The sequence below is a fragment of the Streptomyces sp. JK94 genome, assembly GCF_053613315.1.
On sequence record NZ_JBSICH010000024.1, the window covers coordinates 1 to 115,343 of the forward strand.

Consider the following 115,343-nt stretch of genomic DNA (forward strand, 5'->3'; position numbering starts at 1 on the left):
GGTCCTGACGCCGACGCCGGGCATCGACGTCAGGACCGGGGAAAGAGGGTGGGCCTCCAGCAGAGTGTTGATCTGGGCTTCCAGAGCCCGGCGCTGGGTGTGCACGGCGGCGAGCGAGGCGGCCAGGGACGGTACGACGATGTCGAGGGTGCCCGTGCCGGGAACGACGACGGTCTGCTCGTCGAGGGCGTCGAAGACGTCGTCGATCAGCCGCTGGGCCATGCGCGGCGCCTTGGGCCGGATCAGTTCGACGAGCCGGCGGCGGCCGGCCTTGCGCAGAGCTTGCGGGGATCCGTAGCGCTCCAGGAGCCAGGTGACGGCCTGGTGGTCGAGGCGGGGGCCCAGGACGCGTTCCAGGCTGGGGTGGAACTGGGTGAGCAGGCCGCGTATCCGGTTGGAAGTGCGGGTGGCCTCGGCGGCGAGGTCCTGGTCGAAGCCGACGAGCACGGTGAGCTCGGAGGTGATCTCGTCGGTGAGTTCCAGGGTGCGCAGGGTGTGCGGCATGGTGCGGGCCGCGTCGGCGATGACCGCGGCGTCCTTGGCGTCGGTTTTGGCCTCGCCCGGGTAGAGGTCGGCGATCCGGCGCATAGCCAGTCCGGGCAGGTAGGCCACCTGGCAGCCCGCGTCCCGGGCCACGGTCAAAGGGAGGGCGCCGATGGAGGCGGGCTGGTCCACGATCACCAGGACGGTGCCGAACTTCGCGGTCAGCTTGTCGAAGACGGCCCGCAGTTTCGGCTCGCTGTTGGGCAGCTGCTTGTCGAAGACCTTCTTCCCGGCCGGGGTGAGCCCGTGGCCGTGATGAGCGGTCTTGCCGACGTCCAGGCCCAGGAACACGCCCACGTCTTCAATGTCGAACATCGCGCCCCTCCCCAAGGGGTGTTGACGGTGCCGGCCTCGGCTCGGGTGTCGTGCTCGCGCATCCACGTTATGCAGACCTGCCGCCCGCAAGCTGCCCGGCATTGCGCCGGACCGGGCGGTGGTCGGACCTCTCATCAGCGTCTCCGACGGCACCTCCCGGACCCGGTGACACCACCCCCCAGGTCATCCGTTCGACAGGGGGCAAAAGTCATGCCGGGCCCGGAGGCCAGCGGCCCTCTTGCAGGACCGCGAAAAAGATAACGGGGCAGGGCAAAAACCCCCACAGTCTCCGGCGCGGCGCCGGCCGGCGACACCGGTTGCCCATGATGTGGACGGTGTCGATACGGAACGTGATCGTCCGAATGCGCAGTTCCGCTTCCGGATGGCGCGGGTGACCCCCGCCTCCCCGCCGCGGTGACCGGTGTCACCCGGAACGAGGTGTATCCCGCGCCCTTTGTCGGGAGCCCACCAAGCCCCCGACCGGGCCTTTGTCGAGCACTGCTGGTGATCGGCCCGCCCCGCTGGGATAGCGTCGCGGTGTCCCGACATGTCCACACCACCGCGGAGTCCCCATGAGCACCGCTGCCGTCCCCGCCCGCTCCGGGCAGGTCCTCGCCGACCTGGTCCCCTCCTCCCGAGTCCGGGATGCCGCACTCGTGGCCGGCGGCGCCGTGCTCACCGGCCTCGCGGCCCAGATCGCGGTGCCCGTTCCGGGCTCCCCGGTCCCGGTGACCGGCCAGACCTTCGCCGCGCTGCTCGTCGGCACCTCGCTCGGCGCGCGCCGCGGCCTCCTCTCGCTCGCGCTGTACGCGCTGGTCGGCATGGCGGGCGTGCCGTGGTTCGCGGAGGGCGGCTCCGGCACCGGCGCCCCGTCCCTCGGCTACGTCTTCGGCATGCTGCTCGCCGTCACCGTCGTGGGTGCCCTGGCCCGCCGCGGCGCCGACCGCTCGGTACTGCGCATGGCCGGCACGATGCTGGTCGGCGAGGCGGTCATCTACGCCGTCGGTGTCCCGTACCTGGCCCTCGCCGCGGACATGTCCCTGACCGCCGCGGTCGCGGCCGGCCTCACCCCCTTCCTGCTCGGCGACGCGCTGAAGGCCGCCCTGGCGATGGGCGTGATGCCCACGGCGTGGAAGCTGGCCGGCCGGCGGTAGGACCGCGACGGCCCTTCCGTGTCCCCGGCGGCCGTCGGCTCCTTCCCCGAGGCGGTGGCCTGTTGAGGAGGAAGAGGAACACGCAGTCCGGGACGTGCTTCTACGGGTTCACTGGGTCTTTTCCGAGCCGGCACCCGGAGCTGTCGCCCCGCGCGGCGCGTGACACACTCGACCCATGCGCGTGTATCTCGGCTCCGACCATGCGGGCTACGAACTCAAGAACCACCTCGTCGAGTGGCTCACAACGGCGGGTCACGAGCCCGTCGACTGCGGCCCGCACCTCTACGACGCCCAGGACGACTACCCGCCCTTCTGCCTCCGCGCCGCCGAGCGGACGGCCGCCGACCCCGACGCCCTCGGCATCGTGATCGGCGGCTCCGGCAACGGCGAGCAGATCGCGGCGAACAAGGTGAAGGGCGTGCGCGCGGCGCTGGCCTGGAGCGAGGAGACGGCGGCCCTGGGCCGTCAGCACAACGACGCCAACGTCGTGGCCGTCGGCGCCCGCATGCACACCCGGGAGGAGGCGACGAAGTTCGTCGAGACCTTCCTCGCCACGCCGTTCTCCGGCGACGAACGCCACATCCGTCGCATCGACATGCTCACGTCCTACGAGGCGACCGGCGACCTCCCGCCCATCCCGCCCCACCACCCGCAGCAGTAGGCCACCGCCTCGCACTCCCCCCGGTGCGCGGGCATCGGAGGAGGGGAGCGGGTCCCGACGGGTGCGCCCCCTCCCACAGATGCGGGCTCCGACGCGCGCAGGCCCGACGGGTGAAGGGCGCCCCCTCCCACAGATGCGGGCTCCGACGCGCGCAGGCCCCGACGGGTGCCGGCCCTCGGCGGCCACAGGAGGGGAGCCCCGCCAGGCCCTGGGGCGGCGCCCCGGAGCAGGCCGGCTTCGAGGCCGCCGCGCCGGGCAGGCGGGCGGGCAGACGCAGGAAGGACGACCCCCGTGCCGGAAGGCCACACGATCCACAGGCTGGCCGAGGACTACGCCGCCGCCTTCGCGGGCACGCCGGTGCGGGCCACCAGCCCCCAGGGCAAGTTCTCCGACGCCGCCGCCCTGGTCACCGGCACCCCCCTCACCCGCACCGAAGCCCACGGCAAGCACCTCTTCCTGGGCTTCCGGGACGCCGAGTGGATCCACATCCACCTCGGCCTCTTCGGCAAGGTCACCTTCGGAGGGGCCCCGGCGCCCCCGCCCACGGACACCGTCCGCCTGCGCCTCGCCGACGACACCGCCTACGTGGACCTCCGCGGCCCCACCACCTGCGCCCTGATCACCGATCCGGAGAAGAAGGCGATACACGACCGCCTCGGCCCCGACCCCCTGCGTCCGGACGCCGACCCCGGTGCCGCGTACCGCCGCGTCTCCCGCAGTCGCACCACCATCGCCGCGCTGCTCATGGACCAGAAGGTCATCGCCGGCGTCGGCAACGTCTACCGCGCCGAGGTCCTCTTCCGGCACGGCATCGACCCGTACCGCCCGGGCAGGGACATCGCCCCCGCCGAGTGGGACGCGATCTGGCGGGACCTGACCGGCCTCATGCGCGAGGGCGTCAGGAACAACCGCATCGACACCGTCCGCCCGGAGCACACCCCCGAGGCCATGGGCCGCCCGCCCCGCGTCGACGACCACGGCGGCGAGGTCTACGTCTACCGCCGGGCCCACCAGCCCTGCCACCTCTGCGGCGACCCGGTCCGCACCGCGGACCTGGCCGCCCGCAACCTCTTCTGGTGCCCGACCTGCCAGCGGAGCCGGAGCCAGGGCCGGCAGCACTAGCGGCAGGGGCAGAGGCAGGAGTGGGCGAGAGGGCAGGGGCCGGGGCTGGGGCTGGGGCTGGATCGGAGCCGGCCACCCGCCGTCAGAACCCGTGCGGCAGCCACGGCGCGACGTCCGAACCGAACCCCACCGACGCCTCCGCCAGCGCCCCCGGCCGCACTTCCCGCACCCGGCCGGCCGCGCCCAGCGAGGTCAGGCGCACGCCCCCGAGGTAGGCCGCCCCCAACTCCCGCACCGACAGCTTGAGATCAGCCGCGTCCGACGTGCGCTCGCAGGCCGCCCCCTTCGCGTCCCCGCTCAGCCGCCAACGCCCCGCGTTCCAGGGGCAGAAGGCGTCCTCCACCTCCAGCACGACGTCCACCGGCGCCTGGTAGGTCCGCGCCGTCAGCGCCGTCCCCACGTCCACCAGCCGTACGTACAACGCGTCCCGCAGCACCGGCCGGCACCGTCGGACGTCCGACACCTGGTGCTGCCACGCCTCGTCGACCGGCCGCCCCCGCACGGCCAGCGTCGAGGTCAGGTCGACGCCGAACAGGAAGCGCCACAGCGCCGCCTCGGTCGCCGGGTCCAGCCCGGCCAGGTCGGCCAGCGCCACCGTGCCCCTGGGCCCCTCGTCCCCCCAGGCCGGCCGCACCCTGAACCGTGCGTACCCCGTGACCTCCCCGTCCCGCCGGGCCACCACGCACTGCAGGGGAGAGGCCCCCTCCCGCCTGCTCTCCGGGTCCAGCAGACCCACCCGCTCCCAGCCGGGCCGGCGGGCCAGCATCCCGGGCCGCCGGGGCACCAGCCGCGCGTACACCGCCTCGCACGCGTCGAGCACGTCCGCGGGCGCCGCGTACCGCAGCCGTACGTCGTCCGTGCCGTCCGGCACGGACAGCCGGACCCGGTCCGTGTCGATCTCCGCGTTGATCTGGAAGGTCGCGGCACCGTACCCGAACCGGCCGTAGATCCCCGGCTCGGAGGCCGTCAGCACGGCCAGCGGCTCGCCCCAGGACCGTACGTCGTCCAGCTGGCGCCGCATCATCGTCCTCAGCACGCCCCGGCGCCGGTGCGTGGCGGCGACGCTCACCATGGTCACGCCCGCCGCGGGCACCTCTGCCCCGCCCGGCACGGTCAGCCGGAAACCGAACGCCGCCGCCGTACCGACGCACTCGCCGTCCTCCCAGGCGCCGACGGAGCGGTCGGCCTCGGTCAGCTCGTCGTACAGCTCCTTCTCCTCCGCCGACTCCGGGACCCCGCTGAAGGCGCGGATCAGCGTCTCGTACCACTCGCTCCACTCGTCCTGCCGCAGCACCCGCAGCTCGGTCATCAGATCGCCGCCGTCCTCGCCCAGGGTCCGTCTCGTGGACCACCATGCGTATCAGGACCGCAGGGGACGGGCGAGGCAATTTCCGCCAGGTTGCGGTGCCGAGGCCGTGCGTGAAGTTCACTGTGAAGTCCGGCCCCGGACGGGGGACAAGTGGGACCTCCCGTGCCATGCGGCCGGTCCGATGGATAGGGTCCCGAACTAATGGCAGCAGGACGGCAGCGGCGTGCGGAAGCCGAGACGTTCACGGCCCGGTGGAAGAAGCAGTGGCACCGGGCCCGCGTCGGCCTGCGCAGATCCGCCGTCGACTACTTCCGCGGCGACGGCTCGGACTGGATCGCCCTGGCCGGACTGCTGCTGATGATCCCCGTGATCGCGGCCACCACGATGGCCAACTCCGTGTGGTGCTCACCGTCCGCGCTGGTCCTGCCGATCGTCGCGGGCGGCCTGCTGCTGCGCCCGGCCAGCCTGCTCGGCCTGTACGCGGCGGCGGCCACGGCGCTGATCGTCGAGTCGGTGCAGCTGGGCCCGTACACCGAGGGCCCCTCCCGGGTCACCCCGGGTGTCGTCCTGGTCGTCGCGGCCTGCGGCTTCTTCGGGCTGCTGGTCGCCCAGTTCCGCAGCCGCGTCGGCGTGCCCTGGCGGCGCGGCGGCACCATGCTCTTCGACCTGCGCGAACGCATCCGGGTCCAGAGCAAGCTGCCGGGGCTGCCGGCGGGCTGGCACCGCGAGATGGCGCTGCGCCCGGCCGGCGGCCAGTCCTTCTCCGGCGACTTCGTGGTCGCGGCCCGCACGAACGGCGGCCGGACCCTGGAGGCGGTCCTCACCGACGTCTCCGGCAAGGGCATGGACGCGGGCTCGCGGGCCCTGCTGCTGTCGGGCGCCTTCGGCGGACTGCTGGGCAGCCTGCCCCCGCACGCCTTCCTGCCGGCCGCCAACGGCTACCTGCTCCGCCAGGACTGGGACGAGGGCTTCGCCACCTCCATCCACCTCGTCCTGGACCTCGACTCCGGCGACTACGAGTTGTACTCCGCCGGGCATCCGCCGGGCCTCCAGCTGAGCGCGGGCACCGGTCGCTGGGAGGAGAAGTCCGCCGAGGGACCGCTGCTGGGCGTGTACGACGGGGCGCAGTTCGACCCCGTGAAGGGCTCGTTGCGTCCCGGGGACGTGCTGATGCTGTTCACGGACGGCCTGGTGGAAACCTCCGACCGCGACATCGCCGAGGGCATCGACCGCCTCACCGGCGAGGCCGACCGCTATGTCGCGGGCGGTTTCCACGGCGCCGCCTGGCACCTGATCGAGGCGGTCGCCAAGGACGTCAACGACGACCGGGCGCTCCTGCTGATCTGCCGGGAGGGCCCGACGGCCCAGAGCCCGGCGACGGCCGCCGGCTGACACACTGGACCCGTGCCCCACACCCCTGCACCCACCGGGAAGCCCCCCTCCCCGCCGCCCGCCGGGGAGCCCTCCTCCGTATCCGCCGGGGAGCCCTTGCGGCCGCTCTCCCTGGCCGACGTCGAGGCGACCGCCCGTGCCGCCCACGCCGGGCAGACCGACAAGGCCGGGCGACCGTACGCCGAACACCTGCGGGCCGTCGCCGAGGGCGTACGGCGGCGCGGTGGCGACGAGGACCAGATCGCGGCGGCCTGGCTGCACGACGCCGTCGAGGACGAAGCGCTGTCCGAGAGCCGGCTGCGCGAGGCCGGGCTGAGCCGCCGTACCGAGGACATCGTGCTCGCCCTCACCAAGCGGGCCGGCGAGCCGCCCGAGGCCTACGCCGCGCGCATCCTCGCCACCCCCGGCGCCCGGCTGGTCAAGGAGGCCGACCTGGCGCACAACGCCGCCCCGGCGCGGCTCGCGGTCCTCGACGAGGCCACCCGCACCCGACTGACCGCGAAGTACACGCGGATGCGCGCACTTCTCGGCCTGGACACCGGTCCGCTCGCCGGTCCGGAAGCCGGGCAGGCCGCCGGACAGGACGCAGGTCCGGATGGCGGTCACGACGAGCCGGCTGCGGAACGCTAGACGGAAACCTTTTCGCCGGCCTCGCTCGGCACGCGTGCCTCGCGCACCTCGCGCACCTCGCGCACCTCGGCCTTCCCCGCCTCCCCACGGTCGCGGGCGGCCTCGCCCGGGTGCCGTTCGACGAAGGCCCAGTCCATCCTCGGCTCCACCACGCACCGCAGGACCCGCTGGACGGGCCCGGTGCACAACACGGTGATGACGGCGGCTCCGAGAACCGTGAGGCCGACCTCGCCGAGCGGCCGGTCGAACACGGGGTGGGAGAACCAGCCGGCGTAGGTGCCCTCCTTCACCAGGAAGCCGTGCAGCAGGTAGCCGAAGATCGTGCCCGCGCCGAGCGCCGTGAACCACATGCGCCGGCCGGGCACCCAGGCGAAGAAGCACGCGGACAGCACCAGCGAGCAACCGAAGAGCGCGAGCGTCAGGACGGGGCCGGCCCACCAGGGAGCGCCCGTGTCCTGCACCGGGGCGTTGCGGTAGAACCAGCCGGTCTCCATGCGCGGCACCGACCACCAGGCGGTGACCACCGCCGCCGCGACCACCGGCACGGACATGATCCGCACCGAGCGGCGCCGCACCATGCGGAAGTGCTCGGGACGGAGCAGCAGGCCCAGCACGAAGCACGGCAGGAACTGCAGCACCCGCTGCATGTTCAGGTCGTCGCCGATCGTGGGCGTCACGGAGGCCAGCGCGGCGATGCCCAGGGCGATCGGCAGCGGCCGGCGGACCGTCTGCCAGATGGGGGTGGTCAGCCGCCAGACGAACAGCGCGCACAGGAACCACAGCAGGTAGGTGGGGTCCAGCAGGCTGATGCCGGCGCTCGGGTCCTCGCTGAGGCGGCGGTGCAGCGAGTAGGCCACCTCGAAGACGAGGTAGGGGACGACGACACCGGTGACCAGTCGTCTGACGCGCTTGGGGCTCAGATCGAAACTGCGCGAGAAGTAGCCGGAGATGATGATGAACGCCGGCATGTGGAACGTGTACAGGACCCGGTACAGGGTCTCCACGGTCCGGTTCCCGTCCAGGATCTGTCCCCAGGCGTGACCGACACCGACCAGGACGATCGCCAGGTACTTGGCGTTGTCGAAGAAGGCGTCGCGCTGCCGGCCCGGCTGCGCCCGCCGGTCCGAGGGGAGTGGCGCCTTCCGGCCGTCGCGCGGTCGCAGCGAGCGCGTCATGCGGCCCCCCGCCGAGAATTCGGCGAGTTGTCACAGGACCTCGCTGCTCTGGTGGGGGACGAGGCAGCGTAGAACATCTGAGGCACCCTAGCGCTCGCCACGGGAATCCGTAAAACCCCCGACGTCATTACCGTATTCACCCCCTGAGCGGCTCGTGAGTACCCCGCATTTCGCGGAACTCGGCCCCTGTGGCCGCGTGGCCGGCGCGGCGGACCCGCACGTCGCCGAGTGCGGAACCGGCCCTGGGAGCACCCCACATGTCATGACTCGTCATGACTGAGCAGCGCATGAACGCGGGAGGTGACTCCACCGGAAGGTCCGCTTCGGAGCGCTCACGGGACCCGTCGGCACCCCTGTGATCTCCCTGTGATGTACCCATCGGTGTACGTTGTGCGGCCATTCGAAATATCTGCGAACGCGTTGTGTGGACATCGAAACGAAGGGGCCGGAATTCCCCGCACGAGTGTCCTGTCGAATTCATGTACGGGGTGCGATGGCGGGGTGCGTCCGCCTGTGCGGGGAACCGCCACTCCCCAGGAACCGACCGGACGATGTGTCACCCGCCGCATGGCGGGGCCCGGTTGGTGGCACGATGGTCCTGGCGGGGGTGTGCGCGGTCATACCTCCGGGCCGGGAGAGGGACCGACCGAGGGCGTGATCAGTTGTGGCCATTTCACTGTCAGTGGTGCTCCTGTTGGCGATCATCCTGGTGGTGTTGCTGCGAGGGGGATCCATCAAGGCGGGCCCGGCGATCGTCGCGGTCCTGTTCGGCTTCTTCCTGGCCTCGACCGGCATGGCCGACGACATCCAGCGGTTCCTGAACTCGATAGCGGACACGATCAACTCGATCCAGTTCTAGCCGGGGCTACCTGCCGCCCGCCGGGGCGTGCCCGCCCCGGCGGGACGCCGGCCGTCGTGCCGCGGCGCCTGTCGGCGTTCGCCCGCCGGCGCTCAAGAGGGCGGACGTGCGCCGTCCGGACGTGCCGACCGGACGGCCCCGCCCAGGGGCCCGGACCCGCGCGTCGTTGCCGCACCACGGACGAGGCCGCGAGGGCCGAGGTCATCGGGAGAACCAGCAGGAGGAAGGGAAGAACCCTCGGGAAGGGCAGGGTGCCCCGCCCCGCACCCGCTCCCGGATCGGGGACCCCCGGAACGCGATCGGGGCCAGGCCGGAGGGATGATCCTCCGGCCTGGCCCCGAGCCGTCTGGAGCGGGCGACGGGAATCGAACCCGCGTAGCTAGTTTGGAAGACTAGGGCTCTACCATTGAGCTACGCCCGCACAGCGCGCGCCACGGGTCGGTGACCGCGGCACTGGAGGCATCCTAGCGGGTCGTCCCCCCTCGCCGCACACCCCTTCCGGTCCGTGCCGCCTTCGCGGGCGCGCGGGAAACGCGGAGGCCCCGGTGCCCGGGGGCATGTACCCTACGTCTCGCACCAGACGGGGTGTGGCGCAGCTTGGTAGCGCGTCCGCTTTGGGAGCGGAAGGCCGTGGGTTCAAATCCCGCCACCCCGACCACCTCGGTCGATCGTCTTGGACGAGTTGGACGAGTACGCGTGATCGCCTTTTGGGCCGTGTAGTCGCTGCCGTTACTATGCAAGCTGCACGCCCGTGTGTCTCAGCGTCTGAAGTCTCCGGGCGGCGAAATTTGCCGGATGCCGTTCTGGCTCCGGCAGAACCCAAGAAGTCAGCCACCAAGGAGACCGAACCGTGAAGAGCGCCGTGGAGACCCTGAACCCGACCCGGGTTCGGCTCACTGTCGAGGTGCCCTTCGAGGAGCTCAAGGACAGCCTCGACGCGGCGTACAAGAAGATCAACCAGCAGGTCACGGTGAAGGGCTTCCGCAAGGGCAAGATCCCGGCCCGGGTCATCGACCAGCGGTTCGGCCGCGGTGCGGTTCTGGAGGAGGCGGTCAACGACGCGCTTCCGAAGTTCTACACCGACGCGGTCAACGAGGCCGAGCTGAACCCGCTCGGCCAGCCCGAGGTCGACATCACGGAGCTGAAGGACGGCGAGACGCTGAACTTCACCGCCGAGGTCGACGTCCGTCCGGCCGTCGAGATCCCGGACTACTCCGGCATCGAGGTCGAGGTCGACGCCGTCGAGGTCAGCGACGAGGACGTCGAGAAGTCGGTCGACCAGCTGCGCGAGCGCTTCGCCTCCACCTCCCCGGTCGAGCGTGCCGCCGAGGACGGTGACGTCGTCACCCTCGACCTGCGGGCCGAGGTCGACGGCGAGGTCCTCGAGGACGGCGTGGCCGACGGTGTCTCGTACACCATCGGCTCCGGCGAGCTGCTGGAAGGTATCGACGACGCCGTGAAGGGCCTGGAGGCCGGTGGCGAGACCACCTTCACCTCCGAGCTCAAGGGCGGCTCGGCGGCCGGCAAGGAGGCCGCGGTCACCGTCAAGGTCACCCAGGTCGCCCAGCGCGAGCTGCCCGAGCTGGACGACGACTTCGCGCAGCTCGCGTCGGAGTTCGACACGCTGGAGGAACTGCGCGCCGACAGCCGCAAGCGCCTCGCCAACATGAAGCAGTACGACCAGGCCACGCAGGCCCAGGAGCGCGTCCTGGACAAGCTGCTCGAGCTGGTCGAGGTCCCGGTCCCCGAGAAGCTCCTCGAGGACGAGGTCAACACCCGCAAGCACAACCTCCAGCACCACCAGCTCGGCCAGATGGGTCTCGACCTCGACAAGTACCTGGAGCTCCAGGGCAAGACCGCCGAGGAGTTCGACACCGAGACCCGTGAGGCCGCGGTCAAGGGCATCAAGACCCAGTTCGTCCTCGACGAGCTGGTCAAGACGGAGAACCTCAACGTCAGCCAGGAGGAGCTCACCGAGCACCTCATGCGCCGCGCGGCCTCCTCCGGCATGTCCCCCGACCAGTTCGCCCAGGCCGTCGTCGAGCAGGGCCAGGTCCCGCTCCTGGTCGGCGAGGTCGCCCGCGGCAAGGCCCTGGCCGTCGTGGTCGAGAAGGCCACGGTCAAGGACACCAACGGCGAGGTCGTCGACCTGGACGACGAGGAGGAGGAGACGGAGGCCGCGGAGGCCGCCGCCGAGTCCACCGAGTCCGGTGACGAGAAGGCCGAGGAGAAGGCCGAAGACAAGAGCGAGGAGAAGACCGAGGGCTGACCCGCCCACGGCACCTTCCGACAGACGTACGACGGGCTCCGGAGCGCTATCGCCCCGGAGCCCGTCAGCGTACGGACGGCAGCGCACCCGGGGCCGCGGGTGGCCGGCGTGGCGAGCCACCGGTACCCGCGCCGCCCGCACCGCCCGTGCGCCCGGACCCCGGCGGCGAGCCGCGTCCCGCTCACCCGGCGGAGCCCTCCGCGCTACGCCCCCGGCGAACACCCGCGGAACCGGGATTGCGCCGCAGGCCCCCCGCGTTAGGGTCCATGAATACGAGGGCAGGGGAGTCCCTGAAAGCGGCTCCAGCCCCGCAGGGAAACGTGAGACGGCCCGGCGCCGTCGTAAGACGAGCAGGTGGATACGTGACGAATCTGATGCCCTCAGCCGCCGGCGAGCCCTCCATCGGTGGCGGCCTCGGCGACCAGGTCTACAACCGGCTGCTCGGCGAGCGGATCATCTTCCTCGGCCAGCCGGTCGACGACGACATTGCCAACAAGATCACCGCACAGCTGCTGCTCCTTGCCGCCGACCCGGACAAGGACATCTTCCTGTACATCAACAGCCCGGGCGGTTCGATCACGGCCGGCATGGCGATCTACGACACCATGCAGTTCATCAAGAACGACGTGGTGACGATCGCGATGGGTCTGGCGGCCTCGATGGGACAGTTCCTGCTCAGCGCGGGCACCCCCGGCAAGCGCTTCGCGCTGCCGAACGCCGAGATCCTGATCCACCAGCCCTCCGCGGGTCTGGCCGGCTCGGCCTCCGACATCAAGATCCACGCCGAGCGCCTGCTGCACACCAAGCGGCGCATGGCCGAGCTCACGGCCCAGCACACCGGCCAGACGATCGAGCAGATCACCCGTGACTCGGACCGCGACCGCTGGTTCGACGCCTTCGAGGCCAAGGAGTACGGCCTCATCGACGACGTGATCCCCACGGCCGCCGGTATGCCGGGCGGTGGCGGTACCGGGGCCTGAGCCCTCTGCGGGCCCCAGCGGGGGCCCCAGCGCGCCCCAGCCAGCCTCAGCCGACCGCCTCAGCCCCTTTCCAGGAGACACTGTGAACGACTTTCCCGGCAGCGGCCTGCACGACCGCGCCCGCGCCGAGTACACCGGCCCCTCGGCCGAGTCCCGCTACGTGATCCCGCGCTTCGTCGAGCGCACCTCCCAGGGCGTTCGCGAGTACGACCCCTACGCGAAGCTCTTCGAGGAGCGCGTGATCTTCCTCGGCGTCCAGATCGACGACGCCTCGGCCAACGACGTCATGGCGCAGCTGCTGTGCCTGGAGTCGATGGACCCCGACCGGGACATCTCGATCTACATCAACAGCCCCGGCGGCTCCTTCACGGCACTCACGGCCATCTACGACACGATGCAGTACGTGAAGCCGGACGTCCAGACGGTCTGCATGGGCCAGGCGGCCTCCGCCGCGGCCGTGCTGCTGGCCGCCGGCACGCCGGGCAAGCGCATGGCGCTGCCCAACGCCCGCGTCCTGATCCACCAGCCGTACAGCGAGACCGGCCGCGGTCAGGTCTCCGACCTGGAGATCGCCGCCAACGAGATCCTGCGGATGCGCTCGCAGCTGGAGGAGATGCTGGCCAAGCACTCCACCACGCCGGTCGAGAAGATCCGCGAGGACATCGAGCGCGACAAGATCCTCACGGCCGAGGACGCGCTGGGCTACGGCCTGATCGACCAGATCATCACCACCCGGAAGATGGACAACTCCTCTCTCCGCTAGGCGGGAGGCTGTATCGTCTGCCGCTCCTTGGCATGGTTTGACGCGGTCCACGTCAAAGGGAACCGTGCCAAGGGGGGCCCGGACGGGGGGCCCGGCAAGGTACCGTCGGACATAAGGCAGCACCAGGAGTCCGCCGGCCGTTGACGTCACGTCGACGGCTGGGCGTCTCCCAGGCGAAGGGGAAGCACACCGTGGCACGCATCGGTGACGGCGGCGATCTGCTCAAGTGCTCGTTCTGCGGGAAGAGCCAGAAGCAGGTCAAGAAGCTCATCGCAGGGCCCGGTGTCTACATCTGCGACGAGTGCATCGATCTCTGCAACGAGATCATCGAGGAAGAACTCGCGGAGACCAGCGAGGTGCGCTGGGAGGAGCTCCCGAAGCCCCGCGAGATCTACGAGTTCCTCGAGGGCTACGTGGTCGGCCAGGAGGCGGCCAAGAAGGCCCTCTCCGTCGCGGTGTACAACCACTACAAGCGGGTCCAGGCAGGCGAGAACGGCGGCGCCCAGGGCCGCGAGGACGCCATCGAGCTGGCGAAGTCCAACATCCTGCTGCTGGGCCCCACCGGCTCCGGCAAGACCCTCCTCGCGCAGACCCTGGCCCGCATGCTGAACGTCCCCTTCGCGATCGCCGACGCCACGGCGCTCACGGAGGCGGGGTACGTCGGCGAGGACGTCGAGAACATCCTGCTGAAGCTGATCCAGGCCGCGGACTACGACGTCAAGAAGGCCGAGACCGGGATCATCTACATCGACGAGATCGACAAGGTCGCCCGGAAGAGCGAGAACCCGTCGATCACGCGTGACGTCAGCGGTGAGGGCGTCCAGCAGGCCCTGCTGAAGATCCTGGAGGGCACCACGGCCTCGGTCCCGCCCCAGGGCGGCCGCAAGCACCCGCACCAGGAGTTCATCCAGATCGACACGACGAACGTGCTGTTCATCGTGGGCGGGGCCTTCTCGGGCCTGGAGAAGATCATCGAGGGCCGGGCCGGCGCCAAGGGCATCGGCTTCGGCGCGCAGATCCGCTCCAAGCGGGAGATCGAGTCCAAGGACCAGTTCGAGCAGGTCATGCCCGAGGACCTGGTCAAGTTCGGCATGATCCCCGAGTTCATCGGCCGTCTCCCGGTCATCACCTCGGTCCACAACCTCGACCGCGAGGCCCTGCTCCAGATCCTGGTCGAGCCGCGCAACGCCCTCGTCAAGCAGTACGAGCGCCTCTTCGAACTCGACGGCGTCGAGCTGGACTTCGAGCGCGAGGCGCTGGAGGCCATCGCAGACCAGGCGATCCTCCGCCAGACCGGCGCGCGCGGCCTGCGCGCCATCATGGAGGAAGTCCTCCAGGGCGTGATGTACGAGGTCCCGTCCCGCAAGGACGTCGCCCGCGTCGTCATCACGGCCGACGTGGTCCTCTCCAACGTCAACCCGACGCTGATCCCGCGGGACTCGCGGGGCCGGGGCCCGGGGGAGCAGAAGACGGCGTAGCCGTCACCGCACGCACGCGGAAGGGGCCCGGTCGGTCGACCGGGCCCCTTCCGCGTTGCCGTGCGTCCACGTCTAGGCCTCGACGCGGACCTCCTTGCGGAGCTTGGCGGTGATCTCGGCGGCGCTCTCCAGGTCGGCCGCCTTGCCGGCCATGGCGTCGGCCAAGTCGATGTTGATGATGACGCCAAGGGTGCTGTGGTCACCCCAGATGCACACCGGCATGCTGATCTCCGACGGTCCGGAGGCTGCGGAGCCCGACGTCGCGCCGGCGTTCTTGATCTTGGTCTCCTGGCACTTCAGGATCGCGTCGTTCAGATCACTCGGCTTGTACTCCTTGGGGCTGCCGACGACCTCGCCCTCGGTCTCCTCGTCCTTGGAGGCGTTCTTCTTCAGCTCGGCGAACATGGCGTCGACGACCTTCTCCGGGTCGTCGATCTCGCCGTACACCCCCATGAAGTTGATCATCTTCATGGAGAGCGGGTTGGTCTCGTCCCCGGCCTCGTAACCCGCGTTGACGTCCTGCGCGTTCTTGACACCGTGCTTCTCGGCCTCTTCGAGGTCGCTCTTGTCGAAGCCGCCGCTGTCCGCGTTGCTGCCCTTCTTGTACTCGCCGCCGAGCACCGTCGCCGGCGTCGTCAGCTTGTGCGGGCCGTCGTCGGCGATGTCCGAGCCGCCGGCGCCGCCGCCCCCGCCGATCACGAAGTACGCCCCCACGCCGATCGCCGCCACGACGGCGACCGCGCCGATGATCAGGCCCGTCTTCTTCTTCCCGCCGCCCGGCGCCGGGGGCTGGGGCATGCCGTAGGGCTGCTGGCCGTACGGAGGCTGCTGCGGCGGGACTCCGCCCTGCGGGGGCTGCTGGGGGTAGCCGTGACCCTGCGGAGGGGGCGCCTGCTGGGGGTAGCCGTAACCCGGCTGCGGAGGAGGCGCCTGCTGGGGGTAGCCGTAGCCGGGCTGGGGGGCCTGCGGCGGCTGCTGGCCGTACGGGCCCGGCTGGCCGTACGGTCCGGGCTGCTGGGGCTGCCCGCCGTACGGGCCCGGCTGGTTGTGACTCATTGCTGGGGTCCCCTCCAGATGTTTACGTGGTGCTGACATCCTGACCCAGGCATGGCGTGCGCAGGTCATCGGGGGCCGGACCGTTACAGAGGAAAGGCGTTTCGGGACAGGGCCGTGACGCCCTTAAACTGACCCCCGTGACCGAGAACTCTCAGCAGCCGCAGCCCGCACCCACCACCGAACTGCCGACCCAGTACGCGCCGGCCGAGGTAGAGGGGAAGCTGTACGAGCGCTGGGTGGAACGGGGCTACTTCGAGGCGGACGCGGACAGCGACAAGCCGCCGTACACCGTCGTCATCCCGCCGCCGAACGTCACGGGCAGCCTGCACCTCGGGCACGCCTTCGAGCACACGCTCATCGACACGCTGACCCGCCGCAAGCGGATGCAGGGGTACGAGACGCTGTGGCAGCCCGGCATGGACCACGCCGGCATCGCCACGCAGAACGTCGTCGAGCGGGAGCTGGCCAAGGAGGGCAAGTCCCGGCACGACCTCGGCCGTGAGGCCTTCGTCGAGCGGGTCTGGCAGTGGAAGGGCGAGTCCGGCGGGCAGATCAGCGGCCAGATGCGGCGGCTGGGAGACGGCGTCGCGTGGTCGCGTGAGCGCTTCACCATGGACGAGGGCCTGTCCCAGGCCGTCCAGACCATCTTCAAGCGGCTCTACGACGACGAGCTGATCTACCGCGCCGAGCGCATCATCAACTGGTGCCCCCGCTGCCTGACCGCGATCTCCGACATCGAGGTCGAGTACCAGGACGACGACGGCGAACTGGTCTCCATGAAGTACGGGGACGGGGACGAGACGATCGTCGTCGCCACCACCCGTGCCGAGACGATGCTCGGTGACACGGCCGTCGCCGTCCACCCCGACGACGAGCGGTACCGGCACCTGATCGGCAAGCTCGTCAAGCTGCCGCTCACCGACCGCTCCATCCCGGTCGTCGCCGACGAGCACGTCGACCCCGAGTTCGGCACCGGCGCCGTCAAGGTGACGCCCGCCCACGACCCGAACGACTTCGAGATCGGCCAGCGCCACGGCCTGCCCGCCATCGCCGTGATGGACGAGCACGCCGTCATCACCGCCCACGGTCCCTTCCAGGGCCAGGACCGGCTGGAGGCGCGGTCCGCCATCGTCGCCGCGCTGCGCGCCGAGGGCCGGATCGTCGCCGAGAAGCGGCCGTACGTCCACAGCGTCGGCCACTGCTCGCGCTGCAAGACCACGATCGAGCCGCGCCTGTCCATGCAATGGTGGGTCAAGGTCGGCCCGCTGGCCCAGGCGGCCGGCGACGCGGTCCGCGACGGCAAGGTCAGGATCCACCCCCAGGAGATGGAGAAGCGGTACTTCGACTGGGTCGACAACCTCCACGACTGGTGCATCTCGCGCCAGCTGTGGTGGGGCCACCGCATCCCGGTCTGGTACGGCCCGGAGGGCGAGGTCGTCTGCGTCGGCCCCGACGAGGAGCCGCCGGCCGGCGAGGGCTGGTACCAGGACTCCGACGTCCTGGACACCTGGTTCTCCTCCGGCCTGTGGCCCTTCTCCACGCTGGGCTGGCCCGAGCAGACCGACTCGCTTGCGAAGTTCTACCCGAACTCCGTCCTGGTCACCGGCTACGACATCCTCTTCTTCTGGGTGGCCCGGATGATGATGTTCGGCCTGTACGCGATGGACGGCACCCCGCCGTTCCACACCATCGCCCTGCACGGCATGGTCCGGGACCAGAACGGCAAGAAGATGTCCAAGTCCTTCGGGAACGTGGTCAACCCGCTGGACTGGATGGACAAGTACGGCTCGGACGCCCTGAGGTTCACCCTCGCGCGCGGCGCCAACCCGGGCGTCGACGTCCCGATCGGCGAGGACTGGGTCCAGGGTTCCCGCAACTTCGCCAACAAGATCTGGAACGCCACCCGCTTCGCGCTGATGAACGGCGCGACGGTGCAGGGCCCGCTGCCGGACGCGTCGAGGATGTCCTCGACCGACCGGTGGATCCTCTCCCGGCTCAACTCGGTGGTCGCCGAGGTCGACGCGTACTACGAGGACTACCAGTTCGCGAAGCTCTCCGACGCGCTGTTCCACTTCGCCTGGGACGAGGTCTTCGACTGGTACGTCGAGCTGTCCAAGACGACCTTCCAGGCGGGCGGTGAGGCCGCCGAGGTCTCCCAGCGGGTCCTGGGCGAGGTCCTCGACGTCACGCTGCGGCTGCTGCACCCGGTCGTCCCCTTCGTCACCGAGACGCTGTGGACGACGCTCACGGGCGGCGAGTCGGTCGTCGTCGCCGACTGGCCGGCCGACTCGGGCTTCCGCGACGCGGACGCCGAGCGGGAGATCGGGACCGTCCAGTCGGTGATCACCGAGGTCCGCCGCTTCCGCGCCGACCAGGGCCTCCAGCCCGGCCAGCGGGTCCCGGCCCGGCTGACACTGGAGGGCACCGCCCTCGCGGCGCACGAGGCGGCCGTCCGGCAGCTGCTGCGGCTCCAGCCCGAGGGTGACTCCTTCACGGCCACGGCGACCCTGCCGGTCGCGGGCGTCGAGGTCGCGCTGGACCTGTCCGGCGTGATCGACTTCGCCGCCGAGCGCAAGCGTCTCGCCAAGGACCTGGCCACCGCCGAGAAGGAGAAGGCGCAGGCCAACGGCAAGCTCGGCAACGAGGCCTTCCTCGCCAAGGCGCCGGACCACGTGGTCGAGAAGATCCGGGTGCGGCTGGCCAAGGCGGACGAGGACATCGCCCGCATCCAGGCCCAGCTGGAGAAGCTGCCGGAGGCGTAGCCCGCCGGTCGCGCGTCGGCGAAGGCCCCCACAGCCTGTTCGGTGATCGGCTCCGGGGGCCTTCGGGGGCCTGGGGGAGGTGCGGACCGGCGGGCCGTCGGGGTGGTCAGAGGTACATGGTCCGGCGGGCCGTCGGGGTGTGCAGGGGCGCACGGCCCAGCGGGTCGCCGGGGTGTCCAAGGGGGGCGCACGGCCCGGCGGTCCTTCGGGGGCCCAGGGAGGTGCGGACCGGCGGGTCCTCGGGGCGCCGCGGGGGTCGTACGGCCCGGTGGACCGGGGCGCCGCCGCGGCCACCCGGTCCGCCCCGGCGGCACGACTGCCCGCGGCCACGCATGTCGGTGGGTCTCCGTAGACTGGGCCCCGTGAGCGACATCCCCGGCGAGAACGACCTGCCCGACCCCGCAGACGCCTTCGACGAGATCATCGACGCGGAGACGACCCGCGACCCCGACCTCGCCGTCATCGAGGCCGGCAGCCGCACGCTGCGCACCCAGGGCGGCCCCCCGGAGGCCGACGTGCCCGCGCGCCCCGCGGACCCCGAGGTGGACAAGGCCCTGCGCGAGGTGGAGGCGGAGCTCGCGACCCGCTGGGGCGAGACCAAGCTGGAGCCGTCCGTCGCCCGGATCGCCGCGCTGATGGACGTACTGGGGGAGCCGCAGCGGTCGTACCCGTCCCTCCACATCACCGGCACCAACGGCAAGACCACCACCGCCCGCATGATCGAGGCCCTGCTCGGTGCCTTCGAGCTGCGCACCGGGCGGTACACCTCGCCGCACGTGCAGTCGATCACCGAGCGCATCAGCCTGGACGGGGCGCCGATCCCCGCCGAGCGGTTCATCGAGACGTACGAGGACATCAAGCCGTACGTCGAGATGGTCGACGGCGGGCAGGAGTACCGGCTGTCCTTCTTCGAGGTGCTGACCGGCATGGCGTACGCCGCCTTCGCCGACGCGCCCGTCGACGTGGCCGTCGTCGAGGTCGGGATGGGCGGCTCCTGGGACGCCACCAACGTCATCGACGGGGACGTCGCCGTCGTCACCCCCATCGACCTGGACCACACCGACCGGCTCGGCGATACGCCCGGCGCGATCGCCGGCGAGAAGGCCGGCATCGTCAAGCAGGACGCCACCGTGATCATGGCCCAGCAGCCGGTGGACGCGGCGCAGGTCCTGCTGAAGAAGGCCGTGGACGTCAACGCCACCGTGGCGCGCGAGGGGCTGGAGTTCGGGGTGGTCGCCCGGCAGGTCGCCGTCGGCGGACAGCTGGTGACCCTGCGCGGGCTCGGCGGCGAGTACGCCGAGGTGTACCTGCCGCTGCACGGTGCCCATCAGGCGCACAACGCGGCCGTCGCCCTCGCCGCCGTCGAGGCGTTCTTCGGCGTCGGCTCCCAGCGGCCCGAGCCGCTCGACATCGACACCGTGCGCAAGGCCTTCGCCGCCGTCGCCTCACCGGGGCGGATGGAGGTCGTCCGGCGCTCGCCGACCGTGGTGCTGGACGCCGCGCACAACCCCGCCGGGGCCCGCGTCACCGCCGAGGCGGTCGGGGAGGCCTTCCAGTTCAGCCGGCTCATCGGCGTGGTCGGCGCCAGCGCCGACAAGAACGTGCGGGGGCTCCTGGAGGCCTTCGAGCCGGTCTTCGCCGAGGTCGTCGTCACCCAGAACGCCAGCCACCGGGCGATGGACGCGGACGAGCTGGCCGGTATCGCCGTCGAGGTGTTCGGCGAGGACCGCGTCCAGGTCGAGCCGCGGCTGCCGGACGCCCTGGAGGCCGCGATCACGCTGGCCGAGGAGGAGGGCGAGTTCGCAGGCGGCGGGGTGCTCGTCACCGGTTCCGTCATCACCGTCGGCGAGGCCCGACTGCTCCTTGGGAAGGGCTGAGGATTTCCGTGCGTACGCTCTGTGCTTCGACCTTGATCGGCGAGTTCTTCGTCATCGGCTTCGCCGGGCTGGTCGCCATGAAGGACCCGGACCTGTCCGTCGCGACGGTGTGGACGGTCAGCGGCATCGCGATGCTCCTGTGCGTGGCGCTGTGCGGCGTGATCACCCGGCCCGGCGGGGTCGCCCTCGGCTGGGCCCTGCAGATCGCCCTGATCGCCTCCGGCTTCGTCGTGTCGTCCATGTTCTTCCTGGGCGCGATCTTCGCGGCCCTGTGGTGGGCCTCGGTGCACTACGGCCGGAAGATCGACGAGGCGAAGGCGAGATTCGCCGCCCAGGCCGAGTCCTCCGCACCCGACGCCGCCTGAACCCGCGCACCCGACGCCGCCCGAGCCTCCCCGCCTGAGCCCGCGCGGCCGATGCCGCCTGAACCCGCGCACCCGACGCCGCCCGGGTCCGCGCGCCCCGACGCCGCCCGAGCCTCCCCGTCCGGTGCCGTCCGGCCGTCGTCTGACGCTGCGTGACCGGCGCCGCGACACGCCCGGTAATCTCAGTCATCACCCCGCACCACCGAACACCTCCAAGGGAGCCCGTCGTGACCCAGCGCAGCCTCGTCCTCCTCAAGCCCGACGCCGTCCGTCGCGGCCTGACCGGCGAGATCATCAGCCGTATCGAGCGCAAGGCCGGCTGGCAGATCACCGCGCTGGAACTGCGCACCCTGGACGCCGAGACGCTGGAGCAGCACTACGGCGAGCACAAGGGCAAGCCGTTCTACGAGCCGCTGGTCGAGTTCATGGCGTCCGGCCCGGTCGTCGCCCTGGTCGTCGAGGGCGAGCGGGTCATCGAGGGCGTGCGCGCGCTGGCCGGCCCGACCGACCCGATCGCCGCCGCCCCCGGTTCCATCCGCGGGGACTTCGGCGTGATCGTGCGGGAGAACCTGATCCACGCCTCCGACTCCGAGGAGTCCGCCGAGCGCGAGCTGAAGATCTTCTTCCCGGGCCGGGTCTGAGCCTCCCTCCGGACACGCCGGACCCACTTTTTTCTGACGCCGCGTCAGCCGAATGACCCACGTCGCACCGGGGCGGTCGCGTAAAAGCGACCGCCCTGTGGCATATGCGCGCCTGATCGGGGGAACGGATGCCCCCGTTGGCCCGTCTCCACAAGCGAGGCGAGGCGCCATCTGCTGACAATGGCGAAGACCCTCGCGCAGTGTTCGCGAAAGCGCGTCTACCATGGAAGCCTCCACGCGTCACTGCACCCACTTCGCCTACCTGAAAAGCCCTCAAAAGCTCCCGGGAAGGCCAGTCGAATCCTGATGGGGAACTCAATGTCGTTCATCGGCCGTGACATGGCTGTCGACCTCGGGACCGCCAACACGCTGGTGTACGTCAGGGGTCGCGGGATCGTACTCAACGAGCCGTCCGTCGTCGCGATCAACACCAACACCGGTGGCATCCTCGCGGTCGGCGCCGAAGCGAAGAAGATGATCGGGCGCACGCCCGGCAACATCGTTGCCGTGCGCCCGCTGAAGGACGGCGTCATCGCCGACTTCGAGATCACCGAGCGGATGCTCCGCTACTTCATCCTGAAGATCCACAAGCGGCGGTATCTGGCTCGTCCGCGGGTCGTCGTCTGTGTGCCCTCGGGCATCACCGGCGTCGAGCGCCGCGCCGTCATCGAGGCGTCGTCCCAGGCCGGCGCCCGGCAGGTGCACATCATCGAGGAGCCCATGGCCGCGGCCATCGGCTCCGGCCTGCCGGTCCACGAGGCCACGGGCAACATGGTGGTCGACATCGGCGGCGGCACCACGGAGGTCGCGGTCATCTCGCTCGGCGGCATCGTCACCGCCCAGTCCATCCGCGTCGCGGGTGACGAGCTGGACAACGCCATCATCCAGCACGTCAAGAAGGAGTACAGCCTTCTCCTGGGTGAGCGCACGGCCGAGCAGATCAAGATCACGATCGGTTCGGCGTACGACCTCGACGCTGACGAGCACACCGAAATCCGCGGCCGGGACCTCGTCTCCGGACTGCCCAAGACCGTCGTCATCTCCGCCGCCGAAGTGCGCAAGGCGATCGAGGAGCCGGTCAACGCGATCGTCGACGCCGTCAAGACCACCCTCGACAAGTGCCCGCCGGAGCTGTCCGGCGACATCATGGACCGGGGCATCGTCCTGACCGGCGGCGGCGCACTGCTGCGCGGGCTCGACGAGCGGCTGCGCCGGGAGACCGGAATGCCGATCCACATCGCCGAGGACCCCCTCGACAGCGTGGCGCTCGGCTCCGGCAAGTGCGTCGAGGAGTTCGAGGCGCTCCAGCAGGTGCTGGACGCCCAGCCCCGCAGATGACGTAACACTTCGGTTCCGCCGTACGAGACGATCTCCTCTCGTACGGCGGATCGTTGATATAGAGGCTTCAGTGCCGTGAGGGCCGCAAGTACCACGCTCGTCACCTCACGTACTCAATCTCCTGAATTCCTGAACACCGCCACGTAATTCCCGAATTCGACGAGGAAGGCACGGCCGCCGCACGTGAGGGACACGAAAGAGAGCCGGCTGCTCCTGGTGCTGCTGATCGCCATCGCGTTCGCACTGATCACGGTGGACATCCGCGGCGGGGAGGACTCACCGGTCGACGGTGCCCGGCAGGCCGCGGCGGGCGTCTTCGGTCCGATCGAGAACGGGGTGGCGTCCGCGGTCGACCCGGTCGGCAACGCGATCTCCGCGGTCCGCGACTCCGGCGACCGGCACGACCGGCTCACCGCCCTCGAGACGCAGAACGCGGCCCTGAAGGCGAAGCTCGGCAGCGACGAGCGCGGCCGCAGCCGCCTGAAGCAGTTCGACAAGATGCTCGGGCTCGCCGGCGCCGGCCAGTACGGCATCAAGGGCGCCCAGGTCATCGCCATAGGAGCGGCCCAGGGCTTCTCCTGGACCATCACCATCGACGTCGGCGCCAACGACGGGGTCGAGCGCGACATGACCGTCCTCAACGGTGACGGCCTCGTCGGACGCGTGACCACCGTCGGACCCGACAGCGCCACCGTGCTCCTCGCCAACGACCCCGACTTCACCGTCGGCACCCGGATGGAGGCCGGCGACGAACTCGGCTTCGCCTCCGGCCAGGGCGGCCGCCCGCTGCGCGTCGAACTCCTCAACGGCAAGGCCGACGTCAAGAAGGGCGACCGGCTGGTGACCTTCGGCTCCCAGGCCGACAAGCCCTTCGTGCCGGGCGTCCCCGTCGGCGTCGTCTCCCGGGTCGACCCCTCCGGCGGCGACCTGACCCGCATCCTCGACGTCACACCGTTCGTCGGTTTCAGCAAGCTCGACATCGTGGGCGTCGTCGTCCAGGCCCCGCAGAAGGACCCGCGCGACACCGTGCTCCCGGACAAGCCGAAGCCCGAGCCCGCGCCGACCGTCACGGTGACCGTGACCCCGTCCGCCGGGGCCGACGGCCAGTCGCCCAACGAGCAGACCGAGCCGAACGAGCAGACCGAGCAGTAGGAGTTCTCACCCCATGCGTGTCAACCGGATCCTGCTGTCCGCCTCCCTGGTCGTCGTCGCCCTGGTGCTCCAGGTCAGCGTCCTCGCCCGCCTCCACCTGCCCGGCGCCGTCCCCGACCTGCTGCTCCTCACCGTCCTCGGCCTCGCCCTGGTCTACGGCCACGTCGGCGGCGCCCTCGTAGGCTTCGGCGCCGGACTGCTCGCCGACCTCGCCCCGCCCGCCGACCACGCCGCCGGCCGCTACGCCCTGGTGCTCTGCGTCATCGGCTACCTCGCCGGCCTCGCCAAGCCGGAGAACGGCCGGCTCAGGTCGGCCACCGGGGCCATGGCCGTCGTGGTCGTCGCCGCCGTCGGCACCACCCTGCTCTACGCGGGCGTCGGCGCCCTCGTCGGCGACACCGCCGCCCGCCACGTCGGCCTGCCCGGCCTGCTGTTCACGGCCGCCCTCTACGACCTGCTGCTCGCGCCCTTCGTCGTCCCCGCCGTCATGGCCCTCGCCAGGCGCGCCGAGAACGACCCGCTGGCCGAGACCAACTCCGCCGACCAGAAGCCCGACATCTCCTCCGGCTGGCTCTCCGGAGGCACCGGGCTGCGCATCGGCGGCCAGCGCAACGGACTGCGGGTGAAGGCGGCGCGGGCCCGGATGGCCCGGGCCGGACGCATCAAGGGGGTCAAGCGGCTGTGAACACGCGGCAGCACACATCCAGCACGCACGCACCGAGGGGGAGGCGGCAGCAGTGACCAACGCCCACCCGTCGCCCACCGCCCCCCTCAACGGAACGGGCCGCGCCCATGACTAACATCCCCGAGACCGGCCGCAGCACCCGCGTGCAGATCCGGCTCGTCGTCATCCAGGTCCTCGTCCTCTCCCTCCTCGGCACCCTCGGCGGCCGGCTCTGGTACCTCCAGATCCGGCAGGGCGACGAGTACGCCGAGGAGGCCTCCGGCAACCACGTCCAGCAGGTCGTCCAGCCCGCGCCCCGCGGCTCCATCCTGGACGCGCGCGGCGTGGCGCTCGCCGACAACGAGACCCGGCTCGTCGTCTCCGCCTCCCGCACCGACCTGCTGAAGATGAAGGACGACGGCGAGGCCGTCCTCACCAAACTCGCCGGCGTCCTCGGCATGCAGCCCAAGGACGTCATGGACAAGGTCCGGCTGTGCGACGCCGAGACCCCCCAGCCCTGCTGGAACGGCTCGCCCTACCAGCCGATCCCCGTCACCGACGAGGCCACCCCCAAGCAGGCCCTCCAGATCCGCGAGCGCGCCGAGGACTTCCCCGGCATCACCGCCGAACCCATGGCCGTACGCCGCTACGCGAGCCCCGGGAAGGCCAACACCGGACAGGTCCTCGGCTACCTCTCCCCGGTCACCGACGAGGAGATCGAGAAGGCCAAGGACACCGACTCGCCCTTCCTGCGCTCCGACCAGGTCGGCCGCTCCGGCCTGGAACGCCAGTACGACAAGGCGCTGCGCGGCAAGGCCGGCGTCACCCGCTACGAGGTCGACAACCTCGGCCGCGTCATCGGCGAGGCCGAGTCCGACCCCGGCATCCCCGGCTCCAACCTCGTCACCAGCCTCGACGCCCGCGTCCAGCGGGTCGCCGAGTACGAGCTGAACGAGGCGATGAAGGCCGCCCGCAAGGAGATGGACCGCAACACCAACCGGCTCTACGAGGCCGACGCCGGCGCCGTCGTGGTGATGGAGGCCAAGACCGGCCGCGTCGTCGCCATGGCCTCCAACCCGACGTACGACCCGAACGCCTGGGTCGGCGGCATCACCGCCAAGGACTACAAGAAGCTCACCGGCAAGGACTCCAACTACCCGCTGCTCAACCGGGCGATCCAGGGCCAGGCGGCCCCCGGCTCGATCTTCAAGGTGATCTCCTCGTCCGCGGCGGTGGAGGCCGGCTACGACTTCGACGGCGGCTACGACTGCTCCAGCTCCTACTCCGTCGGCGGCCAGGTCTTCAAGAACTTCGAGTCCGCCAGCTACGGCTCGATCAGCCTCGGCCGCGCCCTGGAACTCTCCTGCGACACCGTCTACTACCGCCTGGCGCACCAGGAGTGGAAGAAGGACGGCGGCATGCAGCCGGAGAAGCCCAACGACTACTTCTACAAGGCCGCCCACGAGTTCGGCCTCGGCGAGGAGACCGGTATCGACCTGCCCAACGAGGTCACCGGCCGCGTCCCCGACCGCCAGTGGAAGCAGGACTACTGGGAGGCCAACAAGGACGCCTGGTGCAAGACGGGCAAGAAGGACGGCTCCTACGTCGAGAAGCTCGCGTACGAAGGCTGCCTCGAGGGCAACAAGATGCGCGCCGGTGACGCGATCAACTACTCCATCGGCCAGGGCGACACCCTCGTCACCCCCATCCAGATGGCCACCATCTACGGCGCCATCGCCAACGGCGGCACCCTCTACGACCCGACCATCGGCAAGGCGATCGTCAGCCCCGACGGCAAGAAGGTCGAAGAGATCGAGCCCGAGGCGCACGGCAAGCTGCCCATAAGCAAGACCACCCTGGCCAAGATGGACGACGCCCTGGCCGGCGTCGCCACCCGCGGTACCGCCGCCTGGCGGTTCGAGGGCTGGCCGCAGGACGAGATCCCGATGCACGCCAAGACCGGTACCGCCGAGGTGCACGGCAAGCAGACCACCTCGTGGTTCGCCACGTACACCGACGACTACACGATCGTCATGACGATCTCCCAGGGCGGTACGGGCTCCGGAGCCTCGGGCCCCGCCGTCCGCAACATCTACGACGCGCTGTACGGCGTCTCGGACGAGGGGGAGATCGACAAGAAGAAGGCACTGCTGCCCCAGCCACAGGTGAAGCTGCCGACGATCAAGGCGGACGGGACCATCCCCGCGCCGAAGATGTCCAAGGACGCCGTCAAGGACCTGCAGCCGGAGGAGAAGGCCTCCCCCGAGGACGAGTACGCCCCCGTCGGCGAACAGCAGCAGGGAGCGACACCGCCGGCGCAGAACGGCGACGGCCGCGCCACGCGCCGCCACCGGCGACGCGGCGGCGGGGGCCGGCGCGGCAGGACGGGCACGAGCGGAAGCCGGAGGACGCGCGCATGACCGGGGCCAACAGCTTCCAGGTCTCCGGCTACGGACCCGAGAAGGCCGGCTGGACCCGGCTCTTCGCCCGGGACTCGATGACCCGGCGTCTCGACTGGCCGATACTGCTGGCCGCCGTGGCCCTGTCCCTGATGGGCTCCCTGCTCGTCTACTCCGCCACCCGCAACCGCACCGAACTCAACCAGGGCGACCCCTACTACTTCCTGACCCGGCACCTGCTGAACACCGGCATCGGGCTCGCCCTGATGATCGGCGTGGTCTGGGTCGGCCACCGCGCCCTGCGCACCGCCGTGCCGCTCCTGTACGGCGCGTCCGTCTTCCTGATCCTGCTGGTCCTCACCCCGCTCGGCTCCACCATCAACGGAGCCCACTCCTGGATCAAGCTCCCCGGCGGCTTCTCCCTGCAGCCCTCGGAGTTCGTGAAGATCACGATCATCCTGGGCATGGCGATGCTGCTGGCCGCACGCGTCGACGCGGGGGACCGTCCCCACCCGGACCACCGGACCGTGCTCCAGGCGCTCGGGCTGGCCACCGTGCCGATGCTGATCGTGATGCTCATGCCGGACCTCGGATCGGTCATGGTCATGGTCATCATCGTGCTGGGCGTGCTGCTCGCCTCCGGAGCCAGCAACCGGTGGGTGTTCGGACTGCTCGGCGCCGGGACCGCCGGCGCCCTCGCGGTCTGGCAGCTCGGCATCCTGGACGACTACCAGATCGCCCGCTTCGCCGCCTTCGCCAACCCGGAACTCGACCCCGCGGGCGTCGGCTACAACACCAACCAGGCACGCATCGCCATCGGCTCCGGCGGCCTGACCGGCTCCGGGCTCTTCCACGGCTCGCAGACCACCGGCCAGTTCGTACCGGAACAGCAGACCGACTTCGTCTTCACGGTCGCCGGCGAGGAACTGGGCTTCCTCGGCGCCGGCCTCATCGTCGTCCTGCTCGGCGTGGTGCTCTGGCGCGCCTGCCGGATCGCCCGCGAGACCACCGACCTGTACGGGACGGTCGTCGCCGCCGGGATCGTCGCCTGGTTCGCCTTCCAGACCTTCGAGAACATCGGCATGACGCTCGGCATCATGCCGGTCACCGGCCTGCCCCTGCCCTTCGTGTCCTACGGCGGCTCCTCCATGTTCGCCGTGTGGGCAGCGGTGGGGCTGCTCCAGTCGATCACCGTGCAGAGACCGATGTCCGCCTAGCGGGCGGGCACGGGGCGAGCGGTACGGGGGCGAGCGGTACGGGGGCCGTCCACGCCGGGTTAGGCTGGATGGTCCCCCTTGTCAGCACACGAAGGTTCCGTGAGATGCCTGCCGAAGCCGCCGAGTCTGTGTCTTCTGTGTTTCCACAGCTCGAAGCTCTGCTCCCGCATGTGCAGAAGCCGATCCAGTACGTCGGCGGAGAGCTCAACTCCACGGTCAAGGACTGGGAATCCTGCGACGTCCGCTGGGCCCTGATGTACCCCGACGCCTACGAGGTCGGTCTGCCCAACCAGGGCGTCATGATCCTCTACGAGGTCCTCAACGAGCAGCAGGGCGTCCTCGCCGAGCGCACCTACAGCGTGTGGCCGGACCTGGAGGCGCTGATGCGGGAGCACTCCGTCCCGCAGTTCACCGTCGACGGCCACCGTCCGGTGAAGGCCTTCGACGTCTTCGGCCTCTCCTTCTCCACGGAGCTGGGCTACACCAACATGCTGGCCGCCCTGGACCTGGCCGGCATCCCGCTGGAGGCCAAGGACCGCGGCATCGACGACCCCGTCGTCCTGGCCGGCGGGCACGCGGCCTTCAACCCCGAGCCGATCGCGGACTTCATCGACTGCGCGGTCATCGGCGACGGCGAGCAGGCCGTCCTGGAGATCACCGCGATCATCCGCGCCTGGAAGGCGGAGGGCCGCCCCGGCGGCCGCGAGGAACTCCTCCTGCGCCTGGCGAAGACCGGCGGGGTCTACGTCCCCGGCTTCTACGACGTCGAGTACCTCCCCGACGGCCGTATCGCCCGCGTCGTCCCCAACCGCTCGGGCGTCCCGTGGCGGGTCTCCAAGCACACCGTCATGGACCTCGACGAGTGGCCCTACCCCAAGCAGCCCCTCGTCCCGCTGGCCGAGACGGTCCACGAGCGCATGTCGGTGGAGATCTTCCGCGGCTGCACCCGCGGCTGCCGCTTCTGCCAGGCCGGCATGATCACCCGCCCGGTGCGCGAGCGCTCGATCACCGGCATCGGCGACATGGTCGAGAAGGGCCTCAAGGCCACCGGCTTCGAGGAGGTCGGCCTCCTCTCCCTCTCCTCCGCGGACCACTCGGAGATCGGCGACGTCGCCAAGGGCCTCGCGGACCGGTACGAGGAGGACAAGATCGGCCTGTCCCTCCCCTCCACTCGCGTGGACGCCTTCAACATCGACCTGGCCAACGAGCTGACCCGCAACGGGCGCCGCTCCGGCCTCACCTTCGCCCCCGAGGGCGGCTCCGAGCGCATCCGCAAGGTCATCAACAAGATGGTCTCGGAGGAGGACCTGATCCGCACCGTCGCGACGGCGTACGGCAACGGCTGGCGCCAGGTGAAGCTGTACTTCATGTGCGGGCTGCCGACCGAGACCGACGACGACGTCCTCCAGATCGCCGACATGGCCACCCGCGTGATCCAGAAGGGCCGCGAGGTCTCCGGCTCCAACGACATCCGCTGCACCGTCTCGATCGGCGGCTTCGTCCCCAAGCCCCACACCCCCTTCCAGTGGGCCCCGCAGCTCTCCTCCGAGGAGACCGACGCCCGGCTGCAGAAGCTGCGCGACAAGATCCGCGGCGACAAGAAGTACGGCCGCTCCATCGGCTTCCGCTACCACGACGGCAAGCCCGGCATCATCGAGGGCCTCCTCTCCCGCGGCGACCGCCGCACCGGCGCGGTCATCCGCGCGGTCTACGACGACGGCGGCCGCTTCGACGGCTGGCGCGAGCACTTCTCCTACGACCGCTGGATGGCCTGCGCCGACAAGGCCCTGAAGCCCTTCGGCATCGACGCCGACTGGTACACCACCCGCGAGCGCGGCTACGAGGAGGTCCTGCCCTGGGACCACCTCGACTCCGGTCTCGACAAGGAGTGGCTCTGGGAGGACTGGCAGGACGCCCTCGACGAGACCGAGGTCGACGACTGCCGCTGGACACCGTGCTTCGACTGCGGGGTATGCCCCGCCATGGACACGTCAATTCAGATCGGCCCGACCGGTAAGAAGCTGCTGCCGCTGACCGTCAAGAACGCCGCTCCGACCAGCTGAGACGGGGGAGCGGAGGGGCGGCTGAGTCGCTGCGGCGCCTGCTGAGGTTGCCTGGACGCCGCAGGGGATGAGGTGCGGCGGGGTGCTCGGCCCGCCCGGGTCGGTGAGGACACGGTCGGCGACCCGATACGCGCCTCTGTGGCGCATGTCACGTTCGGGGTGCGGCGTACGGTCAGTTTGCCTGGGATGGGCTGGTGGACGAGATCATGTACATGATCTTGAATGTCCGGGGTTGCGGTGTCGCGTGCGTGTCTTCCGGCAACTGGGGGCCGCCGGCGAGCCGCATCCTTCGGTCCAGTTTCTCCCGAACCGATCCCTAGGACGGCGATGAAGGCACGCGGTACCCGCTCGAACACAGCACATCCGAAGAGATCCAGATGGCGCGCCTCCAGAGCCGCCGCGGTCAGGACCGCTGCCCTGCTCGGTGCGGCGCCGTTGCTGCTCGTGACCGCCTCGCCGGGCCACGCGGTGGTCGGGGAGCCCGCCGAAGGCACCGCCTACGGCTTCACCGCCCGGCTGCTCGTCGGCGACTACGAGCGAGGTTGCTCCGGTGCGTTGATATCACCCGAGTGGGTGCTCACGGCGGCCAGTTGCTTCGTCGAGGACCCGGTCGCCGACCTGACGGTCCCGGCCGGCGCACCCAGGCTCAAGACCGTCGTGACCGTGGGGAGCGACCAGACCCGGACCGTGGTCGAACTGCGCCCGCACGACGAGCGCGATCTCACCCTGGCCCGCCTCGCCCAGCCCGTGCGTGGCGTCACCCCGGTGGCCCTCGCCGCCACGGCGCCCGCCGCCGGGCAGGAACTCACCGTGGCCGGCCACGGCCGTACGGCCGGGGAATGGGCGCCGCTCGACCAGCACACCGGGACGTTCGCCGTCGACGCCGTCACCGGCGGCGACCTCGCCCTCAGCGGGAAGGACGGCGCCTCGGTCTGCCGGGGCGACGCCGGAGGTCCGGCCGTCCGTACCGTCGACGGTGAGCCGGCGCTCGTCGCGATCAGCAGCCGCTCCAACCAGGCGGGCTGCTTCGGCAACGACGCCCCGGCGGGCACCGCCAGCAGCGCGATCAGCACCCGTGTCGACGACGTCCGGGACTGGATCACGGCCAATGCCCGCCCCACTCCCGGCTCCGACTTCGACGGTGACGGCCGCAGCGACATCGGCGTGTTCTATGACAACGGCGCTCTCCAGAGCGGTGGGTTCCGTTCCGCGCTCTGGTCGTTCGCCGGTTCGGGGTCCGGAATCACCGAGCCGCAGCGGAAATGGGACAGCGCGGACTTCAGCAGCTGGAACGCGAAGCTCTCGAAAACGTTCTCCGGCGACTTCAACGGTGACGGCCGCAGCGATGTCGGTGTGCTGTACGACTACGGCGCGCGGGAGGACGGCGGCGGGAACCGCACGGGCCTGTGGACGTTCACGAGTACGGGGTCCGGTTTCGGTGAGCCGGTCAAGGTGTGGGACAGCGCGGACGGTGGCAGCTGGTCCTGGAGCCGTTCCGAGGTGGTCGCGGGTGACTTCGACGGTGACGGTCGCGACGACGTCGGTGTGCTGTACGACTACGGCGCGCTGGACGGCGGCGGGAACCGCACGGGCCTGTGGACGCTGACGAGTACGGGGTCCGGTTTCGGCAAGCCGGTCAGGGTCTGGGACAGCGCGGACGGTGGCAGCTGGTCCTGGAGCCGTTCCGAGGTGGTCGCGGGTGACTTCGACGGTGACGGTCGCGACGATGTCGGTGTGCTGTACGACTACGGCGCGCTGGACGGCGGCGGGAACCGCACGGGCCTGTGGACGTTCACGAGTGCGGGGTCCGGTTTCGGCAAGCCGGTCAGGGTCTGGGACAGCGCGGACGGTGGCAGCTGGACCTGGAGCCGTTCCAAGGTGGTCGCCGGTGACTACAACGGTGACGGTCGCGACGATGTCGGTGTGCTGTACGACTACGGCGCGCTGGACGGCGGAGGGAACCGCACGGGCCTGTGGACGCTGACGAGTACGGGGTCCGGCTTCGGTAAGCCGGTCAGGGTCTGGGACAGCGCGGACAGCGGTATCAGCTGGAGCTGGGCGCGGAGCGACATCGCCTGACCGGCGCGCGCTCGCACGAACCGCCACGACGTTCGGACGCCGACAGGTGGGGAACGTCGTGGCGGTTCGCGTACCGGTGGGAACTCGTGGTGGCCGAAGCGCGTACTCTAGAAAAGAGGACAGGGCGCAATGGCCCCGCCGAGGCGAGGACGGTGCCCCGTCCCGACCGCCGTACACGAGGAGAAGTTCCCCTGGGCAAGCGACAGCCCGAAGGCCCGCCGCCCGTACCCGCGGTGCAGCGCATCCGACTGCGTTACACCAAGCGCGGCCGCCTTCGGTTCACCAGCCACCGTGACTTCCAGCGCGCCTTCGAGCGTGCGCTGCGCCGCGCCGAGGTGCCCATGGCGTACTCGGCGGGGTTCACGCCGCATCCGAAGGTGTCGTACGCCAATGCCGCACCCACCGGCACGGGCAGCGAGGCGGAGTATCTGGAGATCGCGCTCACCGAAGCGCGCGACCCGGAGCAGCTCAGGCTGCTCCTCGACGAGTCGCTGCCCACCGGGCTCGACATCGTCGAGGCGGTCGAGGCCCGGACCTCCGGGCTCGCCGACCGGCTGACGGCCTCCGTGTGGGAGCTGCGGCTGGACGGTGTGGAGGCCGCGGACGCCGACCGTGCCGTGGCGGCCTTCAACGCGGCCGAGGCCGTGGAGGTCCAGCGCAGGACGAAGAACGGCGTCCGTACCTTCGACGCCCGCTCCGCCGTCGCGCATCTGGAGAGCGACACCACGCACGGTACGCCGGCTGATAGGCCGACCGACCAGCCCTGTGCGATACTGCGGCTGGTTGTTCGGCACGTGACGCCTGCCGTACGACCCGACGACGTCCTGTCCGGTCTTCGCGCCGTGGCCGACCTGGCGCCGCCGGTCCCCGCAGCGGTGACCAGGCTGGCGCAGGGGCTGTTCGATGAAGAGACCGGTGCGGTGACCGACCCGCTCGCGCCCGACCGCGAGGCAGAAGCGCCCGAGCCGCAACCGGCCGCCGCTTCCGCCGCCGCGAAGGCGCCGGCGTAAGGAAGGTTCCGCGTAGGGACGGACGTCGTAGCGCCGCCCCCGGACTCGGGAGCCACCTGGGCCGGGCAGCGCACCGACCACAAGACTTTCGCCAGGCCGTGCACGACAAGGGGTACGGAACCGGCGAGACAAGACACGGAGAGCTTCCGAGCGGCGCCCGAGCCCCGGACGGCGGCGACCGCGCACCGCGCGAGCCGCGGACGTCACCGGCGGTCGACCAGATCGATGCCGGACCAGGCGCGGCGCCCGGGAGCCTGACGGGAGAAACCCCCGCATGCTCGAACCGACCGAACCCACAGAGTCCTCGACCCCCTCGACGGACTCCGAAGCGAACACCCCCAGCGACACCCTGCCGCCGCGTCGCCGGCGCAGGGCCGTTTCCCGCCCGGCAGGACCGCCGTCCGGTGCCGAGGCACCGGCGGAGACCGTCGCGTCCGCCGCGGTGACCGCCCCGGCCGACGAGGCGGAGGAGACCGAAGAGGCGGAGGAGACCGAAGAAGCGGTGGCCGTGGAGCCCGTTTCCGCGGGTCGGCCGCGGCGCCGCGCCGTGCGTCGCGCCTCCGCGCCCGCCGGCGCGCCGACATCGGCGGGCGCGGAGGCGGAAACCGTCGTGCCGGCGTCCTCCGCGGCCGAGGCCCCCGCGCAGCCCGAGCCCGCCGTCGCGTCCGAGCCGGTCGTCGAGGAGGCGGCTCCGCGCCGCAGCCGTCGTCGTGCCATGCGCAGCGTGACCTCGCCCAGTGAGCCGGCCGGTGTGGAGGAGACCACCGCTCCGGTGGCGGACGCCGCGGCGGCCGAGGTGCAGACCGAGGCTGCCGTGCCCGCCGAGGCCGAGGACGCCGCTCCGCGCCGTAGCCGTCGCCGTGCCACGCGCAGTGTGACCTCGCCCAGTGAGCCGGCCGGTGTGGAGGAGACCACCGCTCCGGTGGCGGACGCCGCGGCGGCCGAGGTGCAGACCGAGGCTCCCGTGCCCGCCGAGGCCGAGGACGCCGCTCCCCGTCGTGGCCGCCGTCGTGCCACGCGGCGGGCGACCGCGCCGACCGGCGCGCCCGCCGACGCCGACGCCGAGGTGAGCGGGTCGAGCGAGTCCGCCCCGGTCCCCGCGACCGCGCCGGCCGCGCAGGCGGCCCCCGAGGCGGAGGCCGCGGCGCCCGCCGAGCCCGTCGAGTCCGTCGAGGACGCCGCTCCGCGCCGTGCGCGCCGCCGGTCCGCCCGCAAGGCCGCCTCCGGTTTCGCCGCGCCCGCGCAGACCGCCGCGGAGTCCGACGAGGGCGACGCTCCCAAGCGTCCGTCGCGTCCCGCCGTGGCCGTGTTCCAGGCGCCCGTCTTCGCCGAGCCCAGGTTCCAGACGCCCGAGCGGGCCGCGGCCGAGGCCGCCGCCGAGGCGGCCGGGGCCGTACCGGAGCCGGCACCCGAGGAGGCCGAGGAGTTCCCGGAGGAGCAGTCCGCCGGGCCACGTCGCCGCCGCAAGCGCCGGGGCGCCGCCGAGGAGGTCGCCGAGGAGCGGGCCACCGCCGCCGTCACGCGGGAGGAGCCGGAGGCCGAGACCGACGTCGAGACCGACGCCGACGAGTCGGGCGAGGACCACGACGACGCCGAGGGCTCCGAGGAGTCCGGCTCGCGCCGTCGCAGGCGCCGGGGCGGCCGTCGCCGTCGCCGGGGCGACTCCGCCGAGGGTGACCTGGGCGAGTCCGCCGACGGCGACGGTGAGCACACCGGCGCCGAGCAGGCCGTTCATGACGCCGAGGACACCGCGGAGCAGGCCGAGGAGGACGCCGAGGACGGCGAGGACGCCTCCGGCGAGAGCGGCGGTTCCAGCAGCAGCCGTCGGCGCCGTCGTCGGCGCCGCCGCGCCGGGGACGCCTCCGGCGAGGGCGAGGCGACGACCGACGACCCCGAGCGCACGGTCGTCAAGGTCCGCGAGCCCCGGGCCGCGCGGGAGAAGAGCGCCGAGCCGTCCGACGAGGTCCAGTCCATCAAGGGCTCGACGCGTCTGGAGGCCAAGAAGCAGCGCCGCCGGGAAGGCCGCGAGCAGGGCCGCCGACGCGTGCCGATCATCACCGAGGCCGAGTTCCTGGCCCGCCGCGAGGCCGTCGAGCGCGTCATGGTCGTCCGCCAGCACGGCGAGCGCACCCAGATCGGCGTCCTGGAGGACGGCGTGCTCGTCGAGCACTACGTCAACAAGGAGCAGGCCACCTCGTACGTCGGCAACGTCTACCTCGGCAAGGTGCAGAACGTGCTGCCGTCGATGGAGGCCGCCTTCATCGACATCGGCAAGGGCCGCAACGCCGTCCTGTACGCCGGCGAGGTCAACTTCGAGGCGCTCGGCATGTCCGGCGGCCCGCGCCGCATCGAGTCCGCCCTCAAGTCCGGCCAGTCGGTCCTCGTGCAGGTCACCAAGGACCCGATCGGCCACAAGGGTGCCCGCCTGACCAGCCAGGTCTCGCTGCCCGGCCGCTACCTGGTCTACGTGCCCGAGGGCTCGATGACCGGCATCAGCCGCAAGCTGCCCGACACCGAGCGGTCCCGCCTGAAGACCATCCTCAAGAAGATCGTCCCCGAGGACGCGGGCGTCATCGTGCGCACCGCCGCCGAGGGAGCGAGCGAGGACGAGCTGCGCCGCGACGTCGAGCGGCTCCAGGGGCAGTGGGAGGAGATCCGGAAGAAGGCCAAGAGCGGCGGCAGCTCGAACGCGCCCACGCTGCTCTACGGCGAGCCGGACATGACCGTCCGGGTCGTGCGCGACATCTTCAACGAGGACTTCACCAAGGTCGTCGTCAGCGGTGACGACGCCTGGCAGACCATCCACGGCTACGTCTCCCACGTCGCGCCGGACCTCGCCGGCCGGCTGTCCAAGTGGACCAGCGAGGTCGACGTCTTCGCCACGTACCGGATCGACGAGCAGCTCGCCAAGGCGCTGGACCGCAAGGTCTGGCTGCCCAGCGGCGGTTCGCTGGTGATCGACCGGACCGAGGCGATGGTCGTCATCGACGTCAACACCGGCAAGTTCACCGGTCAGGGCGGCAACCTCGAGGAGACGGTCACCAGGAACAACCTGGAGGCGGCCGAGGAGATCGTGCGCCAGCTCCGGCTGCGCGACCTCGGCGGCATCATCGTCATCGACTTCATCGACATGGTGCTGGAGTCCAACCGGGACCTGGTGCTGCGGCGCCTGCTGGAGTGCCTGGGACGGGACCGTACGAAGCACCAGGTCGCCGAGGTGACCTCGCTGGGCCTGGTGCAGATGACCCGCAAGCGGGTCGGTCAGGGCCTGCTGGAGTCGTTCTCGGAGACCTGCGTGCACTGCAACGGCCGCGGCGTCATCGTCCACCTGGACCAGCCGGCCTCGGCTGCCGGCGGGGGCGGCGGAAGCAAGCGCCGCAAGCGGGCGCGGGCCGGGGCCGACCAGCCGCACGAGCACGAGCACGTGGCCGGCGTCGAGACCGGTCCGACGGCGGAGCAGGAGGCGGACACCGAGACCGAGTCCGAGGTCGCCGCCGAGGTGGCCGAGCCGGTCGCGCTCCCCGCGCCCGAGTTCGTCCCGGACGAGGAGCTGTACAGCAGCGCCGCCGAGGCCGAGGCCGCCGCCACGCGCGGTCGCGGCCGGCGTCGCGCGAGCCGGCGGGCGTCGGCCCCGGCGGGCGCCCCGAAGGCGGCCAAGGGCGAGGCCCGGCGCGCCGAGGCGCCGACGGCGCAGGACGTCACGGTTCAGGAGGAGGTCGAGCGTCCGGTCGTCCAGGAGCCGGCCGCGGAGATCCTGGCCGAGCCCGCCGCCGTCGAGGACGCGGTCTCCGGTGCTCCGGCCCCGGCTGCCGAGCAGTCCCCGGCCGCCGCCGAGGCGCCGGCTCCCGAGGAGGCCGCGCCCAAGGGCCGTACCCGGCGCCGGGCCACCCGGAAGGTGTCCGCGCCGGCCGGGTCGCCCGCGGGCGCCGAGGCCGCCGTCGTGACGGTCGCCGAGGCCGTGCCGGCGGAGGAGGCACCGCAGCCGGAGCCGGCGGCGGAGGCACCGGTGGCCGCCGGGGCGGACGCGTCCGCCCCGCCCGCCGAGAGCGCCGCCCCGGCCCGTCCGCGGCGCCGGGCCGTGCGCAAGCCCGCCACCCCGACCGCGTCCGAGGAGACGGCCGTCGTGGTCGTCCCGTCGGGCCCGGCGGAGGAGCCGGCCGAGCAGGCGCCGGAGACCTCCGCCCCGGAGACCGCCGAGGCGGAGGCCGCCGACGAGGCCGCTCCCGCCAAGAAGGCGGCGGCCCGCAAGACGGCCAAGAAGGCGACGGCGAAGAAGGCCGCCACCAAGAAGACCGCGGCCAAGAAGACGACGACGGCCAAGAAGGCCACGGCCAAGAAGGCGGCCAAGACGACGACCGCCAAGAAGGCCACGGCCAAGAAGGCGGCGACGAAGAAGACCGCGGCGGCGGCCCAGCAGACGCCGTCCTCGGTCACGGCCGCCACCGACGAGGGCTGATCGGGCACCTGGCGCCGTACATGTGGTCCTGTCCGGACGGAATCCGTTCGGGCGGGACCACACGTTTTCCCGGGCGTCCGCGGGCGCATCATCACCGCACAGCCGTGCCGTCGGCCCGCCCACGCGAGGAGAGGCGATCACGTGCCGGTACTGACGAGGCTCATCCCCTCGCCGCTCGTCGTGGACATCCGGCCGGGCGCCCTCGACGACCTGGCGGGTGTCCTCGCGGACCAGCGGATCTCCCAGTCCGGGAAGCTGGCCGTCGCGATCAGCGGCGGCTCGGGGGCGCGCCTGCGCCGGAGACTGGCCCCGTCCCTGCCCGGTGCCGACTGGTTCGAGGTCGGCGGCGGCACCCTCGACGACGCCGTGCGGCTGGCGGACGGGATGAAGTCGGGCCGCTACGACGCGGTCGTCGGTCTGGGCGGCGGCAAGGTCATCGACTGCGCCAAGTTCGCCGCGGCCCGCGTCGGGCTGCCCATGGTCGCGGTGGCCACCAACCTCTCCCACGACGGCATCTGCTCGCCGGTGTCGATCCTGGACAACGACGCGGGCCGTGGTTCGTACGGTGTGCCGACGCCCATCGCGCTCGTCGTCGACCTGGCGGTGATCCGCGAGGCACCGGTCCGTTTCGTGCGCTCCGGGATCGGTGACGCCGTTTCCAACATCTCCGCGGTCGCCGACTGGGAACTGGCCCACCGGGTCAACGGCGAGAAGGTCGACGGCCTCGCCGCGGCGCTGGCCCGGCAGGCGGGCGAGGCCGTGCTGCGCCACCCCGGCGGCTGCGGTGACGACGGCTTCCTGACCGTGCTGACCGAGGGCCTGGTGCTGTCCGGCCTGGCCATGTCGATCGCCGGGCACACCCGCCCCTCCTCCGGCGCCTGCCACGAGATCAGCCACGCGCTCGACCTGCTGTATCCCCGGCGGGCGGCCAGTCACGGCGAGCAGGTGGGCATCGGCGCGGCCTTCGCGACGTACCTGCGGGGCGACCACGAGGGCTCCCTGCTGATGGCTGACACGCTGCGGCGGCACGGGCTGCCGGTGGTGGCCGCCGAGATCGGGTTCGGCGACGACGAGTTCGTACGGGCGGTGCGGTTCGCTCCGCAGACCCGGCCGGGCCGGTACACCGTCCTGGAGCATCTCGGTCTGTCGCCGGAGAGGACCGGGGAGGCGTACGCCGGGTACGTCGCGGCGGTCGCCGGCTGAGGCGCGGGGCCCGGTTTGACCCCTGTCGAGCGGCCCCGTAATCTTGAGCGTCGGCGTGTCGACTGGCGCGTCACATCCCCGTAAACCTTCATCCCTTCCGGATGCGGGCCCCGTCGGGCCCCGACCGGGAGAGGCCGTCCGCGTGTGTCACCGGGTGGCTGGACTGCGGGGGTGCCGTTCCCGAGCAGAGAGTGAGATCCGCGTGTACGCCATCGTGCGCAGCGGTGGTCGCCAGCACAAGGTTGCTGTCGGCGACATCGTTGAGGTTGACAAGATTTCCACCGCCAAGGTCGGCGACACGGTCGAGCTCTCGACCCTGCTCGTCGTCGACGGCGACGCTGTGACCAGCGACCCGTGGGTGCTGGCCGGCATCAAGGTCCAGGCCGAGGTCGTGGACCACCACAAGGGCCAGAAGATCGACATTCTGCGCTACAAGAACAAGACCGGCTACCGCCGTCGTCAGGGCCACCGCCAGCAGTACACGGCGATCAAGGTCACTGAGATCCCCGCGGCTGCGAAGTAAGGGACTGAGGAGACATGGCACACAAGAAGGGCGCATCGTCCACCCGGAACGGTCGCGACTCGAACGCCCAGCGGCTCGGTGTGAAGCGCTTCGGCGGTCAGGCCGTCAACGCGGGTGAGATCCTGGTCCGCCAGCGCGGCACCCACTTCCACCCGGGCGCGGGCGTCGGCCGTGGCGGCGACGACACGCTGTTCGCCCTGCAGGCCGGTGCGGTGCAGTTCGGCACCCACCGTGGCCGCAAGGTCGTGAACATCGTTCCGGTCGCCTGATCGGAAACTTTCGCGAGGCGGACCTCACTTCCCCCAGGGGAAGCGGGTCCGCCTTTCGCGTGTTACCCAAGAGACAAATCCGCAGTGAGCAGTAACCGTCAACTGGAGGCACATCCCATGACCACCTTCGTGGACCGCGTCGAGCTGCACGTCGCCGCGGGTAACGGAGGCCACGGCTGTGCCTCCGTCCACCGTGAGAAGTTCAAGCCGCTCGGCGGCCCGGACGGCGGCAACGGCGGCCGTGGCGGCGACGTGATCCTCACCGTCGACCAGTCGGTGACCACGCTCCTCGAATACCACCACTCCCCGCACCGCAAGGCCACCAACGGCAAGCCCGGCGAGGGCGGCAACCGCTCCGGCAAGGACGGCCAGGACCTGGTCCTCGCCGTGCCCGACGGGACCGTCGTCCTCGACAAGGAGGGCACCGTGCTGGCCGACATGGTCGGGCACGGCACCTCCTACGTCGCCGCCCAGGGCGGCCGGGGCGGCCTCGGCAACGCGGCGCTGGCCTCCGCGCGCCGCAAGGCACCCGGCTTCGCGCTGCTGGGCGAGCCCGGCGACGTCCAGGACATCCAGCTGGAGCTGAAGACCGTCGCCGACGTGGCGCTGGTCGGCTACCCGAGCGCCGGCAAGTCCTCGCTGATCTCCGTGCTGAGCGCGGCGAAGCCGAAGATCGCCGACTACCCCTTCACGACGCTCGTGCCGAACCTGGGCGTGGTGACGGCCGGCGAGACCGTCTACACCGTCGCCGACGTCCCCGGCCTGATCCCCGGCGCCAGCCAGGGCAAGGGCCTCGGCCTGGAGTTCCTGCGGCACGTCGAGCGGTGCAGCGTCCTGGTGCACGTCCTGGACACGGCGACGCTGGAGTCCGACCGCGACCCGCTCTCCGACCTGGACGTCATCGAGGCCGAGCTGAGCGAGTACGGCGGCCTGGACAACCGGCCCCGCATCGTCGTCCTCAACAAGATCGACGTGCCCGACGGCAAGGACCTCGCCGAGATGGTCCGCCCGGACCTGGAGGCACGCGGCTACCGCGTCTTCGCGGTGTCGGCGGTGGCGCACACGGGGCTCAAGGAGCTGTCCTTCGCGCTGGCCGAGCTGGTGGCCGGGGCGCGCGCGGCCCGGCCCGAGGAGGAGGCCACGCGGATCGTCATCCGGCCCAGGGCCGTGGACGAAGCGGGCTTCACCGTCACCCGCGAGGAGGACGGCCTGTTCCGGGTGCGCGGTGAGAAGCCCGAGCGCTGGGTGCGCCAGACCGACTTCAACAACGACGAGGCGGTCGGCTACCTCGCCGACCGGCTCAACCGCCTCGGTGTCGAGGAGCAGCTGATGAAGGCCGGGGCCCGGGGCGGCGACGGCGTGGCCATCGGCCCCGAGGACAACGCGGTCGTCTTCGACTGGGAGCCGTCGGTGACGGCCGGAGCCGAGATGCTCGGCCGCCGCGGCGAGGACCACCGCTTCGAGGCACCCCGCCCGGCCGCCCAGCGCCGCCGCGACCGCGACGCCGAACGGGACGAGGTGGAGCGGGAGTTCGACGGTTTCGAGCCGTTCTAGGCCCGGTACCCGAGCCCCTCGGAGGAATCGACCCGGCCCTGCGGGCGGCATGCCGTCCGCAGGGTTACACAGGTGTGTCGGGGCCGTGATCTGCTGTCGAACGTCCATGTGTACGTTGTGAGGAGGATGTGGTCACAGCTGTGGCCAGGGGTGGGTGAACGGACTGACCGGCCGTTTCCCGAAAGCAGAGAGAAGCCGCCAAGTGAAGATCGCATTCCTCGTCCGGGACCTGTGCCACATGGGAGGCGTGGTCAGTGCGACGCAGAACCTCGCGGGGGCGCTCGCCGAGCGGCACGACGTCGAGATCGTGGCCCTGCGCAAGGTGCGCGACGAGTCGTACTTCCCGCTGGACCCGCGGGTGTCCGTCCGGGTGCTCAGCGACATGCGGCCGCACTCCCCGGTCTCCGACGTGGACGATCCGCTGTCCGGCAAGTTCCCGCTGGTGTACCCGCTCAACGCCGGGGCCGAAACGCCGGTGGTGAGCAGGCTCGCGGAACTCCGGCTGCTGGAGTACCTCGACACCACCGACGCCGACGTGGTCGTCAGCTCCAGTCCCCGGAACACGATCGTGCTGGCGCAGGCGCGCGGTGACTACCTGAAGGTCACTCAGGAACACTCGATGCCCGCCATCTACGCCACGGACATCAAGGAACGCCTCTTCCCGGCCTACCGGTCCCTGGACGCCCTCACGGCGCTCACGCCGGAGGAGGTCGCGGCCATCGGCACGCAGGTGCCCGCGGTACGCGACCGCCTGGCGGTGATGCCCAACTGCGTGCCCGCCTCCACCATCCGCTCCACCGGCACCAACAAGGTCGTGGTCTCGGCCGGTCACCTGACCGACAACAAGAACCACGCCCTCCTCATCGAGGCGTTCGCCAAGGTCCACGCCGTGGCCCCGGACTGGACGCTGCGCATCTACGGCCACGGCGCCGAGAAGAAGAAGCTGCGCGCCCGTATCGAGGAACTGGGCCTGTCCAACAGCATTCTGCTGATGGGTCAGGCCTCGCCGGTCACCCCGGAGTTCGGCAAGGCCTCGGTCTTCGTCCTGCCCTCCAAGCGGGAGGCGTTCGGCAACGTCGTCGTCGAGGCGATGGCCGCCGGACTGCCGGTCGTCGCCACGGACGCCGACCACGGGCCGCGCAACATCCTCACCGACGGCGAGGACGGCCTGATCGTCCCGCGCGGTGACGTCGACGCGATGGCCGAGGCGATCCGGAGGCTGGTCCAGGACGACGGGCTGCGGCTGAAGATGGCCGCCGCCGGTATCCGCAACGCCGAGCGCTTCCACGAGCGGGCGAGCCGTGAGCGCTTCGAGGCCATCATCCAGGAGGCCCTCGCCCGCAAGGAGCTGCCCCGTCACGCCACGGCCCGGGTGGACCGGGAGGGTTCCGTCCACGTCTGCGTGGGCGCGCTGCCGCGGAGCGCCGGGCAGGCCGACCTCGTGCTGCGCAGGGGAGCGGCCGGCGCCGAGGAGCGCCGCTTCCCGTTCTCCGCCGAGGGCGACGCCGTCGTGCCCTGGGACGCGGGGCTGCCGCACGGCACGTGGGAGCCGGCTCTGGCCACCCGCGAGGGCGACCGGGAGGTGGCACTGGGCACCGACGGCTACGGCTGCGACACCCGGGACCTGCTCGCCGTGGAGCTGCCGCGCCCGCAGGGACCGGCCCTGGCCCTGCTGCTGCCGTACCTGCACGAGGAGGACGGCGGGCTGCGGCTGCGCAGCGCGCTGCGGGACGTCCACGCCGAGGTCGGCCCGGTCGGGGTCGACGAGCGGACCATCACCGTGCGCGCCGAGCTGTGGGGCGCCCGGCCGGCCGCGGGCGCCGTCATGGAGGCCGTGCACCGTCGGGACAAGGCGCGGGTGCTGTCCTTCCCGCTGCGGGACGAGGGCGACGGCCGGGTGGTGGCGGATCTCGACTGCGCCGCGCTGGTGCGCGCGCACACCGACGCCGACGACAAGGAAGTCATCTGGGACTTCTCGCTGCGCCCGGCGCCCGGCGCGCCCCGGGTGCGGCTGGCCAAGCTCGCGACGGACGTGCTGGCGCCGATCAACGTGTTCACCTTCCCGCGCCCGGTGGTCGACGAGACCGTGGCGGCGCCGCCGACCGTGCTGACCCGGGCGGTGCGCACGTCGCGCCGGGCCCTGGGGCGGACGCCCGAGCCGCTGCCCTTCACCCGCAGGCGCACGGAACTGCGGCCCTACTTCACCGCCGCCTGCCAGTTCGCGGTGAAGACCGTGCGGCTCTGACATCCGGTACACGGCGACAGGAGGGCGGGGCCCGGAGGAGATCGTCCTCCGGGCCCCGCCCTCCTGTCGCCGTGCGCGGATCCGCCCTCCCATGCCTTATCCAGCATCCGGTCGACGAACCGAGCAGACGCGTTGCCGTCGTCCAGGTCGCAGAACAGGTGGTGGAAGCGGTCGAACCGGTCCCGGTAGTCCGCCTGCACCTGGTCGATGTCCCGGATCGCGTCGACCAGCTCCTTGGAGTTGCCGATCAGCGGGCCGGGGGAGTCCTGCTCGAAGTCGAAGTAGAACCCGCGCAGCGTGTCCCGGTAGTGCTCCAGGTCGTACGTGAAGAACAGCATCGGCCGCTTCAGGTGCGCGTAGTCGAACATCACCGACGAGTAGTCCGTGATCATGATGTCCGCCGCGAGGTACAGGTCGGCGATGTCCGGGTACTCCGAGGCGTCCCACACGAACCCGTTGCCCGCGCCCGGAACGGCGTCCACCACGTTGGAGTGGCGGCGGATCAGCAGCACGTGGTCGTCGCCCAGGCGGCGCTGGGCGTCCTCGAGGTCGATGCGCAGGTCGAACAGGTACTGGCCGGCGCTGTGCGACTGGTCGTCGCGCCAGGTCGGTGCGTACAGGACGACCTTCTTGCCCTCGGGCAGACCGAGCGCCTTCCTGACCCGCGCGGCGATCGCGTCCCGGTCGGGGGAGTACAGGTAGTCGTTGCGGGGGTAGCCCGCCTCCTGGATCTCACCGTCGTAGGAGAACGCGCGCTTGAGGATCGGCGTGCTGAAGCGGTTGGAGGAGACGAGCAGGCTCCACTGCTTGGCCTCCAGCGCCAGCTTCTCCTGGTAGCGCCGGTCGAAGTGGAGCGTGTCGATGTCGTGGCCGATCTTCTTCAGCATCGTGCCGTGCCAGGTCTGCACGATGGACTGGCCGGGCCGGCGCTCGATCCAGTCGGGAAGGTGGGCGTTGGTGACGATGTAGCGGCTGGAGGCCAGCGCCTCGTACCACTCCCGGCCCCACATGCGGACCGGCTCGACGCCTTCCGGCAGCACGACCTGGCCGTCCCGGACCGCCCACAGGTGCTTCAGGTCCGAGCCGCGGCGCACCAGCTCCTCGTACATGGCGCGGGGGCTGTCCGAGAACTGCTTGCCGTTGTAGCTCAGGTAGAAGACCTGGTCCTTGAGCGGCTGCCGGGACAGGGGCTCGTAGACCTCCTTGCGCAGCTGCCGTTGGCGGAACGGGCCGCGCTCCAGGTCGCTCAGCTCGGAGCGGGCGTTGAGCTGAGGGAAGTCGCCCCAGCGGTTCTCCAGCCAGTAGCGGCGGCCGCCGAGTTCGGCCTGGACGGGGAAGGAGTCCGCGGCCAGGCGGTCGATCACGAAGGGCACGTCGGGCGTGCTCCCGTCCGCCGGCCGCAGGAAGAGGTTCCAGCGGCCGGCGCGCAGCGGGAGGCTGCCGTCGCCGCCGAGCCGGGACGGGTCGAAGGACACCTCGAAGCGGCCGCCCTCCAGCCAGCGGGTCTCGACGAACCGCTCCTCGTAGCGGTTGCGCGGCTTGAGCAGGAAGCGTGAGCCGGTCAGCCGCGGGTCGGCGTGCCCGGTGAGGGCGATCCCGCCGTCGCGCACGGTGGCGGTGTCGATCAGGGCCCGGCGGGTACGGCCGGAGAACTTCAGGAAACCGGTGTGGCCCGCCACCACGGCGAGTTCGGTCAGGTGCGCCTGGCTGCCGAGCGACGCGGGCAGCGGGAACCCGGCGTCGGACAGCCCCTCCTGCATCACGGTGCCGAAACGGCGTTCCCCGCCCTGCGGGCCGGTCGCGACCAGCACGGTGGACCAGGTCCGCTTCTCCGGCTGGGCCTGCTCGTCGACGCCCTCGTGGAAGACCAGCGCCACGTCGGCCACCGGCACCTCGACCGAGAAGGCCTGTGCGCCGCCCTCGCGCGTCACGGTGACGGGGTACTCGAAGGTCTCGGCGCCCTTCTGGTTCTTGACCCGCAGGACCAGCTGCTCGTCCGCCGCGAGGGGCTCGCGGATCTCACCGGTGACCCTGATCCGGTCGCCCTCCAGGGTGCGGCCGGTGATCAGGGCGCGGACCTTCTCGATACGCAGCTTCAGTGCGCCGCGCTCGACGGACGGCAGCATCCGGAAGTCCGGGCTCAGCCAGTGGTACGGCGGGAAGTTGCAGGCCGCGCCGCCGCTGGAGTGGACGGCGTTGCGCCGTACCAGCCCGGAGGAGAAGATGCCGAGGCCCACGTGCCACACGGCCTCCTGCCACTCGCCGCCCTTGCGGAGCCGGGCGGGGTCGATGGTGACCTCCCAGCCGGCCCAGTCGTAGTTGTAGCGGTCCTGGCCGGAGTCGGTGGTGACCTCGGGGCGCGGCATGTTGCGGGCCGGCAGCAGGATGCGGCGGCGCGAGCGGTCCTTGCGCAGCTGGAGCACCTTGACCGAGGACTTGCGCGTCGGCTGCTCGATCTTGTCGATCCAGGCGTTGCCGGACAGCAGGAGCTTGCCCCCCGACCAGCTCACCTCCTGCAGCGGTGCACGCATGGTCAGGTGCTGGTCGATGCGCAGTGCCTCCTTGGGCAGGTGCAGATCGGCACCTTCCAGGGAGGGCCACGAGGCGTACTTGCGGACCAGACCGCTGACCTCGGGCGTCTCGCGGCGGCGCTGGCCGGCCAGCAGGGCGATCAGCTCCTCCATCTGGTGCTTGCGCACCAGCAGCCACTGCACGCGCAGTTCGGCCGGGAGGTCCATGACGACCTTGGGGTCGATGCTGTCGAGGAAGCGGTTCGCCGAGCGCAGGAACTCGGCCCGGTACTCCTCGTCGCCGTCCGGCACCACGTTGAGGAACAGCCGCAGGTCGTCACGGAGGACGCGGGTGTCGTACTCGCGCTTGAGGCGGGCGTAGGTCTCGCCGGGCTGCTCGGCGAGGAAGGCGCTGATCTCCATCACGGAGGTGACGCGGTCGCGCACACCGGCCGGGTCGGTGCGGCGCTGCGTGATGGACGGGGCGGACTCGCCCTCGCGCAGCCGCCAGTAGTAGCAGGGCTCCGAGATGACGTCGACGCTCTCGGCCAGGTAGTGGGCCCGCATGGTGACCGGGGTGTCCTCGTACAGCCGGCCCTCGGGGAAGGCGAAGCCGTTCTTCTCCCAGAAGGTGCGGCGGAAGACCTTGTTGCACGCGATGCGGTCGGCGACGAGTTTGGAGTAGCGCGATATGTGGGTGCGCAGGCGGGCCTCGCCGGCCAGCATCCGCATCAGCGGGACCTGCCAGGACTTCTCGCCCCGGAGGTGGAAGACGTTGCCCGTGGCGAAGTCCGAGCCGCTCTCGTCGAGGCTGCCGACCATGAGCCGGTAGGCGTCCGGCGGTATCAGGTCGTCGCTGTCGACGAAGGTCAGGAACTCCGCCTGGGGGGCCAGGTGGGCCATGCCGGTGTTGCGGGCGGCGCCGAGGCCGCCGTTCTCCTTGCGTATGAGCTTGAAGCGGGGGTCGCGGGAGGCGTACTCCTCGGCGATGGCGGCGGAGCCGTCCGGTGAACCGTCGTCCACCATCAGGACCTCGAAGTCGCGGAAGGTCTGCGCCGCGAGTGAGTCCAGACAGGCGGGGAGGTAACGCTCCACGTCGTAGATGGGGACGATGACACTCAGCCGAGGGGCCATGGCTTGGTGATCTCCTTTCGGGGTCAGGCCCGCTCGACCAGTTCGAGAGCCTGGGCGGGGGTCGGGGCGTGGGGGCGTTCGTCGAACGGGACGAAGGGCAGCGGGCTCTCGTCACCGAGGAAGACGCGTCGCACGACGCGTTCGGCTGCGTGTCCGTCGTCGAATTCGCAGAAGCGCCGGCGGAAGGCGTCCCGGCGCTCGGTCGTCTCCCGGCTGTCGTAGTCACCCGAGGCGAGCAGCCGCAGCAGTTCCGCCTGCGAGGTGGCCACCGCGCCGGGCGGTTCCTGGAGGAGGTCGAAGTAGGTGCCGCGCACGGCCGAGTAGACGTCCCAGTCGGGGACGTAGCTGATGACCGGGCGGTCCAGTACGGCGTAGTCGAACATCGCCGAGGAGTAGTCCGTGATCAGGGCGTCCGCCGCGAGGTACAGGTCCTCCACCCGGGCGTGCCTGGACACGTCGACGATGCGGCCGGTGCGGCGCAGTTCGGCGATGTGCGGGGAGGCGCCGTAGAAGTAGTGGCCGCGCACCAGCAGGGTCACGTCCGGGCCGAGTTCGCCGGCGAACCGGGCGAGGTCCAGCGGCGGGGTGAAGCCGGGCTGGTACTCGCGGTGCGTCGGCATGTACAGGAACGCCTTGGCGCCGTCGGCCAGTCCCAGTGCCGCGCGCGCCGCACGCACGTCCTCGGCCGTGGCGTTCACGAGGACGTCGTTGCGCGGGTAGCCGGTCTCCAGGGTGGTGTACGAGCAGGGGTAGACCCGCTCCCAGATCACGGACGAGAAGCGGTTGGAGCTGAGGCTGTAGTCCCAGCGGTCGCACCGCTCCAGGAGCGCCTCGAAGTCCATGTCGGTGGAGGCCGGGTACTTCTGCTGGTCCAGGCCCATGGTCTTGAGCGGCGTGCCGTGGTGGGTCTGCACGTGGATCTGGCCGGCGCGCTTGACCACGGCGTCCGCGAAGTTCACGTTGTTCACGAGGTACTTGGCGCGGGCGAGCGCCGCCCAGTACTCGCGCGAGCCGACGCGGACGACCCGCACGCCCTCGGGCACCCGGGCCGCGTTCTCCGCGCGGACCGCCCAGACCCGGCGCATGTGCGGGGCCACCCGGGCCAGTTCGGCGTCGATGGCGGCCGGGTTGCAGGAGACGCTGCGGCTCCAGTAGGCGGAGAACAGCACCAGGTCGTCGTCCAGCGGGAGCCTGAGCTGCGACTGGTAGAAGGCGCCCATCGCGCCGCGCTTGGAGCGGGTGAGCGCGGTGCGGGTGCGGGTCCTGACCCGCCGGCGGAACTTCATCGCGGCCAGGGCGCTCACCATGGTGGTGTACGCGTCCCGCTGCAGTATCCCGTACTTGTGGCCGCGGCCGCCGGCCGGCCGTGTGAAGCCCTCGGGCATCAGGGCGCGGTAGTCGGCCGCGGCGCGGTGGAAGAACTCCGCCCGCGCGTCCTGCGGCAGGCGGCCCGGGCGCTCCAGGACGGTCAGGTAGTGGTCGATCATCTTGCGGAACAGCGGGCCGCGCCACCGGGCGAGGTCCTCGTGCGCGTCGAGGAAGTCGAAGACCCGGCGGTACTGGTCGAAGACGTCGAAGTGCTTGCGGCTCACCGTCTTGAGGATGTTGCCGCCCTCGCGGCGCTGCCGGTAGTGCACGCAGACGCGGTCCAGTACGGCGATCCGCTCTGCGCTGATCAGCGAGCAGAACGTCCAGGGGGCGTCCTCGTAGTACCCGGGCGGGAAGGTGAGCCCGGTCCGGGTGACGAAGTCCCGCCGGTAGGCCTTGTTCCAGACGATCTGCAGCAGGTCGAGCAGCCGGGGCCGCTCCGCGAGCGTGAAGACGTCCGGGCCCGCCTCCTTGAGCAGATCGGCCCGGAGGTTCGGGCGGATCCTGCCGTCCCAGTAGGTGCGGACGTAGTCGAAGACGAGGATCTCGGGATTGTCCGTGGCTTCGATCCGGTCGCAAATGGCCGACAACGCCCCGTCGGACAACGTGTCGTCACTGTCCAGGAACAACACGTAATCGCCCGTGGCCTTTTCCAGCCCGGCGTTGCGGGCGCGACCCAGACCCACGTTTTCCGTGAGGTGAATCACATGAATCCGGGAGTCCCGTTTCGCGTACTCGTCGAGAATGGCCCCGGAGTCGTCCGGCGAACAGTCGTCGACCGCGATGATCTCGAAGTCCGTGCAGTCCTGCCCGAGTACGGAGTCGAGGCACTCGGGCAGATAGCCCTGCACCTTGTACACAGGGACCACGAGAGAGAGCTTGGGCATCCTTACAACCTGTTCCGAGAACTGACCAGGGACCGCGGGCCGGGGCCGGAACGCGCTCCCGGCGCCTGAGGGCCTGGAGTGCGCCGCCGCATCAGCGTAAAGGATTCACGCGATGTTTCCGCTGGCACGGTAGCCGCACAGTCTGTGCCCGGCCGGACCGGGAATTGCCGGGCGCCGGAAGCGCGAAACGATCGCCTCGAAGCGGCTGGAGGACTTCCTCACATTGAGCCCCCCTGTCCCCTTTATCGACTTCCGCCGCTTTCCTTCCCATGTGCCCGACTCGATTTTCCGAGGCGCACGGACGAGTCTGCATCCGGTGACGAAGACCTGGGAGGCATGAGGATGAGCTGGCTGGTCACGGGTGGTGCCGGGTACATCGGCGCGCATGTGGTGCGCGCCCTGGTCGACGGCGGTGAACGCGTGGCCGTGTACGACGACCTGTCCACCGGCAGTGCCGGCCGGGTGCCCGACGGTGTGCCGCTGGTGGTCGGCAGCGTGCTCGACGGGTCCGCCCTGGAGGGCGCGATTCGTGACCATGCTGTGACAGGTGTGGTGCACATCGCGGCCAAGAAGCAGGTGGGGGAGTCGGTGGAGCGGCCGCTCCACTACTACCGGGAGAACGTGACGGGCCTGGCGACCCTCCTGGAGGCCATGACGTCGACCGGTGCCGGCCGTCTCGTCTTCTCCTCCTCGGCCGCCGTCTACGGCATGCCGGACGTGGACCTCGTCACGGAGGACACCCCCTGCCTGCCGATGAGCCCCTACGGCGAGACCAAGCTGATCGGCGAGTGGCTGATCGGTGCCGCCGCCCGGGCCCACGGCATCCGCGCCGCGTCGCTGCGCTACTTCAACGTCGCGGGTTCGGCGGCCCCCGAGCTGGCCGACTCCGGCGCCTTCAACCTCGTCCCCATGGTCTTCGAGCGCCTGGAGGCGGGCGACGCCCCGCGCGTCTTCGGTGACGACTACGCGACGCCCGACGGCACCTGCGTACGGGACTACATCCACGTCCGGGACGTCGCCTCCGCCCACCTGGCGGCCGCCCGGCGCCTCGCGGACGCCCCCGAGGGCACCGCGCTCACCGTGAACATCGGGCGGGGCGAGGGCAGTTCGGTCCGGGAGATGGTGGACCGCATCCTCAAGGTCACCGGCCGGCAGGACCTCGCCCCGCAGGTGACCGAGCGTCGGCCCGGCGACCCGGCCCGGGTCGTCGCCTCCGCCGACCGCGCCCGCGAGGAACTGGGCTGGTCGGCCCGCCACGGCCTGGACGAGATGATCGATTCGGCCTGGCAGGGCTGGTGCCACCGGCGCGGGTGAGCGGCTCCGCCCGGCGCGGGTGAGCGGCTTCGCCGGCTGCCGCCCGGGCGCGGTCGCGCCGGCCGTCGGCGGCGGCCGGGCGCGTGCCGGTGACCTCCGCCGCTCCGGCCCCCGGGCCCGCCGCGCCGTCCCGGAGCGGCGCCGGCCGTCAGGAGGCCGGCGGGCCGGGCCCGTTCCGGTCCGCGCGGCAGGACGCCCGCCGGGCGGCGGCCGGCCGGGGCGCGTCCGGCCCGCGCCCCGGCCCCCGCGCGGGTGTCAGGAGCGGCTCCGCGCTTCCGGTGCCGCGGAGGCGGAGGCGACGGAGAGGGGCGCCGGGTGCCGCCGCGGGGCGGGGAGCGGGAGTTCCGCGGCCGTCCGCTCCGCCCGCCGCGCCCGGTGCTCCCCGGCCCTCGCGCACAGCGCCCGCACCGCCCCGGCGAAGCGCTCCTGGGACGGCGGTTCGGCCGGGCCCAGCAGCCGCAGGGCCAACTCGGCGCGGGCCCCGGCCCGTTCGTCCAGCTCGGGGTGCCGGACCGCGTCCAGCAGCGCGGGCACCCCGGTTGCGTCCGGCGTCAGCACGGTCGCCGCCGCCACCGTCGGGAACGACGTGCGGAACACGTCCTCGGCCAGCCCGCTCGTGTTCGCCACTGCGTACGGCTTGCCGCTCGCCAGGAAGTCGCTGATCACGCTCGACACATCGCTGATCAGCAGGTCGGCCTCGTTGAAACAGGCGTACAGCGACGGCCGGGCGTCCGTGACGACCTGGTGCTCCCCGTCCGGCAGCGAGGCCCAGTACGCCTCCTCCCAGGCGGCCGTCGCCCGCGTCACCGCCCGGGCCCGCCCCGGCTCCGGCGCCGACCCGCACAGCATCCGCTCCACCTGGTCGGCGGCCGGCCGGAAACCCGCCGAGGTGAGCCGGTCCAGCTCCGCCGTCCGCCGGGTCAGTGCGGCGACCGCCGACGCGTCCGGCCGGGGCCCGCCCCGCTCCCGGTTCGCCGCCCGTACCAGCTCCCGGATGCGCAGATCGGCGGCCCCGGCCCGCGGATCCACCGAGCCCGTCAGCGGGTGCGGCTTGTACAGCAGCCGCACGCCCGGATCCGCGAGCAGCGCCCGTACGAGGTTCTCACCGGCCCCGATCACCGACGTGTTGCCGGGGTTGCCGTCCCAGCCCTCCCAGGTCGGCGCGTACAGCACGGTCGTGAACACCCCGGGGGCGGGCGGCCCGGCGTACGGCCGTACGGCGTCCAGCTGCGGACGGCCGATCTCCACCACGTCCTTGTCCTCGACACCGACCTCCGCCAGCGCGTACCGCTCGCGCGCCGCGGGACCGGCCACCCACACCTCGTCGTACGCCTTGGCGTACGGGTTGCACGACGACAGCTTGTCGCTCTCCCCGTGGTTGACGAAGGCGTGCTTGATCGTGGGGATGCGCACGACCTGCGAGGTCTTGCCCGAGTTGGAGGGGTGGAGGAGGACCCGGAGCGTGGAGTGCTCCAGGAGCATCAGCGTGGACACCTTGGGCAGGCACACGACCGGAAGGTCGGTCGCCGCGATCCGCTGCACCATGTGCCGCTCCCGCAGCACGATCAGCGGCCGCCCGTCCAGCCGGGCCAGCGGCTCCAGCCACATGTTCGCCTGGTACGCGGAGGAGGCCCCGCCCGAGAAGTACAGGCCGACGGTGGGCCGGTACTCCGCCAGCCACGCCTCGAACCAGTCGAGCACCTCCTGCTCGCCCGCCGGCCGGCGCCCCGGCAGCAACCGCGGCAGCAGCGCGCCGAGGCCCGCCAGCGCCACCGCCAGGGACAGCGCGAGGCCGGCCGCGCCGTACACCGGCGCGTCGGTGGCCGCCGTCGCCAGCAGCCCCGCCGTCGTCGGCAGTCCGAAGACGGCCAGCCGGTGCCCGGGGCGGCGCAGCAGCAGCGGCGGGGCCGGGGACAGGCGCAACGCCGAGGTGTCGATGTTCCGGGTCACCACGGGCGGCGTCCGGGTGCGCCGGACCAGGACCGAGACCGCCTGGATCGCCCAGTGCAGTCCGTAGAAGGCGAGCAGACCGGCGACCAGCGGGGCGTAGACCGTCTCCCGGTGCTGCTCCCCGAGCCGCAGCAGGCCGACCACGAGCAGCAGGTCCCGCAGCACGTGCCGCACCGTGACGTCGGCGTGCGACTTCGCGAACAGCGACACCATGCCCCGCTGCCACCGGTACAGCACGCCCTCGGCGGCCAGTGAGCCGGTGGTCGCGGCGAGCAGCAGCGGCACGTGCGGCAGCAGCGCGCCCACGGCCTGCGCGACGAACGTGGCCGCCAGCACGCCCAGGACGAGCAGCCTCACGAGGGTCCGCCGACCGGGGGGACCGACGCCGGGAAACCTCCGGCGGGGGACGCCGGGGCGGGGGCGCCGCCGGCGGGGGAGACCGAGGCGGGGAAGGCTGCGGCGGGGCAGGGATAGGGGCACTGCGGTCGCTCCAGGCTTGCTCGTCGCGCATCGGACGTCCGGGTTAACGCGCGGTGACCTCCCGACGACACGCGCGTGTTGCGCCGCGCCCGGCACCGAGCCGCCCCACCCGCTGTCCGCAGCCTGGACCGCGGGGCGGGGCGCGGTCCCCTTCGCGTAGATTGCCTGGCGGGCGCCCGGTCGGGCGCGCGTCGACGGGAGAGGGCGGACGGCAACAGTGGCTGGGGCAAGGCAGGCCGTGGGCGAGGCCCGCAGGATCGTCGTCAAGGTCGGTTCCTCCTCGCTGACCACCGCGGCCGGCGGCCTGGACGCCGACCGGGTCGACGCGCTCGTCGACGTCCTCGCCAAGGTGCGCGGGACGGACAAGGAGGTCGTCCTCGTCTCCTCCGGCGCCATCGCCGCCGGCCTCGCCCCGCTGGGCCTGCGCCGCCGCCCGCGGGACCTGGCCCGTCAGCAGGCCGCCGCCAGCGTCGGCCAGGGCCTGCTGGTCGCCCGCTACACCGCCTCCTTCGCCCGCTACGGCGTCCGCGTCGGCCAGGTGCTGCTGACCAGCGACGACATGAGCCGCCGCGCCCACCACCGCAACGCCTCCCGCACCCTCGACAAGCTGCTGGCGATGGGCGCCCTCCCGGTCGTCAACGAGAACGACACCGTCGCCACCGACGAGATCCGCTTCGGCGACAACGACCGGCTCGCCGCCCTCGTCGCCCACCTGGTCCGCGCCGACCTGCTGGTCCTGCTCTCCGACGTGGACGGCGTGTACGACGGCGACCCGAGCAGGCCGGGCACCTCGCGGATCGCCGAGGTGCGCGCACCGGCCGACCTCGCCGACATCGAGATCGGCAGCACCGGCAGGGCCGGCGTCGGCACCGGCGGCATGGTCACCAAGGTCGAGGCGGCCCGGATCGCCGCCGCCGCCGGCATCCCGGTGGTGCTGACCAGCGCGGTCCACGCGACCGACGCCCTGGCCGGCGGCGACACCGGCACCTACTTCCACGCCACCGGCAAGCGCTCCGCCGACCGGCTGCTGTGGCTTCAGCACGCCTCCACCCCGCAGGGGGCGCTGGTCCTGGACGACGGGGCGGTGCGCGCGGTCGTCGAGGGCCGCAAATCGCTGCTGCCGGCCGGGATCGCCGCCGTCGAGGGCGAGTTCACCGCCGGGGACCCCGTCGAGCTGAGGAACGGGGCGGGGCGCGCGGTGGCCCGCGGGCTCGTCGGCTTCGACGCGAGGGAGATGCCCCGGCTGATCGGCCGGTCCACCCGGGAACTGGCGCGCGAACTCGGACCGGCGTACGAACGCGAGGTCGTACACAGGGACGATCTGGTGATCCTGCACCCGTAATCGGTCGAAACGTCCCCGAATCGACGATGGACGTTCCGCAAAACCGCCCCGCGATCTCGCGCGGCCTGCTCAACTTTCCCCAGGGACAAGCCCGGCCGACCACCGGGCCGAGCCGTGTGCGTGAAGGAGGCCGTCGTGAGCGGAGTGCGCCCTGGAACGGCGGCGTCCCGCGGTGGTACGGGTTACCACGGTGGCACCGGCTCCCGCGGTGGCGGCCCGACCGCCCGCGCCGGCACGGGCGCCCGCGGGAACCGCGGCGGGACCCGCGCGGCCGGTGAGGAGCGCGCCCTGACCAGCGTCGCGGCCGGCGACCGGTTCCGGGGCGAGGAGCCCGAGCACACCCCCCGCCTGTGGCACGTCACCCTCAGCGTCTCCGGCGCCCGCGCCCCGCTCACCGAGGTGCGGCGCGCCCTGGAGCAGCTCGCCCACGACCACCCCTTCCTGCTGACCAGCCGGTACGCCGACGACCACGCGGAGATCCGGTACTGGGAGGAGGCCCGCGACCTGCACGACGCCGCCGCGGTCGCCCTGCGCCTGTGGGGCGAGCACCGGCAGACCGCGGGACTGCCGCCCTGGGAGATCGTCGGCCTGGAGGTCATCGACCGGGTCACCTACCACCAGCGCATCGCCGCGGGGTACGGACCCGCCCCGGCCACCCCGGTCGGGGTTCACCCCTTTTGACGCCGTCCGGGGGATGTCTCGGGGTTTGGGACGACCGGTGAACGGGCCCGCCCGGCGCACTACGCTTCCCCCATGACCACGCTCTCGCCGTACGACTCGATGTCCCCGGTCACCCGGGCCGCCTACCGGGCCAAGGCCGCCGCGGCCGGCCTCGCGCCGCTGCCGCGGGCCGCGAAGGACGACGCGCTGCTCGCCGTCGCGGATGCGCTGGAGGTCCGTACCAGCGAGATCGTCGAGGCCAACGCCCAGGACGTGGCCAAGGCCCGCGCCGCCGGCACCGGCGAGGCCATCATCGACCGGCTGACGCTCACCCCGGAGCGGGTCCGCGCCATCGCCTCCGACGTGCGCGACGTGGCCGCGCTGCCCGACCCGGTCGGCGAGGTCGTGCGCGGCAACACCCTCCCCAACGGCATCGACCTGCGCCAGGTCCGGGTGCCGCTCGGCGTGGTCGGCATCATCTACGAGGGCCGGCCCAACGTCACCGTCGACGCCGCCGCGCTGTGCCTGAAGTCCGGCAACGCCGTCCTGCTGCGCGGCTCCTCCTCGGCCTACCAGTCCAACACCGCCCTCGTCCGGGTGGTCCGCGACGCCGTGGGCGGGGCCGGGCTGCCCGCCGACGCCGTGCAACTGGTGCCCGGCGAGAGCCGCGAGAGCGTGCGCGAGCTGATGCGCGCCCGCGGCCTGGTCGACGTGCTCATCCCGCGCGGCGGCGCCTCGCTGATCAACACGGTCGTCCAGGAGTCCACCGTCCCCGTCATCGAGACCGGCACCGGCAACTGCCACGTCTACGTCGACGCGCAGGCCGACCTCGACATGGCCGTCGAGATCCTCGTCAACTCCAAGGCGCAGCGCGTCGGCGTCTGCAACGCCGCCGAGACCCTTCTGGTCCACCAGGACATCGCCGCCGACTTCCTGCCCCGCGCGCTGGACGCCCTCGCCGAGGCCGGCGTCACGGTCCACGCCGACGAGCGCGTGCAGGCGTACGCCGAGGACTCCAAGGCGACCGTCGTGGAGGCCACGCCGGAGGACTGGGAGACGGAGTACCTCTCCCACGACATCGCCGCGGCGGTCGTCGACTCCCTCGACCGGGCCGTCGAGCACATCCGGCTGTGGACCTCCGGCCACACCGAGGCCATCGTGACGACCTCCCAGCAGGCGGCCCGCCGCTTCACCCAGCTGGTCGACTCCACCACGGTCGCGGTGAACACCTCCACCCGCTTCACCGACGGCGGCCAGTTCGGCTTCGGCGCCGAGATCGGCATCTCCACGCAGAAGCTGCACGCCCGGGGGCCGATGGGGCTGCCGGAGCTGACCAGCACCAAGTACATCGTCACCGGTGACGGGCACGTACGGCGCTGACCGGGCCGTACGGCGCCGACGGGTCACGTACGCCGCCGACGGGCACCGTGGGCACCTCTGGCCCCGTCCCGCGCCGGGGCACACGCCGGGGCATATGTGTCCGGCACACGCCTGCGACGGCGCCCGTAGCCCGCTCGGGGCGTCTCATCCACCGGATGAATTCCCCCGCGGTCTGCCCAAAACGACCCCCCAGGTCTACTCTGGACCCGTGCCGGAGGACGTGGGGGGTAGGCCGTTCCCTGACGGCTGGGAGCCCGACGACGATCACGACCGCGGGGTGTCGGACGAAGAGTTCGCCTCCGTGGTCTTCGACGAGGCCTTCGTACGGGCGGCCGCGGTGCACGAGCCGACCGCCGTCGAACGCCTCCTGGCCGCCGCGCAGGCCAGAGCCGAGGCCACCGAGGCCGAAGCGGCCCGCCGAGGCCGCCGCGGAGCCGAGCGCTACGACGACGGGTACGGCGATTTCGGCCATGATCCCGACCTCGACGACCCGGACGACGACCGCGACCTCCTCGACCGCCCGTACGGGGCGCCCCCGGCGTGCGGCAAGCAGGTGCGCTGGCACCGGCCCGTGGCCTGGATGCTCGCCCTGGTGATGGGCGTCGGCATGGTGGCGCTGGCCTTCGTGGCGGTCTACCGGGGCGCGTCCTCGGGCGGTGGTACCCAGCGGGTGCCGCCACCGGCCTCCACCGGCCCCGAGCAGGGCGGCACCGTGACACCCTCGGCCTCCGCCGACTACTCCCAGCCGGCCGTCCCGGTGATCCCGCGCACCCCCTGACCTGCCCCCGAGACGTGTCTTGACTTGGCCCGTCCCCGCGCGTTTACACGCCCTTCCGCGGACCCACCCTGAAGGTATGGCTGGGCCCGGCGACCCGCCCGGAGGGACGCCCGAGGGCTTCCCCGGAGGCGGAGAGGACGAATACCGATCCGTCGTCTTCGACGAGTCGTTCGTCCGCGCTGCCCGCCTCCAGGAGTTCTCCGCACAGGAGCGCATCGCCGACCGCGCGCCCGCCGTGCGCAGCCGTGCGCCGCTGCGCCGGACCGGCCTCTCCCGGCAACTGCTGGTCCTCGCCGTGCTGATCGCCGTCGCCTTCGGCACCACCCTCTACATGGGCGTACGGCACCCGTACCAGCGCCCCGCCCAGCGATTCGCCGAGCCGGCGCGGATGACCGTGGTCCCGCTCGCGCCGGTGAACAGGGTGCCCGGGGCCGAGGACGCCGCCCACCTCTACGAGCACAGCCCCGCCGCGCACTTCCGGCCCGCCGCCGAGGGCGTCCCGCTGCCGGGCGCCCGGCGCACCGCGCACTTCTCGTACGACCAGGTGCTCCGCGCGCTGACCACCGCCCGGCACTACATCGTCCGCTCGGCGCTCGACCCCGACGTGCTCGGCGGCCAAGGGGTCCACTCCGTACGGGTGCTGCTGGCTCCGGACCAGCTCGAGCAGTTCGACGAGAGCTTCGAGAGGCCCGCCCCGGACGGCCGGCACGCGCCCACCGGGTGGCTGGTGCGCTTCGACCCGGCCCGTGCCCAGCTCGACGACGCCGGGATCAGGGTGAACGGCAGCATGCGGGTCGCGGAGACCGAGGCGTCCACGCTGGAGGTCACCGCGGACCACACCATGGTCTACCCGCTGCGGCCCGCCGGTGACGACCGGGCCGAGGCGTCGCTGTTCACCGTCCGGCGCGAGCTGCGCTTCCGCTTCGGCCTGGAGGACCTGCGCCTGCACCAGACGCAGCTCGTCGCCTCCCACGTCCAGGCCGGGCCGCTGTCCTGCGCCGAGGACTCGGTGAGCCACCTCCGCCCCCTGCTCGCCGGCCAGACGGCCGGGACCGGCGAGCCGCCGGGCACCGACCCCTACACGGCGGACCCTCCCGCTGCTCTGTGCGGCACCCTCGCGTCGGGCGCCCAGCCGAGGGCGTGAGGTGCCCGCCGAGGGTGTGAGGTGCCCGCCGAGGGTGTGCGGGGCCCGCCGAGGGTGTGCGGGGCCCGCCGACCCTTCCCCGCGTCCCCGCGTCCCCCGTACCCGGGCCCTCAGGCGCCGTCGCGCGGCGGGCGGTCGTCCGGGCTCTGGGGGCCGCCGGTGTCCTCCGGGCCCCCGGACGGCCCGTCCGCGTTCTCGGGCGGCCTCGGCCGGGAGGCCGTGAAGCCGCCGAAGCCCCGCCTCATCCGGTCCCCGAGGTCACCGGCGCCGCCGGCGATGTCGTTGACCAGCTTCATCAGGGGGTCCTTGGAGTCGCGCACATCCGTGGCGTAACTGGACGCCGACTGGCGGAAGGAGTCCCGGACCGAGGTGTCCCTGTCCTCGTCGCGCCGCGGGTAGTGGCCGTCCATGATCCGCTGGTGGTCCCGGGACTCCGCCCACTTCTTCAGCTCGGCGGCCCGCACCGTGGTGAAGGGGTGGGAGCGGGGCAGGACGTTCAGAATCTTCAGCACGGAGTCGCGCAGGTCGCCCCCGGCCTCGTACTCGTCGGCCTGCTCCAGGAACGCGTCCACGTTCATCTCGTGCAGGTGGTTCCCGCCCGCGATCTTCATCAGGCCGCGCATGGAGGCCTGCAGGTCCTGGCCGACCAGCAGACCCGCGCGGTCGGCGGACAGCTCCGACTTGCGGAACCACTCGCGCAGCGCGGTCACGATCGCCATGATCGCCACATTGCCCAGCGGGATCCAGGCGACCCGGACGGCGAGGGACGTCAGGAAGAGCAGGACGGTCCGGTAGACCGAGTGACCGGACAGCGCGTGCCCGACCTCGTGCCCGACGACCGCCCGCATCTCCTCCTCGTCCAGCAGCTCGACGAGGCCCGTGGTGACGACGATGACCGGCTCGTCCAGGCCGATGCACATCGCGTTCGGCGTCGGGTCCTGGTTGACGTACATCGGGGGGACCTTCTCCAGGTCCAGGATGTAGCAGGCGTCGCGCAGCATGACGTTCAGGTGGGCGAACTGCCGGTCCGAGACCCGCACCGAGTCGGACAGGAACAGCAGCCTGAGGCTTCGCTCGGGCAGCAGGCCGCTCAGCGCCTTGAAGACCGTGTCGAAGCCGCTCAGCTTGCGCAACGCCACCAGGGCGGAACGGTCGGCCGGGTGCTCGTACGCACGTGAGGAGATCCCGGGGAAACGCCTGCGCTGCCTGCTCGGCACGTTCTCGTGCCCGTTGTGCTGGTGGCCGTCGGACATGTCATCCCCCATGTGCGTGTGTGTGGCCTGTACGTGCGTCCGGTCCTTTACGGACCCTTGTGCGACCCTTTGCGCCCCCGAAGCCGAGCCCAGCCCGGGCGGAGATACCGTGGACGGGCAGTGCAACGAAGGAGTCCACGTCATGGCGCACACCCCCCACACCGACTGGCTCGCCGCGGCGGCGACCGCGGCCGAGCAGCAAGGGGCGGGAAATCTGCTCCGGGTGGTGCTGGTCGTGATGGTGGTGGGCTGTGTGCTGACCGCGTGGTTCCTGCTGCGGGGGTACAAGCGGAAGGACGACTGAGGAGAACCGAAGGTTCCCCGGACTTCCCGGCCCCTCCCCAACGGCGGAGTCGGCGTGATCGCCGGTGAGGCGCCCGCATACGATGGGCCGACGTCTTTATTCCGCCCACACCGGATAGGTCCTGCCGAAGATGAGCTTCCACAGCACCGCTGCCCAGATCGCGACCCTCGCCTCCGAGGGCGGCGAGGAGCACAGCGGCAACCACGAGAGCCTCAGCCCGTACGTCACCGGCATCGGCGCGTTCGTCATCCTGATGCTCCTGCTGTGGATCACCACCCGGTTCAACCGCGACCGCTGAGCACCGGGGCCGTCGGCCGGTGACCGTGGGTCCGGCAGGAGTCCTCCGGCCGGGCCGGTAGGGTCTGCACGCATGGGAGAGCAGGACATGCCTACCGGCCCGGCGCACGCTCCGGCGCGCGGCACGCAGAACCGCGCGGTGCCCGCCCGCGCCACCGGCCGGGGCACCGGCCCGTCACCGTCGGGCAGGCGCCGCCTCGGCGTCATGGGCGGCACCTTCGACCCGATCCACCACGGGCACCTCGTGGCGGCCAGTGAGGTCGCCGCGCAGTTCCACCTCGACGAGGTGGTGTTCGTGCCCACCGGGCAGCCCTGGCAGAAGAGCCACCGCACGGTCTCCGCGGCCGAGGACCGCTACCTGATGACGGTCGTCGCCACGGTCGAGAACCCGCAGTTCTCGGTGAGCCGCATCGACATCGACCGCGGCGGCCCCACCTACACCGTGGACACCCTGCGCGACCTGCGCGCGCTCAACCCGGACGCGGACCTGTTCTTCATCACCGGCGCCGACGCCCTCGCCCAGATCCTCACCTGGCGCGACAGCGAGGAACTGTTCTCCCTCGCGCACTTCATCGGCGTCACCCGGCCCGGCCACACCCTCACGGACGCCGGACTCCCCAAGGGCGGCGTCTCGCTCGTCGAGGTCCCCGCCCTCGCCATCTCCTCCACGGACTGCCGTGCGAGAGTCGCCAAGGGTGATCCCGTCTGGTACCTGGTGCCGGACGGCGTAGTGCGCTATATCGACAAGCGCCAGCTGTACCGCGGCGAGTGAGCCGAGAGGGGCACCGGTGAACGACGGATACGACGCGGGGTACGGCGGCGGCGACCCGTACGAGCTCGTCGGCTACGACGAGTACGGCCGCCCGGTCTACCGCCAGGCCCAGGCACCGGACCCGTCCGGCGCACAGCAGCCGTACGACCCGTACGCGCAGCAGCAGGGCGGACAGTACGACCAGCAGGGCGGACAGTACGGACAGTACGGCCGGCAGGACGAACCGTACGGACAGCCGGGCGGGTCGTACGGACAGCAGGGCTACGGCTACGACCCGTACGCCACGGGCGCCCCGCCGCCCGCCCAGCAGCCGTACGACCCCTACGGCTCCCAGGGCGGCTGGGACACCGGCCGGCAGGCCCCCGCCCCCGGCCACGGCTCCTACGACGGTTACGCCGCGGGCCCGCACGAGCAGGCCTCCTACGACCCCTACGGCCAGACCGCGACCGGCGCCCGGCAGCCCCTGGTCGCCGAGCAGACCGCCCACATCCCGCAGCAGGCCGGCCCGCGCGAGGAGCCGGAACCGGCAGCGGGGACCGCCGAGGCCGCCGGCCCCGACCGGGAGTACCGGACCGAGCAGTTCGCCTTCGTCGAGGAGCCCACCGACGACTCCGAGGACGTCATCGACTGGATGAAGTTCACGGAGAACCGCACCGAGCGCCGCGAGGAGGCCCGGCGGCGCGCACGCGCGCGTGTCGTCGCCCTCGCCGTGGTCCTGGCGCTGATCGCGGTCGGCGGCGTCGGCTACCTCTGGTACGCCGGAAAGCTCCCCGGCATGTCCTCCTCGGACAGGACGACCGGCACGACGGCGGCGGGCGCCCAGAAACGCGACGTGATCGCCGTCCACCTGCACGACACCAAGGGCGGCGGCACCTCCACCCTGCTCCTCGTCGACAACACCACCACCCGGCAGGGCACCGCCGTGCTGGTCCCCAACACCCTGGCCCTGACCGGCGACGACGGCACCACCACCACGCTCGCCGAGTCCGTCGACGACGCCGGCCCCGACGCGACCCGGACCGCGCTCGACTCGGCCCTCGGCACCGACATCGAGGGCACCTGGCGCCTGGACACGCCCTACCTCCAGATCCTCGTCGACCTGGTCGGCAACATCGAGACCGACACCGACGCCGACGTCCCCGACCCGGAGGCCAAGGACAAGGACGCCGCACCGCTCGTGCACAAGGGCGAGGGCCAGACCCTCAGCGGCAAGATGGCCGTCGCCTACGCCACCCACCGCGGGTCCGGCGAGCAGGCCAACGCCCAGTTGCAGCGGTTCGGGCAGGTCATGCAGGGAGTGCTGCGCAAACTGTCGTCCGACCCGCAGGCCGCGACGACCACCGTCCAGACGCTCGGTCTGATCCTCGACCCGCCGCTGACCGAAGAGGACCTCGGCTCCTTCCTCGCCGGACTCTCCGACCTGGCCAAGGGCGGTGACTTCAGGACCGCGCTGCTGCCCGTCCAGGACGACGGCAGGCTCAGCGCCGAGGCGAGCGACAGCGTCGTCAAGGACGTCCTCGGCGGCACCGCCAAGAGCCCCGACGAGGACGCGGCCGTCAGCGTCTCCGTCCGCAACGCCACCGGCGTCGAGGACCGCAGCGGCGAGGCCCGGGTCGTCCTCTTGAACGGCGGCTTCACCTTCCTGGAGGGCGGCACCGCGTCCGGCACCGAGGCGACGTCGGAGGTGGTCTACGCGAAGGCCGCCGACAAGGAGAACGCCGTCCAGGTCGCCAAGACCCTGGGGCTGCCCACCGACTCGGTCACCCAGGGCGAGGTCTCCGCGAACGCGAGGGTCTCGGTGGTCCTCGGCCAGGACTACGAACCGGCCTCCTAGAACCGGCCTCCTGGAACCGGCCTCCTGGAACCGGCCTCCTGGAGGGCGGGCGATTATCACGTGGGCCGCCGTCGGCGGTCGTGAGACCCTTGAGGTCAACCGACCGCCGACCCGAAAGCCAGGCAGTGACCGCGACCGACCGCTCCATCGAACTCATCAACGCCGCCGCACAGGCGGCAGCCGACAAACTCGCGCACGACGTCATCGCCTACGACGTCAGTGACGTGCTGTCGATCACGGACGCCTTCCTGCTGGCCTCCGCGCCCAACGACCGCCAGGTCAAGTCGATCGTCGACGAGATCGAGGAGCGGCTCAGCAAGCAGCTCGGCGCCAAGCCGGTGCGCCGCGAGGGCGACCGCGAGGCCCGCTGGGTCCTGCTCGACTACGTCGACATCGTCGTCCACGTCCAGCACAGCGAGGAGCGCGTCTTCTACGCCCTGGAGCGGCTGTGGAAGGACTGCCCCGAGCTGGAGCTGCCCGCCGACGCCAGGGAGACCCGCGGCAAGGCGGCGGAGCACGCCGAGCACCAGGCCGCCGGGGAGGCGACGGACACCGACGGGGACTGGCGATGAGCGCCACCGGCGAGGTGGCGGCCGGCAGGCCGGGCCGAGGCCGCCGCATCATCCTGTGGCGGCACGGCCAGACCTCGTGGAACGTGGAGCGCCGCTTCCAGGGCACCACGGACGTCGAGCTCACCGGGACCGGCGTAGCCCAGGCCCGCCGCGCCGCCCGGCTGCTGGTCGGCCTGCGGCCCGACGCGATCATCGCCTCCGACCTCGCACGGGCCGCGCACACGGCCGCCGAACTGGCCGCGCTGACGGGCCTGGGCGTCACCCAGGAGGAGGGCCTGCGGGAGACCTACGCGGGCGTCTGGCAGGGGCTGACCCACGAGGAGATCCTCGCCCGGCACGGCGAGGAGTACGCGGCGTGGAAGCGCGGCGAGCCGGTCCGCCGCGGCGGGGGCGAGCTGGAGACCGAGGTCGCCGACCGCGCCGCCCCCGTGGTGCTCCGGCACGTGGAGAAGCTGTCCGAGGACGGCACCCTCGTCGTGGTCAGCCACGGCGGCACGATCCGCACCACCATCGGCCGCCTGCTGGGTCTGGAACCGCACAGCTGGGAGAGCCTCGGTGGCCTGACCAACTGCTGCTGGTCCGTCCTGGGCGAGGGCGCCCGGGGCTGGCGCCTGCTGGAGCACAACGCCGGCACGCTGCCGGAGCCGGTGCTCGGCGACGACGACTGAGCCGCCGCGAGCGGGGCCGGCCCCCCGGATTTCACTTTCCGGCAGGTCGCAGGCTAAAGTTCTTCTTGTTCGCCCCGCCGAGCGAGGTGGAACACCACACGGCCCGGCCGGGTGGCAGCAAGGGGCTATAGCTCAGTTGGTAGAGCGCCTGCATGGCATGCAGGAGGTCAGGAGTTCAATTCTCCTTAGCTCCACGGCCCACGGACGAATCCCGTCCCCCTCGGGGGGCGGGATTTTTCGTCTGTGCCCACGTGAGCAACAGGCGTCCCGCAGGCGTATACCCCTCCGGGACTCCGTGTCCGGACCGGTACTTCGGCGTCGCTGACCGTGTTGGCCCGGTCGTGGCAGAATCAAACGGCCGGAAGGGGACCGCGGCCCGACGGGAGGGAGTGGCGATGCCTGCGAGCATCCTCGAGGAGGTCGGTCATCTCCTCGGCGGAGCGGTGACACGGAACACGAGCACCCGTCTCAGCTGCCCCTCCTGCGGTTCCGGACACGTTGCCCAAGTCCTCGGCGACAACGGCGGGATCTCTTTCGTGTGCACGGCCTGCGGCCACAGCTGGAGCTGATCGATGGGTGCACACAGGCGGAAGTGCGACTGGTGCGGTAGTGGCACTCCGATCGTGCGGGACATGGAGCCGGTGAATCCGGACTACCAGTACTGGTGCGAGGAGTGTGCGCGGGCGCTGATCATAAAAGGCGACCCGATCGAGACGTACCGCGAACTCGAGGGCGAGCCGATCTACGGCCGGCTCCTCGAGGAGCACTGCACGCTCAAGCGGTTCTACTCGTTCGTGACGGCCTAGTGCCGCCTGCGAGCGCCCACGGGTGCCCGCTCCGGCACCTACGGCGCCGGAGCGGGCGGAACGGAAACGATTTGGTGTTGGGCCCGGTGGACCGTGTAATGTTGGCGTCGCCGCCGGGGAGACCGGGCGGACGAAGAGGCAAGGGGCTATAGCTCAGTTGGTAGAGCGCCTGCATGGCATGCAGGAGGTCAGGAGTTCAATTCTCCTTAGCTCCACAGGAAAACCCCCCGGATCATGATCCGGGGGGTTTGTTCGTGTCCGGCCCGTGGTCAGCGGCCGAGCGCCCGGCGCCCCCGGCCCGGGGAGAGGACCGGCAGGTTGGTCCGCGAGGACGGGGCCGCCTGCCCCCGGGCCTCCTCCTCGATGCGCAGGGCCAGCGCCGGGCAGCGGCGCACCGCGCGGACCGCCTTGGCCTCCGCGAAGCGCGGCACCTCGGCCTGAGCGATCGTCGGGAAGCCGTCGGCGCCGAGCTGGAAGACCTCCGGGAGGATGTCCGCGCACAGGCCGTGGCCCCGGCACAGCGTCCAGTCGACGTAGATCTTCTGACGGCTGGGGCCGTTCTCCTCCCCGCCGCCGGGGACGCCCGTGGGAGCCCTGCCGCCCTCGAAGAGCGGCAGGACACCCTCCACGCGCCGTCCGCAGCCGTTGCCGAGGACATGGGCGGCCAGGTCGTCCGTGAACGCCTTGAGGGTCGACTCCAGGAACATCGCCGAGCCGTCGGGGTGCGAGCAGGCGCCGCGCCGCTTCACGTTCCGGGCGACCTGCTTGACCGCCTCCAGGGCCGCCGGGCCGCCGCCGTTCAGGATGTCCTCCAGGCCGCGCGCGGCGGCCGGCAGACCGAGGTAGCAGGGACCGCACTGGCCCGCGCTCTCCTCGGCCAGCCACTGCGCCACCCGCAGCGACTCGCCCAGCGGGCAGGTGTCCTGACCGATCGGCAGGATCGCACCCGCGCCGAGCGAGCCGCCCACCTGCTGCAGGGAGTTGCGGGAGACGATCGCCTCGCCGACGGTCGCCGCGTCGATCCACTTGCCGTGGTAGCCGCCGGTCAGCACGCCCTGCGGCACCGGCGGGGCGCCGGCGAGCTGGAGGACGTAGCGCAACGGCACACCGGTCGGCACCTCGATCACCATCGGGCGGGCGACCGCGCCGGAGACGGTGAGCATCACGGTGCCCGGCTCGTCGTACAACCCGGTGTTGCCGTAGCGCTCCGGGCCGATGCGGGCGGCGATCGCCAGCTGGGCGAACGTCTCCGCGTTGGACAGCAGGGTCGGCGCGCCGCCCACGCCGCTCCTGGAGGCACTGACCTTGCGGCCGGGCGGGAGCGCCGGGCCGCCGTCGATGGAGCGGATCAGCGAGGCCGCCGCGCCGGTGACCATGCGGACCGGATTGCGCTGCACGCGCGCGCGGAGGGCGGAGCGGCGCCCGTTGCTCAGGCCGCGCTCGGCGAGGGCGGCCTCCATGGAGCGCTGGGTGGACTCACGCGTCACCCCGATGACCAGCGTGCGGGCGCCCATGGCCTCGGCGCACAGCAGCGCGCCGTCCAGGATCAGGTGCGGGGCGCGGTTGATGAGCACCGTGTCCTTGCGGCAGGCGGGCTCGTCCTCGCTGCCGTTGACGACCACGACCGGCCGTACGCCGCGCTTGATCGCCGTCTCGGCGACCGAGCGCAGCTTCTTGTGGAAGGGGAAGCCCGCGCCGCCGCGGCCCTTCAGGTTGATGCGTTCGGAGAGCTGGGCGAGCTGTTCGCCGCCCAGCGGTTCGAGCGGCCCGTGCACCTTCAGGTGCATGGGCAGATCCAGGCGCTCGACAAGGTCGAAGCCCGACGTGAGCTGGGGAAGGCCGACCACGCGGACTTCTGGGACGTCGGGCAGGGCCTCGTTCACTTAAAGCCTCCGGAAGGCGTGTTCCAAGGTTCGCCCGAACCCGGTGCGTCGAAGTCGTAGGACATGTCGTAGGGCGAGGGGCCGGGGGACGCGCCGGGGTTTGGTTCTGTGGCGGGACCGCTGTTGTACGTGTCGTTGGAGTAGTACGTGTCGTGGACGGCGTTCGTCTCACGGGTGTCGTACACGTCACTCGAGCCGTACCCGGACGCGTCCGGATTGCCGTAGACCGGGATGGTGTGACCCGTGTCGTTGAGCGGGTCGTAGGCCGAGGGGGGTGCCTCGCCGACCGGCGGCGGTGACGGTACGGGCCAGCTCCCCGAGGTGCTGCCGCCGCCGTCCACGGACGGCGTCGTCTCGGTGGGCAGCATGTCCGGCGGCAGCCGGCCGGGCGCGGTGGCCTCGGCCGCCAGCGGCGTCCGGTGCGGGGCGGAGGGGCCGGACACGGCGCGGTAGGCCGCCGCGAAGCCGCCCGCCGGTTCCGAGGGGGTGAGCCGCTCCGCGGACTCGTACAGCGGCGCGGACGAGGACGCCGTACGCGGCCCGGAGGCCCCCGGGCCCGCGTAGCCCGGCAGCGCGGAGGCGGTGGCCGTGCGGGCCCGGTCGTCCTCCCGTTCCTCCCGGATCCGCCGCTCGGCGATCCCGAAGAAGCCGGCGATCCGGTCGGCGACCCGGCGCTTGACCGGGCGGGGCGCCGCGCGCAGTGCCAGGACCGCCATGACGCCGAGCACGGACAGGGCGTACAGGACCGTGAAGACCGGCTTCGCCGCGCGACCCGCGTAGAGCCCGTGCAGCAGGGCCAGGCACCACGCCGGGTAGGCCAGCATGTGCATGGCCCGCCAGCGGGCGGCCACGGGGGCCGGGGAGGCGAAACGGTTGCGCAGGGCGCCGGTGACCCCCACGAAGATCATGAGCATGCTGGCCAGGGTGCCGAAGCCGATCAGGACGGACCTGCCCCCAAACGCCTCGTCCTCCGTGGCCAGGAGTCCGAACGGGATCACCGCGGCGACCCAGGTGGTGTGCGCCAGTGTCAGCTTGACCCCGATGTGCACCAGCAGGAACACCACCGAGGCGACCGCGGTCGTGCGGTGCACCGCCTGCGCCAGGATGCGTCGGCGGGTGTCGAGGACCACCCGGTCCTGGGCGACGAGTCCCCAGATCACCGAGCAGCTGAGGAAGACGAGGGAGAGGACGCCGGCGCCGAAGTCGAGGAAGTGGGCGAAGGTGTCGTCCACCGTGCTGTCGTTCGTCACCACGGCAGACCTCCCCACGTCAGGGACGTGCGGGAAGGGGGAGAGCTGTCACTGCGGGGGCGGAACGGGGGAGGGTTCATGGAGGCAACTCCGGAGCGGTTCGGGAAAGCGGTCCCGCTGCCGCACTCTAAGTGGCGCCATACCCGCGGGTACGAGGTTTGAGTTATTGCGTTGTTATCAAATGACAATGCCGTCGTTGCGATGTCCCGTTAGTGGTCGTTACGCGAAGTAATCTTTGGTCTTGATTCAGGTTCGCCTGCCGCGAGGGGCTGCGCACGGGTCCGTCGCGGCCCGCTCGGTGACTGCGGTACCCTGACGCCATGCGTGCCGTACGCCTTCTGCTTAGCGAGCCGCGCTGATCAGTTCCGACCCCCGGTCATGATCCGGTGGCCGGAGTCGGCGCGGCGTCCCCTCCTGTGCGAGGGGATTTTTCATTTCCCGGCAAGTGCAGCCGCTGGTCTTGAAGGTCGCAGCCGCTGGCAGAGACGATCGATGGAGCTTTGAGGATCATGAGCGAGACGAACCCCGCGGCGACCGCCCCCGTGTCGGCGGACGCCGCGCCGCACCGCTACACGGCCGCCATGGCCGCCGAGATCGAGGCACGCTGGCAGGACTTCTGGGACGCCGAGGGGACGTACGCCGCGCCGAACCCCGAGGGCGACCTGGCGGGCGACCCGGAGCTGGTCGCCAGGCCCAAGAAGTTCATCATGGACATGTTCCCCTATCCCTCCGGTGCGGGCCTGCACGTCGGTCACCCCCTGGGCTACATCGCCACCGACGTCTTCGCCCGTTTCCAGCGGATGACCGGCCACAACGTCCTGCACACCCTGGGCTTCGACGCCTTCGGCCTGCCCGCCGAGCAGTACGCCGTGCAGACCGGCACGCACCCGCGCGTGTCGACCGAGGCCAACATGAAGAACATGCAGAGCCAGCTGCGCCGGCTGGGCCTGGGCCACGACAAGCGCCGGTCGTTCGCCACGATCGACCCGGAGTACTACAAGTGGACCCAGTGGATCTTCCTGCAGATCTTCAACTCCTGGTACGACGAGGAGGCGCGCAGGGCCCGGCCGATCACCGAGCTGGTCGCCCGGTTCGAGTCCGGTGACCGGGCCGTCCCGGGCCACCCCGGACGGGCGTGGAGCGAGCTGAGCGAGGCCGAGCGCGCCGACGTGCTGGGCGAGTTCCGCCTGGCCTACGCCTCCGACGCGCCCGTCAACTGGTGCCCCGGCCTGGGCACCGTGCTGGCCAACGAGGAGGTCACCGCCGAGGGCCGCTCCGAGCGCGGGAACTTCCCCGTCTTCAAGTCCAAGCTGCGCCAGTGGAACATGCGGATCACCGCCTACGCCGACCGGCTGCTGGACGACCTGGACGCGCTGGACTGGCCCGAGGCCATCAAGCTGCAGCAGCGCAACTGGATCGGCCGCTCCGAGGGCGCCCGCGTCGACTTCCCCGTCGACGGCGAGCGCATCACCGTCTTCACCACGCGCCCGGACACCCTGTTCGGCGCGACCTACATGGTGCTGGCGCCGGAGCACCCCCTGGTCGAGAAGTTCACCCCGGCCGCCTGGCCCGAGGGCACGCACCGGGCGTGGACCGGCGGCCACGCCACCCCGACCGAGGCCGTCGCGGCGTACCGCGCGCAGGCCGCCTCCAAATCCGACGTCGAGCGGCAGGCCGAGGCCAAGGACAAGACCGGCGTCTTCATCGGCACGTACGCGACCAATCCGGTCAACGGCGAGCAGGTCCCGGTCTTCATCGCCGACTACGTGCTGATGGGTTACGGCACCGGCGCGATCATGGCCGTGCCGGCGCACGACACCCGCGACTTCGCGTTCGCGCGCGCCTTCGAGCTGCCGATCCGCTGCGTCGTCGAGCCGACCGACGGCCGCGGCACGGACACCTCGACGTGGGACGAGGCCTTCGCCTCCCACGACGCCAGGATCGTGAACTCCTCCGGTGCGGACGTCTCCCTGGACGGCCTGGGGGTCGTCGCGGCCAAGGAACGCGTCACCGAGTGGCTGGAGCGGTCCGGCACGGGTGAGGGCACCGTCAACTTCCGCCTGCGGGACTGGCTGTTCAGCCGCCAGCGCTACTGGGGCGAGCCCTTCCCGATCGTCTACGACGAGGACGGCATCGCGCACGCCCTGCCCGAGTCGATGCTGCCGCTGGAGCTGCCCGAGGTCGAGGACTACTCCCCGCGCACCTTCGACCCGGACGACGCCGACACCCGGCCCGAGACCCCGCTGTCGCGCAACGAGGACTGGGTCGACGTCACCCTGGACCTGGGCGACGGCCCGAAGAGGTACCGGCGCGAGACCAACACCATGCCCAACTGGGCCGGTTCCTGCTGGTACGAGCTGCGCTACCTGGACCCGCACAACGGCGAGCGGCTGGTCGACCCGGAGATCGAGCAGTACTGGATGGGCCCGCGCGAGGGCCTGCCGCACGGCGGCGTCGACCTGTACGTCGGCGGCGCCGAGCACGCGGTGCTGCACCTGCTGTACGCGCGCTTCTGGTCCAAGGTCCTGTTCGACCTGGGGCACGTCTCCTCGGCCGAGCCGTTCCACAAGCTGTTCAACCAGGGCATGATCCAGGCGTACGTCTACCGTGACGCGCGCGGCATCGCGGTGCCGGCCGCCGAGGTGGAGGAGCGCGACGGCGCCTACTTCCACCGGGGCGAGAAGGTCTCCCGGCTGCTGGGCAAGATGGGCAAGTCCCTGAAGAACGCGGTCACCCCCGACGAGATCTGCGCCGAGTACGGCGCCGACACCCTGCGCCTGTACGAGATGGCGATGGGCCCGCTGGACGTCTCCCGCCCGTGGGACACGCGCGCGGTGGTGGGCCAGTTCCGGCTGCTGCAGCGGCTGTGGCGCAACGTCGTCGACGAGCACACCGGCGAGGTGGCGGTCGCGGACGTCGCGGAGGCCGACGTCGACACGGACACCCTGCGCGCCCTGCACAAGGCCATCGACGGCGTACGGCAGGACCTGGAGGGCATGCGCTTCAACACCGCCATCGCCAAGGTCACCGAGCTGAACAACCACCTGACGAAGGCGGGAGGCGTGGTGCCCCGCTCGGTCGCCGAGCGCCTGGTACTGCTGGTCGCGCCGCTGGCCCCGCACGTCGCCGAGGAGCTGTGGCGCAAGCTGGGGCACACCGATTCCGTGGTGCACCAGGACTTCCCGGTGGCCGACCCGGCCTACGTCGTCGACGAGACCGTGACCTGCGTCGTGCAGATCAAGGGCAAGGTCAAGGCGCGGCTGGAGGTCGATCCGTCCATCTCCGAGGAGGACCTGGAGAAGGCGGCGCTGGCCGACGAGAAGGTCGTGGCCGCGCTGGGCGGGGCCGGGATCCGCAAGGTGATCGTGCGGGCGCCGAAGCTGGTGAACATCGTTCCCGCGTAGGCGGTGGCGGACGCTCGGGGAGCCCGGACGGGGCGCGGGTCCAGCCGGACCCCGCCCGGTGGGGTCGTGGGTCCGGTGGGGGCGCGGGTCCGGCGAGGCGGCGGGTCCGGCGGGGCCGTGCCGGGCTGGGGGGGGGCGCGGCCTGGTGGGGGCGGGTTCGCGGCCTTGCGGGCTGGATCTCGGGGCTGTCCCCTAGGGGGAGGCTCCGAGTCGGTACGGGCAGGTTCAGGGTTGCGTACGGGCAGGTTCGGGGTTCTGTCGGAACCCTGGGCCTGCCCGCTGCGTTTACCGTGGAAGTGCGGCGCGGAGAATGCCGCGGCCTGCCGCCGCGCGGGCCGGACGCTCGGAGGAGGAGTTTCGTGGAAGCAGTGATCACGGTATTCGCCCTGCTTTTCGTGCTCGCCCTCGTGCTGGGCGCCTACGCCACGGTGAAGGCCGTCGGCGCGGCCAAGCGCAGCGTGGACCGCGGTATCACCCAGGCCCGCCGCACCGTCGAGGACCACACGCTGCGGGCCAAGTCCCTCGTCCAGTCGGGCCCGGCGAGCGAGCTGGCGCAGCTCCGGCTGACACTGCGCACCTCGATGCGGGCCACTCAGGAAGCGCTGCACGCGGGCGTGGCCGAGGACGAGTCCCTCAAGGAGTCCCTCTCCCTCTTCCAGCGGCTCAGCGCGCACGGTTTCGAACTGGACGGTGAACTGAGGCGGTTGGAGTCCGAGCCGGACCGCGCCACGCTGGCCGAGCGGCTGCCCGCCCTGCGCGAGCGCACCGGGCGCATCACGCACGCGGCCGAGTCACTGCGCTGGGCGGCGCGTGACCGGGCCCGTCACTTCTCCGACGACGATCTGCACTCGCTGAGCGCACAGATCGACGTCGAGGCCGGTGCCCTGCGGCACTGGACGGAGACGGAGCCCGCCGCCGCGCCGCCGCCCTGGCCCGAGGCCCCGGCAGCCGAGAGCCCGACCGCCCGGCAGAGTTGGCCGCAGACCCCGCAGCCGGAGCCCGCCGAGGAACCTGCCCGGCCCGCCATCAACCCGCCCGGCCCGCGCCCCGTGTATCCCTGGCAGAAGAAGGCCCGTCCGGAGAACACGACCTGATCACAGTCCCGTGAACGCCCGGCCGACGGTCCGGGCTGCCGTAGGGGCGCTACGCCAGGTAACCTCCAGCTCATGTCCCGCCATGTCGCGATCGTCACGGATTCAACGGCCTACCTCCCGGCCCGGACGATGGAGCGGCACGGCATCACCGCGGTCCCCCTGACCGTCGTTCTCGGCGACCGGGCGCTGGAAGAGGGCACCGAGATCTCGACCCGCTCGCTGGCCCAGGCCCTGCAGAAGCGGCGTCCGGTCACCACTTCCCGGCCCAGCCCCGGACTCTTCGCCGAGACCTACCGCCGGATCGCCGAGTCCGGCGTGGACGGCATCGTCTCCCTCCACCTCTCCGCCGAACTCTCCGGTACGTACGACGCGGCCGTCGTCGCCGCGCGCGAAGCGACCGTCCCGGTGCGGGTCGTGGACACCGGCATGATCGCGATGGCCCTCGGGTTCTGCGCGCTGGCCGCGGCCGAGACCGCGGAGGCGGGCGGCACGGTGGACGAGGCCGTCACGGCAGCGGAGAAGCGGGCCGCCGGCACCTCCGCCTACTTCTACGTCGACACCCTCGACTACCTGCGTCGAGGCGGTCGGATCGGGGCGGCACAGGCCCTGTTCGGTTCCGCACTGGCGGTGAAACCGCTGCTGCGGCTGGACGGCGGACGCATCGAGCCCCTGGAGAAGGTCCGGACGGCGTCCAAGGCCATCGCCCGGCTGGAGGAGATCGCCGCCGACCGGGCGGGCAACGCACCCGTCGACATCGCCGTCCACCATCTCGCCGCCCCCGACCGGGCGTCGGCGCTGGCGGACCGCCTGCGCGACCGGGTGCCCGACCTGGCCGACCTGCATGTGAGCGAGGTCGGCGCGGTGATCGGGGCGCATACGGGACCCGGACTGCTGGGAGTTGTGGTCTCGTCGCGGTGAAGGGGCAGGCGGCGAGCGGTAAGTGGCCAAGCGCTGATGTGGTCAGGGGCCAGGGGCCAGGGGTCAGCGGTCAACAGTGGTGAAGCGCTGATGCGGTTGAGCGGTTGAGCGGTTGAGCGGTTGAGCGGTTGAGCGGTGGGACGGGTGCCGCATCACCCGTGCGAGTGGCGGAGTTTTACACAATCCGGTGGTGGTCCCCGGGAATCGAGCATGATCATCGCGGGTGCGCCCAGATGTCCGATCCTCCTCGCATGGCTCTTCGATCACGCTCACGCACAGCGTCCGCGACCAGCGGCCCGGGCCGTGGACCCACCTCCGACGGCCGGCTCCGCCACCGCCGTTCATCCCGCCCCATCGGCCGGGCAGGGCGCCGGCGCCGTCACGCGCAGGCGGACGAGCTCCGCCTGCGTGCGGAAGCACTCTTCGCCGCACCTCCCGCTCAAGGGGGCGAGTCGGGACAGGCGCCGCCGTCGCCCGGAACCCGGGACGTCGAACACCGGCAGGCCCGACCTGAGAGCGATGACGGCGGATGGAGGCGAGCAGCCGAGGCCGAGGAGGAAGCGGCGGCGGACGCCGCCGGCACCGGCGCGGGGGCCTGGCGGGACCGGGTCGGGCCGGCGCTGCGGGAGCGCATGCCGGTGTGGCTGCAGACCCGGTGCGGACTGGAGCGGCGCAGCGTGGCCGCGCTCACGGTGCTGCTCGTCGTCGCGTCGCTCCTGGCGGCGCAGCACTTCTGGTCCGGCCGCACACAGCCCGTGTCGGCCCCCGAGGTGGTCCGGGAGGCGGGGTACGGCGGGGGAGACGGGGACGAGGAGGCCGGAGGCGGCTCCACGGCCGTTCCCGCGTCCAAGGGATCGGATACGGGTACAGCCGGAGCCGGAGCCGGAGCCGGAGCCGAGATCGTGGTGGACGTCGGTGGAAAGGTCCGCAAGCCCGGGGTTCACCGCCTCCCGGCCGGTTCACGCGTCGCGGACGCGCTGCGTGCCGCCGGAGGCGTGCGGTCCGGTACGAAGACCGACGGGCTGAATCAGGCCCGCTTCCTGGTGGACGGGGAGCAGGTGATCGTGGGAGCCCCCGGGCCGGTCGCGGGGGCGGGCCCTGGCTACGCCGTCCCCGGCCCGGGCGGTCCCGTGCCCGGCGGGCAGGGCGGCCCGGCGGCGGGAGCCGCACCCGCGGCCCCGGTCTCCCTGAGCACGGCGACCGCCGACCAGCTCGACACCTTGCCGGGAGTCGGCCCCGTGCTGGCCCAGCACATCATCGACTACCGCACCCGGCACGGCGGTTTCCGCTCGGTCGACGAGTTGCGCGAGGTGAACGGCATCGGCGAGCGCCGCTTCGCCGACCTGCGCGACCTCGTGCGGCCATGAGCACGGCCAGGCCCACGGCCGGTCGCACGGCCGTCACCACAACCAGGACCGCGGCCGACCGCACGGCCGGCACCGCGGCCGGCCGAGCGGTCCCGAGCCCGCAGGCGCCGTCGCGGGCCGGGCCGGGCGGGCCCACCGACCGGACGGTGCCACGGCGTGCAGCCGTGCACGCGGCTTCCGGGCATCGGCTCGGAGCAGCCCACCCCCGGCAGGAGGGGCCCACGGATCTGCGTCTGGTGCCGCCCGCGCTCGCCGCCTGGGCGACGGCGGCCCTGATGCCGGACGTGGCGCCCGGGTGGGCCGCGGGCATCGCGACCGGTGCTCTGGCCCTGTCCGGCGCGCTGCTGCTGAAGGGGCGGGGACGCCGACCGAGGCGCACACGGCCCCGTGTGTCGCTCGCCGCCCTCCTCCTCTGCGTCGCCGCATCCGCGACCTCGGCCACGTTGCACGGCGCGGACCTGCACCGCGGGCCCGTGCCGGCCCTGGCGCGGCAGTACGCCACCGTCACCGCCGAGGTGGAGGTCACCGCGGACCCCCGCCTCACCCGGCCCCGCGTCCGGGGGAACCGGGCCGTGCCGCCCACCGTGCTGATCGAGGCGGACGTGAGACGGGTGACGGAGACGGACGGAAGGGTGACGGTGACGCGCACGCCGGTGCTGATGCTCGTCGACGTCGGGGAAGGCGCGGGAGGCCCGTCCCCGGACGGGGCGCGGCCCACGCGGCTCGGGCCGGGCGCGGCACGCTGGTCGGGACTGCTGCCGACGACGCGGCTCCGCGTCACCGTGAAATCGGCTCCCCCGAGGGAGAGCGGGGACCGGATCGCCGCCGTACTACGGGTACGGGCCGTCGGGGCGGCGCCGGACGTGGTGGCGGAGCCGTCGGGGCCGCAGCGGCTGGCGGGACGGCTGCGGGCGGGCCTGCGGGAGGCCACCGACGGCCTGCCGGCGGACGCGCGGGCCCTGCTGCCGGGGCTGGTCGTCGGAGACACCTCGCGCATCACGCCGGAACTGGAGGAGGCGTTCAAGGAGACCGACCTCGCGCACACCCTGGCCGTGTCCGGAGCCAACTTCACGATCGTGCTCGCCCTGCTGCTGGGGCCGCCCGGGCTGGCCCAGCGCGCCGAACGCCGGGGACTGGCGCCCCGGCTCGGCATCTCCCTGCGGACGACCGCGCTGCTCGGCGGGGGGCTCGCCCTGGCCTTCGTCGTCGTGTGCCGGCCCGACCCGAGCGTGCTGCGGGCCGCCGCCTGCGGTTCCGTGGCCCTGTTCGCGGTGGCCACCGGACGTCGCAGGTCACTGCTCCCGGCGCTCGCGACGGCCGTGCTGCTCCTGGTGCTGTACGACCCCGGGCTGGCCCGCAGTTACGGTTTCCTGCTCTCCGTACTGGCCACGGGGGCGCTGCTCACCCTGGCCCCGCGGTGGAGCGGGGCGTTGCAGCGGCGCGGGGTCCCGCCCCGGCTCGCCGAGGCACTGGCCGCCGCGAGCGCCGCGCAGGCCCTGTGCGCGCCGGTCGTCGCCGTGCTGTCGGCGCGGGTGAGCCTGGTGGGGGTGCCCTGCAATCTGCTCGCGGAGTTCGCGGTCGCGCCGGCCACGGTGCTGGGTTTCGCGGCGCTGGCGACGGCGCCGGTGGCCATGCCCGTGGCCGAGGGGGCCGCCTGGTGCGGTGGCTGGCCGGCCGAGTGGATCGCCGGGATCGCCCGCACCGGGGCCGCGCTCCCCGGCGCGGGGGTGGACTGGCCGGGCGACTGGACCGGGGCGGCGCTGCTCGCGCTCCTCACCGTGGGCGTACTGCTCGTCGGCCGGCGCCTGCTGCGGCACCCCTGGTGGTGCGGTGTGTGCGCGGTGCTGCTGGTGCTGGCGGTGGTGCAGCCGCCGCCCCTGCCCCGGGTGTTCACGGGGTGGCCCCCGCCGGACTGGCGGATGGTGATGTGCGACGTGGGACAGGGTGACGCCCTGGTGCTCGCGGCGGGCGAGGGCGCGGGCGTCGTGGTGGACGCCGGGCCCGACCCGGCGCGGATCGACCACTGCCTGCGCTCGCTCGGGATCACCCGCGTCCCGCTCGTGGTGCTGACCCACTTCCACGCCGACCACGTGGCGGGGCTGTCCGGCGTGCTGAGGGGACGTTCGGTGGGTGCGATCGAGACGACCGCCCTCGGAGAGCCGGCCGACCAGGCGGAGGCCGTCCGCAGACAGGCTGCCGCACGGCGCATCCCGCTGCGGCACGCAGCCGCCGGGGAGCAGCGACGGTCGGGCCCGCTGTCCTGGCAGGTCGTGTGGCCACCGCCGAGTCCGCCCACCGCGGTCGCGGGGACGCGCCCGCCGACGGGCACGGAAGGCGGCCCCAACGACGCCAGCGTCGCCCTCCTGGTCCGGACGGCGGGACTGCGGCTGCTGCTGCTCGGCGACCTGGAGCCCCCGGCACAGCGGGAGCTGGCACGCTCTCCGGCGGCAGCGGCACTGCACGGCGTCGACGTGCTGAAGGTGGCGCACCACGGCTCCGCTCACCAGGACCCCGGCCTCATGCGGAAGGCCGCTCCACGCCTGGCCCTCATCAGCTGCGGTGAGGAGAACACCTATGGCCACCCGGCCCCCAGCACGGTGCAGGCGCTGCGCGCCCAGGGCGCGATGGTCCTGAGTACCGACCGGGATGGCGCCCTGGCGGTCACAGGCACGGGCGGGGCACTGCGGGTGGCGGGGGCTGAGGGGAGGCGGACGGACCGGAGGCGTGGGGTGGGCGGGGGCGGGGGTGAGGGAGGGACTGGAGATGTTGGAGGGACTGTGGGTGATGGGCGGACTGTGGGCGGCAGCGGGAACTGAAGGCGTGGAAGAAGTGCCGTCCAGGGCGGTGATATCGGGCCACACGGGGCTACTCCAGTGGACTCCCGGCACATCTGCCGGTTTCCAGTGATGTGGTCGTGTGTTGCCTCGAAAGCCTCAATGGTGATCGAATGTTTCTTCGTCAACTAGTTCCACGTCGTGCAGAGGGTGTCGAAGATGATCGGCCGTTGGCTGGGAAGCCGCACGAAACGGATGCAACGGACGGGCCCCCTGGCGGCGGTGCGGACCCCGCCGAACGCGGGTGTCCTGAGCTGCCGGGTCCTGGACCCCGTCAACGAGCCCGTGCCGAACGCGGAGTTCGCGGTCAGCGACGACATGGGGCGCAAGGTGGTCGGCGGTGGGACGGACCCGTTCGGGTCGTTCGTGGCGACGGTACCCGCGGGGGAGTACCGGCTCGCCGTGTCCGCCGAGGGCTACACGCCGTACCGGGCGTCCGCGACCGTCACCGAGGACTCGCTGGTCTCGCTCGGCGACGTGACCCTGCAGGTGGCGCAGCCCCCGGAGCTGCCCGCGCCGGGCGACTGGGAGATCGAGCCGGCGCACTCGTCGATCGCCTTCACCGCGCGGCACATCGGACTGGCCCGCATCCACGGCCGGTTCAACTCCTTCGCGGGCGCGGTGCGGATCGCCGAGGACATGGAGCACTCGGCGATGCACGTGGTGATCGACGCGGCGTCCATCGACACCAACGTGAAGACGCGCGACGACCACCTGCGGTCGGGTGACTTCCTGGACGTGCAGCGGTTTCCGACCCTGGAGTTCTACAGCGAACGGTTCACGCACCGGGGCGGCAACCGGTGGGCCGTCACAGGGGCCCTGTCCCTGCACGGTGTGACGCGCACGGTCACGCTGGACGCCGAGTACCTCGGTCTCGGCGAAGGCATGGAGGGCGAGACGCGGGCGGCCTGCCGCGCCACGACCGAGCTGCACCGCGACGACTTCACGGTGAGCTGGCAGACGATGCTGGCGCGCGGCATCGCCGTGGTCGGCCCCAGCATCCGGATCGACCTCGACGTACAGATCGTGCCCAAGGGCTGACCGGGACGGCAGGGGCGGTGCAGGCGGCAGGGCCGACCGGGAGGTCCGGCTGCCGCTGCGGTGTCCGACAATGGCACTCGTGAGTGATGTGAGACATGTGCTGGTGCTGCCCGACCGCGATGCCGCGGAGGAGGCGGCCCAGGCGCTCGGGGAGCGCTTCGGGATCGACGAGGAACCCCGGCTGGTGCGGGACGCCCTGGCCGGCGAGGACGACGCCGAGGACGCGCAGTGGCTCGTCGTCCTGCGCGACGAGCGGGGACTGCTGGACCCCGCCGAGCTGGACGAGTTCGCGGGGGAGTGGGAAGGCTGGCGCGAGGAGCCCTGACCTCCCGCGGGCCCCGGCCCGGGGCCCGTTGTCAGCGGTGCGTGCGATGCTTGTCGCGATGGCCAGGAAGACTGCGAACGACGACCCTCTCGCCCCGGTGACCCTTGCCGTGGGCCAGGAGGACCTCCTGCTCGACCGTGCCGTGCAGGAGGTGGTGGCCACCGCGAGGGCCGCCGACGCCGACACGGACGTACGCGACCTGACCCCCGACCAGCTGCAGCCCGGCACACTCGCCGAGCTCACCAGCCCCTCGCTCTTCGCCGAGCGCAAGGTCGTGGTCGTACGCAACGCGCAGGACCTGTCCGCCGACACCGTCAAGGACGTCAAGGCCTACCTCGGCGCACCCGCCGAGGAGATCACCCTCGTCCTGCTGCACGCGGGCGGCGCCAAGGGCAAGGGCCTGCTGGACGCCGCGCGCAAGGCCGGGGCGCGCGAGGTGGCGTGCGCCAAGATGACGAAGCCCGCGGACCGGCTGGCCTTCGTGCGGGCGGAGTTCCGTACCGCGGGGCGGTCGGCCACCCCCGAGGCGTGCCAGGCGCTGGTCGACTCGATCGGCAGTGACCTGCGGGAGCTGGCCTCGGCGGTCTCCCAGCTGACCGCCGACATCGAGGGGACGATCGACGAGGCGGTCGTCGGCCGGTACTACACCGGACGCGCCGAGGCCTCCAGCTTCACGGTCGCCGACCGGGCGGTCGAGGGGCGGGCGGCGGAGGCGCTGGAGGCGCTGCGCTGGTCCCTCGCGACCGGGGTGGCACCGGTGCTGATCACCAGTGCGCTGGCGCAGGGCGTGCGAGCGATCGGCAAGCTCTCCTCCGCCCGAGGCGGACGCCCCGCCGACCTCGCCCGGGAGCTGGGGATGCCGCCGTGGAAGATCGACCGCGTCCGGCAGCAGATGCGCGGCTGGACACCCGACGGCGTCTCCGTGGCCCTGCGCGCGGTGGCCGAGGCGGACGCGGGGGTGAAGGGCGCCGGAGACGATCCCGGGTACGCCCTGGAGAAGGCCGTCGTGACGATCGCCCAGGCCGCCCGGTCCCGGGGGCGGGCGTAGGCGTGGGGCGGGTGCGAACCGCCCGGTCCCGGGGGCGGGCGTAGGCGTGGGGCGGGCTCGGGCCGCGCTGCTCAGGGGGGTGAGGCCCTGAGCGGCGGCCGAAGAGCAGCCCGGCGCCTGGAAGCCCGGTCGGTCGGCCGGACGGACCGAAGGCCCCGGTCTCCGTCCTGGGGAAGGACGGCCACCGGGGCCTTCGGATCAAGCTCGGGGGCCCATGCCCGCGTGGCGAACGCAGGCCGCGCATGGACCCTGGGTGCCGGACGGGAGCGGATGAGAGAGGGCCCGCTCTGGGTCCCTCCGGCGATCAGACCAGATAAGGGGTTCAGCCCTTGAGAGCGCCGACCTTCTGCGCCAGCGCCGACTTCTTGTTGGCGGCCTGGTTCTTGTGGATGACGCCCTTCGAGACGGCCTTGTCGAGCTGACGCGACGCAACGCGCTGGTACTCGGCGGCCTTCTCGACGTCACCCGCGGCAGCGGCCTCGCGGGCCTTGCGGATCGCGGTCTTCAGAGAGGACTTGACGGCCTTGTTGCGCAGCCGGGCCTTCTCGTTGGTCTTGTTCCGCTTGATCTGGGACTTGATGTTCGCCACGAATGAGCCTTTGCAGGTTCAGGTACGAGGCCGCGAAGGCCCGTACCGGTGATTTTCTTGAAGGAGTGCCTCCCGCTGAGAGGGCAAGAGACACAGCCACCCACACTACCAGCGGCCGGTCAGCCCGCCCAAACCCGGCCTGGACCCACCCCGGGACCACCCCCGGAACCCACCCCCGGAGCACCCCCGGGACCCACCCCGGACCACCCCCGGCCCCGTCCCGGGCACGGGCCGGAGCCGCCCTCATCCCCTCCCAAACCCATCCCAGCTCCCCGCCCGTGGGACGATGGAAGCTACGTATAGATCCGACCCGAGACCGCAGACACTGCGGACGCCTCAAGAATCAGGACCCTGCGTGCCCGCGATCCCTAGCCATGTGCCCGAGCCGAGCCGTACCGACCCGGCTCTGATCCGCAACTTCTGCATCATCGCGCACATCGACCACGGCAAGTCCACGCTCGCCGACCGGATGCTCCAGCTGACCGGTGTCGTCGAGCAGCGGCAGATGCGCGCCCAGTACCTCGACCGCATGGACATCGAGCGCGAGCGCGGCATCACGATCAAGTCCCAGGCGGTGCGATTGCCGTGGGCCCCCACCCACGACAAGAGCAGCACGCACATCCTCAACATGATCGACACGCCGGGGCACGTCGACTTCACCTACGAGGTCTCGCGGTCGCTGGCCGCGTGCGAGGGCACGATCCTCCTCGTCGACGCCGCCCAGGGCATCGAGGCGCAGACCCTCGCCAACCTCTACCTGGCGATGGAGAACGACCTCACGATCATCCCGGTGCTGAACAAGATCGACCTGCCGGCCGCGCAGCCCGAGAAGTTCGCCGAGGAACTCGCCAACCTGGTCGGCTGCGACCCCGACGACGTCCTCAAGGTCTCCGCCAAGACCGGCCTCGGCGTCGACGCGCTGCTGGACAAGGTCGTCGCCGAGGTTCCCGCCCCGGTCGGCGTCAAGGACGCCCCCGCCCGCGCGATGATCTTCGACTCGGTCTACGACTCCTACCGCGGTGTCGTGACGTACGTCCGTGTCATCGACGGCCAGCTCAACAAGCGCGAGCGGATCCGGATGATGTCCACCGGCGCCACGCACGAGCTGCTGGAGATCGGCACCAACTCGCCGGAGATGCTCGCCGCCGACGGCCTCGGCGTCGGCGAGGTGGGATACCTGATCACCGGTGTGAAGGACGTCCGCCAGTCCAAGGTCGGTGACACCGTCACCAGCCAGCACAAGGGCGCCCAGGAGGCGCTCGGCGGCTACAAGGACCCCAGGCCCATGGTCTTCTCCGGCCTGTACCCGCTGGACGGCTCGGACTACCCCGAGCTGCGCGAGGCACTGGACAAGCTGCAGCTCAACGACGCCGCCCTGGTCTACGAGCCGGAGACCTCCGCGGCCCTCGGCTTCGGTTTCCGCGTCGGCTTCCTGGGCCTGCTGCACCTCGACGTGATCCGCGAGCGGCTGGAGCGCGAGTTCGGGCTCGACCTGATCGCCACCGCGCCCAACGTGGTCTACCGCGTGATCATGGAGGACGGCACCGAGCACACCGTCACCAACCCGAGCGAGTTCCCCGAGGGCAAGATCGACGAGGTGTACGAGCCGGTCGTGCGCGCCACCATCCTGGCGCCGACCGAGTTCATCGGCTCGATCATGGAGCTGTGCCAGACCCGGCGCGGCACCCTGCTCGGCATGGACTACCTGTCCGAGGACCGGGTGGAGATCCGCTACACCCTCCCGCTCGCCGAGATCGTCTTCGACTTCTTCGACCAGCTCAAGTCGAAGACGCGCGGTTACGCCTCGCTGGACTACGAGCCCACCGGCGAGCAGACCTCCAGCCTGGTCAAGGTCGACATCCTGCTGCACGGCGACAAGGTGGACGCCTTCTCGGCGATCACCCACAAGGACCAGGCGTACGCGTACGGCGTCCGGCTCGTCGCCAAGCTGAAGGAGCTGATCCCGCGCCAGGCCTTCGAGGTGCCGGTGCAGGCCGCCATCGGCTCCCGGGTGATCGCCCGCGAGACCATCCGCGCCATCCGCAAGGACGTCCTCGCCAAGTGCTACGGCGGTGACATCTCCCGCAAGCGGAAGCTGCTGGAGAAGCAGAAGGAAGGCAAGAAGCGGATGAAGATGGTGGGTTCCGTGGAGGTTCCGCAGGAGGCCTTCATCGCGGTCCTGTCCAGCGACGACGGCGCGGGGTCGGGCAAGGGCAAGAAGTAGCCGCGACCACCCCCGCGGCCCGCTCCGCACACCCCGGTGAACCGGCTGCGGAGGGGCCCGTCGCGCGCGAGCGCGGCGGGCCCCTTCGCATGTCACGGGTGGGCTTCCGTACGAAGTGACAGGGCGCGGAGACTTACGCAGGGGCCGGTCGCCCTTTACTCTGATGCCTGCTCGGTAGTTACTCATGAGTTAAACAACGTCTGAGCAGTACACGCTGAGCAGTGCACGTCTGAGCAGCACCCGCCCGAGCAGCACACGTCAGCACAACCGCCCGAGAGTGAACCAGCCGCACCTGAACCATCCGCACCCGAGTCGGCCGCAACGACCCGGCCGCACCGTCGCGGGCCCACGGAGGATGTCGTGAGCGACACACAGACACTGATCGAGAACCGTCCGCCCTCCGTGGCGGGACTCTTCCTGGAGCGGGTGGCGGCCACGCCAAACGCCGAGGCGTACCGCTATCCGGTGCCGTCGGCCTCGGGCGAGGGCCCGGACGACTGGAAGTCGCTGACCTGGGCGCAGGCCGCCGAGCGGGTCCACGCCATCGCGGCCGGCCTGATCGAACTCGGCGTGCAGCCCGAGCAGCGCGTGGCCCTCGCCTCATCCACCCGGCTGGAGTGGATCCTCGCCGACCTCGGCATCATGTGCGCGGGCGCGGCGACGACCACCGTCTATCCGCAGACCAACGCCGAGGAGTCGGCGTACATCCTCTCCGACTCCGAGAGCAAGGTGCTGATCGCGGAGGACGCCGCCCAGCTCGTCAAGGCGAGGGAGAAGCGCGGCGAGCTGCCCACGCTGACCCACGTCGTGGTGATCGACGCGACCGGCGCCGACACCACCGAGGAGTGGGTGCTCACCCTCGACGAGCTGGAGCGGCTCGGCGCGGCCCGCCTGGAGGCGGACCCGGAGCTGGTCAGGAAGCGGGTGGGCGCGCTCACCAAGGACCAGCTCGCGACCCTCATCTACACCTCCGGCACCACCGGCCGGCCCAAGGGCGTCCGCCTCCCGCACGACAACTGGTCGTACATGGCGAAGGCGATCACCGCGACCGGCCTGGTGACCGCGGACGACGTGCAGTACCTGTGGCTGCCGCTCGCGCACGTCTTCGGCAAGGTGCTGACCTCCGGTCAGATCGAGGCCGGCCACGTCACCGCAGTCGACGGCCGCGTCGACAAGATCATCGAGAACCTGCCGGTCGTCCAGCCGACCTACATGGCGGCCGTGCCCCGCATCTTCGAGAAGGTCTACAACGGTGTCGCCGCCAAGGCCCGCGCGGGCGGCGGAGCCAAGTACAAGATCTTCCAGTGGGCGGCCGGCGTCGCCCGCGAGTACGCCAAGGTCACCCAGGACAACTTCAAGCGGACCGGCACCGCGAGCGCCCCCGCCGGCCTGCGCACCAAGCACGCCGTCGCCGACAAGCTCGTCTACGCCAAGATCCGCGAGGCCTTCGGCGGACGTCTGCGCGCCTGCGTCTCCGGCTCGGCCGCCCTCGCCCCCGAGATCGGCTACTTCTTCGCCGGCGCCGGCATCCACATCCTGGAGGGGTACGGTCTCACCGAGTCCTCCGCCGCGTCCTTCGTGAACCCCGGCGAGGCCTACCGCACCGGCACGGTCGGCAAGCCGCTGCCCGGCACCGAGGTGCGCATCGCCGACGACGGCGAGATCCTGCTGCGCGGCCCCGGCATCATGGAGGGCTACCACCAGCTGCCCGAGAAGACCGCCGAGGTGCTGGAGAGCGACGGCTGGTTCCACACCGGCGACATCGGCGAGCTCTCGCCCGACGGCTACCTGCGCATCACCGACCGCAAGAAGGACCTGATCAAGACCTCCGGCGGCAAGTACATCGCGCCCGCCGAGGTCGAGGGGCGGTTCAAGGCGGTCTGCCCCTACGTCTCCAACATCCTGGTGCACGGCGCCGACCGGAACTTCTGCACCGCGCTCATCGCCCTCGACGAGATCGCGATCACCGAGTGGGCCAAGGAGAACGGCCTGGAGGGCAGGCCGTACGCGGAGATCGTCGCGGCGCCCGTGACCGTCGAGATGGTCGACGGCTACGTCAGGCAGCTGAACGAGGGCCTCCAGCGCTGGCAGACCCTCAAGAAGTTCCGCCTGCTGCCCCGCGACCTCGACGTCGAGCACGGGGAGATCACCCCGAGCCTGAAGCTGAAGCGGCCGGTCGTGGAACGGGAGTACAAGCACCTGATCGAAGAGATGTACGAGGGCTCACGCGAGGCCTGACCGCGCGGGCGGTGTTGCGGGGCGGGTCGACGTGACCCGCCCCGTCGGCTGACGGCCGACACACACCTCGCCTGAACGTCGCCGACGGGTGAGCGTGGGGAAAGTCGTGGCTGTGGGGGAGCGGCGGCCGATAGGATCGAAGATTCTCAGGAACCCCTGCGAGCCGGTGGTGCTCTCGGGGAACGTGGCTACCCAGAGCGAGTATCCATCCGATGAGCGCAGGTGGCACGGCACGTACGCCGGATCCCAGGCTTGCGGAACTCGCCCGCACCTCACGGGACTTCAACTTTCTGTACGACCATCTGGTCCGTCTGGTCGCCTACGGTGCCGCTGCCGAGTCGCACGTCTTCACCGACCCGAACACCTCACTTCTCAAGTCCCGGCAGTTCGGCGAGGCCCTCGCCGCCGGTTCTTTGGGATCCTTTTTGACGATGTCGTCCATGCGGATGAGCTCTCTGCATTCCTTCAGCAGCGCTTTCCGGATGTGCTGAACCTCCAGCGGCATGCTCTGCCCGCCCTGCGCCATGCACCCTCCACCATCGAGGCCTTGACCAACTTTCCACTCTAACCACGCCGTGTGGGCTGCTTCACGCCAAATGGCCGGATAACTGCTTGCGTTGGTTGTCGGCTTGGTGCGTTAACGGCCGACGCGCGGCCTGGCGTCGTCACGGCAATGATGTCGATCTCTGAGGGTGGGTGTCCGGGAGGCACTTTTTCGACGGGGCGAGGGATGCAGTTCGAGGGCTGCAAGTCGTATGGAAGCCGAGCCGTGGGGCGGGAGTGTCTCGGATGCCGGTTCCAGGGTTCGCGGGCGGAGGGCTGGTGTGCGGGCACATGTCTGGTCACTCGTTCGGGTGAGCCTGGCCGGATCTGAAAAGAGATGCCAAGTGTGCCGTTAGGTTGGCGGCGTGGCGACACCGGTGCAATCCGGAGGAACCGGGCGCCGCTCGGCGTGCTCCTCGGCGAGGGTCGGATGGGCTCCGTGTCGAAGTAGGCCACGGACGTTCTGTGCGGATTCAGGCAGACTGCCAATGTTTCGTTGAACGCTGAACCGGGAGGGGGTGGGCTGGATGATCAGGACGTACAAGTTCCTCTTGCGGCCTACCGTGCGGCAGGCAGTCGCGTTCGGCGAGATGCTGCGTGATCACTGCTTGCTGTACAACGGGGCCCTGCAAGAACGCCGGGATGCCTACCGGCACGCGTCCAGGACCATCGTCCGGTATGGGGACCAGTCGGCTCAGCTCAAAGAGATCCGAGCGTTCGACCCGAAGTGTCAAGGGCGATGGTCTTTCAGTTCGCAACAAGCGACGCTCAGACGGCTTGACAAAGCGTTCGTCGCGTTCTTCCGCCGTGTCAGGACCGCTGAGAAGGCTGGCTACCCGCGCTTTCGGGGCATTGGTCGTTTTGACACCGTGGACTTCCCCAGGGACGGGGACGGGTGTCGCTGGGATCCCACACCGCACGATCCGATCACCCGTGTGCGCTTTCAGGGCGTCGGGCACGTCAGGGTTCATCAGCACCGCCCGGTAACCGGCAGGGTCAAGACGGTCTCAGTCAAGCGTGAGGGCAAGCGCTGGTATGTGATTCTCACTGCCGAGCAGGCCATGCCCGAGCCGCTGCCCGCCAGCGGCAGCATGGTCGGCATCGACCTTGGCGTCGCCAACTTCCTCGCAGACTCGTACGGTCGCTTCGTACCCAATCCGCGTCACGGTCGTAAGGCTGCCGCGAAACTCGAAGCAGCACAACAGGCGCTCAGCCGGTGCAGACGTGGCAGCAAGCGCAGGCGCAAGGCCGTGGAGGAAGTCGCCCGGCTGCACCGCAAGGTCCGCCGCCAACGCCTCGACCACGCACACAAGACAGCTCTTGACCTCGTGCGGAGACATGACTTCATTGCGCATGAAGCCCTCAAGGTCCGCGACATGGTCAAAGCCCCCGTTACGAAGCCGAACCCGGCCGCGCCGGGCACCTTCTTGCCCAACGGGGCCGCGTTCAAGACCGGGCTGAACCGATCGATCGCTGATGCCGGATGGGGGGTGTTCCTTGCGATCCTGACCGCCAAGGCTGAAAGGGCCGGACGGGAAGTCATCGCGGTGGACCCCCGCAACACCTCCCGGACTTGCCCTATGTGCGGGCACGTCTCAGCGGAGAACCGGCCCACGCAGGACAAGTTTCAGTGCACTGCCTGCGGCCACCGCGCTCACGCGGACACCGTGGGCGCTTTGAACGTCCTCCGGGCCGGGCTGGTCCGTCGTGAAGCCTAACCGGCCCAGCGAGAAGCCACTTCCGTCAGGCAGTGGAGGAGTCACGGGGGCCATTCCGACGCAACGGGAGACCGTCTCCCGCGCCAACGGGGCGCCGGCGCACGCTGCCGAGGCGCCGGCCCAGGGGTGTGCGCTGGCGTACGTGACCCTGCTCGGCAGCTCCCTGGCGCCGGGTGCGGCCCGCGAGATGGTGCGGGACGCGTTGGCCGACTGGTCCGAGCTGGGCCTGCCCGGCACGGAGCAGCTGACCGGGCATCTCGTCGCCGACGCCCTGGTGACGGTCAGTGAGCTGGTCACCAACGCCGTCGTGCACGCCGGTACGGACGTCGAGGTGGTCTGCCGGCTCGAGGAGACGGGCACCCTCGTCGTCGAGGCCACGGACCACCACCCGTCCCGCGCGCCGGGGAGCGGCGACCACGGGACGCCGCACGAGATCGTCGAGTACGGGCGCGGCCTGCGGCTCGTCGCCGCGCTCTCGGAGGCCTGGGGCATCACGTACCGACCGGGCACCAAGACGGTGTGGGCGCGGCTGCCGGCCGCCGGCACCGATGTCGCCGAGCAGATCGAGACGTACGCCGGTGGGCGGGCCGGGTGGTGCGGCGAACCGCCGGCCCTGGAATCCCCGGAGGAGGGCGCCTCAAGCCCGTACGGTCCGACGGCCCTGCACGGCTCGGCCGGCGGGGACGCCCCGGGCCACCGGGCCGGCCTGGGCGTTCCGGCCCGCGCGGACGACGGTCCGTCGGGGCGGGGGGACGGACGGCCGGGCGTGGAGGACGGTGCACCGCTTCCGGGGAGCGGCCCGCCGGGCACGGAGGGCGGATCGCCGGGCACGGAGGCCGGATCGCCGGGCACGGAGGCCGGATCGCCGGGGACGGAGGGCAGCCCGGCCTCCCCGGACGACGGCCCGCCATCCCCGGAGGCCGGATCACCGGGTACGCAGGGCGGCCCGCCAGGTGCGAAGGCGGGCCCGCCGGACCCGGAGGGCCGTTCCCCCGGTGCGCAGGCCCATCCGCCAGGCCCGGAGAAGGAGCCGAAGTACCCTGTCCGCGGAGCAGGCCCCGACCGGCCGGGCCCCTCGCCACGCCCGCGCTGGTGGAGCGGCACGGCCGCGACCGGCCGGCGCCACATCCGCGACCGGGAGTGGCTGGGACGTGGCGCCCTCTCCTTCCTCGCCGAGGCCTCCGACCTCCTGGCCGGGCAACTCGACGAGGACCTGGTCGCCTCCCTCGCCGGCCAGCTGATCGTGCCGCGGCTCGCCGACTGGTGCGCCGTGTGGCTGGAGGACGAGTCCCTGGGCCGGGGAGCCTGGAGCGACGGCCCCGGGTCGGCCGTGGGAGCGCGGCTGGCCCGCGTCTGGCACGGCAGCGAGAGCCACATCGAGGAGCTGCGCCGGGTCCTGGAGAAGGACCCGCCCCGCCCGCGCGACCCGTGGCGTTCCGGCCCGGTCGCCCACCCCTGGCCCGGCGAGGGGCTCGGCCCGGACGGCACGCACGGCGCCGCGCTCGCCTACCGCCTGGTCGCGGGCGGCCGGCCGCTGGGCACCCTCGTGATCGGACGGGCCGGCACCCTCCGCTTCCCCGACGAGATCAGCGGCCTCGTCGAGGATCTCAGCCGCCGCGTGGCGCTCGCCATCGGCGCCGCCCGCCAGTACGCCCGGCAGGCCACCATCAGTGCCGTCCTGCAGCGCGGCCTGCTGCCCGGCGCCGTCGCGGAGATCCCCGGCGTGCGCAGCGCCCTCGTCTACGAACCGTGCGACAAGGGCGGCCCCAGCGGCGACTTCTACGACCTCTTCCCGGCCGGTGACGGCCGCTGGTGCTTCGCCGTCGGCGACGTGCAGGGCAAGGGCCCCGAAGCCGCCGTCGTCATCGGGCTCGCCCGGCCCTGGCTGCGGCTGCTGGCCCGCGAGGGGTACGGGGTCCCCGACGTCCTCGACCGCCTCAACCAGCTCCTCCTCGACGACGCCACCGAGGCCGCGGACGCCGCCGCCCGCGCCCTGGTCGCCGTCGGCGGCCGTCCGGTTGCCCCGGGCGACGGACCGCAGACCCGCTTCCTGTCCCTCCTCTACGGCGAACTGGCCCCCTTCGACGGCGGCGTCCGCTGCACCCTCGCCTCCGCCGGGCACCCGCTGCCCCTGCTCCTCGGACCCGACGGCGCCGTGCGCGCGGTCGCCCAGCCGCAGACCCTGCTCGGGGTCGTCGAGGACGCGACGTACATCAGCGAGACCTTCGACCTGCGGTCCGGCGACACCCTGCTGTGCGTCACGGACGGCGTCACCGAGCGGCGCAGCGGCTCGCGCCAGTTCGACGACGGGGACGGGCTCGCGGCGGTGCTCGCCGGGTGCGCGGGGCTCGACGCCGGCCTGGTCGCGGAGCGCATCAGGCGGCTGGTGCACGAGTTCGGGGCGCGGCCCCCGGAGGACGATCTGGCGCTGCTGGTGCTCCAGGCCAAGTGACGGCCGGGGTACGGGACGGGTGCGGGACAATGGACCGCATGCCCTCCGCACTCCCCGACGGCGAACCCGTCCCCGCCGACGGCGCCCTCCCGGCGTCCGCGCTCGCCGGCGCCGCCGACCGCCCCCTCGGTTTCTACCTGCACGTGCCGTACTGCGCGACCCGCTGCGGCTACTGCGACTTCAACACCTACACCGCCACCGAGCTGCGCGGCACCGGCGGCGTCCTCGCCTCCCGGGACAACTACGCCGAGACGCTCGTCGACGAGGTCCGCCTCGCCCGCAAGGTGCTCGGCGACGACCCCCGCGAGGTCCGCACGGTCTTCGTCGGCGGTGGCACACCCACCCTGCTGGCCGCCGGTGACCTGGTGCGGATGCTGCGGGCGATCCGCGACGAGTTCGGCCTCGCGGCGGACGCGGAGGTCACGACGGAGGCCAATCCCGAGTCCGTCGACCCGGCGTACCTGGACACCCTCCGTTCGGGCGGTTTCAACCGGATCTCCTTCGGCATGCAGAGCGCGCGACAGCACGTCCTGAAGGTGCTGGACCGCACCCACACCCCGGGCCGCCCGGAGGCGTGCGTCGCCGAGGCCCGCGCGGCCGGCTTCGACCACGTCAACCTGGACCTGATCTACGGCACCCCCGGAGAGTCCGACGACGACTGGCGCGCGACCCTCGACGCCGCGCTCGGTGCCGGGCCCGACCACGTCTCCGCGTACGCCCTGATCGTCGAGGAGGGCACCCGGCTCGCCCGCCGCATCCGGCGCGGCGAGGTCCCGACGACCGACGACGACGTGCACGCCGACCGGTACCTGATCGCGGAGGAGCGGCTGTCGGCAGCGGGCTTCGACTGGTACGAGGTGTCGAACTGGGCCACCTCGGACGCGGGGCGCTGCCTCCACAACGAGCTGTACTGGCGGGGCGCCGACTGGTGGGGCGCGGGACCCGGCGCGCACTCGCACGTGGGCGGCGTGCGCTGGTGGAACGTGAAGCACCCGGGCGCGTACGCGGCGGCGCTGGCGGCGGGACGGTCGCCGGGGGCCGGCCGTGAGGTCCTCGCGGACGAGGACCGCCGCGTGGAGCGCGTCCTGCTGGAGCTGCGGCTGCGGGAGGGGGTGCCGCTGGCCCTGCTCCGGGAGGAGGGGCTCGCGGCGTCGCGCCGGGCGCTGTCGGACGGGCTGCTGGAGCAGGGCCCGTACGAGGAGGGGCGGGCGGTGCTGACGCTGCGGGGGCGCCTGCTGGCGGACGCGGTGGTCCGGGACCTGGTGGACTGAGACGTTCCGGCGCCGTCACGGGGCAGGGTCCGCGTCCGGATCCGGCCGACTCCATGGTGCCGGCCGGCGACCGGCCCCGGCGCGATCCGGCCGGTACCCGGCCAGGCCGGCTGGGGTGCGACGGCGGTTCGGCCGACGGCCGGCGACCCGCGGCCGGTCCCGACACCATCCGGCCGGTTCCCGCCAGGCCGGCCCGGACGCGATGGCCGTTCGGCCGACGGCCGGCGGTCGGCCCCGGCCGGAACCCGGCCCGGCCGGCCCGGGCGCCGACGGCCGACGACCCGCGGCCGGTCCCGGCGCGAGACGGCCGGGCCCCCTAGGAGGGCGGGGCCGTCACGAAGTCGATGAGTTCCTCCACGCGGCCCAGCAACTCCGGTTCCAGGTCCTTGTACGACCGCACCCGCCCCAGGATCCGCTGCCAGGCGGCGCCCGTGTTCTCCGGCCAGCCCAGGGCCCGGCACACGCCCGTCTTCCAGTCCTGCCCGCGCGGCACCCGGGGCCAGCCGCCGATCCCCAGCGACGACGGCTTCACGGCCTCCCAGACGTCGATGTAGGGGTGGCCGACGACCAGCGCGTGCTCGCTCGTCACCCCCTGTGCGATCCGCCACTCCTTGGACCCCGGCACCAGGTGGTCCACCAGCACCCCCAGCCGGGCGTCCGGCCCCGGCGCGAAGTCGGCGACGATCGAGGGCAGGTCGTCCACGCCCTCCAGGTACTCCACGACGACACCCTCGATGCGCAGGTCGTCGCCCCACACCTTCTCGACCAGTTCGGCGTCGTGCCGTCCCTCGACGTAGATCCGCCCGGCACGCGCCACGCGGGCGCGGGCGCCGGGGACGGCGACCGAACCGGATGCCGTACGGGTGGGCCGTACCGGACCGGACGACGGCCGCACCAGCGTCACCACCCGTCCCTCCAGCAGGAAGCCGCGCGGTTCCATCGGGAAGACCCGGCGCTTGCCGAAGCGGTCCTCCAGGGTCACCGTGCCGGCCTCGCAGCCGGTCACCGCCCCGCAGAACCCGGTGCCGGGCTCCTCGACCACCAGGCCGGGATCGGCCGGGACCTCCGGTACCGGCTGCGGTTTCTTCCACGGAGGGGTCAGGTCGGCGGAGTACTGGCGCATTCTGAGGACGATACGAGGAATCCGCGTGCCGTGATCAGCGCGACACGCCGAAACGGGCGGCCAGCGCGTCCCGTTGGGAGCGGACGAACGCCGCGTCCACCACCGCTCCGTGACCGGGCACGTACCGCGCGTCCTCGCCGCCCAGGTCGAGCAGCCGGTCCAGGGCGGCCGGCCAGTGCGACGGTACGGCGTCGGGGCCCGCCTGCGGCCGGCCGGACTCCTCGACCAGGTCACCGCAGAAGACGACCTCCGGGTCGCCCGGCACCAGCACCGCGAGATCGTGGCCGGTGTGCCCCGGGCCCACGTTGGCCAGCAGCACCTGCCGGCCGCCTCCCAGGTCGAGCGTCCACTCGCCGCACACCTCGTGGCGCACGCCGGCCAGCGCGTCGGCCGCCTCCTCCGCGGCCCGCGCGTCCAGCCCCTCCGCCACCGCGTCCGACCGCAGCGCCTCCCGTCCGTGTCCGCCCCGCGCGAACACCACGCCCGTGCCCACCGCGCCGTAGACCTCCGCGCCCGCGAACGCCGCCGCGCCGAAGACGTGGTCGAAGTGGGGGTGGGTCAGCGCGAGATGCGTCACACGGTGACCGGCGAGCCGCTGCGCCTGCGCGCGCAGCCGGGCCCCCTCGCCGAGGCTCGACCCGGTGTCCACCACCAGCGCCGCGCCCGCGCCGACGACCAGCCCCGCCGTGCAGTCCCACCCCGGCAGCCGGCAGCGGCCCACCCCGGCGGCGAGCCGCTCCCATCCCAGTTCTTCCCAAGTCACCGTCACGACGACGACGCTAGCGGTACGGCCCCCGCGCACACGGCGGCGCGGCCCCGGCCTTGCCGGGGGCGTACCCCACGGCCGTACACTGGGCCGGGGAAGTCTGGCACTCGCATGGGGTGAGTGCCAGGGGAACACCGGGCGGACGACTTCTGGAGGTGTGCGCGATGCTCAGTGAACGCAGGCTGAAGGTGCTGCGCGCCATCGTCCAGGACTACGTCGGCACCGAGGAGCCGGTCGGCTCCAAGGCCCTCACCGAGCGGCACAACCTCGGCGTCTCCCCGGCCACCGTGCGCAACGACATGGCGGCCCTGGAGGACGAGGGGTTCATCGCCCAGCCGCACACCAGCGCGGGGCGCATCCCGACCGACAAGGGCTACCGGCTCTTCGTCGACAAGCTGGCCGGCGTCAAGCCGATGACCGCGCCCGAGCGGCGCGCCATCCAGAACTTCCTGGAGGGTGCCGTCGACCTCGACGACGTGGTGGCCCGCACGGTGCGGCTGCTCGCGCAGCTGACCCGGCAGGTCGCCGTCGTGCAGTACCCGTCGCTGACCCGCTCGACGGTGCGGCACGTGGAGCTGCTGGCGCTGGCGCCCGCGCGCCTGATGCTGGTGCTGATCACGGACACCGGGCGGGTCGAGCAGCGGATGGTCGACTGCCCGGCGCCCTTCGGGGAGTCGTCCCTGGCGGACCTGCGGGCGCGGCTCAACAGCCGGGTCGCGGGCCGTCGCTTCACGGACGTGCCGAGCCTGGTCGAGGATCTGCCCGAGGCCTTCGAGGCCGAGGACCGCGGTACGGTCTCCACCGTGCTCTCCACCCTGCTGGAGACGCTGGTCGAGGAGAACGAGGAGCGGCTGATGATCGGCGGCACCGCCAATCTGACCCGCTTCGGGCACGACTTCCCCTTGGTGATCCGACCCGTCCTCGAGGCGCTGGAGGAGCAGGTCGTGCTCCTCAAGCTGCTCGGCGAGGCGAAGGATCCGGGCGTGACCGTCCGTATCGGTCATGAGAACGCCCACGAAGGACTCAACTCCACGTCCGTCGTGTCGGTGGGCTACGGTTCGGGCGGCGAGGCGGTTGCCAAGCTCGGCGTGGTCGGACCGACCCGCATGGACTACCCGGGAACGATGGGAGCGGTACGCGCAGTGGCACGGTACGTCGGACAGATCCTGGCGGAGTCGTAGGTGGCCACGGACTACTACGCCGTACTCGGCGTGCGCCGCGACGCTTCCCAGGACGAGATCAAGAAGGCGTTCCGGAGGCTCGCCCGCGAGCTGCACCCGGACGTCAACCCCGATCCGAAGACCCAGGAGCGGTTCAAGGAGATCAACGCCGCCTACGAGGTGCTGTCGGACCCGCAGAAGAAGCAGGTCTACGACCTCGGCGGCGACCCCCTCTCGCAGGCCGCCGGCGGCGGCGCGGGCGGCTTCGGCGCGGGCGGCTTCGGGAACTTCTCGGACATCATGGACGCGTTCTTCGGTACGGCGTCGCAGCGCGGGCCGCGCTCGCGCACGCGCCGGGGCCAGGACGCGATGATCCGTATCGAGGTGGAGCTGGACGAGGCCGCGTTCGGCACGACCAAGGACATCCAGGTCGACACGGCCGTCGTCTGCAACACCTGCAACGGCGAGGGCGCGGCCCCCGGCACGTCGGCCCAGACGTGCGACATGTGCCGCGGCCGCGGTGAGGTCTCGCAGGTCACCCGGTCCTTCCTGGGCCAGGTCATGACCTCGCGCCCCTGCCCGCAGTGCCAGGGCTTCGGCACCGTGGTCCCGACCCCGTGCCCGGAGTGCGCGGGCGACGGCCGGGTCCGGTCCCGGCGCACGCTGACCGTGAAGATCCCGGCCGGCGTCGACAACGGCACCCGCATCCAGCTCGCGGGCGAGGGCGAGGTCGGCCCCGGCGGCGGCCCCGCCGGCGACCTCTACGTCGAGATCCACGAGCTGCCGCACTCCACCTTCCAGCGCCGCGGCGACGACCTGCACTGCACCGTCACCCTCCCGATGACGGCGGCGGCCCTCGGCACGAAGGTGCCGCTGGAGACCCTCGACGGCGTGGAGGAGGTCGACATCCGCCCGGGCACCCAGTCCGGCCAGTCGATCCCGCTGCACGGTCGCGGCGTCACCCACCTGCGCGGCGGCGGCCGGGGCGACCTCATCGTCCACGTGGAGGTCACCACCCCGACCAAGCTCGACGCCGAGCAGGAGCGCGTCCTGCGCGAGCTGGCGAAGCTGCGCGGCGAGGAGCGCCCGCAGGGGCAGTTCCAGCCGGGGCAGCAGGGGCTGTTCTCGCGGCTGAAGGACGCCTTCAACGGGCGCTGACACGGGCCCGCGCCAGGAGCTCCCGAGGCGGGTGCTCCTGGCGTATGCCAACGGAAGCCCGGATTCGGGCCCGCTCACCGGACGTGACAACATGCCGTCATGTCCTCCGCACTGACCGATCTCTTCCCCTACCCGATCGTGCAGGCGCCCATGGCGGGCGGCGTCTCCGTGCCGCAGCTCGCCGCCGCGGTCTGCGAGGCGGGAGGGCTGGGATTCCTGGCCGCCGGGTACAAGACCGCGGACGGGATGTACGAGGAGATCAAGCAGCTGCGGGGGCTGACGGGCCGCCCCTTCGGCGTCAACCTCTTCATGCCGCAGCCGGAGAAGGCCCCCGGCGCGGGCGCCGGCTCCCTCACGGGCACCGACGCCGCGCCCTCGCATGCCGCCGCCGTCGGCCTCTACGCCCACCAGCTCGCCGGCGAGGCCGCCTGGTACGAGACGGAGCTGGGCGACCCCGACAGCGGCCGCGACGACGGCTACGACACCAAGCTCGCGGTGCTGCTGGACAACCCGGTGCCGGTGGTGTCGTTCCACTTCGGCGTCCCGAGCCGCGAGGTCGTCGACTCCCTGCACCGCGTCGGCACCTTCGCCCTGGTCGCGGCGACCACCGCGGAGGAGGCCCGGGCCGTCGAGCGGTCCGGCGCCGACGCGGTGATCGCGCAGGGTGTCGAGGCCGGCGGACACCAGGGCACCCACCGCGACAACCCCGAGACGGGCGGCGCCGGCACCGGACTGCTGTCGCTGGTCGCCCAGGTCCGGGAGGCGGTGAGCCTGCCCGTCGTCGCCGCCGGCGGCATCATGCGCGGCGGCCAGATCGCCGCGGTCCTCGCGGCCGGCGCGAGCGCGGCCCAGCTCGGCACCGCCTTCCTCGCCACCCCCGAGTCCGGCGCGCACGACCTGCACAAGCAGGCGCTGACCAACCCCCTGTTCGTGCGCACCGAACTGACCCGGGCCTTCTCCGGCCGCCCCGCCCGCGGCCTGGTCAACCGCTTCCTGCGCGAGCACGGCCGCTACGCCCCCGCCGCCTACCCGGAGGTGCACCACCTCACCGCGCCGCTGCGCAAGGCGGCGGCGAAGGCGGGCGACGCCCAGGGCATGGCGCTGTGGGCGGGCCAGGGCCACCGGATGGCCCGGGAACTGCCCGCCGGGCAGCTGGTGGAGGTGCTGGCGGCCGAACTCGCCGCCGCCGGGACAGCGTTGTCGGACTACGTGACGGGAGGTACCGGTCGATGACGGCACCGGTGTTCGTGGTGGACTCCCTGCGGCCGGCGGACCTGCCCGGCGGGGAGTACGTCCTCGACGGCCCCGAGGGGCGGCACGCCGTCTCCGTGAAGCGGCTGCGCACCGGTGAGGACCTCGTCCTCACCGACGGACGCGGACGCTGGGCCGAGGGCGTGGTGAAGGCGGCCGAGGGCAGGGACCGCCTCGTCGTCGGCGGCCTGGAGCGCGTCCACGAGGAGCCCGAGGAGCGGCCCCGCGTCACCGTCGTACAGGCCCTGCCCAAGGGCGACCGCGGCGAGCTGGCCGTCGAGACGATGACCGAGGTCGGCGTCGACGCGATCGTGCCCTGGGCGGCGTCCCGCTGCATCACGCAGTGGAAGGGCGAGCGCGGCCTGAAGGCGCTCGGCAAGTGGCGGGCGACGGCCCGCGAGGCCGGCAAGCAGTCCCGCCGGGTCCGCTTCCCCGACGTCGCGGACGCGGCGACGAGCAAGCAGGTTGCCTCACTTCTGGCCGTCGCCGACTTCGCCGCCGTCCTCCACGAGAGCGGCGACGCACCCCTGGCCGCCGCCGGACTTCCCGCCGCGGGGGAGATCGTGCTGGTCGTCGGCCCCGAGGGGGGCGTCTCCCCCGAGGAGCTGGCCCTCTTCGCCGAGGCGGGCGCGAAGCCCTACCGCCTGGGGCGCAGCGTCCTGCGCACCTCCACCGCGGGCACGGCCGCGACCGCCGTCCTGCTGGCCCGCACCGGCCGCTGGTCCTGACGGCGGGCCGGCGACCGCCGGCCGGCGGTGGCGAGGTGGCTGTGGAGTGGTCCTGGTCGTCGGGGGGTGGCTGGGCGACTGCCGGTCGGTGGCGGCGGGGTGGTCGTGGAGTGGTCCTGGTCGTCGGGGGGTGGCTGGGCGACTGCCGTCGGTGGCGGCGGGGTGGTCGTGGAGTGGTCCTGGTCGTCGGGGGGTGGCTGGGCGACTGCCGGTCGGTGGCGGCGGGGTGGTCGTGGAGTGGTCCTGGTCGTCGGGGAGTGGCCGGGCGACCGCCGGCCGGCGGCGGCGAGGTGGCTGTGGGGTGGTCCCGGTCGTCGGGGAGTGGCCGTATGCGCCCTACCGCCGGCCCCGCACCGGTGGCACGCTGCCCTTCATGGGGGTATCGAGGCGGATCCGGCGGGTGGTTCCGGTGGTCGTCGGCGCGGTCGTCGCCGTCGGCGGTGTCGGCGCGTGCGACCCGGGCGGGCTCAGCTCCGCGTCCGTGGCGTACACGACCGACCAGACCGTGACGCGTGAACTGCAGCGGCAGAAGGCGCAGGTGCGCTGGCTCACCTGCACCGCCTCGTACGGAGACGACGGCGGCACCGCCTCGGCGGGCGAGGACACCGTCGCCTCGGTCGACTGCGAGGGCAAGACCGACGGCGGCGAGGACATCACCGTCGACGGCAAGGTGACCCGCGTCGTCAACGGCGCCTGCGTGCGCGGCGATCTGACCGCGAAGGTGGACGGCAAGGAGTGGTTCCGGGTCAAGGGGCTGGGCAACTGCGACGCCACGACCGCCCCGCCCGAGAACCGCCCCTCCCCGCACGGGCCCGGGCCCACCGTGACCGTCACCCGGACCATCTGGTGCCCGGACGACCCGCACTGCCGGCCGGTGCAGGGCAAGTAGCCCGGCGGGCCGGCGGGCCGGGAAGTGATCCGAACGGGAAGTGATCCGAACCTCTGTCGGCGGACGGCACCCCTGCATAGGCTGTGGGGGTGACACAGCCCGCAGCGCCTGCCTACCTCCGCTTTCCGCACCCGCACGGCGAGTTGGTCGCCTTCACCGCCGAGGACGACGTGTGGCTCGCCCCGCTCGACGGAGGCCGCGCCTGGCGGGTCAGCGCCGACAACGTGCCGGTGAACCACCCGCGCGTCTCCCCCGACGGCACCGCGGTCGCCTGGACCTCCACCCGCGACGGCGCCCCCGAGGTGCACGTCGCCCCCGTCGACGGCGGCCCCGCCAGGCGCCTCACCCACTGGGGCAGCGCCAGGACCCAGGTCCGCGGCTGGACCCCGGACGGGAAGGTCCTCGCCCTCAGCAGCCACGGGCAGGCCAGCCTGCGCCGCACCTGGGCCCGCGCCGTCCCGCTCGACGGCGGACCGGCCGCCACCCTGCCCTACGGGCCCGTCGGCGCCGTCGCGGACGGCCCGCACACCGTGCTGCTGTCCGCGACGATGGGCCGCGAGGCCGCCTGGTGGAAGCGCTACCGGGGCGGCACGGCGGGCAGGCTGTGGATCGACGCCGAGGACGACGGCGAGTTCGTACGGCTGCACGGTGACCTCGACGGCAACATCGAGTACCCCTTCTGGGCCGGCGACCGGATCGCGTTCCTCTCCGACCACGAAGGCACCGGCGCCCTCTACTCCTCCCTCGCCGACGGCTCCGACCTGCGCCGGCACACTCCGCTCGGGGGCTTCTACGCCCGGCACGCCGCCACCGACGGCACCCGCGTCGTCTACTCCGTCGCCGGTGAACTGTGGACGCTGGACGACCTGGACGGGTCCGAGCCGCGCCGGCTGGAGATCCGGCTCGGCGGTGCGCGCGCCGACCTCCGGGAGTACCCGGTGAACGCGGCCCGCTGGTTCGGCTCCGCGTCCCCCGACCACACCGCGCGCGGCAGCGCCGTCGCGGTGCGCGGCGGCGTGCACTGGGTCACCCACCGCGCCGGACCGGCCCGCGCGCTGGCCGCGCAGCCCGGCGTACGGACCCGGCTGCCGCGCACCTTCCGCGCCGACGGGGAGGAGTGGGTGGTGTGGGTGACGGACGCCGAGGGCGACGACGCCCTGGAGTTCGCGCCCGCCACCGGGCTCGCGCCGGGCGCCACCGCACGGCGGCTGGCCGCCGGACGGCTCGGCCGGGTACTGGACCTCGCCATGGCCCCCGACGGCAGCCGCGCCGCCGTCGCCTCGCACGACGGACGGGTCCTGCTCGTCGAGCGCGGGACCGGCGAGGTCCGCGAGGTCGACCGCAGCGACGACGGCGACGCCTCCGGACTGGTCTTCTCACCCGACTCCGCCTGGCTCGCCTGGTCCCATCCCGGCCCCGACCCGCTGCGTCGGCTGAAGCTCGCCAACACCACCGACCTGTCGGTCTCCGAGGCGACCCCGCTGCGCTTCAAGGACTACTCCCCGGCGTTCACCCTGGACGGCAAGCACCTCGCCTTCCTGTCCACCCGCTCCTTCGACCCGGTCTACGACGAGCACGTCTTCGACCTGGCCTTCGTCGAGGGCGCCCGCCCGTACCTGATCACCCTGGCCGCGACCACCCCGTCGCCCTTCGGCCCGCAGCGCCACGGCCGCCCCTTCGAGACCCCGGACCGGGACGAGACCCCCGACAGCGAGGGCACCCCGGCCACCCGGATCGACATCGAGGGCCTCGCCGACCGCATCGTGCCCTTCCCGGTCGAAGCGGCCCGCTACTCCCGGCTGCGCGCCGCCAAGGACGGCGTCCTGTGGCTGCGCCATCCGGTCACCGGCGTCCTCGGCGCCTCCCGCGCCACCCCGGACGCCCCCGGCCCGCACACCGAGCTGGAGCGCTACGACCTCGCCCAGCAGCGGGTCGAGCACCTCGCCGCCGACGCCGACCACTTCGAGGTCAGCGGCGACGGCAAGCGGGTGCTGCTGTGGACCGACGGACGCCTCAAGGTCGTACCCGGCGACCGGCGGGCCTCCAGCGACGAGGACAGCGACACCAACATCACCGTCGACCTCGGCCGCGTCCGGCAGACCGTCGACCCGGCCGCCGAGTGGCGGCAGATGTTCGACGAGACCGGCCGGATCATGCGGGACCACTTCTGGCGGCCGGACATGAACGGCGTCGACTGGGACGGCGTCCTGGACCGCTACCGGCCCGTCCTGGACCGCCTCGCCACCCACGACGACCTGGTCGACCTCCTGTGGGAGGTGCACGGCGAACTCGGCACCTCGCACGCCTACGTCACCCCGCGCGGCGCCCACGGCACCGGCGCCCGGCAGGGCCTGCTCGGCGCCGACCTGACCCGCCACGAGGACGGCACCTGGCGCGTCGACCGCGTGCTGCCCTCGGAGACCTCCGACCCCGACGCCCGTTCGCCGCTGGCCGCGCCGGGCGTCGCCGTGCGGGCCGGTGACGCGGTCGTCGCGGTCGCCGGCCGGCCCGTCGACCCGGTCACCGGTCCCGGCCCGCTGCTCGTCGGCACCGCGGGCAAGCCGGTCGAGCTGACCGTCTCCCCGTCCGGCGGCGGCGAACCGCGGCACGCGATCGTCGTCCCCGTCGCCGACGAGGAGCCCCTGCGCTACCACGCCTGGGTCGCCGACCGCCGCGCCTACGTCCACGAGCGGTCCGGCGGCCGGCTGGGCTATCTGCACGTGCCCGACATGGTCGGCGCCGGCTGGGCCCAGCTCCACCGCGACCTGCGCGTCGAGGTGGTCCGCGAGGGCCTGGTCGTCGACGTCCGCGAGAACCGCGGCGGGCACACCTCCCAGCTCGTCGTGGAGAAGCTGGCCCGGCGGATCGTCGGCTGGGACCTGCCGCGCGGCATGCGGCCGTCGAGCTACCCGCTGGACGCGCCGCGCGGGCCGGTCGTCGCCGTGGCCAACGAGTTCTCCGGCTCGGACGGCGACATCGTCAACGCCGCGATCAAGGCCCTCGGCATCGGCCCGGTCGTCGGCACCCGCACCTGGGGCGGCGTCATCGGCATCGACAGCCGCTACCGCCTGGTCGACGGGACGCTGATCACCCAGCCCAAGTACGCCTTCTGGCTGGAGGGCTACGGCTGGGGCGTGGAGAACCACGGCGTCGACCCCGACGTCGAGGTCCCGCAGCGCCCCCAGGACCACGCGGCGGGCCGCGACCCCCAACTGGACGAGGCGATCCGGCTGGCCCTGGCCGCGCTGGAGGAGACCCCGGCCAGGACCCCGCCGACCCTGCCCGAGCTGCCCGCGGCCGACTGATGCTGCCCGGACCGCCGGCGACTCGGCCACTGGTCCCGCCCGGGCCGCCTGCGGCCACTGACCTGTCCGGGCCGCCGGCGGCCGGCCGGCCGTGCCCGCGTCGCCGTCGGCCGGCCGTCCCAGCCGCCGGGGACCGGCCGACGTACCCGCGGCCGGGCGAGGTGCCCGCGGCCGGGCGAGGTGCCCGCGGCCGGGCGAGGTGCCCGCGGCCGGGCGAGGTGCCCGGTCGCTACGATGCCCGAAGAAGATCACCGGTGACCCGGTGCTCCCGTGTTCCAGTGTGAGGAGACCCCATGGCGGGCGAGCCACAGGACGACTGCCTGTTCTGCAAGATCGTCGCGGGCCTGATCCCCGCGACGATCGTCCGCGAGACGGACACGACCGTCGCGTTCCGCGACATCAACCCCCAGGCGCCCACCCACGTCCTGGTGATCCCCAAGGCCCACTACCGGGACGCCGCCGCGCTCGCCGCCGGCGCTCCGGAACTCGCGGCGGACGTCCTGCGCGAGACCCAGGAGGTCGCGGACCAGGAGAAGCTGGACAGCTACCGCACCATCTTCAACACCGGCGCCGGCGCGGGCCAGACCGTCTGGCACACCCACGCCCACGTTCTCGGCGGACGCGGCCTCGAGTGGCCCCCCGGATAGGCGCCCGTGTCCGTCCGTGAACTGGTGGTCCTCGGCACCGCCAGCCAGGTCCCCACCCGGCACCGCAACCACAACGGCTACCTGCTGCGCTGGGACGGCGAGGGCATCCTGTTCGACCCCGGCGAGGGCACGCAGCGCCAGATGCTGCGCGCCGGGGTCGCCGCCCACGACCTGAACCGCATCTGCGTCACCCACTTCCACGGCGACCACAGCCTCGGCCTCGCCGGCGTCATCCAGCGCATCAACCTCGACCGGGTGCCGCACGAGGTCACCGCCCACTACCCGCGCTCCGGGCAGCGCTTCTTCGACCGCCTGCGGTACGCCACCGCCTACCGCGAGACGGTCGCCCTCACCGAGGCCCCGGTCGGCGCCGACGGCCCCCTGGCCGTCACCCCCGCCTACACCCTGGACGCCCGCAGGCTCTCCCATCCCGTCGAGTCGTACGGCTACCGCCTCACCGAGCCCGACGGCCGCCGCATGCTGCCCGAGCGCCTCGCCGCGCACGGCATCACGGGCCCCGACGTGGGCCGCATCCAGCGCGAGGGCGTACTGAACGGCGTCCCGCTCGACGACGTCAGCGAGATCCGGCGCGGCCAGCGGTTCGCGTTCGTCATGGACACCCGGCTGTGCGAGGGCGTGCACGCGCTCGCCGAAGGCTGCGACCTGCTGGTCATCGAGTCCACCTTCCTCGACGAGGACGAGTCCCTCGCCTCCGACCACGGCCACCTCACCGCCGGGCAGGCCGCGCGGACCGCCCGGGACGCGGGCGTACGGCACCTGGTCCTGACCCACTTCAGCCAGCGCTACCCGGACCCCGGGGAGTTCGAGCGGCAGGCGCGGGCGGCCGGCTACGACGGTGAGCTGACCGTGGCCCACGACCTACTGAGCGTCCCGGTTCCGAAACGTCGGTAAAACGGTCGTACGATGCTCTGATGCCCCTGCCCAAAGCTGAACTGCACCTCCACATCGAAGGCACCCTGGAGCCCGAGCTGGCCTTCGAGCTGGCCGCCCGCAACGGCGTGACCCTGCCGTACGCGGACACGGACGCGCTGCGCGAGGCGTACCGCTTCGAGGACCTCCAGTCCTTCCTGAACCTGTACTACGAACTGATGGCCGTCCTGCGCACCGAGCGGGACTTCGAGGACCTCGCGAACGCCTACCTCGCCCGCGCCGCCGCGCAGGGCGTGCGGCACGCGGAGATCTTCTTCGACCCGCAGGCCCACCTCGCCCGGGGCGTGGAGATGGGCACGGTCGTGGAGGGCCTGTGGCGGGCGCTGGGCACCAGCCGCGAGCACCACGGCGTCTCCACCCGCCTGATCCTGTGCTTCCTGCGCGACGAGTCCGCCGAGTCCGCCCTCGCGACCCTCGACGCCGCGAAGCCCCACCTCGACCGGATCACCGGCGTCGGCCTGGACTCCGCCGAGGTCGGCCACCCGCCGGTCAAGTTCCGCGCGGTCTACGAGGCCGCCGCCGCCCTCGGGCTGCGCCGGGTCGCGCACGCGGGCGAGGAGGGGCCGCCCCAGTACGTCGTCGAGGCCCTGGACGTCCTCGGCGTCGAGCGGATCGACCACGGGCTGCGCTCGGTCGAGGACCCGGCGCTGGTCGAGCGGCTGGTGCGCGACCGCGTCCCGCTGACTCTGTGCCCGCTGTCCAACGTGCGGCTGCGCACGGTCGACACCCTCGCCGACCACCCGCTGCCCGCGATGCTCGACGCGGGTCTCATGTGCACGGTCAACTCCGACGACCCGGCCTACTTCGGCGGCTACGCGGGCGACAACTTCGACGCCGTGCGGCAGGCCCTCGGCCTCACCGACGAGCGGCTGCGGGAACTCGCCCGCAACTCCTTCCTCGCCTCCTTCCTGGAGGACGACGAGGAGCTGCGGACGCGCTACCTGGCCGAGGTCGAGGCGTACGCGTTTCCGACGGCGTAGGCCTCAGCCCGTCCCGGACCCCGGCGCGGCCGCCGCCTGCCGGGGTCCCGCCGTGTCGTAGGCGTGCCGGACGGCCACGGCCGGGGTTTCCACGTCGATCTCCACCACCGGCTGCTCCACGGCGCCCACCTCCGGCACGGCTCCGCTCGGCGTACCCGTGGCGGCGGCGACCACGGCGGCCGGGGCGCCACCGCGGCGGCGGATCGCGCCGGGCACCAGCGGACGCCCGCCGGTGTGCAGGGCGACGGCCGTCATCGGCGCGGCGACCACCAGCAGACCGGCGGCCAGCACCAGGCCCATGCCCGCGTAACCGGCCTGCGCCGACAGCACACCGCCGGTCAGCGGCCCGGCCGCCGTCCCCAGCGAGGACGCCGAGCCGACGAGCACCGCCCACCGGCCGCGCGGGTCGAGCGACGCGGCCAGGCCGATCAGGTACGACAGCACCACCGGGTACAGCGTGTTCCAGGCGATCTCCCCGGCCGCGAAGACCGTGGGGGTGGTCGCGGAGGCGGTGAGGGCGATGCAGGCGGCGATGACCAGGGTCCCCGCCCCGATGGGCATCGCCCGCCCCAGCCGGGGCCCGAGCGCACCGGCCGCCAGCACGCCGACCAGCCCCGCGCCCAGCGCCACGGCGAAGACGAGCCCGAGGGCGGCGTCGCCGAGGCCGGCCTGGGTCAGGCCGATCCGGCCGCTGACGCCCCACAGGGAGTTCTGCGCGAGGGACCAGCACAGCACGGCGGCGGCGAGGACCATGCCGGAACGGCGCCGGGGGAGCGGGGCGCCGGAGTCGGCCTGGTGGGACCCCGGTGACGTGGCGGTTCCGCCCGGCAGCCGCCCGGTCAGCGGCCACACCGCGAGCGCGGTCAGCGCGATCGCGGCGAGCGGCAGCCCGTGTGCCCGGCCGAGGTGCGGCACCGTCAGGTACACCGCGCCGGCCAGCGCCGACACGCTCAACAGGCCCGCGGTGGAGGCGCGGTGGGGGTCCTTCTCGGCGGCGATCCGGGTGGCGGCGACCGTGGTGGCCGTACCGGAGCCGAAGCCGCCGAGGACCGCGCCCGCGACGACGGCCGGGACGGCGGTGGTGAGCGAGGCGGTGCCGTAGCCGAGGGCGGCCAGGGCGAGCCCGTACCGGGCCAGCGTGCGGGCGCCGGTCCGCTGCACCCGGGAGGCCAGCAGGAAACCCGCGGTCGCCGAACTGAGCAGCAGCGCGCTGCCGACGGCACCCGCCTGGGTGGCGCTCAGCGCGAGGCCGGTGTCGAGTCGGCCGACGGTGGTGGGCAGCAGATACGGAGGAAGGTACCCGGCCGTGAAAAGGGCGACGAGGGGCCAGGGTGTGGTGCGGGCGAACACGGGCGTTCCCAGGGCATGCGAAAGGGACGGTGGGAGAAAAAGGAGGGCGACGACCGTCCGACGGACGAGGACGCGCGCAATTTGTATCAAGCGCGAGGAGGTGCGAAACAGGCGGGAGGGTGTGTCGTGGCTCACATTTATGTTTGAGGTTCCACCATCCGGGTAAGAGAGACCGGCGACGCCGGTGAATGGAGCCGTCTCCGGCCGGAATCCTCGCCTCCACAGCGGCCCTGATCTCCCGCATGACCCCGACGCGCCACGCCTGGTGACCCGGCGTCAGCTGGCCCGTCCTCGGACCTCCGACCCCCGCGGTCGCCCGGCGCCCGTAGCCCTCAAGCCCCGCAGTCCCCCGGCCCCCACGGTCCCTCCAGCCCCTTCAGCCCCTCCAGCCCCCGCAGTGCCGCACTCGTCGGCCGTCCGGTCCGCGTGCGGACGGTCGGAGTGCGGACGGCCGGCGGGCCCGGAGAGTACCCCGGAAGCCCCCGGCCGGGCGGGCCGGGACCGGCCGCGGCCCGACGCCACCGGCCGGGACGCCACCGGGACGTCCGGGGCGTGGTGCACACTGGCGGGGTCCGCACCATGCCAGGGAGCGCACCGTGACAGCGTCCACCGTGTCCACCGCGTCCGACGTGCCCGCCATGCCCGTCATGCCGGCCGACGAGAGAACGCACCGCCACGTCCCGGACGTGGTGGCCCGCCACCACCCCCAGATCGATCCCCTCGCCGCCCTGCGCGCACCGCAGGACCCGCCCTGGGACGTGTACCTGACCGGCACCGTCTTCCTCGACGTGATCTTCACCGGGCTCGACTCCGCCCCGGTGCGCGGGACCGAGTCCTGGGCCCGGGGGATGGGTTCGAGTCCGGGCGGCGTGGCGAACATGGCGACCGCGCTGGCCCGCCTCGGCCTGCGCACCTCGCTGGCCGCGGCCTTCGGCGACGACCACTACGGCGACTACTGCTGGGACGCCCTCGCGCGGGGCGAGGGCATCGACCTGACGCCCTCGCGCACCGTGCCCGGCTGGCACTCGCCGGTGACGGTCTCGATGGCGTACGAGGGGGAGCGCACGATGGTCTCCCACGGCCACGAGCCGCCGCCCGAGGAACCGTCCCCCGACTGCCCGCCCCGCGCCCGCGCCGCCGTCGCCTCCCTCACGCCCGGCGTCCGCGCACCCTGGATCGCCCAGGCCGCCGCGCGCGGCACCCGCGTCTTCGCCGACGTCGGCTGGGACGACACCGGTGCCTGGGACCTGGCGGGGCTGCCCGACCTCGCGCACTGCGAGGCCTTCCTGCCGAACGCGCAGGAGGCCATGCGCTACACGGGCGCCACCTGCCCCCGCGCCGCCGCGCACGCCCTGACCGAGCACGTGCCGCTCGCCGTGGTCACCCTCGGCGCGGACGGCGCGTACGCGGTGGACCGGCGGACGGGGGAGAGCGCCGAGGTCCCGGCCATCGAGGTGGAGGCCCTGGACCCGACCGGCGCGGGGGACGTCTTCGTCGCCGGGTTCGTCACCGGCACCCTGGCGGGCTGGTCGCTGGCCGACCGGCTGGCCTTCGCCGGCCTGACCGCCGCCCTCTCCGTCCAGGAGTTCGGCGGCTCCCTGTCGGCGCCCGGCTGGTGCGAGATCGCGACCTGGTGGCGCGAGGTGCAGTCGGTCGAGGGTCAGGACCCGACGGCCCTGCGCCGCTACGCCTTCCTGGCGGACCTGGTCCCGGACGGCCTGGTGGCGCCGTGGCCCCTGCGCCGCGCGGTCCCGACCATCGGCTTCCGCCCCCCGGCCTGACCCGCGCGCTCCGCTCAGAACCCGAGGCGCCGCAGCTGCTTCGGGTCGCGCTGCCAGTCCTTGGCGACCTTCACGTGCAGGTCCAGGAAGACGGGGGTGCCGAGCAGCGCCTCGATCTGCTCGCGGGACTTGATGCCGACGTCCTTCAGGCGCTTGCCCTTGGGGCCGATGATGATGCCCTTCTGGCTGGGGCGTTCGATGTAGACGTTGGCGTGGATGTCCAGGAGGGGCTTGTCGGCGGGGCGGTCCTCGCGCGGCAGCATCTCCTCCACGACCACCGCGATGGAGTGCGGCAGCTCGTCCCGCACGCCCTCCAGCGCCGCCTCCCGGATCAGCTCGGCGACCATGACCTGCTCGGGCTCGTCGGTCAGGTCGCCCTCGGGGTAGAGCGCGGGGCCCTCGGGCAGCAGCGGGGTCAGCAGGTCCGCGAGCAGGCCCACCTGCCGGCCCGCGGTGGCCGAAACCGGGACGATCTCCGCCCAGGTGATGCCCAGCTCCTGGCCGAGCTGATCGATGGCGATCAGCTGCTCGGCCAGGGTCTTGGGGTCCACCAGGTCCGTCTTCGTGACGATCGCGACCTTCGGGGTCTTCCTGATCCCGGCCAGCTCCTTGGCGATGAAGCGGTCACCGGGACCGAGCTTCTCGTTCGCCGGCAGGCAGAAGCCGATGACGTCCACCTCGGCCCACGTCGTGCGCACGACGTCGTTGAGCCGCTCGCCCAGCAGCGTGCGCGGTTTGTGCAGCCCCGGGGTGTCCACCAGGATCAGCTGGGCGTCCTCGCGGTGCACGATGCCCCGCACGGTGTGCCGGGTGGTCTGCGGCCGGTTCGAGGTGATCGCCACCTTCTGCCCGACCAGAGCGTTCGTGAGGGTGGACTTGCCCGCGTTGGGGCGGCCCACGAAGCAGGCGAAGCCGGCCCGGTGAACAGTCTCGGCCGGTTCTTCGGATGACTGGGTACGAACGCTCATGGCGCCCATTGTCCCTGATCCCCGGAGCCCCGCCGCACCACGGCCGCCCATGTCCACGGGGCCTACGCCCGCCCCACGCCCCTGCCCCGTCCCGCGCCCGGGGGAGACGGCCGGGCCCCGCGGGGAGACCCGGTCCCGGAGACCGGACGGACCGCTGTGGTCAGCCCGCATCGACAGTTCTCCGTACCATGCCGTCCGGCGCGGCCAGCAGGACCGGCGTCGCGGGGCCGCCCAGGTCCCGCACCGCCGCCCGGTCCTCGTCCGGCACCGACGCCGCCTCCGTCACCACCGCCGCCGCCTCCAGCGACTTCGCGCCGGACGCCACCGCCATCGCCACCGCCGTGCGCAGGGCGCTGAGCTTGAGGGAGTCGAGGGCGACCGTGCCGGCGACGTACGTCCGGCCGGTCTCGTCGCGTACGGCGGCGCCCTCGGGGACGCCGTTGCGGGCCCGGGCCGAGCGGGCCAGGGTGACGATCTTGCGGTCCTCGGGGTCGAGGGCGGGAGTCTCGGTCATGAGGTGAGCATACGGAGCGCCGCGGCCCGCCCGGCCCGCAGGGACGCACCGAGGCCCGCCCGGCCCTCAGGGACGGTCGAGGCGAAGCCGCTCCGCGCGCGGCAGTCCGGCGACGACCAGGTCGTACGAGTCCTCGACCAGTTCCCGGACGAGACGGTCCGGGAGCGTGCCGGACCCCTCCCCGTCGGGCCCGCCGCCCACCGTCACCGTGTTCCAGTGCCGCTTGTTCATGTGCCAGCCGGGAACGATCAGCCCCGGGTGCCCGGCGCGCAGCCGGACCGCTTCGTCCGGGTCGCACTTCAGGTTGACCGTGAGCGGGCGCCCCTCCAGCGAGGACAACGCGAACATCTTCCCCAGCACCTTGAAGACCGAGGCCTCGGGGCCGAAGGGGAAGTCCTCCACCGCGGCGTCGAAGGACAGACAGAGGTCGCGCAGTTCCCCGGGGGTCATGACGACGCGGCCTCCTCGGCCCGACTCTCCGCGTCCACCGGCTCCACCAGCACCGTCACGATCTTGTTCCGGCGGCCCGCCGCGGCCTCCGCGGTCAGCCGCAGTTCGCGGCCGTCGGGCAGCTCCACGCTCGACGAGGCACCGGCGATGGGCACCCGGCCGAGCGCCTTCGCCAGCAGGCCGCCCACCGTCTCCACGTCCTCGTCGTCGAACTCCTCCAGGCCGTACAGCTCGCCCAGGTCGCCGATGTCGAGGCGGGCGGTGACCCGGAAGCGGTGCTCGCCCAGCTCCTCGACGGGCGGCAGCTCCCGGTCGTACTCGTCGGTGATCTCGCCGACGATCTCCTCGAGGATGTCCTCGATGGTGACGATCCCGGCCGTGCCGCCGTACTCGTCGATGACGACGGCGACGTGGTTGCGCTCCTTCTGCATCTCGCGCAGCAGGTCGCCGGCGTTCTTGGTGTCGGGCACGAAGAACGCCGGCCGCATCGCCGTGGAGACGAGGTCGCCCTCCGCGTCCCGGCTGATGTGCGTCCGGCGGACCAGGTCCTTCAGGTACACGATGCCGACGATGTCGTCCTCGCTGTCCCCGGTGACCGGGATGCGCGAGAAACCGGAGCGCAGGGCGAGGGTGAGCGCCTGGCGGATGGTCTTGTAGCGCTCGATGACGACCAGGTCGGTCCGCGGCACCATGACCTCCCGCACGAGCGTGTCGCCCAGCTCGAACACCGAGTGCACCATGCGGCGCTCCTCGGCCTCGATCAGCGACTCCTTCTCGGCGTAGTCGACCAGCGCGCGCAGCTCCGCCTCGGAGGCGAAGGGACCGCGGCGGAAGCCCTTGCCGGGCGTGAGCGCGTTGCCGATGAGGATGAGCAGGGACGGGATCGGACCCATGATCCGGTCCAGCGGCACCAGGACGTACGCCGCCGCCGTCGCCGTGTTCATCGGGTGCTGCCGGCCGATGGTGCGCGGGGAGACCCCGACGGCGACGTACGAGACGAGCACCATCACCGCGATGGCGATCGCCAGCGCCTCGCCGGTGCCGTCGAACTGCTTCAGGCAGGCGTACGCGACCAGGGCCGCGGCCGCCATCTCGCAGGCGACGCGGACCAGCAGCGCCACGTTGAGGTAGCGCGTCGGGTCGGCGGCGACCTTGGCGAGCTTCTCGCCGCCGCGCCGCCCGGACCGGACCGCCTCCTCGGCGCGGAAGCCGGAGACCCGGGCGAGCCCCGCCTCCGCGCACGCGGCGAGCCAGGCGACGACGACCAGGGCGACGGCGCCGGCCAGGAGCGGGAGGCTCATGAGACGGTCGGGGCCGGGGACGGGCCGGTCAGGCCCTTCTCCGCGCGCCAGCCGTCCACGATGGCGGCCTGGAGACCGAACATCTCGGCCTTCTCGTCCGGCTCCTCGTGGTCGTAACCGAGCAGGTGCAGCACCCCGTGGACGGTGAGGAGCTGGAGCTCCTCGTCCATGGAGTGCTGCGTCGGTGCCTCGGTGCCCTGTCCGGCGGCGACCTCCGGGCAGAGCACGATGTCGCCGAGCAGCCCCTGCGGCGGCTCGTCCTCGTCCTTGGCCGGCGGACGCAGCTCGTCCATCGGGAAGGACATGACGTCCGTCGGCCCCGGCAGGTCCATCCACTGGATGTGGAGCTGCTCCATGGCGTCGGCGTCCACGACGATCACCGACAGCTCGGAGAGCGGGTGGATGCGCATCCGCGCGAGCGCGTAGCGGGCGATGTCGAGGATCGCCTGCTCGTCGACCTCGGTTCCGGACTCGTTGTTGACGTCGATCGACATGGTCGTGCTGGTCTACTTCCCCTTGGCCTTGGCACCGGTTCTCGGTGTCCGGCCGCCGTTGTGGCCGCCGTTCTCGGTGCCGTTCCTGCTGTCGTACAGCTCGTACGCATCGACGATACGGCCCACCAGCTTGTGCCGGACCACGTCCTGGGACGACAGCCGGGAGAAGTGGACGTCGTCCACGCCCTCCAGGATGTCCTGCACCTGCCGCAGACCCGACTTCGTCCCGCCGGGCAGGTCGACCTGCGTCACGTCACCCGTGATCACGATCTTCGATTCGAAGCCGAGGCGGGTGAGGAACATCTTCATCTGCTCGGGGCTGGTGTTCTGGGCCTCGTCCAGGATGATGAAGGCGTCGTTCAGCGTCCGGCCGCGCATGTACGCCAGCGGCGCGACCTCGATCGTCCCCGCCGCCATCAGCCGCGGGATCGAGTCCGGGTCGAGCATGTCGTGCAGCGCGTCGTACAGCGGACGCAGGTACGGGTCGATCTTCTCGTAGAGCGTGCCCGGCAGGAAGCCGAGCCGCTCGCCGGCCTCGACCGCCGGGCGGGTCAGGATGATGCGGTTGACCTGCTTGGACTGCAGGGCCTGCACCGCCTTGGCCATCGCCAGGTAGGTCTTGCCGGTGCCCGCGGGGCCGATGCCGAAGACGATGGTGTGCTTGTCGATCGCGTCGACGTACCGCTTCTGGTTCAGCGTCTTGGGGCGGATGGTGCGACCGCGCGAGGACAGGATGTTCTGCGTGAGCACCTCGGCCGGGGTCTCCTGGCCGTCGCTCTCCCCGTTCTCGCTCGCCTTGAGCATGGCGATCGAGCGTTCCACTGCGTCCTCCGTCATCGGCTGCCCCGTGCGGAGCACCAGCATCATCTCGTCGAACACGCGCTGGACGAGGGCGACCTCATGGGCGTCGCCGACCGCGCTGATCTCGTTGCCCCGGACATGGATGTCGGCCGCCGGGAAGGCCTTCTCGATCACGCGCAGGAGGGAGTCGCCGGACCCCAGCACGGTCACCATGGGGTGCTGGGCGGGGACGGTGAACTGTGCTCTCGACTGCCCCTGCGCGGGCGTGTGAGCTGTGGGTGTCTGAGTCATGGGCCGGCGCTCTAGGCCTGCAAGTCCTCCTCTGCGGCGTACGCCGCGTGACTGGCGTGTCTGACGACTCCAGCGTACGACTCCCCGCCGACAGCGCCGAGGCCTTTTGTACGACCGGTCGGTACGACCGGCGCCCGGCGTGCCGTCCGCGCTCCCCCGGGACCCGGACGCGGCCCGTCGCCCCGCCCGCCCGGCCCCCTCCGTGCCCGGGCGTCACCGCGTCCGCCGCCCCTGCCTCCGCAGCAGGTCCCGGAACCAGCGGTACGACGCCTTGGGGGTGCGTTCGAGCGTCGCGAAGTCCACGTGCACCAGCCCGAACCGGCGCGCGTACCCCTCGGCCCACTCGAAGTTGTCCAGCAGCGACCACACGAAGTAGCCGCGCACGTCCACGCCCGCCTCCAGCGCCCGGTGCAGGGCGCGGACGTGCCCGTCGAGGTACGTGATGCGGTCCTGGTCGTCGAGCCCGTCGTAGGCGCAGCCGTTCTCGGTGATCACGATCGGCGGGAGCCGGTCGCCGTAGCGGTCGCGGAAGCCGGTGAGCAGCTCGGTGAGCCCCTCGGGGACGACGGGCCAGCCGGAGTCCGTCCGGGGCCGGTCCTCGATCCCGCGCACCGAGAAGGGCAGCTCCGCGGGCAGCGTCAGGCCCCCGAACCCGGTCTCCGCACCCCGCGGGGCCCCCACCCGGGCCGGCGCGTAGTAGTTCACGCCGTACCAGTCCAGCGGCTCGGCGATGATCTTCAGGTCCGCCGGCACGTCCCCCGGCATCAGCTCCCCGATGCCGTCCGGGTACCGCCCGGTCAGCACGGGGTCGGCGAAGAGCCGGTTCAGCAGGACGTCGTAGAGGTCCGCCGCCTCCCGGTCGGCCGGGCCGTCCGACGCCGGCCAGGTCGGTCCGTGCGAGTTGGCGATCCCGACGTCCGTGGCGCCCGAGGCACGCAGCGCCCGCACCGCCAGGCCGTGCGCGAGAAGCTGGTGGTGGGCCACCGGGAGCGCGTCGAACAGCAGCTCCCCGCCGGGGGCGTGCGCGCCGAGGGCGTGGCCCAGCAGGGTGTGCTCGGCGGGCTCGTTGAGCGTGATCCACTTGTCCACGCGGTCCCCGAGCCGGTCCGCGACCACCGACACGTACCGCGCGAAACGCGACGCCGTGTCCCGCTCCAGCCAGTCCAGCCCGGCCGGCAGGTCCCAGTGGAAGAGCGTCGGCACCGGCCGGACGCCCGCCGCCCGGAGCGCGTCGACCAGCCGGTCGTAGAAGTCGAGGCCACCGGGGGAGTTCACCCGGGGCCAGGAGACCGAGAAGCGGTAGGCGTCCACGCCCAGGTCCGCCAGCAGCGCCACGTCCTCGCGGTAGCGGTGGTAGTGGTCGCAGGCCACCGCCGCCGTCGAGCCGTCCTTCACCCGCCCGGGCCCGGCGGTGAAGACGTCCCACACGGACGGCTCCCGCAGCTGGACCGCGCCCTCGATCTGGTGCGCCGAGGTCGACACGCCCCACAGGAAGCCGTCCGGGAACCGGGGTGCCGGGTGCGTCGCCATGCGCGGATCATCCGCACCGCCGGTGAGGGAAGTCAACGCCCCTTCCCCGCCCGCGCGTTACGCCCCCTCCTTCAGCACCCGCGAGATCAGCCTGCGCTGCTCGTCCGTCAGCCGGGGATCGGCGGCGTACACCGTCCTGCCGTCCACGGTGATCCGGTAGCTGAAGCCGTCCGGCACCCCGACGGGCGGTGTGTCCCGCCCGTCGGCCGCCGCCCGCTCCGCCAGGGCGTGCCACTCGTCCGCGTCGGGGCGTCCCGCGGTGTCGACCTCCGCGTGGCGTTCGATGCCCGCGAAGCCTCCTGTGCGCCTCACCTGAATCCGCATGGGTCCGTGTCTAGTACGGAACTACAGCGTGCGCACCCCGACCTGCTCCCAGCCCTTGCGCACCGCCTCCAGCTCCGCCGCGTCGCCGTACCGCTCCCGGGCCGCCTTGACGGTCAGCGCGGCGAAGTCCGCGAACAGCGCGTCCTGCGCCAGCTCGCCGCCGGTCAGCACGTCGTACCAGATCTGCCCGGCCCGCTCCCAGGCGTGGCCGCCCAGCGCCGTGGCGACGAGGTAGAAGGCGTGGTTGGGGATGCCGGAGTTGATGTGCACGCCGCCGTTGTCGCGGCCGGTGCGGACGAAGTCGTCCATCGTCGCCGGCTGCGGGTCCTTGCCGAGGACGTCGTCGTCGTACGCCGTGCCCGGGGCCTTCATGGAGCGCAGCGCCACCCCCGTGACGCGCGGGGCGAGCAGCCCGGCGCCGATCAGCCAGTCGGCCTCGGCGGCGGTCTGGCCGAGCGAGTACTGCTTGACGAGGGCGCCGAAGACGTCCGACACCGACTCGTTGAGGGCGCCGGGCTGGCCGTAGTAGGTCAGGTTGGCGGTGTGCTGGACGACGCCGTGGGTCAGCTCGTGGCCGATGACGTCGAGGGGGATGGTGAAGTCGAGGAAGATCTCCCCGTCCCCGTCGCCGAAGACCATCTGCTCGCCGTTCCAGAAGGCGTTGTTGTACTCGCGGTCGTAGTGCACGGTCGCGTCCAGCGGCAGCCCCTCGCCGTCGACGGAGTCGCGCCCGTACACCTTCAGGAAGTGCTCGAAGGTGGCGCCGAGGCCCGCGTAGGCCCGGTTCACGGTGGCGTCCTTGCCGGGCTCCTCGCCCTCGCCGCGCGCCTTCCTGCCCGGCAGGTCGGTGCCGTGCCGCGCGTCGAAGACCGTGCGCTGCGGCTTCCCGGGCTCGGCGTCGGCGCGCGGGGCGACGGCGGGGGCGCCGATGACCGTGGTCAGCGAGCGGTGGGTGCGCTCGAAGGCGTCGCGCTGGAGGGTCCGGCGGGCGGGTCCGGCGAGCACCGGGTCCTCGTGCCGGGCGAGCCGGTCGAGGACGTGGGGCGGCACGATGGTGCAGAAGACGGGCTCGAAGCCCCCGTGGGTCGTCATGAACCGCACCATCGCACCGGGTGACCGGGCTGTCACCACCGGTAACCATGATTGGTGAAATGCGGGCCCAAGACGCCCCGGTGGCCGGCGGTCAGTGGTATACGGCACTCTTTGTCCCGTTTCCCGCCGTGGTCCCGCATACTGATACACACCCGCGGGACCGGCGTGCCTCGGCTAAGGTGCTGAGCATCATGCGTTTCGGGCTGCTTCTCCTTAGCTGCCGCGGCGAGGGCCTGTAGAGGCCGACTCCCTCCCCGCGGAGCTTGGTGGTGCGCGTCGGCCGTCTCTCTGGACACGCGGACACCGCGGACATC

Annotated in this window: 88 protein-coding genes and 4 tRNA genes; 68 read left to right on the forward strand and 24 right to left on the reverse strand. The window is 72.3% G+C overall.

The window, feature by feature from the left end; all coding sequences use genetic code 11:
• On the reverse strand, window positions 1-858 hold an 858-nt coding region (locus tag ACVV2G_RS21190; protein WP_453844320.1), incomplete at its 3' end, for an IS110 family transposase.
• Window positions 859-1,430: 572 nt separating this feature from the next.
• Here ACVV2G_RS21190 and ACVV2G_RS21195 point away from each other — a divergent pair.
• The 3 genes from ACVV2G_RS21195 to ACVV2G_RS21205 all read left to right on the forward strand — a co-directional run bounded on the left by ACVV2G_RS21195 (window position 1,431) and on the right by ACVV2G_RS21205 (window position 3,795).
• Window positions 1,431-2,012, forward strand: a complete 582-nt coding sequence (locus tag ACVV2G_RS21195) for a biotin transporter BioY (RefSeq protein WP_453844321.1) — start codon at window positions 1,431-1,433, stop codon at window positions 2,010-2,012.
• 175 nt (window positions 2,013-2,187) lie between these two features.
• Window positions 2,188-2,673: a ribose-5-phosphate isomerase gene (locus tag ACVV2G_RS21200; RefSeq protein WP_453844322.1), complete on the forward strand. Its 486-nt coding sequence runs from the start codon at window positions 2,188-2,190 to the stop codon at window positions 2,671-2,673.
• A gap of 291 nt (window positions 2,674-2,964) precedes the next feature.
• Window positions 2,965-3,795 (forward strand): Fpg/Nei family DNA glycosylase, encoded by an 831-nt coding sequence (locus ACVV2G_RS21205; RefSeq protein WP_453844323.1) that lies wholly within the window; start codon window positions 2,965-2,967, stop codon window positions 3,793-3,795.
• An 82-nt stretch (window positions 3,796-3,877) separates the two neighbouring features.
• On the opposite strand, the gene ACVV2G_RS21210 is transcribed toward ACVV2G_RS21205, so the two are convergent.
• Window positions 3,878-5,104 (reverse strand): GNAT family N-acetyltransferase, encoded by a 1,227-nt coding sequence (locus ACVV2G_RS21210; protein WP_453844324.1) that lies wholly within the window; start codon window positions 5,102-5,104, stop codon window positions 3,878-3,880.
• A 201-nt stretch (window positions 5,105-5,305) separates the two neighbouring features.
• Here ACVV2G_RS21210 and ACVV2G_RS21215 point away from each other — a divergent pair, with 201 nt between their 5' ends.
• Together ACVV2G_RS21215 and ACVV2G_RS21220 are read left to right on the forward strand one after the other, a co-directional pair.
• Window positions 5,306-6,496: a PP2C family protein-serine/threonine phosphatase gene (locus ACVV2G_RS21215; RefSeq protein WP_453844325.1), complete on the forward strand. Its 1,191-nt coding sequence runs from the start codon at window positions 5,306-5,308 to the stop codon at window positions 6,494-6,496.
• 96 nt (window positions 6,497-6,592) lie between these two features.
• Window positions 6,593-7,126 carry an HD domain-containing protein gene (locus ACVV2G_RS21220; protein ID WP_453844449.1) on the forward strand — a complete coding sequence of 178 codons (534 nt, stop codon included), beginning with the start codon at window positions 6,593-6,595 and terminating at the stop codon, window positions 7,124-7,126.
• Here the strand turns inward: ACVV2G_RS21220 and ACVV2G_RS21225 are convergent.
• The gene (locus tag ACVV2G_RS21225) at window positions 7,123-8,301 is read right to left on the reverse strand and encodes an acyltransferase family protein (RefSeq protein ID WP_453844326.1); all 1,179 of its coding nucleotides are present in this window, start codon (window positions 8,299-8,301) and stop codon (window positions 7,123-7,125) included. The two genes, ACVV2G_RS21220 and ACVV2G_RS21225, sit on opposite strands and share 4 nt — an antisense overlap.
• Before the next feature lie 664 nt (window positions 8,302-8,965).
• On the opposite strand from ACVV2G_RS21225, the gene ACVV2G_RS21230 reads away from it, so the two are divergent.
• Complete coding sequence (locus ACVV2G_RS21230; protein ID WP_053130833.1) at window positions 8,966-9,160, forward strand: hypothetical protein; 195 nt, start codon at window positions 8,966-8,968, stop codon at window positions 9,158-9,160.
• Window positions 9,161-9,507: 347 nt separating this feature from the next.
• Here ACVV2G_RS21230 and ACVV2G_RS21235 read toward each other — a convergent pair.
• Window positions 9,508-9,581: transfer RNA gene (locus tag ACVV2G_RS21235), tRNA-Gly, on the reverse strand.
• A gap of 160 nt (window positions 9,582-9,741) precedes the next feature.
• Here ACVV2G_RS21235 and ACVV2G_RS21240 point away from each other — a divergent pair.
• The 5 genes from ACVV2G_RS21240 to clpX all read left to right on the forward strand — a co-directional run bounded on the left by ACVV2G_RS21240 (window position 9,742) and on the right by clpX (window position 14,650).
• A tRNA-Pro gene (locus ACVV2G_RS21240) sits at window positions 9,742-9,818 on the forward strand.
• 192 nt (window positions 9,819-10,010) lie between these two features.
• Window positions 10,011-11,429, forward strand: a complete 1,419-nt coding sequence (tig, locus tag ACVV2G_RS21245; RefSeq protein ID WP_453844327.1) for a trigger factor — start codon at window positions 10,011-10,013, stop codon at window positions 11,427-11,429.
• Between the two features lie 374 nt (window positions 11,430-11,803).
• Entirely contained in the window at window positions 11,804-12,409 is a 606-nt protein-coding gene (locus ACVV2G_RS21250; RefSeq protein ID WP_053142395.1) for an ATP-dependent Clp protease proteolytic subunit, read from the forward strand.
• Between the two features lie 82 nt (window positions 12,410-12,491).
• Window positions 12,492-13,172: an ATP-dependent Clp protease proteolytic subunit gene (locus ACVV2G_RS21255; protein WP_453844328.1), complete on the forward strand. Its 681-nt coding sequence runs from the start codon at window positions 12,492-12,494 to the stop codon at window positions 13,170-13,172.
• 191 nt (window positions 13,173-13,363) lie between these two features.
• Window positions 13,364-14,650 carry an ATP-dependent Clp protease ATP-binding subunit ClpX gene (gene clpX, locus ACVV2G_RS21260; RefSeq protein WP_453844450.1) on the forward strand — a complete coding sequence of 429 codons (1,287 nt, stop codon included), beginning with the start codon at window positions 13,364-13,366 and terminating at the stop codon, window positions 14,648-14,650.
• A 72-nt stretch (window positions 14,651-14,722) separates the two neighbouring features.
• Here the strand turns inward: clpX and ACVV2G_RS21265 are convergent, their stop codons facing one another.
• Entirely contained in the window at window positions 14,723-15,706 is a 984-nt protein-coding gene (locus tag ACVV2G_RS21265) for a hypothetical protein (protein WP_453844329.1), read from the reverse strand.
• 137 nt (window positions 15,707-15,843) lie between these two features.
• On the opposite strand from ACVV2G_RS21265, the gene ACVV2G_RS21270 reads away from it, so the two are divergent.
• The 18 genes from ACVV2G_RS21270 (at window position 15,844) to ACVV2G_RS21355 (ending at window position 43,523) form a co-directional block, all read left to right on the forward strand.
• Window positions 15,844-18,468 carry a valine--tRNA ligase gene (locus ACVV2G_RS21270; protein ID WP_453844330.1) on the forward strand — a complete coding sequence of 875 codons (2,625 nt, stop codon included), beginning with the start codon at window positions 15,844-15,846 and terminating at the stop codon, window positions 18,466-18,468.
• A gap of 332 nt (window positions 18,469-18,800) precedes the next feature.
• On the forward strand, window positions 18,801-20,345 hold the full coding sequence (gene folC / locus ACVV2G_RS21275; RefSeq protein WP_453844331.1) for a bifunctional tetrahydrofolate synthase/dihydrofolate synthase: 1,545 nt from the start codon (window positions 18,801-18,803) through the stop codon (window positions 20,343-20,345).
• An 8-nt stretch (window positions 20,346-20,353) separates the two neighbouring features.
• Window positions 20,354-20,710, forward strand: a complete 357-nt coding sequence (locus ACVV2G_RS21280; RefSeq protein WP_453844332.1) for a DUF4233 domain-containing protein — start codon at window positions 20,354-20,356, stop codon at window positions 20,708-20,710.
• Window positions 20,711-20,937: 227 nt separating this feature from the next.
• Window positions 20,938-21,351 (forward strand): nucleoside-diphosphate kinase, encoded by a 414-nt coding sequence (gene ndk, locus ACVV2G_RS21285; RefSeq protein ID WP_356603389.1) that lies wholly within the window; start codon window positions 20,938-20,940, stop codon window positions 21,349-21,351.
• Window positions 21,352-21,669: 318 nt separating this feature from the next.
• Complete coding sequence (locus tag ACVV2G_RS21290) at window positions 21,670-22,689, forward strand: rod shape-determining protein (protein WP_019325389.1); 1,020 nt, start codon at window positions 21,670-21,672, stop codon at window positions 22,687-22,689.
• 183 nt (window positions 22,690-22,872) lie between these two features.
• The gene (mreC, locus tag ACVV2G_RS21295) at window positions 22,873-23,841 is read left to right on the forward strand and encodes a rod shape-determining protein MreC (RefSeq protein WP_453844333.1); all 969 of its coding nucleotides are present in this window, start codon (window positions 22,873-22,875) and stop codon (window positions 23,839-23,841) included.
• A 13-nt stretch (window positions 23,842-23,854) separates the two neighbouring features.
• Window positions 23,855-24,526 carry a rod shape-determining protein MreD gene (gene mreD / locus ACVV2G_RS21300; protein WP_453844334.1) on the forward strand — a complete coding sequence of 224 codons (672 nt, stop codon included), beginning with the start codon at window positions 23,855-23,857 and terminating at the stop codon, window positions 24,524-24,526.
• A 107-nt stretch (window positions 24,527-24,633) separates the two neighbouring features.
• Window positions 24,634-26,925, forward strand: a complete 2,292-nt coding sequence (gene mrdA, locus ACVV2G_RS21305) for a penicillin-binding protein 2 (protein WP_453844335.1) — start codon at window positions 24,634-24,636, stop codon at window positions 26,923-26,925.
• A complete protein-coding gene (gene rodA, locus ACVV2G_RS21310) occupies window positions 26,922-28,121 on the forward strand; it encodes a rod shape-determining protein RodA (RefSeq protein ID WP_453844336.1) in 1,200 nt (399 codons plus the stop codon). Before mrdA ends, rodA begins: the two co-directional genes overlap by 4 nt.
• A gap of 104 nt (window positions 28,122-28,225) precedes the next feature.
• A complete protein-coding gene (locus ACVV2G_RS21315) occupies window positions 28,226-30,184 on the forward strand; it encodes a TIGR03960 family B12-binding radical SAM protein (protein ID WP_453844337.1) in 1,959 nt (652 codons plus the stop codon).
• A gap of 444 nt (window positions 30,185-30,628) precedes the next feature.
• The gene (locus tag ACVV2G_RS21320) at window positions 30,629-32,263 is read left to right on the forward strand and encodes a S1 family peptidase (RefSeq protein ID WP_453844451.1); all 1,635 of its coding nucleotides are present in this window, start codon (window positions 30,629-30,631) and stop codon (window positions 32,261-32,263) included.
• 233 nt (window positions 32,264-32,496) lie between these two features.
• A complete protein-coding gene (locus ACVV2G_RS21325; RefSeq protein WP_453844338.1) occupies window positions 32,497-33,273 on the forward strand; it encodes a TIGR03936 family radical SAM-associated protein in 777 nt (258 codons plus the stop codon).
• Window positions 33,274-33,547: 274 nt separating this feature from the next.
• Window positions 33,548-37,729 (forward strand): Rne/Rng family ribonuclease, encoded by a 4,182-nt coding sequence (locus ACVV2G_RS21330; protein WP_453844339.1) that lies wholly within the window; start codon window positions 33,548-33,550, stop codon window positions 37,727-37,729.
• Between the two features lie 141 nt (window positions 37,730-37,870).
• The gene (locus ACVV2G_RS21335; RefSeq protein ID WP_453844340.1) at window positions 37,871-38,932 is read left to right on the forward strand and encodes an iron-containing alcohol dehydrogenase family protein; all 1,062 of its coding nucleotides are present in this window, start codon (window positions 37,871-37,873) and stop codon (window positions 38,930-38,932) included.
• Between the two features lie 202 nt (window positions 38,933-39,134).
• Complete coding sequence (gene rplU / locus ACVV2G_RS21340) at window positions 39,135-39,455, forward strand: 50S ribosomal protein L21 (protein ID WP_004931419.1); 321 nt, start codon at window positions 39,135-39,137, stop codon at window positions 39,453-39,455.
• 14 nt (window positions 39,456-39,469) lie between these two features.
• Window positions 39,470-39,724 (forward strand): 50S ribosomal protein L27, encoded by a 255-nt coding sequence (rpmA, locus tag ACVV2G_RS21345; RefSeq protein ID WP_003976205.1) that lies wholly within the window; start codon window positions 39,470-39,472, stop codon window positions 39,722-39,724.
• Between the two features lie 117 nt (window positions 39,725-39,841).
• The gene (gene obgE / locus ACVV2G_RS21350; protein WP_453844341.1) at window positions 39,842-41,278 is read left to right on the forward strand and encodes a GTPase ObgE; all 1,437 of its coding nucleotides are present in this window, start codon (window positions 39,842-39,844) and stop codon (window positions 41,276-41,278) included.
• A 202-nt stretch (window positions 41,279-41,480) separates the two neighbouring features.
• On the forward strand, window positions 41,481-43,523 hold the full coding sequence (locus ACVV2G_RS21355; protein WP_453844342.1) for a glycosyltransferase family 4 protein: 2,043 nt from the start codon (window positions 41,481-41,483) through the stop codon (window positions 43,521-43,523).
• On the opposite strand, the gene ACVV2G_RS21360 is transcribed toward ACVV2G_RS21355, so the two are convergent.
• The gene (locus tag ACVV2G_RS21360) at window positions 43,475-47,167 is read right to left on the reverse strand and encodes a bifunctional glycosyltransferase/CDP-glycerol:glycerophosphate glycerophosphotransferase (protein WP_453844343.1); all 3,693 of its coding nucleotides are present in this window, start codon (window positions 47,165-47,167) and stop codon (window positions 43,475-43,477) included. The two genes, ACVV2G_RS21355 and ACVV2G_RS21360, sit on opposite strands and share 49 nt — an antisense overlap.
• A gap of 23 nt (window positions 47,168-47,190) precedes the next feature.
• Window positions 47,191-49,422, reverse strand: a complete 2,232-nt coding sequence (locus ACVV2G_RS21365; protein ID WP_453844344.1) for a bifunctional glycosyltransferase/CDP-glycerol:glycerophosphate glycerophosphotransferase — start codon at window positions 49,420-49,422, stop codon at window positions 47,191-47,193.
• A 342-nt stretch (window positions 49,423-49,764) separates the two neighbouring features.
• Between ACVV2G_RS21365 and galE the strand changes: the two genes are divergently transcribed.
• Window positions 49,765-50,736, forward strand: a complete 972-nt coding sequence (gene galE, locus ACVV2G_RS21370) for a UDP-glucose 4-epimerase GalE (RefSeq protein WP_453844345.1) — start codon at window positions 49,765-49,767, stop codon at window positions 50,734-50,736.
• Window positions 50,737-50,991: 255 nt separating this feature from the next.
• Here galE and ACVV2G_RS21375 read toward each other — a convergent pair whose 3' ends face one another.
• Window positions 50,992-53,043: a hypothetical protein gene (locus tag ACVV2G_RS21375; protein ID WP_453844346.1), complete on the reverse strand. Its 2,052-nt coding sequence runs from the start codon at window positions 53,041-53,043 to the stop codon at window positions 50,992-50,994.
• 340 nt (window positions 53,044-53,383) lie between these two features.
• Here ACVV2G_RS21375 and proB point away from each other — a divergent pair, with 340 nt between their 5' ends.
• The 5 genes from proB to ACVV2G_RS21400 all read left to right on the forward strand — a co-directional run bounded on the left by proB (window position 53,384) and on the right by ACVV2G_RS21400 (window position 58,470).
• A complete protein-coding gene (gene proB, locus ACVV2G_RS21380; RefSeq protein ID WP_453844347.1) occupies window positions 53,384-54,508 on the forward strand; it encodes a glutamate 5-kinase in 1,125 nt (374 codons plus the stop codon).
• Window positions 54,509-54,643: 135 nt separating this feature from the next.
• Window positions 54,644-55,189 carry a hypothetical protein gene (locus ACVV2G_RS21385; RefSeq protein WP_453844348.1) on the forward strand — a complete coding sequence of 182 codons (546 nt, stop codon included), beginning with the start codon at window positions 54,644-54,646 and terminating at the stop codon, window positions 55,187-55,189.
• A 72-nt stretch (window positions 55,190-55,261) separates the two neighbouring features.
• The gene (locus tag ACVV2G_RS21390; protein ID WP_453844349.1) at window positions 55,262-56,548 is read left to right on the forward strand and encodes a glutamate-5-semialdehyde dehydrogenase; all 1,287 of its coding nucleotides are present in this window, start codon (window positions 55,262-55,264) and stop codon (window positions 56,546-56,548) included.
• A 208-nt stretch (window positions 56,549-56,756) separates the two neighbouring features.
• Entirely contained in the window at window positions 56,757-57,326 is a 570-nt protein-coding gene (locus ACVV2G_RS21395; protein WP_453844350.1) for an SCO2584 family spore wall biosynthesis protein, read from the forward strand.
• 76 nt (window positions 57,327-57,402) lie between these two features.
• Window positions 57,403-58,470 (forward strand): SCO2583 family membrane protein, encoded by a 1,068-nt coding sequence (locus ACVV2G_RS21400; protein ID WP_453844351.1) that lies wholly within the window; start codon window positions 57,403-57,405, stop codon window positions 58,468-58,470.
• Window positions 58,471-58,580: 110 nt separating this feature from the next.
• On the opposite strand, the gene ACVV2G_RS21405 is transcribed toward ACVV2G_RS21400, so the two are convergent.
• Window positions 58,581-59,723, reverse strand: a complete 1,143-nt coding sequence (locus tag ACVV2G_RS21405) for a M48 family metallopeptidase (RefSeq protein ID WP_453844452.1) — start codon at window positions 59,721-59,723, stop codon at window positions 58,581-58,583.
• Between the two features lie 142 nt (window positions 59,724-59,865).
• On the opposite strand from ACVV2G_RS21405, the gene ACVV2G_RS21410 reads away from it, so the two are divergent.
• The 9 genes from ACVV2G_RS21410 (at window position 59,866) to ACVV2G_RS21450 (ending at window position 65,191) form a co-directional block, all read left to right on the forward strand.
• A complete protein-coding gene (locus ACVV2G_RS21410; RefSeq protein WP_453844352.1) occupies window positions 59,866-60,027 on the forward strand; it encodes a hypothetical protein in 162 nt (53 codons plus the stop codon).
• A gap of 130 nt (window positions 60,028-60,157) precedes the next feature.
• Window positions 60,158-60,325 carry a hypothetical protein gene (locus tag ACVV2G_RS21415; RefSeq protein WP_453844353.1) on the forward strand — a complete coding sequence of 56 codons (168 nt, stop codon included), beginning with the start codon at window positions 60,158-60,160 and terminating at the stop codon, window positions 60,323-60,325.
• A gap of 72 nt (window positions 60,326-60,397) precedes the next feature.
• Entirely contained in the window at window positions 60,398-61,096 is a 699-nt protein-coding gene (gene nadD, locus ACVV2G_RS21420) for a nicotinate-nucleotide adenylyltransferase (protein WP_453844354.1), read from the forward strand.
• Between the two features lie 16 nt (window positions 61,097-61,112).
• Window positions 61,113-62,930 carry an LCP family protein gene (locus ACVV2G_RS21425; protein ID WP_453844355.1) on the forward strand — a complete coding sequence of 606 codons (1,818 nt, stop codon included), beginning with the start codon at window positions 61,113-61,115 and terminating at the stop codon, window positions 62,928-62,930.
• Between the two features lie 125 nt (window positions 62,931-63,055).
• Window positions 63,056-63,502 (forward strand): ribosome silencing factor, encoded by a 447-nt coding sequence (gene rsfS, locus ACVV2G_RS21430; protein WP_453844356.1) that lies wholly within the window; start codon window positions 63,056-63,058, stop codon window positions 63,500-63,502.
• Window positions 63,499-64,170 carry a histidine phosphatase family protein gene (locus ACVV2G_RS21435; protein WP_453844357.1) on the forward strand — a complete coding sequence of 224 codons (672 nt, stop codon included), beginning with the start codon at window positions 63,499-63,501 and terminating at the stop codon, window positions 64,168-64,170. The genes rsfS and ACVV2G_RS21435 overlap by 4 nt, the downstream gene beginning before the upstream one ends.
• Before the next feature lie 121 nt (window positions 64,171-64,291).
• Window positions 64,292-64,364 (forward strand) — tRNA-Ala (locus ACVV2G_RS21440).
• 378 nt (window positions 64,365-64,742) lie between these two features.
• Entirely contained in the window at window positions 64,743-64,976 is a 234-nt protein-coding gene (locus ACVV2G_RS21445) for a hypothetical protein (RefSeq protein ID WP_003976229.1), read from the forward strand.
• Window positions 64,977-65,118: 142 nt separating this feature from the next.
• Window positions 65,119-65,191: transfer RNA gene (locus tag ACVV2G_RS21450), tRNA-Ala, on the forward strand.
• A gap of 54 nt (window positions 65,192-65,245) precedes the next feature.
• On the opposite strand, the gene ACVV2G_RS21455 is transcribed toward ACVV2G_RS21450, so the two are convergent.
• Both ACVV2G_RS21455 and ACVV2G_RS21460 read right to left on the reverse strand, forming a co-directional pair.
• Window positions 65,246-66,859, reverse strand: coding sequence for an NADH-ubiquinone oxidoreductase-F iron-sulfur binding region domain-containing protein (locus ACVV2G_RS21455; RefSeq protein WP_453844358.1), 1,614 nt, complete (start codon window positions 66,857-66,859; stop codon window positions 65,246-65,248).
• Window positions 66,856-68,112: a ferric reductase-like transmembrane domain-containing protein gene (locus ACVV2G_RS21460; RefSeq protein WP_453844359.1), complete on the reverse strand. Its 1,257-nt coding sequence runs from the start codon at window positions 68,110-68,112 to the stop codon at window positions 66,856-66,858. Before ACVV2G_RS21460 ends, ACVV2G_RS21455 begins: the two co-directional genes overlap by 4 nt.
• A gap of 506 nt (window positions 68,113-68,618) precedes the next feature.
• On the opposite strand from ACVV2G_RS21460, the gene leuS reads away from it, so the two are divergent.
• The 8 genes from leuS (at window position 68,619) to holA (ending at window position 80,140) form a co-directional block, all read left to right on the forward strand.
• Window positions 68,619-71,513 (forward strand): leucine--tRNA ligase, encoded by a 2,895-nt coding sequence (gene leuS, locus ACVV2G_RS21465; RefSeq protein WP_453844360.1) that lies wholly within the window; start codon window positions 68,619-68,621, stop codon window positions 71,511-71,513.
• Between the two features lie 359 nt (window positions 71,514-71,872).
• Window positions 71,873-72,607 carry a hypothetical protein gene (locus tag ACVV2G_RS21470; RefSeq protein WP_453844361.1) on the forward strand — a complete coding sequence of 245 codons (735 nt, stop codon included), beginning with the start codon at window positions 71,873-71,875 and terminating at the stop codon, window positions 72,605-72,607.
• A gap of 72 nt (window positions 72,608-72,679) precedes the next feature.
• On the forward strand, window positions 72,680-73,525 hold the full coding sequence (locus ACVV2G_RS21475) for a DegV family protein (RefSeq protein ID WP_453844362.1): 846 nt from the start codon (window positions 72,680-72,682) through the stop codon (window positions 73,523-73,525).
• A gap of 251 nt (window positions 73,526-73,776) precedes the next feature.
• On the forward strand, window positions 73,777-74,892 hold the full coding sequence (locus ACVV2G_RS21480; RefSeq protein ID WP_453844363.1) for a ComEA family DNA-binding protein: 1,116 nt from the start codon (window positions 73,777-73,779) through the stop codon (window positions 74,890-74,892).
• A gap of 164 nt (window positions 74,893-75,056) precedes the next feature.
• A complete protein-coding gene (locus ACVV2G_RS21485) occupies window positions 75,057-77,708 on the forward strand; it encodes a ComEC/Rec2 family competence protein (RefSeq protein WP_453844364.1) in 2,652 nt (883 codons plus the stop codon).
• Window positions 77,709-77,885: 177 nt separating this feature from the next.
• The gene (locus ACVV2G_RS21490) at window positions 77,886-78,767 is read left to right on the forward strand and encodes a YceI family protein (protein WP_453844365.1); all 882 of its coding nucleotides are present in this window, start codon (window positions 77,886-77,888) and stop codon (window positions 78,765-78,767) included.
• Window positions 78,768-78,846: 79 nt separating this feature from the next.
• Window positions 78,847-79,092, forward strand: coding sequence for a hypothetical protein (locus ACVV2G_RS21495; protein WP_453844366.1), 246 nt, complete (start codon window positions 78,847-78,849; stop codon window positions 79,090-79,092).
• 58 nt (window positions 79,093-79,150) lie between these two features.
• Window positions 79,151-80,140, forward strand: a complete 990-nt coding sequence (holA, locus tag ACVV2G_RS21500) for a DNA polymerase III subunit delta (protein WP_453844367.1) — start codon at window positions 79,151-79,153, stop codon at window positions 80,138-80,140.
• A 322-nt stretch (window positions 80,141-80,462) separates the two neighbouring features.
• Here the strand turns inward: holA and rpsT are convergent, their stop codons facing one another.
• Complete coding sequence (gene rpsT, locus ACVV2G_RS21505) at window positions 80,463-80,729, reverse strand: 30S ribosomal protein S20 (protein WP_239768107.1); 267 nt, start codon at window positions 80,727-80,729, stop codon at window positions 80,463-80,465.
• A gap of 355 nt (window positions 80,730-81,084) precedes the next feature.
• Here rpsT and lepA point away from each other — a divergent pair, with 355 nt between their 5' ends.
• The 6 genes from lepA to hemW all read left to right on the forward strand — a co-directional run bounded on the left by lepA (window position 81,085) and on the right by hemW (window position 91,175).
• On the forward strand, window positions 81,085-82,953 hold the full coding sequence (gene lepA / locus ACVV2G_RS21510) for a translation elongation factor 4 (RefSeq protein ID WP_453844368.1): 1,869 nt from the start codon (window positions 81,085-81,087) through the stop codon (window positions 82,951-82,953).
• Window positions 82,954-83,313: 360 nt separating this feature from the next.
• Window positions 83,314-85,191 (forward strand): AMP-dependent synthetase/ligase, encoded by a 1,878-nt coding sequence (locus tag ACVV2G_RS21515; RefSeq protein ID WP_453844369.1) that lies wholly within the window; start codon window positions 83,314-83,316, stop codon window positions 85,189-85,191.
• 212 nt (window positions 85,192-85,403) lie between these two features.
• Window positions 85,404-85,682: a hypothetical protein gene (locus ACVV2G_RS21520; protein ID WP_453844370.1), complete on the forward strand. Its 279-nt coding sequence runs from the start codon at window positions 85,404-85,406 to the stop codon at window positions 85,680-85,682.
• Between the two features lie 579 nt (window positions 85,683-86,261).
• A complete protein-coding gene (locus ACVV2G_RS21525; RefSeq protein ID WP_453844371.1) occupies window positions 86,262-87,452 on the forward strand; it encodes an RNA-guided endonuclease InsQ/TnpB family protein in 1,191 nt (396 codons plus the stop codon).
• Between the two features lie 187 nt (window positions 87,453-87,639).
• Complete coding sequence (locus ACVV2G_RS21530) at window positions 87,640-89,904, forward strand: SpoIIE family protein phosphatase (protein WP_453844453.1); 2,265 nt, start codon at window positions 87,640-87,642, stop codon at window positions 89,902-89,904.
• Window positions 89,905-89,942: 38 nt separating this feature from the next.
• Window positions 89,943-91,175, forward strand: a complete 1,233-nt coding sequence (gene hemW / locus ACVV2G_RS21535) for a radical SAM family heme chaperone HemW (protein ID WP_453844372.1) — start codon at window positions 89,943-89,945, stop codon at window positions 91,173-91,175.
• A 316-nt stretch (window positions 91,176-91,491) separates the two neighbouring features.
• Here the strand turns inward: hemW and ACVV2G_RS21540 are convergent, their stop codons facing one another.
• Both ACVV2G_RS21540 and ACVV2G_RS21545 read right to left on the reverse strand, forming a co-directional pair.
• Window positions 91,492-92,298, reverse strand: a complete 807-nt coding sequence (locus ACVV2G_RS21540; protein WP_453844373.1) for a DUF3097 domain-containing protein — start codon at window positions 92,296-92,298, stop codon at window positions 91,492-91,494.
• 34 nt (window positions 92,299-92,332) lie between these two features.
• Entirely contained in the window at window positions 92,333-93,067 is a 735-nt protein-coding gene (locus ACVV2G_RS21545) for an MBL fold metallo-hydrolase (protein ID WP_453844374.1), read from the reverse strand.
• A 161-nt stretch (window positions 93,068-93,228) separates the two neighbouring features.
• Between ACVV2G_RS21545 and hrcA the strand changes: the two genes are divergently transcribed.
• From hrcA to ACVV2G_RS21590, 9 genes are all read left to right on the forward strand, one after another.
• Window positions 93,229-94,245 (forward strand): heat-inducible transcriptional repressor HrcA, encoded by a 1,017-nt coding sequence (gene hrcA / locus ACVV2G_RS21550; protein ID WP_356603291.1) that lies wholly within the window; start codon window positions 93,229-93,231, stop codon window positions 94,243-94,245.
• Complete coding sequence (gene dnaJ / locus ACVV2G_RS21555) at window positions 94,246-95,382, forward strand: molecular chaperone DnaJ (RefSeq protein WP_453844375.1); 1,137 nt, start codon at window positions 94,246-94,248, stop codon at window positions 95,380-95,382. It abuts the gene before it with no gap.
• A gap of 99 nt (window positions 95,383-95,481) precedes the next feature.
• The gene (locus ACVV2G_RS21560; RefSeq protein WP_453844376.1) at window positions 95,482-96,615 is read left to right on the forward strand and encodes a nitronate monooxygenase; all 1,134 of its coding nucleotides are present in this window, start codon (window positions 95,482-95,484) and stop codon (window positions 96,613-96,615) included.
• A complete protein-coding gene (locus ACVV2G_RS21565) occupies window positions 96,612-97,361 on the forward strand; it encodes a 16S rRNA (uracil(1498)-N(3))-methyltransferase (protein ID WP_453844377.1) in 750 nt (249 codons plus the stop codon). Before ACVV2G_RS21560 ends, ACVV2G_RS21565 begins: the two co-directional genes overlap by 4 nt.
• 373 nt (window positions 97,362-97,734) lie before the next feature.
• Window positions 97,735-98,250, forward strand: coding sequence for a hypothetical protein (locus tag ACVV2G_RS21570; protein WP_453844378.1), 516 nt, complete (start codon window positions 97,735-97,737; stop codon window positions 98,248-98,250).
• An 83-nt stretch (window positions 98,251-98,333) separates the two neighbouring features.
• A complete protein-coding gene (locus ACVV2G_RS21575; protein ID WP_453844379.1) occupies window positions 98,334-101,555 on the forward strand; it encodes a S41 family peptidase in 3,222 nt (1,073 codons plus the stop codon).
• A gap of 293 nt (window positions 101,556-101,848) precedes the next feature.
• Window positions 101,849-102,202, forward strand: coding sequence for a histidine triad nucleotide-binding protein (locus ACVV2G_RS21580; RefSeq protein WP_453844380.1), 354 nt, complete (start codon window positions 101,849-101,851; stop codon window positions 102,200-102,202).
• Between the two features lie 6 nt (window positions 102,203-102,208).
• Window positions 102,209-103,114: a ribonuclease Z gene (locus tag ACVV2G_RS21585; RefSeq protein WP_453844381.1), complete on the forward strand. Its 906-nt coding sequence runs from the start codon at window positions 102,209-102,211 to the stop codon at window positions 103,112-103,114.
• A 20-nt stretch (window positions 103,115-103,134) separates the two neighbouring features.
• Entirely contained in the window at window positions 103,135-104,133 is a 999-nt protein-coding gene (locus tag ACVV2G_RS21590) for an adenosine deaminase (RefSeq protein ID WP_453844382.1), read from the forward strand.
• 3 nt (window positions 104,134-104,136) lie between these two features.
• Here the strand turns inward: ACVV2G_RS21590 and ACVV2G_RS21595 are convergent, their stop codons facing one another.
• Window positions 104,137-105,483, reverse strand: coding sequence for an MFS transporter (locus ACVV2G_RS21595; RefSeq protein ID WP_453844383.1), 1,347 nt, complete (start codon window positions 105,481-105,483; stop codon window positions 104,137-104,139).
• A gap of 647 nt (window positions 105,484-106,130) precedes the next feature.
• Here ACVV2G_RS21595 and ACVV2G_RS21600 point away from each other — a divergent pair.
• Complete coding sequence (locus ACVV2G_RS21600) at window positions 106,131-107,264, forward strand: carbohydrate kinase family protein (protein WP_453844454.1); 1,134 nt, start codon at window positions 106,131-106,133, stop codon at window positions 107,262-107,264.
• Between the two features lie 14 nt (window positions 107,265-107,278).
• Here the strand turns inward: ACVV2G_RS21600 and era are convergent, their stop codons facing one another.
• The 9 genes from era to ACVV2G_RS21645 form a co-directional block, all read right to left on the reverse strand.
• Complete coding sequence (gene era, locus ACVV2G_RS21605; RefSeq protein ID WP_453844384.1) at window positions 107,279-108,232, reverse strand: GTPase Era; 954 nt, start codon at window positions 108,230-108,232, stop codon at window positions 107,279-107,281.
• A gap of 160 nt (window positions 108,233-108,392) precedes the next feature.
• Window positions 108,393-108,746 (reverse strand): cytidine deaminase, encoded by a 354-nt coding sequence (locus ACVV2G_RS21610; protein ID WP_453844385.1) that lies wholly within the window; start codon window positions 108,744-108,746, stop codon window positions 108,393-108,395.
• 66 nt (window positions 108,747-108,812) lie between these two features.
• A complete protein-coding gene (locus ACVV2G_RS21615; protein ID WP_453844386.1) occupies window positions 108,813-109,196 on the reverse strand; it encodes an MmcQ/YjbR family DNA-binding protein in 384 nt (127 codons plus the stop codon).
• Window positions 109,193-110,497, reverse strand: a complete 1,305-nt coding sequence (locus tag ACVV2G_RS21620; RefSeq protein ID WP_453844387.1) for a hemolysin family protein — start codon at window positions 110,495-110,497, stop codon at window positions 109,193-109,195. The genes ACVV2G_RS21615 and ACVV2G_RS21620 overlap by 4 nt, the downstream gene beginning before the upstream one ends.
• On the reverse strand, window positions 110,494-110,991 hold the full coding sequence (gene ybeY, locus ACVV2G_RS21625) for an rRNA maturation RNase YbeY (RefSeq protein WP_453844388.1): 498 nt from the start codon (window positions 110,989-110,991) through the stop codon (window positions 110,494-110,496). Before ybeY ends, ACVV2G_RS21620 begins: the two co-directional genes overlap by 4 nt.
• Before the next feature lie 12 nt (window positions 110,992-111,003).
• On the reverse strand, window positions 111,004-112,083 hold the full coding sequence (locus tag ACVV2G_RS21630) for a PhoH family protein (RefSeq protein WP_453844389.1): 1,080 nt from the start codon (window positions 112,081-112,083) through the stop codon (window positions 111,004-111,006).
• A 213-nt stretch (window positions 112,084-112,296) separates the two neighbouring features.
• The gene (locus tag ACVV2G_RS21635; protein WP_453844390.1) at window positions 112,297-113,613 is read right to left on the reverse strand and encodes a GH1 family beta-glucosidase; all 1,317 of its coding nucleotides are present in this window, start codon (window positions 113,611-113,613) and stop codon (window positions 112,297-112,299) included.
• 57 nt (window positions 113,614-113,670) lie between these two features.
• Window positions 113,671-113,937, reverse strand: coding sequence for a protealysin inhibitor emfourin (locus tag ACVV2G_RS21640; protein ID WP_453844391.1), 267 nt, complete (start codon window positions 113,935-113,937; stop codon window positions 113,671-113,673).
• Window positions 113,938-113,958: 21 nt separating this feature from the next.
• On the reverse strand, window positions 113,959-115,029 hold the full coding sequence (locus tag ACVV2G_RS21645; RefSeq protein WP_453844392.1) for a M4 family metallopeptidase: 1,071 nt from the start codon (window positions 115,027-115,029) through the stop codon (window positions 113,959-113,961).
• Window positions 115,030-115,343: the final 314 nt, after the last annotated feature.

Bases quoted from the DNA above. Each gene is read 5' to 3' on its own strand.
- ACVV2G_RS21640 (WP_453844391.1), bottom strand. From the start codon at position 113,937: ATGCGGATTCAGGTGAGGCGCACAGGAGGCTTCGCGGGCATCGAACGC.
- ACVV2G_RS21415 (WP_453844353.1), top strand. From the start codon at position 60,158: ATGAGCTTCCACAGCACCGCTGCCCAGATCGCGACCCTCGCCTCCGAG.
- ACVV2G_RS21490 (WP_453844365.1), top strand. From the start codon at position 77,886: ATGATCGGCCGTTGGCTGGGAAGCCGCACGAAACGGATGCAACGGACG.
- leuS (WP_453844360.1), top strand. From the start codon at position 68,619: ATGAGCGAGACGAACCCCGCGGCGACCGCCCCCGTGTCGGCGGACGCC.
- ACVV2G_RS21360 (WP_453844343.1), bottom strand. From the start codon at position 47,167: ATGGCCCCTCGGCTGAGTGTCATCGTCCCCATCTACGACGTGGAGCGT.
- ACVV2G_RS21615 (WP_453844386.1), bottom strand. From the start codon at position 109,196: ATGACCCCCGGGGAACTGCGCGACCTCTGTCTGTCCTTCGACGCCGCG.
- ACVV2G_RS21580 (WP_453844380.1), top strand. From the start codon at position 101,849: ATGGCGGGCGAGCCACAGGACGACTGCCTGTTCTGCAAGATCGTCGCG.
- ACVV2G_RS21290 (WP_019325389.1), top strand. From the start codon at position 21,670: ATGTCGTTCATCGGCCGTGACATGGCTGTCGACCTCGGGACCGCCAAC.
- ACVV2G_RS21540 (WP_453844373.1), bottom strand. From the start codon at position 92,298: ATGCGCCAGTACTCCGCCGACCTGACCCCTCCGTGGAAGAAACCGCAG.
- ACVV2G_RS21620 (WP_453844387.1), bottom strand. From the start codon at position 110,497: ATGAGCCTCCCGCTCCTGGCCGGCGCCGTCGCCCTGGTCGTCGTCGCC.
- ACVV2G_RS21480 (WP_453844363.1), top strand. From the start codon at position 73,777: ATGGCTCTTCGATCACGCTCACGCACAGCGTCCGCGACCAGCGGCCCG.
- mrdA (WP_453844335.1), top strand. From the start codon at position 24,634: ATGACTAACATCCCCGAGACCGGCCGCAGCACCCGCGTGCAGATCCGG.
- holA (WP_453844367.1), top strand. From the start codon at position 79,151: ATGGCCAGGAAGACTGCGAACGACGACCCTCTCGCCCCGGTGACCCTT.
- ACVV2G_RS21435 (WP_453844357.1), top strand. From the start codon at position 63,499: ATGAGCGCCACCGGCGAGGTGGCGGCCGGCAGGCCGGGCCGAGGCCGC.
- ACVV2G_RS21560 (WP_453844376.1), top strand. From the start codon at position 95,482: ATGTCCTCCGCACTGACCGATCTCTTCCCCTACCCGATCGTGCAGGCG.
- ACVV2G_RS21475 (WP_453844362.1), top strand. From the start codon at position 72,680: ATGTCCCGCCATGTCGCGATCGTCACGGATTCAACGGCCTACCTCCCG.
- ACVV2G_RS21645 (WP_453844392.1), bottom strand. From the start codon at position 115,029: ATGACGACCCACGGGGGCTTCGAGCCCGTCTTCTGCACCATCGTGCCG.
- ACVV2G_RS21590 (WP_453844382.1), top strand. From the start codon at position 103,135: ATGCCCCTGCCCAAAGCTGAACTGCACCTCCACATCGAAGGCACCCTG.
- nadD (WP_453844354.1), top strand. From the start codon at position 60,398: ATGGGAGAGCAGGACATGCCTACCGGCCCGGCGCACGCTCCGGCGCGC.
- ACVV2G_RS21530 (WP_453844453.1), top strand. From the start codon at position 87,640: ATGGTGCGGGACGCGTTGGCCGACTGGTCCGAGCTGGGCCTGCCCGGC.
- ACVV2G_RS21400 (WP_453844351.1), top strand. From the start codon at position 57,403: ATGGCTGGGCCCGGCGACCCGCCCGGAGGGACGCCCGAGGGCTTCCCC.
- ACVV2G_RS21315 (WP_453844337.1), top strand. From the start codon at position 28,226: ATGCCTGCCGAAGCCGCCGAGTCTGTGTCTTCTGTGTTTCCACAGCTC.
- ACVV2G_RS21215 (WP_453844325.1), top strand. From the start codon at position 5,306: ATGGCAGCAGGACGGCAGCGGCGTGCGGAAGCCGAGACGTTCACGGCC.
- ACVV2G_RS21610 (WP_453844385.1), bottom strand. From the start codon at position 108,746: ATGACCGAGACTCCCGCCCTCGACCCCGAGGACCGCAAGATCGTCACC.
- obgE (WP_453844341.1), top strand. From the start codon at position 39,842: ATGACCACCTTCGTGGACCGCGTCGAGCTGCACGTCGCCGCGGGTAAC.
- ACVV2G_RS21200 (WP_453844322.1), top strand. From the start codon at position 2,188: ATGCGCGTGTATCTCGGCTCCGACCATGCGGGCTACGAACTCAAGAAC.
- ACVV2G_RS21630 (WP_453844389.1), bottom strand. From the start codon at position 112,083: ATGACTCAGACACCCACAGCTCACACGCCCGCGCAGGGGCAGTCGAGA.
- ACVV2G_RS21195 (WP_453844321.1), top strand. From the start codon at position 1,431: ATGAGCACCGCTGCCGTCCCCGCCCGCTCCGGGCAGGTCCTCGCCGAC.
- mreD (WP_453844334.1), top strand. From the start codon at position 23,855: ATGCGTGTCAACCGGATCCTGCTGTCCGCCTCCCTGGTCGTCGTCGCC.
- ACVV2G_RS21570 (WP_453844378.1), top strand. From the start codon at position 97,735: ATGGGGGTATCGAGGCGGATCCGGCGGGTGGTTCCGGTGGTCGTCGGC.
- ACVV2G_RS21390 (WP_453844349.1), top strand. From the start codon at position 55,262: ATGACCACGCTCTCGCCGTACGACTCGATGTCCCCGGTCACCCGGGCC.
- galE (WP_453844345.1), top strand. From the start codon at position 49,765: ATGAGCTGGCTGGTCACGGGTGGTGCCGGGTACATCGGCGCGCATGTG.
- ACVV2G_RS21635 (WP_453844390.1), bottom strand. From the start codon at position 113,613: ATGGCGACGCACCCGGCACCCCGGTTCCCGGACGGCTTCCTGTGGGGC.
- ACVV2G_RS21365 (WP_453844344.1), bottom strand. From the start codon at position 49,422: ATGCCCAAGCTCTCTCTCGTGGTCCCTGTGTACAAGGTGCAGGGCTAT.
- folC (WP_453844331.1), top strand. From the start codon at position 18,801: ATGTCGGTGGGTCTCCGTAGACTGGGCCCCGTGAGCGACATCCCCGGC.
- ACVV2G_RS21330 (WP_453844339.1), top strand. From the start codon at position 33,548: ATGCTCGAACCGACCGAACCCACAGAGTCCTCGACCCCCTCGACGGAC.
- era (WP_453844384.1), bottom strand. From the start codon at position 108,232: ATGAGCGTTCGTACCCAGTCATCCGAAGAACCGGCCGAGACTGTTCAC.
- ACVV2G_RS21225 (WP_453844326.1), bottom strand. From the start codon at position 8,301: ATGACGCGCTCGCTGCGACCGCGCGACGGCCGGAAGGCGCCACTCCCC.
- ACVV2G_RS21520 (WP_453844370.1), top strand. From the start codon at position 85,404: ATGAGCGCAGGTGGCACGGCACGTACGCCGGATCCCAGGCTTGCGGAA.
- ACVV2G_RS21600 (WP_453844454.1), top strand. From the start codon at position 106,131: ATGCCGGCCGACGAGAGAACGCACCGCCACGTCCCGGACGTGGTGGCC.
- ACVV2G_RS21210 (WP_453844324.1), bottom strand. From the start codon at position 5,104: ATGACCGAGCTGCGGGTGCTGCGGCAGGACGAGTGGAGCGAGTGGTAC.
- ybeY (WP_453844388.1), bottom strand. From the start codon at position 110,991: ATGTCGATCGACGTCAACAACGAGTCCGGAACCGAGGTCGACGAGCAG.
- ACVV2G_RS21250 (WP_053142395.1), top strand. From the start codon at position 11,804: ATGCCCTCAGCCGCCGGCGAGCCCTCCATCGGTGGCGGCCTCGGCGAC.
- rpmA (WP_003976205.1), top strand. From the start codon at position 39,470: ATGGCACACAAGAAGGGCGCATCGTCCACCCGGAACGGTCGCGACTCG.
- rodA (WP_453844336.1), top strand. From the start codon at position 26,922: ATGACCGGGGCCAACAGCTTCCAGGTCTCCGGCTACGGACCCGAGAAG.
- ACVV2G_RS21525 (WP_453844371.1), top strand. From the start codon at position 86,262: ATGATCAGGACGTACAAGTTCCTCTTGCGGCCTACCGTGCGGCAGGCA.
- hemW (WP_453844372.1), top strand. From the start codon at position 89,943: ATGCCCTCCGCACTCCCCGACGGCGAACCCGTCCCCGCCGACGGCGCC.
- ACVV2G_RS21405 (WP_453844452.1), bottom strand. From the start codon at position 59,723: ATGTCCGACGGCCACCAGCACAACGGGCACGAGAACGTGCCGAGCAGG.
- ACVV2G_RS21445 (WP_003976229.1), top strand. From the start codon at position 64,743: ATGGGTGCACACAGGCGGAAGTGCGACTGGTGCGGTAGTGGCACTCCG.
- ACVV2G_RS21565 (WP_453844377.1), top strand. From the start codon at position 96,612: ATGACGGCACCGGTGTTCGTGGTGGACTCCCTGCGGCCGGCGGACCTG.
- hrcA (WP_356603291.1), top strand. From the start codon at position 93,229: ATGCTCAGTGAACGCAGGCTGAAGGTGCTGCGCGCCATCGTCCAGGAC.
- ACVV2G_RS21410 (WP_453844352.1), top strand. From the start codon at position 59,866: ATGGCGCACACCCCCCACACCGACTGGCTCGCCGCGGCGGCGACCGCG.
- ACVV2G_RS21265 (WP_453844329.1), bottom strand. From the start codon at position 15,706: ATGAGTCACAACCAGCCGGGCCCGTACGGCGGGCAGCCCCAGCAGCCC.